The following is a 115,343-nucleotide window of genomic DNA, read 5'->3' on the forward strand; positions in this document are numbered from 1 at the left end:
GGTGATGCGTGGAACGACCGTGAGATGATTCAAGTGGCAGGTCTTGGCGTTGCCATGGGCAATGCCGTGCCGCAGCTGAAGGAGCTTGCAGATTATATCACGCTAAGCAACAATGAGGATGGCGTTGCGCATGTGATCGAGAAGTTTGTGCTTCAGGAGAATTAAGCTGTTGTTGTGTTGATCAAATATTAATATATAACCGATAAAAAAGCTGCCCCTTAATGATAGAAAAGCAACGTAAACTTTTGCTTCTCTTCAATAAAGGGGGCAGCTTTTACTTATAAATCCTCTAACCTAACCAGCTTTCATCAGCTGTGGTATACTTTTATCTCTTAATGTCAGTGCCAATACTAGAGCAAGACCATATCCAAAGCTGAGCAGCCCAAATATAATGTAGCCTATGAAGGCCCACGGCACTGAGATCAACGGACTTTCCATTGCAAGCAGCAACGTACTCGAAATAACTAAACTTGTAGCAATTCCTGTTATCCCCGCAATCAAACAAAACCACCCTAGTTGCAGTACAAGCATCGTTCGCAATTGCCTAAAGTTCATCCCTATACTAAATAAAATAGCAAATTCCCTGCGACGGCCGTTTACAAAAGCATGCATTGTATAATAAATGCCAATCAAGCTAACAAGTAAGGTCACCACAACAATAGCGTATAAAAATATGAAGCGCTGATGTGCAAATTCCTCCATCGAGCTCAATGCTAGCTGCTTGTCACCATACCGAATGCTTGTGTGGAATGAAGCATATGCCTGAAGCTCCTCGTATATTGCTGCTCTCTGATCTTCATCGATATAAAGCAACAATGTGTTCCATTCTCTTGCTCTGCTACCAACTAATGAGTCTTTATTTGCGCCTATGATGGATTGCTCTGAATCAACATAGGCCAGCGTATTAATGCTCATTGAGCCGGGCATATATCCATCTACAATGGCTGCAACAAGTAGATTGCCAAGAGGCAAATTTTCCTGCTCAGGATCTCGCAGTGTAAACTCATCACCGACAGTAACCCCAAGCTCCTTGGCATAATCAGAAGTTAGTACTACGACATTAGACAGATCGTTTGGCAAAGGTGGAAGCAGTCCCTTATTAACCAATTGCCGCAAATCACTTTTTTTATAATAAAGATTATGGTAACGTTCCTCTTCAGGTAACGCTTTAGTATTTATAACTAAGGCCCAATCATCCTGACTTACCGGAATAACAGCTTGTACACCTTTTATATTTGTCACATCTGATACAACGCTCTCTGGAAGAGATACCGTAATACTATTATTATACATATGAATATCTGCCACAAACTCTTCATTTACAATTTGAATATTGGCCTCTTTCGCCGAATGTAATACTGTAAAACCAATGACAGGCACATTAATTGAAATTGAGATCGCCAAAATAACAAGTACATTTTGTTTAAAGTAACTGGACAAATATTGCAGTGCAATCACTTTTTCTTTTTGCTTTTTTCGCAAGCCTCGATTTATGCGCCATTTAAGCCAGCTTTGAAATATGATAGGCATGGAAAGCCATATCGCACAAGCGAGCATAATTCCAGCCACTGGATACAGAAGAACGCTACCCGAGAAAATCAATGGAGGGATAACCGATGCTATAGAAAGAAGCAATAACAGGCATGCAACAAATATTCGTGCTCTAGATATGCCTCTTTCCTTAGACTTTATCACATTACGAAATTCTAACGGCAGCTTTGAAAATCCTCTAGCTAGCAATGGTAAAAGCAATAAAAAGAGAATGCACCCATATGATAGCATAGTGAGTAACAGCTCTCTTAAATTGAAAGTAACCTGTGCATGCTCTATGGAAAAAACACGCTCCAGCAGCGCTGCTCCCGATACACTGAACACTGCAGCAACCATTCCACCTAGAATCGTGCCAAGTCCAATTACCCCTGCAACCTGGTAAAGTACAATTGAGAATAGCCCCCTCCTTTTGGCTCCATTCGTATGCAGTACAATGAGAGGATGAAGTATGCTTTGCAGCATGAGACGAAAATTACTTAACACGATAGCCAGACTAGCCAATAATGTAGCAATCGTGATAAAACTGGAAATCCAGCGCATGCTTTCCGTATTTTTTTTTGCTAGATCGCTATCCGTAACTAGTTGATAGGCTACAGGAGCTTGAATCGTCCGTTCTAAAAGCCTAACTAGAGATAAAGGTTCCACACCTTCACCAATATCAAGCATGGCACCGGAGGAAACATTCCCGACTCCGCTAAGTTCCTGTAATGTAGAAATATTCATATATACAAGATCAGGGAATGATGTAACATTAACATCTTCTATAATTTCTTTCAGCTTCCATTCATAGCCTTCACTATGATTAAGCGGAAGATGAATAACTTCCCCTTGTACAGCACCGAGTCGTTGTGCCAAGCTATCCGTTATCACAACCTCATTTTCAAGCAAATCCTCTGTAAATTTATATCTTATTTTGGCAAGCTCATCATTCTGCAGGCCAATCAGAAACAATTCTTCTCCCTCAATCGGATTTAGCAATATAAAAGAAGCTTTCTTAACTCCATTAGCTTCTGCAATGTACTGCTGCTCCTGCTGATCGAAGTAAACAATTTGATGATCTAAATGCTTGGGAGGTGTAACGATGATGTCAACATCGCCAAAAACATCTGCTAGTTGATGCTTATAAGATCTCTCCATATTCGACAACAGCAGTGACATCGAAACAATTAAGCTCATAGCAACCGCAACACTTGCAATGGAAGCAATCATTCTTGAACGATTTGCAACGGACAGCCGATATGCTATACCAAGCATTGACGTTAGCATGACGACGACATTCCCTTCATACTATAGAACGCGGAAACAATCGTCTCTCTTTTTTGTTCTGGACTCAATTCTTCAGATAACTTCAGCTGTTCATAGACATGACCATCATTCATAAATAAAATGCGTTCGCCGTATGCTGCCATCATTGGGTCATGCGTCACCATAACAATCGTTTGCCTTGCATTGTTCTTTATCTTCAAAAGAAGCTCTAGTATCTCCTTAGAAGTATTATAATCAAGATTCCCCGTCGGTTCATCAGCTAACAGTATGGAGGGTTGCTTAACTAGCGCTCTAGCTAGAGCAACCCTCTGTTGCTGCCCACCAGAAAGCTCGTACGGTCTAAAATTACCCCTTTTCTCAAGTCCTACCTGCCGTAGCATTGATTCTGTTTTTTCAATAATGATAGGAGCAGCCTCACCTTCTAAAATCAATGGAATAGCAACGTTTTCGCTAACTGTCATTGCATCAATTAAATTAAAATCCTGAAACACAACACCAATTTCTTTCCTTCGATAATCGGAAAGCTGTTCACTATGTTTGTTATCATACTTAATTTTTTTATCACGCAAATATACAGTCCCAGCGGTGGGAGCAATCATACCCCCTATTATGTTAAGTAGCGTTGTTTTTCCTGACCCGCTCGTTCCCATAATAACAACAAATTCTCCCACTTCTATTTCAAGCCCGCTTTTGTGAAGCGCGATTACTTCACTTTGTCCCTGCTTATAGCGTTTTTCAACATCTACTAGCCTAAGTATTAGATTAGTGTTCATGGATCTCAGCTCCTATTCTAGGTTAGGTGATCACTTCAGCAGTTTTTGAATATAACTTCATTTGTTTATAAATAAATTATATTGCTGGCTCGTTGGAAATCATTTACAATATATCATTACATTAAATTATACTAAATACTAAAAATAGTGGCGTATCATGTCTTATCTTGCACTATTTTTGTCAGAAACGTAATTTCAGAGTTTTAAATGTACGTAATCAATCCTCATATTCCTATGCGTGAATCAAAAAAGCTGTTTCCGTTGCGCCTATGCGATAACTAAAAACAGCTTCTTCTTTAATCCTCTTTATTTAAAGCTCTCTTTCCTTACTGCTCGTTATTCACCTTTTTAACTTCAACGAATGAGCTTATGCTGGCTTGCTGGTTCTACATATCGCAATAGTTCACAGGCCCCAATGGAGCATCGCAATCGCACAGCATACGACAAAAAACACCTTCAAGCTCCCGCCAATGGTTGGCAGTTTCTCTTAAAGGTGTTCGTGTATTGTAATCCTTATAGATGACTTTTACAGTTTTTATTAGGACAGCTTGAAAAATTCCCGATGAAATCCAGACGATGATCGAGCACCTTGAAACCGAACTCTACCTCTAATCGCTGTTCCAGTTCCAGCAGCCAATCATCCTTAATCTCCTCTAATGCACCGCATGTATGACAGATCAAATGATGATGCATATGCTCATGATCCTGACCACGCAGATCAAAACGAGCAACGCCATCACCAAAATTCATTTTCGCAACAATTTGCAGCTCGGCTAGCAGCTCAAGCGTACGATATACTGTAGCTAACCCGATTTCTGGAAATTTCTCTTTTACAAGCATATAGACATCCTCTGCGCTGAGGTGATCCTCCTCATTCTCGAGCAGTACTCGAACAATGATTTCACGCTGCGTTGTCAGCTTATAGCCGCTTTCCATTAAGCTGTGTTTTATTTTTTCAATTTCAGCCTGTATATTCATAGTTTCGCCTCCCAGCCATACAAGGCAAGCTTCATCTAATCGTATCTCAAATTAGAATGATTCTAAAATAATGGTATGCTATTTTGCCAAATAAAGCAACAACAAAAAAAGGGATGTCAGAAAATATTTGAATCTATTCGACTCAAATTTTCCAAATCCCTTTTTTTTCACGGATTCGCTACAAATCGGCAAGCACCTGATACCAAATTCCCCGCTTCGAGTATAGTTGCTCTCGAACCACATCCCAGCCACCGAGATAATCAATGTCGAATATTCCCGATGGATTGCTGAACTGATGCTTCGTTTCTTCAGCGACAGCCTCGTTTACCGGGCGGAAGCCATGCTTAACGAAAATATACTGCGCTTCCTCTGACATTAAAAATTGATAAAACGCTTCTGCAACGTCTCGATTCCCATGCTGCTCGATATGCTTGTCAATTAGTGCAATCGGATTTTCTATTAGAATTGTATGCTCTGGAACGACGATATCATATTCGATGCCTTTGGCAATGCGTGCCAGCAGCTCATTTTCATAGGTGACGATCACATCACCTACGCCATACTCGAACGCAGCCATGGAGGCGCGACCGCTTTTATCCAGTGATTCGATATTGGCGTGAATTCGCTTTAGATAGTTTTTGGCATATTCCGCGTCTGGGCTGCCAAGTTCTTCTTCAGCTTGCTTCAAGCCTGCACCATATATGGCATTAATATCCCACTGTGCGCCACCTGATGTTTTCGGATTAGGATAAAGCACCTTTATTCCTTCTCTAGCCAGATCATCCCAATCTTGTATGCTATGAGGATTGCCTGCACGGGTGCCCATCACAACAATAGACTCCGTCACCATCCCGTGGACGCCCTGTTCACGCCAATTATGAGTAATGAGACCTGCTCTCTCAATGATGTCAATGTCGCCTTCCATAGCTAATATCGCAATATCAGCTTCGAAGCCGCCAATTATCGCTCTAGCCTGAGTACCCGATGCCTCATAGGATTCCTGCAGCTTAATGCGCTGACCAGTATCCGCGAGCCATTGGGCCTCGAAAAGCGGCAGCAGCTCCTGCAGTGCATCCTTGGCAACAGAATAAGCGCCTACAACGAGCGTCACTTCCTCCGCTGCTGCATGTGGGTCAGCCGTAGAAGAATTGGGTGTACTACAGCTTGTTAAGAGTAGACAGAATAGCAGCGTTATACTGACAGCTTTTGCTTTTAATCGGTTTGTCAACGTTATTCCCACACCTTTTACGCATAAAGTATTGCTGCTAGATATAGATTGGCAGCGGATCGACCTTTAGAGGATTCTCCATAATCCAGCTTTTCTCTTCATTGAACAAGTAAGCACGATGGATAAGCACCTTCACTTGCTCACCTGGATGAAGGACCTCCTTCTCCAAGGAACGGTACGTAATTAGCCTTTGCCCCTCAATTTCCAGCTCGATCATCCATTCACTACCGCGGAAATGTAAATGCTTCACTGCTGCATCCATCGTCGCTGATGCAAGGACAATCTCACCTGATTTGCCAACCTCTACATATTCAGGACGAATGAGGGCCTTTATGCCGCTAGATGTTGCTACATCCTCGAAGCCCTTAAAGCATTGGATGCGCTCGATTAGTGACGATTCGCCAATAAAGCTTGCGACGAACGGAGTCTGTGGGTGCTTATATATTTCCCAAGGTGTTCCCTTCTGCTCCAGCTTGCCTTTACTAATAATCATAATCTCATCTGCGACCTCAATCGCTTCTTCCTGATCATGTGTAACAAATATCGAAGTAATGCCAAGCTCTCCAATCATATCCTTCAGCCACGTGCGGAGCTCCGTACGGATTTTCGCATCAATTGCCGCGAACGGTTCATCAAGCAATAGCAGCTGCGGCTCAGGTGCAAGTGCTCTAGCAAATGCGACACGTTGACGTTGACCGCCTGACAGCTGATGCGGATAGCGATGCTCAAAGCCTTTTAGCCCTGTCAATTCAACCAAATATTGCACACGCTCTTTAATAAAGGCTTTGTTCTGCTTCTTCACCTTTAGCCCGAATGCAATGTTGTCAAACACCGTCATATGCTTGAACAATGCGTAGTTTTGGAAGACGAAGCCAATCCCCCGCTCCTGTGGTGGGAGATCATTTACACGTTTGCCATGGAAATATATATCGCCAGAGGTTGGCGTTTCAAGTCCAGCAAGCATACGAAGAATTGATGTTTTACCGCCACCGCTCGGCCCTAAAAAGCCGATAAGCTTCCCTTTTTCAATCTCAAAGCTGACATCCTGCACAGCGTGGAAGCTGCCAAATTCCTTATTAAGATCCTTCACTTCGATATGCATGGCTAGTGCACTTCCTTTCTCTTCTTCGTCCACTCCATTAGAAGCAGGAGCATGATAGAAAATGCGGCAAGCACCAAGGCTATGCCATTTGCAGCAACAACATTAAAGTTCTCCACATCCTGATAAACGAGTGTTGTTGCGGTTTGCGTCTTGTTAATGATATTTCCTGATACAACAAGCACCGCACCGAACTCACCTAGTGAGCGTGCAACGGTCAGCACAACGCCATACATTACGGCGAATCGGATATTCGGCCACGTGACCTTCCAGAACGTATACCAAGAATAGGCACCGAGCGTCGATGCTGCTTGCTCCTGCTGGTCACCGATCTCCTGCAGCACTGGCATAACCTCACGCACCATGATTGGAAAGGTAACGAACAACGTCGCGAGCACCATGCCTGGCAGCGCATAAACGATCGAAACGCCAACGTTGCCGAGCATTGTTCCTAGCACAGTATTCGGCCCAAGCAGCAGCACGATCATTAAGCCTCCAATAACAGGAGATACCGCAAAGGGCAAATCAACGATGCTATTGCTGAGTCGCTTAACGAGCGGAGATAGCCAAGTCGCGCGAACAAGATAAATAGACAGCATCACACCGAATAGCGTATTAATCACGGTCACGATAATAACAATGAGTGCAGTCATTTTAAGCGCATGCAGAGATTGAGCACGCAGCAAGGCATCCATAAAGCCCGACAGACCGTCTGCCCAGGCGCCAGTAAAAATTTTATATAACGGCAGCAGCAATAGCAGCGAAACAACGATATAGGTTAACGTAATCCATAGCCTTCTCATCATCATGCCTGACCTCCACGATTAAGCTTATGTATAAACCACAGGATCAGGAATGATATCGTTAGCAGAAGCACGGAAACCGCCGCTGCACCTTGCGGATTATTGCTTTCAATCTCCCCGAAAATATATACAGAAGCCACTAATGTTTTACCCGGAATATTTCCAGAAATAAGCACGACGGCGCCAAACTCTGCAATCGCACGAGAGAAGGCCAGCATCGCTCCACTTAATATGCCAGGAAGCATTGTAGGGAGAATAATTCGAAAAAATGTACGGGACTTGGATGAGCCGAGTGTGTAGGCAGCCTCTTCCTCTGATTTATCGAGCTCCTCTAACAATGGCTGTAAGCCACGAATAACGAATGGAAAGGTAACAAAGACCATCGCAAGCACGATAGCCGGCTCATGGAACACTACATCAATGCCAAACCATTCATAGAATAGACTGCTAGGCCCGACTAGCAGCAATATAATAAAGCCCGCGACTGCGGTAGGCAGTGCAAACGGCAAATCAATGACACTGTTAATCATTCGTTTGCCAGGAAATTCGTATCTGACGAGCACCCAGCCGATCATCGTACCAATCGCTGTATTAATTAACGTTGCTATTGCAGCAAGCTTAAGCGTCAATAGCACGGCCTTCCAAGCTAGCGGATCAGAGAGATTGTCTATAAAGCTAGTAATTCCTGATGAAAAGGATTGAGTATAAATGCCAATAATCGGAATAATAATCAATCCGATAAAGTATATAAATACGATCGTTCGAAAGCTATAGCTCCATTTTTGGCTGCGGAAAAGTGAGTTCAATGTGCTTGCCTCCAGTAATATTAATTAATCCCACTTGAATACTAGGTATTTACAATGTATCACTCACATGTATTGGAAGTCAATGTATTTTTTTCGATTAATAGTTATCGCCTGTTCACACTACGGCAGCGTATATTGGCATAAAAAGTGGTCAACAATAAGCCGCCTATCTGGTCGATGCAGCATCGATCGGATAGGCGGCTTATTGTTGGATATGTTATTGTGCATAGCATGCATTATATAAAAACTCATTTAATATAGACGCTTCCGAAGGGGAGCAGCTCTCGCAGTAGTCGCTTGAACCAGCCGTCCTCAGAAAGCTTTGCTTCTAATTGTCGATCCTGTGAGCCCGTCTGAATAAGCACAGGTCCCGAACCCTTCAGCTCCCATTGAACATTCATGTGTTGACTTGCCAAGGAGTTACCGTACACGGTCAGATGAATGGATGCATCCTCCGGGTAAGCAACTAAAGCACTCTTATCGACAAACAAAGGGATCTCAGGATCTAGCTGCATCGTTGCTAGATCGCCTACTGTAATAACACCAAGCTTGCCTGGCCCAGAGAATTTGACACGAATCAGCTCTTTCGTAATCCATGCCGTTTTCAGCTTAAGCACTTTACTGCGAGCATTCATGCCTTCTGAAAAAAAGACAACGTGCCGGAAATCAAACAATAGATTACTGCCTTCTCCAATATCTAATGCCTGAAACGAATAGCCTGCCGGCAACCCAAGCAAAAATGACGAAGGTCCTTGCAGACGTGATCGTATCCATTTCTTCTTACGAAAAGCACCACCAATTCCCATTAGCTTGTCCTCACGTCCAAGCGGTGACCCGTTATAGGCTAGTATGGACTTGGAATGCAGCACGTGAAGCACTTCATCCTCTTCGAGAGTTATACGAACATGTCCGAGCGGCGAAGGAGATACGATGTTCATGGCAGCTGTACACTCCGTGTTCTTCCATGCTTACGCCATGCGATATAACGCCATATACGCACAGATAACGCATATAGGAGAATAAGCAGGAACATTGCACTAACGAATAATACAAGCCTTTGGTACCACGCTTTGCGATCCTGTTCCATCTTCTCCATCTTAAGCAGCAAATTCTCATTTTCAGCGATTAGCAAATTCGTCTGTTCACGGTATTGCTCATTCTGCTGGCGGTAATATTCGTTGCTTTCCTGCAATTCATGCTGCCTGCTCAACAATTCCTCCGTTTGCTGGCGGGATTGCTCTAGCTGCTCTTGCTGAGCGGCAAGCTGCTCGTCCAACACCTGCTTAGCCTTATTGTATTCCTGCTGCAGCTCCTCTATTTTATCGGGAACGTTGTATATATCTCTAGCTCGATCAAAGAAACCCGCTTCTGCAGGTTCAGCTGTTGTTATTAAGGTAAATATAATTATCATGATAGCTGCTATAAATTTCGTATGTTTCTTCATAAGCTCTCACCTACTTCAAATCAAATCTAGCTAAAACTCTATTTATCTACTATCTATTCTATCATGAATTGTCGTTAATTGTCGCATCTATACGGAAATTAATAGATAAATGCACAAAAAATACCCACTGGCTAGACCAGTGGGTATCGGCTTTCAATCGGATATATTCTATTCATTTTCAATATAATAGCGTTCTTCACCAAGCGTAATGACAGATTTGCCTTGCGTGATATCCGTAGCCCAAGCCACAAATTGTTCTGCTTCATCTGCTTCTGGCAAGCAGCATACGGTCACCTTATCGGTAAAATCAACATTGCCAAGCCTTGTACCGCGTCCATGCAGCTCATTCTCCAGCTTGCCATACCACGTATAATCAACCTCTATAAATACTTCACGGTGCAGCACGTAGACGATCTCTTCCGCTGCCTCTATCCCTGCAACTGCCCCATCGGTATACGCACGCACAAGTCCACCTGCGCCTAGCATGATGCCTCCAAAATACCTCGTTACGACGACAGCGACATTTTTTAGCCCTTTGTTCTTAATTACTTCAAGTATTGGCTTGCCCGCCGTTCCACTTGGCTCTCCGTCGTCGGAGGCCTTCTGAAACTGATCTCGCTCTCCTACGATATAAGCAGAGCAGTTATGTGTAGCTTGACGATGCAGCCTTTTTATCTCGTCAATAAAGGCAACGGCCTCTTCCTCTGTTTCAACAGGTCTAGCGTAGCCGATAAAGCGTGATTTCTTAATAACAATCTCCTTGCTACCATCCTGTCTTACCGTTCGATAACGTTGCAGCAAACAAATCCCTCCTTGCCTAATAAATAATCCTGCACAGACGTTGTGCAGGATTAACTTTTTCATATTGTGCGAGAACTTCCTCTTACATTGAGTGTTCAAAAAGTTCAGGCTTCAGCACCGAGAAGGTTGAACGAAGCTTAGGGATTGAGGAGCACAGCGTACGTAGTTGGTACGTGAGCACCTACAATGTTTTCGCAGAAAACATACTTCGAAAGCATGTCCCCGGCTGAGTTCAAGATTCGATGCCGAATAAGCTACAGCGAGTTACATCGTGATCAAAGTTGGACATTTTGAACTACATCTTAAATGAGTGTTCAAAATGTCCGGCTTTCAGCACCGAGAAGATGGAACGATACTAGAAGACGAGGAGCGCAGCGTACGTTTTTGGTACGTGAGCACCGGAGTATTCGGTAGCGTTTCATATTCGATGCCGAATAAGCTTCAACGAGTTACATCGTTATCAAAGTCGGACGTTTTGAACTACATCTTACAAGCGAGCTTCTAGTTCTGCTTTCTGTTTTTCAAACCCAGGCTTCCCAAGCAGCGCGAACATATTCGTTTTGTATGCTTCTACGCCTGGCTGGTCGAATGGATTCACACCTAGCAGGTATCCGCTCACTGCACATGCTTTTTCGAAGAAATACACCATATAGCCAAATGTATAAGGCGTCATATCTTGAAGGTTAACGATCAAGTTAGGTACTTGTCCATCAGTATGAGCAAGTAGTGTACCTTGGAATGCTTTTTTGTTAACGAAGTCCATCGTTTTACCAGCAAGGAAGTTTAGACCGTCAAGATCTGCTTCGTCTGCTTCAATCGTAATTTGCTCTGGCACTTCATTCACTTGAATAACCGTTTCGAAAATGTTACGGTTACCCTCTTGAATGAACTGACCCATGGAGTGCAGGTCTGTAGAGAAGTCAACAGATGCAGGATAGATACCTTTATAATCCTTACCCTCTGATTCACCAAACAGCTGCTTCCACCACTCAGATACGAAGTGTAGATTTGGCTCATAGTTTACAAGAATCTCTGTTACTTTACCTTTGCGATATAGCGCATTACGAATCGCAGCGTATTGATATGCCTCATTCTCAGCAAGAGAAGGCTTGCTGTATTCAACAGAAGCATCTGCTGCGCCCTTCATCATTGCATCGATATCGATGCCTGCAACTGCGATTGGAAGCAAGCCTACAGCTGTTAGTACAGAGTAACGACCGCCTACATCATCAGGAATAACGAAGGACTCATAGCCTTCAGCTGTTGCAAGGGACTTAAGCGCACCCTTTGCTTTATCTGTTGTAGCGTAAATGCGTTTGCGTGCTTCTTCTTTGCCATACTTTTTCTCTAGCTCAGCACGGAAAATACGGAAAGCAATGGCTGGCTCAGTTGTTGTACCTGATTTGGAGATAACGTTAATTGACCAATCGCGTCCTTCAATCAACTGAAGAAGATGCTTCACGTATGTAGAGCTAATGTTGTTACCTGCAAATAATACTTGAGGTGTTTTACGTTGCTCTTTGGATTGAATATTATAGAAAGAGTTAGACAGCATCTCAATCGCTGCTCTCGCTCCTAGATACGATCCGCCGATTCCGATAACAATCAATACTTCAGAATCCTGTTGGATTTTTTCTGCTGCTTGCTTAATACGAGCAAATTCTTCTTTATCATATTCAGTTGGAAGATTAATCCAACCTAAGAAGTCAGATCCAACACCTGTACCGTTATGTAGCTGCTCATGTGCCACGCGCACCTGCTCAGAAAAATAATCAACCTCGTGCTGACCAACGAATGTCAAAGCTTTGCTGTAGTCAAATTTTACTGTATTTCCCATCGTTTTAAGACCTCCAAAATTCCGAAGCATAGCTTCATTCTCTAAATATGAAATGACTTTTAATTAAGGATAGCGAATTTGCACCTTAAACACAAGTACAGCAGCTATAATAACTATTGAATGGTGATACAAATATGTTTTATAGGAGCTTGTACTTATTTATCTCACAAGACGAACTAAACGATCAATAATAAGGTGAGATCATCAAGTAAACGATAACACCTGTCAAGCTTACATACAGCCAGATGGGCATCGTCCAGCGGGAGATTTTACGGTGCTTCTCAATTTGATTCGTTAAGCCTCGTATAACCGAAAACAGCGCAAATGGAACTACAACCGCAGCAAGTACGATATGTGTAATTAACACAAAGAAATAAATACCTCGTAGAATCCCCTCACCGCCATAGGATGTTGATTCAGTTAAGTAATGATACGTTACATAAGAAATCAAAAACAGCGTCGTCGACACAAAGGCAACACCGACGAAGGTTTTATGCATGCTTATGTTTTTCTTTTTAATGGCTACCAGCGCTACGACAAGCGCGATAAATGTAAAGCTGTTAAAAATCGCGTTCAGCATAGGCAGTATGTGAACATCAAAGCCAACCTCACCATCATAAGCAGGAAGGAAGAATAGTATTGCAATTAATGCAACGATGACCACTGTCAAAATCAGAACGAGCGGTGTATAGTTTCTTTCTTTCATAGCCGTATGTACCTCCTTAAATTTTCCTATCTATAATACTTTAGCTTATTATGATCTTCTAATCCACTTCATTCTTGACGCTTTTGTAACAGAAAAACGACGTTTTATAAAACAAAAATGCTAGTCTCATTCCGCTAAGAATGAAGCTAGCATCTGTTGTATGTTGTTCAATTATTCATCTCTAGCCATAACCCGAATCAATTCTGCTCCAGCTTCCTCATATCAAGCTATTCCCTCGTCGCACCTACCTCTTGCTCTTCACTTGTTAAGTGAAGCTCTCGATACTTACCGGGCGTTATTCCTTCCTTTTTACGAAACGTAGCCACAAAGTGACTCACATCGTTAAAGCCTGTATGTTCAGCTACCTGACGTAAGGCCAGATCTGGATCATCTAGTAGCATGCGCTTCGCTTTTTGGATGCGCAGCTGAATTAGATACGAATATGGACTTAAACCAAATGCCTGCTGAAACAGCTCATGCAGCTGATTAATGCCAATGCCAGATTGATCAGATATTTCCTGCAATCCAATGTTGTCGCTTATATGCTGCTCCATCCACGTCACTACGGGCCGAAGCTTTCGATAGTATTGAGAGAGTGAAGGCTGACTATTCAGCATGCCATATTTGCGAAGCTGCATAAGGAAGGAATATAGATCAGCCGAAACCTCGAAATTGGAATGCGACTCCGCATTCGAAATTCTCTGGAACAAATCACTGAACAGCTTGCCAAATTGATGATCCTCTTCCTCGTAAAACGTAGACTCGTTCATATTAAGCGCTTGCATAATCGATGCGGCAGACGCTCCGCCAAATGTTATATATATCGTTGACCAACGATCAGAGGCGGGATAGTAGCTATGCGGCGTAAAAGGCGTCAGCAGCACCCCTTTTCCCTTTGTCAGCTTTACCGCTTCACCTAATAGCTCGAAGTGACCTTCGCCTTCTAGCGTATGAAGCCAGTGATAATACGGGTATCCCTCAGGTCGATGAAATATTCTTTCCCAAGCACTGTAGCCGATCGATTCTAAGTATAAGGGCAGCGACCGTTCTATCGTTGAAAATACATAGCGAATGTTCTCATTTCCCCATTCCAAGGTATCACCACCTAAGCGTTGATACCTACTATTATGCATGATCGGTTGAAGCTCAAGCAACCATATAAACGTTCACGGATTGCTTCATTCGTCTTCTCGAAACGCATTCAGTGAATCGAGCTTGTTGCCTTTATAGTCAAACAGTGTAAGATTAGACCAATTGTTTTCGTGCCCTACCGACCATGACTGCTTCGATGGAATCCAGCACGGCTCCCAATAATATAAGCCTAAGCCAAGTCCATCAGGAATCGCCTTAATGCGTTTCATCAGCTCTAGCAGCCACTGCTTTTGTCCCTCTACCGTAGGAGGATAGCCAGGATAAACCCACTCCTCAGTGTTGAATATAAGCGGCTTTTCATCCGGCGGTGTCATCGTCCACGGATATGCCACCTCGACAACAACGATTGGCTTCCTGTAACGCACAGCAAGATCATTGATATTGTCCGTAAACTGCTCTAGCGTTCCATGCCACCACGAATAATAGGATAAACCGATAATATCGTACTCAATACCGAGACTGGCGATCTTATCGTAGAACGTACGACTCCCTTCATGATCACCACCGCGATCGATATGAATCATAATCGGTATCTTCGGTTCACCACTTGTTGCCGACTGTACACCGCGAATGCCAGCAGCAATCAGCTGACCGAGCTTTTCCCACTGCTCTGGAGTATTGTGCTCACCGTCTACTTTACCTTCTCCCCAGATCATCCCGTTCGTAATCTCATTGCCGACCTGCACCATATCAGGCAGCGTGCCCTGCTGCTTTAGCTCGTTGATGAAGGATGCAGTAAACTCCTCTACTGCGTCTACTAGCTCATCAAAGCTAAGGCCTTCCCACTCCTTAGGCATATGCTGCTTTCCAGGGTCTGCCCAGTAGTCGGAGTAATGAAAGTCCAGCAAAAAGTGCATGCCCTTCTTTTTAATGCGCTTTGCCATCATAAGTGTCTTCTTCGGATTACAATAATCGAACGTTGGATTGTTCCAGATCCTTAAGCGTGCGGAGTTAACGCCACTATCCTTTAAGATATCTAGCACATCACGTTCTACCCCATGCTCATAAAACGCTCCGCCTTCCTGTTCAATCTCATCTACAAATGAAATATCTGCACCTTTAATAAATTCAATCGTCATCTTATCCGCTCCTTTACTAGAGTGACCTTCGCTTTTACCCTCATTATAAAGCGCTTGCAAAGCAGAGGATATATAATAAAACTAATGGAGCTATATAACATTTAACACTTACTTTAATATTGTTATACGGATTAGATGCGATTTCATACAAGGGCAAGTGGCCAAGCCAATATATGATAACTTCAACAACGTTATCGGAGTATTGATTACAACATAAAACAACTTCATTGCATCTCGTAGTGGTTGGCATTATACTTGATACATTATAATATGAAACTTAGTTTCATTTAGTGAAACTAGGTAATGAAAGAGGTGTGATTGTGATGAGTCATACGTTTAACTTTGAGGGGATTGACCATGTACAGCTTGCTGCTCCAGCGGGCTGTGAAGAAGCTGCTCGTAACTTTTACGGCAAGCTGCTTGGATGGAAGGAGATTGAGAAACCGATCGCTTTACGTCAGAGAGGTGGTGTTTGGTTCCAGTGTGGTATGCATGAGGTCCATATCGGCGTACAAGCAGACTTCGTTCCAGCTACTAAAGCTCATCCTGGCTTTCAGGTAGCAGGGCTTGGCCAATTGCGCAATCACCTACTGATGCACAAGCAAAACATTACCGATGATAATGAGCGGTTAGAAGAAGGCGTGAAGCGTTTTTTCATCAAAGATCCCTTCGGCAATCGCGTGGAGTTTTTGGAGTATATGTAGCGCTAGCAGACGAACATACGTACAAGGGGCATACCGATAGTGTGGCTTGCTATCCGACATGCTTGCATAAGCTCAGCACTCCTATATCACCTCAGATAGCTCCCCACAGATATGCCCTAAATCTATTGTAAATTGATATTAACCAATGATCATTGCAGCTATAGTAGTTACCGACGTAACTGTATGCTTATCTTCTGATCGGCTCAGAGCTGACAATACCATATCGATAGAGTACCCTTCTGCCGAGTAAGCCGACCAGTCGATCAGTGAAGAAGCCGATCAGCCCTAAAGATATAAGTCCGACAAAGATCCAATCCGTTCTGAAGAACAGCCTTGAGTTCCAGATTAGATACCCTAAGCCTTCATTTGCAGCTATCATCTCTGCTCCGATAATAGCCATATATGATGTCCCCATCGCAAGTCGCACACCAGTAAACATATAGGGTACTGTTGCGGGGATGACTATATGAACGAGAATTTGCCATTCGGATGCCCCTAGACTGCGAGCTGCTCGAATCTTATCCTCTTCTACTGCAAGCACACCCGTCAGCGTGTTCATAATAACGATAAATAGCGTAGCATAAAGAATTAATGCAATTTTCGACTGCTCCCCAATGCCGAACCACACTAAAAATAGTGTAATAAAAGCAATCGGAGGGATGAAACGTATAAAATTCAGAAACGGCTCGGCAAATATACGCACGATGGTTACTCTACCAATGAGAAGGCCAAGCGGAATCGCAATGCTGCTCCCAAGCACCCATCCGACAAATACGCGATAGAAGCTGATTCCGATATAATGGAGCAGCGAACCATCGGCGATAAGCTCACCCGCACTTTTCAGCGTTGCCAGCGGTCCAGGAATGACATCTGGTCCATAGATCACAGCCCCAATCTGCCAGACAGCAATCACCATGATCCAGAGCAAAACGTTGCTTATCCATTTATTCTTCAGTATCTTCATTCGTTTTACTCCTTTCCCTAGATCGTATATTCGTGATCAAAATGAGCTTGTATTGTTTTTTCTAGCTTTATAAACTCCTGCTGACCAGGATCACGTGGATATTGGAAAGGTACATCATAGATATCAGTTACCTTACTGTTAGGTCCACGAGACATAATACCAATGCGCTGTCCTAGCAGCACCGCTTCTTGTATATCATGCGTTACAAATATGACCGTTTTCCCGGTTTTCCTCCATATATGAGACAGCTCCTTCTGCATCGTTCGCCTTGTCATCGCGTCTAATGCGCCAAACGGCTCATCCATAAGCAGAATGGAAGAATCATTCGCAAGCACCCTTGCCAGCTGTACGCGCTGCTTCATCCCCCCTGACAGCTCACGTGGGAATTTTTTCTCGTGTCCATTGAGACCAACAAGCTCGATGTAATGGCTAGAGATTTCTTGCCGTTTTGCTTTACTTATCTTTTTCATTTTCAAGCCAAATTCCACATTCTCTCTAACATTGAGCCATGGAAACAATGAGGCATCCGCCTGTTGAAATACGACAGCGCGATCTTGACCTGGCTTGTGCACCTCGTGCTTACCAACCTTTAGCTGACCTTCGGTTTTACTTACGAAGCCAGCGATCATATTAAGCAGCGTAGATTTACCGCATCCGCTAGGTCCGAGAAGGACGAAGAACTCTCCGCCCTTTATCGTTATATTTACATCCTTCAATATATAATGAAGCTCACCTTTTACAGCTTGATCGTAGCTTTTGTTCAAATTAGCAATCGTGATCGTTTGCTCTGGCGATTGAATGGCAAGTGACATATCGATTCCTCCTTACGGGACATAGGTTACACGATCAGGCAATGCTTCTTGCAGCAAGCTTAGATCGAACTTGGAAGCCAGATCAAAATCATTCTCTATGATGCCTTCAGCGAGCAAATAGCTCTTAAGACTGCTTATTTTCTCGTATGATTCCTCGGAATAATGAAGATTCCATGTATTATCCTGCAAGTCACGAATTGTGTGCTCCTTAGGCTGCTTTACTTTATCGTACATAATGTCGGCTACACGCTCAGGATTGCTTGCAATAAATGCACTTGCTTCATCAATCGCGAGCAAGAGATTCTTTACACCTTCACGATTCTCTTGAATCAGCTTACTCTGAACGATAAGGTCACCACCAATTCGAACGTTCGTAGCTGACATATCGGTGTATTCGTACGCATTATCGAGCGCAGCAAGCTTATCAAGCAGTACGGAACCAACCGCCCACACACCGTCAATCTCTCCGCCCTTCAATGCGATGTAGCTTTCGTCAAAGCCGCCTTGACCGATAAACTGAACACTATCAGGATCTACCCCTTGCTCTGTCAAAAACTCATCCCACAAATAAGGAATAAAGGTCCCGCGACTGAAGCTTAGCTTCTTCCCCACGAAGTCCTCTGGCGCTTGAATGTCGTTACTAACGTATAGCTTCCAGCGCTTCGCATCTTCTTCTCTTAATCCAGTTCCATTCGATGCAATAATCGAATAGTCACCTTTTGCTACAGCATTCAGCACTGGGAAATCAGCTCCATAAGCAACATTGACTTGATTAATAAATAATGCATTAATGCCTTCAGCCGGTGTTGCGAACGTAGCAATCGTTGCATCAATATTGTACTTTTCAAATATCCCTTCCTCTAATGCGACCTGAAACGTTGGATTGGTAATAATGTCGGCAAAGGTCAGCTTTATTACATCTGACGCAGCAGCACCTTTTGCATTTGCTGGCTGAGATGAGGCTGTGTCTTCATTGCCGCATCCAGATAATATCAATGTGAATACTAGGATTAATATCAAGCTCCACCCTAACGCTTTTTTATTTATCATGGCTCATTACTCCTCTTGATTATCTTCTCTTTGCTTTACTTCAAGATTGCTGACGACGCAAAGCGCTCCCTCCAACGTATCTAAAGTTGTACCTGCTACCTCTACAACAGACTCAGTACCGGCAGGTGCAGCACCAGGCACTCGGAAATTCGCCACATCAATTGGTTCGATAGCTGCCTCCTCTGGCTTCTGAAGCTGCGGCACCCACTCATACGGGACACGATAAGCACGATATACCATATTGGCGTTAAAATTATTTTTATACGGAGAGATGTATTCCCATACGATTTCGTGCTCACTTGTTACCTCGAACAGCCTGCCATCAGCACCTTCAGTAATCAGCGTGTTTCCATTGGGCAGTCGCTGCGCAGAGCTAATATAAGGGCTGTAGAAACGATATGAATCCGTCGGCTCATTAAAGCCCGCCTTCGTCGGTGTATACTCCCATTCTATTTCAAATGTGACAGGATTAATCTCTAGCACACGAGAATGATCACGCACCGCATGCTTTAAGCCATATGGTGAGGCAGGATTAGGCAAGCCATAGCCTCCCCAGCCGCCATTATCGAATACTAGCAAGTTGCCTTCACCCGGCAAGCCCTTTGGAATGATGTGGGCATGATGCTGTCCAATAATCCAGCCAAGATGCTTCACCTCGGGCAAGGAGTAATCTGGACCAAGTCTCCAAACAATTTTCCCTGTCTTCTTATCTGTTATGGCAATAATATTCGATTCTCGCGCATCCCATATAATATTGTCTGGATGGAAGCGTTCATCTCCTGCATCGTAAAACTTATTCGGACCTACATAGGAGGCAGAGTTAATATGCATCCAGTCTCCATCTGCTTCACTGCCAAAGGAGCGTGCATTGGGATTGCGGAATAACACATTTTTGGCCGCCTCATCAAAGCCAAGCTCGTCAAAATGATCGCTCACACTCCAGCTCCAAAGGATGTTCCCCGTATAATCTACCTCAATAATGAGATCGTCGAGCAATCGTTTATCAGTAATTTCCGGCTTATGCACATTACGATGAGCTAGAATGAGTGTTTTGCCTGATTCTGTCTTAGGCTCTTGTCCTGGTGCATAATAACCCACTGGACTACCTTCGCGCTGGTAATCATGATGCTGACGTGCCATCCATTGCGGCTCCTGCTCAGGGTCTTCAATATATTCCAGCTTGTCAAACTTCCACACGATATTTCCATCGAAATCTACCTGAACGAGATTCGCTTCATCCTGAAAGCCAAAGCGCGGGTCCCGCTGCTTCGTACTGCCAAGCACATAGCCACCTGGGAAAACCTTATTCGGAAAGCCTCTCAGCCCTTTCCATAGATGAACCTCTTTACCGTTCATGTCAATGAGCAAAGCTCCTACGCCTGCTGCCTGATAAATCGTAAAACCACTCCATGCCTTTTGTGGGTTATAAATCGTAGCTCCTGTTGGATAAATGGTTGGATGTCCCATCATTAACACTCCTCGTATATAAAATTAATAAGTTAAATAATGCTCGCTGCCACTCTTGACCATGATGCGTCCATATTCGAATGTACAGCGGTCAATATCTTACCCGACATGCCTTCAACATTTTCGATTAGCTTGCCAAAAATCCGAATCTGCTGAATGACCTCAGCTTCCGTTAAGCTGTTAAAGATAACATCGATATTGATCTGTCCGATCATATAGTGACGTTCTAAAAACTCCTTCCCCTTGTCAGTAATGTTTATCCCTCCTATGACTGGCACAAGAAAAAAGGCACAAAATCAGCTGCATCCTTTTAGAAGGGTAGCAATTGATTTCGTGCCTTTAGTCGTCTAATCGGCCGATATATTGACTTTCATCGCCAAATCATTTAGCGCTGAAGTTTTTAACATTCTAATGGTATTGGCTAAAATTTCTAATGTTAGATTACTCCAATAATTCCTATGTGTCAAGTAGGAATTAAACAAAAAAATAGTGCTGCTGTCTTTGAGCAACAGCAGCACTATTAAGCATAAAATCAGCAGTCTACAGATAAGAGCAAACGTAATCTGTTACTTCCGTAACGACTAGCTTGAACTTTTCATTGGCCGCCACTTCGAATTGGCCCTCGCCTTTAATGTGAAGCCACTCGGCTTGTCCAGGCAGTAGCACCTTTAATTCACCAGCTAATATTTCCATAATCTCAATTGTGTCAGTTCCAAACTCATACTCACCCGGCAGCATAATACCTAATGTTTTTTTCGTGCCATCAGGAAATACCACTGCACGACTTGTTACTTTTCCATCAAAATATACATTTGCTTTTTTGATAATTGAAACGTTATCGAATTGAGACATTCGGAATTTCCCCTTTGCTGATTGAATCGTCGATTCTTATTACACTAATGCTTTAATTTTGCTAACGACATTTTCCACAGTGAAGCCATATTCCTTGATTACGCGATCGCCAGGCGCTGAAGCACCAAACGTTTCGATACCAAGCACATCACCTTTGTCGCCAACATATTTATGCCAGCCCATTGGATGAGCCATCTCGATAGCAAGACGAGCTTTAACCTCAGGCAGAATAACAGAATCTTTGTACTCTTGAGACTGCTTGTCGAATAGCTCCCAGCTCGGCATGCTAATCACACGAACTGCGATTCCTTCTTCAGCAAGCGCTTTTTGAGCTGCAACTGCAAGCTGAACCTCAGAGCCTGTTGCAATAATTTGAGCAACTGGGTTTGCAGCATCGGACAGTACATAAGCACCTTTTTTAAGGTTTTCGCGAACTCCTTCAACGGTACCTTCAAGAATAGGAAGGTTTTGACGAGTAAGCACTAGCGCTACAGGAGCACCTGTGTTCTCAACAGCATACGCCCAAGCAGCGGATGTTTCATTCGCATCAGCAGGACGGATAACCGTTAGATTTGGAATAACGCGAATCGAAGCTAGCTGCTCGATTGGCTCATGCGTAGGTCCATCCTCACCAACTGCAATAGAATCGTGTGTAAGCACGTAAATCGCAGGAATGTTCATTAGTGCTGATAGACGAGCCGCTGGACGCAGATAGTCGGTAAATACGAAGAATGTACCCGCGTAAACCTTAAGACCTGCATGTAGAAGCATTCCGTTCATAGCCGCAGCCATACCAAACTCACGTACACCGAAGTAAATGTTACGGCCAGAGTAGTCCTCAGGACCGAAGCTTGCTTCGTCATTAATATGAGTCATTGTAGAGCTTTCAAGGTCAGCAGATCCACCAACTAGGTTAGGCACCTGTTTTGCTAGACCGTTAATCGCTTTTCCGGAAGCTACACGAGTAGACATCGCTGCATCTTCTGCTTTATATGCAGGCAGCTCAGCATCCCAGTTTTGTGGAAGCGCACCAGTAGTAGCTAGCTCAAACTGCTTCGCAAGCTCTGGATGAGCAGCTTTATATGCTTCAAACATTGCACTCCACTGTGCATTCGCTTCTTCACCTTTTGCTTTCACTTCTGCAAAATGAGCGCGCACCTCGTCTGGCACGTGGAATTCATGATTCTCGTCCCACCCGTAGTATTGCTTAGTAAGCTTTGTTTCTTCAGCGCCTAGTGGTGAACCATGCGTACCGCCATGACCACCTTTTCCGCCTTTGTTAGGAGATCCATAGCCGATCATCGTTTTAACTTCGATCAATGTTGGCTTGCCTGTCTCAGCTTGAGCAGCTGCAACAGCTTCCTCAATTGCTGCAAGGTCGTTACCATCTTGTACACGAAGCACTTGCCAGCCATAGCCCTCAAAACGGCTTTGTACTGTTTCGGAGTATGACAGTCCTAGCACACCATCTAGTGTAATGTCATTGGAATCATACAATACTACAAGCTTGCCAAGTTTTAAGTGACCTGCAAGAGAGGCTGCCTCATGTGAGATACCCTCCATCAAGTCGCCATCACCGCAAATCGCGTATGTAAAGTGATCAACAACCTTGAATTGATCTTTATTATATGTTGCACCAAGCTGTGCTTCTGCCATAGCCATACCAACCGCCATCGCGATACCTTGTCCAAGTGGACCCGTAGTCGCATCTACACCAGCCGTATGTCCAAACTCAGGATGTCCAGGAGTTTTTGATCCCCATTGACGGAATTGTTTAATCTCGTCTAGTGGAAGATCGTAGCCTGATAGATGTAGCAGGCTATACAACAGCATAGAACCATGACCTGCAGAAAGAACAAAGCGGTCACGATTAATCCAAGATGGATTTGCTGGATTGTGATTCATTTTTTTCGCAAAAAGCGTATACCCCATCGGTGCAGCACCCATCGGCATACCAGGATGACCCGATTTTGCTTTTTCAATTGCATCAATAGCTAATGTACGGATCGTGTTAATGGATAACTGATCTATTGATTTTTGAGAAACAGTCATTTCAGTTTCCTCCCAAGGTTTTATCTTTTGTAAAAAAACGTCGTTTTTCGTTAATTACGTTGAATATTGTACCATCTATTTTTAATTAAATACAACTGTCTTGTTCTGATGGACAAGGATACGATCCTCAAGATGCCATTTGACAGCGCGAGCTAAAACAACCTTCTCAATCGTACGACCAATACGCTTCAAATTCACAATATCATCACGATGTGTGACACGCTGCACATCTTGTTCAATAATCGGTCCTGCATCCAGCTCTTCCGTAACATAGTGAGCTGTTGCACCGATAATTTTTACGCCGCGTTTGTAAGCCTGTGCGTACGGACTTCCACCAATAAAGGCCGGTAGAAACGAATGATGAATATTAATAATTCGATTTGGAAATTCCTCAATAAACTTTGGTGGAATAATCTGCATATATCGTGCAAGCACGATCAGATCCGCTTTGCCAGACACCAGCTCCAAATGCTTGCGCTCAGCCTCCGCCTTCGTATCTGCTGTAACCGGTACATGGTAATAAGGGATACCGAACGATTCCACTTGATCCTTCATATCTAAGTGATTACTGATGACCATCGTAATATCAGCATCGAGATCGCCAGATTTCCACTGCCAGAGCAGCTCATTCAAGCAATGATCCTCTTTGGATACGAAGATCGCCAGACGCTTTTTGCGGCTTGCACGGAATGTGCTCCATTTCATATCGAAGCGGTCAGCTACACGGCTAAAGTCCTCAACAATCGTTGGTAGCTCCTTCTCCAGATCCTTTAGATCAAATTCAAAGCGGATAAAGAACATTCCGCCCTCTGGGTTCATCGTATATTGGTCAGATTGTACGATGTTCGCGCCATGCTCATGTAAAAACTGTGATACGGTTGCCACTATACCAGGACGGTCAGGGCAGGAAATTAGCATTCTCGCTCGATTTTCGTATTCGCGAGATGGTTGAGTTTGTGACATGATAACCTTCCTTTATCTACAATAATATTAAAACTTATCTACGCCAGACAGCGCAGCAATTAAGCGTTTATTCACTTCGCTTTCGCTCAGCTCCGAGCTTAAGGCATTTCCTTCAATAATAAGATCGTATAAACGTTCCAGCGGCTCACGCGGGTCTGCCTTTTTCGCTTTTGCGTCCTTTTTAAGAAGCTCCCAAATCTCTGCCGTGAACTGCTGAGGGTTGATTTCCTTACCTGCAAAGAAATGGTTTAGACGTTCAACATCTTCAACAAATGACGGACCAAAATGCTCAGCAACATTGCCGCGCAGCAGCGCAATCTCCACTTCATACATCGGTGCAGTCAGCTTAGAGTCCTTACCTATCCAAGGTGTCTCTAGAATAAATGGTCTACCTTTTAACGCTTCATGATGGACGATATTATGGATCGTCTGGAAGCCAATATAGCCCGAGCCGATCGGTGCGTGTCGATCCTTATGCGCAGCGATGCTGTTTTTACTGTCGTTAATATGAACAACAGCGATACGATCAAGACCAACAATGCCATCAAACTGCTGAAGAACACCATCAAGATCATTGACAATATCATAGCCCGCATCGTGAATATGGCAGGTATCAAGGCAAACCGTTAATCGATCGTTGCGCTCCACCTTCTCGATAATTTGAGCAATTTCTTCAAAGGTACGACCAACCTCTGTTCCCTTTCCAGCCATCGTCTCCAGTGCGATGTTAACATTAGTCTCAGATGTACCCGATAGCACTTCATTCAAGCCCTCAGCGATGCGGGATATACCATAGGCCGCATCTTTATCCGTATAGGCGCCTGGATGAAGCACAATGTTTTTTACTCCTATGTAATCCGTACGACGAATTTCCTCCTGTAGGAAAGAAACTCCTAGCTCGTATGTATTATCCTTATATGATCCGAGATTCACAATATAAGGTGCATGCACTACAATCTCATGAATGCCTGCCTTCTCCATTAACGCCTTGCCTTCTTCAATGTACATGGATTCAATCGGCTTGCGGCGGGTATTTTGTGGTGCTCCCGTATAAATCATAAAGGTGCTAGAGTCATAGGTAACAGCTTCTTTTACAGCAGTAACTAGACCTTTATCTGAAAATGACACATGCGATCCAATTTTCAACATGATATTTAACTCTCCTTCTGAGGCTAATTACACTTTATTGTAGTGCAAGCCTGCTGCATTCCGCAAGCGAAAAACAGCTTTATGGCTACATCTTACCCAACTTTCAACGATTCTAGCTAAAAAGGTGCCCAACCTGCAAGTTTCAGGCTATAATGTCAAATAGGAATAGCAAATTTTCGATGAGGTGAACGAACAAATGTCGGATTGGTTTATGTACTTCATTATATTTTGGGCAATCGTTATGCTCATTGCAATGGGCATCGGCGGATTCTTTATGTTCAGAAAGTTTTTGAAAATTATGCCGATGGGTGACGGTAAGTCTAAGCTCGATTGGCAAAACTACTGGGTTGAGCGAAGCCGCCATATGTGGACGGATGAAGCTAAGGAATTTTTAGCAGTGCTAGTCTCTCCTGTACCAACTCCTTTTCGAGATATCGCTTCGCACTCCATTGCTGCACGGATTGGGCAGGTTGCCATAGAAAGCGGAGCAACAGAGGTTACGAAGGAGCACTGTATCGAAGGCTACATACGAGCGACGCCAAAGCGCGATTATAAAAGCTTAATCTCGTTTCTAAACAAGAAGCAAATCGACTATAGCCGCTATGAGCATTTAATAAATAAATAGAAATCCGCAACCTTTTCATAGTTTACAGCGTATAAAGAGGTAGACTGTGCTAAGGATATACTTTTCATGTGGAGAAAAAACGTAAAGTATAATCAACAGGCTCATGAGAAGTAAGGAGGTGGCTATTTAATGAAATGGAAGAATAGAATGAAGCGCACAGCCACAACTACAAGTGCCATTCTAATCGCTCTAATGCTTGCTGCTTGTAGCGATAACAACAACAATGCACCGACTACACCTACGGCTACACCAGACACAGAGCAAGAGCAAACCGATCAAGGGACTATTCCATCTGATAATTTGCCAGAGGACACTGGTGTACTTGACCCAGGAACACTGACTCCAGGTCAGGATGATCAAGGTTCAGATTCAGAGGATGGCAACAATACATCCAACGATCCCGAACTAAATGAATCAATAAGTGATGTTATTAAAGCTGAGGGCACATATATTGGTGCTGCTGATAGTCATACGGTAGAGATTCAAGTTGGCGAGAGTTATTTGGCGCTACAAGTTGACGAAGACCTGCAGCATATTATCTCTGAATATCATGGTGACGAGGCGGTTAGCTTCGAATATGTAGAGAAAACATTCGGTGATTCTGGCACTAAGCAGTTATGGCTAGAGAGCATCGAAAAGAAATAATGCATCAACGATAGGTAATCAAAAAACGTCGAATTCATATTCCTAAATGGAATTTAGAATTTGACGTTTTTTGTTACGAATTTCTTTAACTTTTTGACATTGGCTGCTACTTATTAACGAATTACCCCACTAGCTCGTAGATCGGCCCTTCTGTACTGGCGAGCTGCAGTTTGTCTCCTGCCTGCAGTGAATAAGCCTTATATGCAACCATGAGCTGGCCATTAAGATATGTTCCGTTACGTGAACCAACATCTTTCACCTGTAGCTTGCCTTGATTCCTTTCAAGCTCCAAATGTACCCGAGATACACCTTTCGCCACTTCCTGATAATGTACGCCTTCTTCTGCTCGGCCAATAAGAAAGATTGCTTCATCAATCATGATTCTTACCTCTTCTCCCTGGAGGCTTCGAACAAATAGTGGCTGCTCGTTAAGCATAGCAGTAGCTTGCAATGATAAAGATTGCTGTAATTGGCTAAACTTTAATGAATTATAATCAGCAATTGGAGTTTACTTATTGCATTTGGTGATAATCGAGCTGATACGTACTTTTTTGCGTTCATTGAATTCTATTCTACCCCATCTATATTTCAAAAGTAATATTGGAAATTTTTCCAAGTAATCGATCTTTTGTTCAAATAAATTGTACAGTGGTATATAGTGCTAACCACGAATATTAGTTAAGGTGTTTAAATACTTTTCTTTATATGGCTGCATGAAAGAAGGATTTCTCTAACAATTGTATAATAGTTAATTTAGTTCATTAATTCGTTGAGAGGAGTAGAAAATTGAAGGTAATTCTAGATATTGAGGATAATCTCCTATCTGAGATGCAGATGCATGCCGATATTGTTCAAGAGGATTTGAATGTGATGCTTAGTAACATGTTTATTAAACAAGTACTAATTCCAAGTCAGTTACTTAGACAAGAACAACAGAAAGACGAATGCTCTGAGTTTGAATCTTTTCATGCACTATTTTATGAATTTTTATCAGAGCTTGCCCACGATCCAAATAATCTAGAGTTCTATAAAGTCCTAATTAGGCTTAGAGATGAGCACCTTCAAAGCACTTATGTTTCAACTGATCTATTTAAAACTTATAGGCAACTCAACTACAATATATAGGAGAGATATTTATGAAACTCAATTCACAAAGTGCTGCATGGTGAAGTAAAAGAAATCTAAAAAGATTACTTATAGTCAAAAAATCAGCACACAAACTAACTAGTATATGAAATAAAATGTAAAGAAAGTCAATTTTTATAAATTCATTTTGATTTTATGCACTAAAGGATGGTTATTCAAGCAGTAACTAATTTTGCATTTGATATTGACACGTGGTATCACAAATCCCTATAGACAATGTACCTGATGCTTAGCAACTAAGTATCTTTTTGTAGCTTATGAAGCTATTTTAATAAAAGATCATCTATTGTTTATTAGTACATTATTGTTAAAACGTGATGATGTTGCTTTGCTATTCGAGTTTTTTACAAGATAGAATATAACAATTATATGAAAAAATTATATTTTTAGTAACAGAATGTGTGTGAATTAATTCTAGGAAGGAAAATCATATGCCATACAGTGAATTTCTAAAGATACTCCCCATGTTTTTTTTGTTTTTAGCTTTTTTTTTATTTTTTCTAATAAGGTTTACCAAGCATAAAAAAACAGTAATGAAGTTTTCGATTAATTTATTACTAGTTTGCTTTGCAACTATTTTATTATTTTCATTCATTTATTTTGTTGCATTTGCTATTGATTTGAGTAATGGATCATTGAGTGAGGAAACTAAAAACCAATTTTTATATTTTGAAGGAATTAATATTTCGGATTATAAAAACGATAAACATTTAATTTTCATTGATCTTATAAGTTATAGTACATCTGTTTTTTTTCACTTTAATTCGGAAATATCAATTACCGGTTATGGCCAAACTTTTGTTATAATTGAAAGCTTTCTAGGAATTTTATTACCTATATTAATGACGATTCAGTTCTTGAAAAAAGATGCCAAAGAAGACACGGAGTTAGAAATATTAAAGATTTTATTATGTAATAATTGGAAGGTTTTATTTATAAGCCGCAAAAAAAATTCACTGAATTTCAAAAAAATTGTTCTTTATAGCTCATCTTTAAAGTTCAAATACTTATTAGTTAAAGATAATGATTTTATTGAAGAGTTAAGAAAAGCATTGCGAATTGATTGGGATTTAGCTAACCCCCAATTAATTCCATACTTCGTTCGAGAAATCAATAATGAAGTTTATCTTGATGATGTTGATATAAGTAAAGATGTGTATAAAATCACAGGTGTTAATAGTCTTGTGAATTATGAGTATTACAAAATATTATTAGAGTACCTTAAACTTTTTTCTTCTAGCAAAAACTATTTCACATATTATGATGAGTTAATGTCACTAAGAGAACACACTGAACGTGAATTACATAAGTTAAATCTTAATCTAAATAACGACATTAATTCGTTAATTGATAAGGATTGAGGTATCAATTTAACCATGACTAGACCTAATAATATTAAAAATGAAATATTAATACAAGGAAGAATAATTGCAAGGGATATAAATAAATATAATAGATTTGTTCAGTTATTTAATTATGTTCCAAAAATTATAAGCTGTATACTAGTTCTGATTGCTCTTTTTCAGTTGTTTATTCCGATTCTATCTTCTAAGCTTTTTTCTATAGGTCTGTTAATAATAGCTTCGTTTTCTCTCATAATTGATTTATTAAGTAACCACTCAAAAACATTTAGTATTGCATACAATCAATCTAATGAGCTATTATTAGCTTTAAAAGTGCTACATGACAGATATGTATATGAGATTAATACTGATGTCGATTTTATTATTTCTGAGTTGGATAGGATTAATAGATCTAAGATAGCAATTGATAAAAAGACTATTTTCGACAGAATTATTGATGTGGGGTCAGAAAAAGCCATTAATAATGATAGTCAATATTTTTGGTTAAAAAGTGATTGAATAACAATTCAATCACTTTTTAACCAAATACGAGGAACTACATCAGTTGAATGTGTGTTTTCATTTCGGGATGGCTACTAAAACCATTTAATATCGGTAACTAAGGTTTTATCCTAGGGCTACCAAACTTTGCAAATACTATCTTTCTTTAACGATTCATTTTTCAACCATAATAAGTAGACTGCGTATAGCCTAATAAAAAAGTGAATAATAGAAAAGTACTTTTAAATAAAAAAGAAAAGTCTCAAACGTTGAGTTCGAGACTTCCTTTTGAGCGGGTTTTGTCCCAGACTCTAAAATGTAACTTATTTATTCATGATTTGGACTAGAATACATAACATATGTGGATGCTTTAGGTTTATAAACATTATTTCCTTTATAGACATCTGCATATGCAGTGATTGTAACTCCATTCATTTGAAATCTACTTTTACCAGTAGCAGTTTCAGTTTGTGCTGTTACATTCCATTCATCTTCAATTGGCAATGAAGTCCAAGATAAAGTACTTGAGTCCTTAACTAACATTGGAGGGAATGAAAGTGTAATTAATAAAGCACTAAATTCATATTTATAAGATAGCACTATTTTATCAGCATTACCTGAACCGAACCAGTATCCGGTCATAGAGCCTTGATTAATTGTAAGTGTGTCTTCCGTTATTGGAGGAATTAATGAAAAATACGTTTCACCACTGGTAGTCATTGAAACAGTTGCATTTGAAGAACTATTTGAAATGTTTCTTGTCCAATCTGTTGTACCAGCAAAAGGTACAATCTTTGATGGATTTTTCAAATTTTCTACATATTCTGCTATTTCGACTTTGTTTTCAACAGGAGTTGGTATTCGAGTGTATTCAATTCCATCGCCATCTTTCAATGTCTGAATTTGAAAGACCTCCCCCTTAAACTCATGTTCTTCTGTTTTGATTAGAGTCAATCCACTACTCGAAGCACTTGCAGTGCTTACAGGTAGGATTGCTAATGCCGTAACAACAGACAAGGCTAGCAAAAAAAATTTCCCTTTTCTCATTTACATCATTCTCCTCTTTTTTTTTATTTATATCAATTTTTATTGATATCTAACGTAAGAGTCATTGTGTATTTTCTCTAGCATCTTTACAAGTTGTACTTCATTAGGTACAGGTAATTCTAAGGAAGTTAGTATTCTAATCGCTAAATAAGTCGCTAGTGAGTCATACCCACTCTTATAGCCATCAATATTAAACATTCCTTCTGTTGTTTGTACGCTTTCTAAAAAATTGTAAACCTCTTCTTTATTCATCATTACAACATTTTCATATAACTCATTCAATTCTATTGCTGTTATATATGTATCAATAGAGGGGTTAGCATCTGAATACAATTTATTAAGATCATTTAATTGTTTACTTACAAGACCTTTAACAACAGTATCTTTATCTATTTTTTCACTAATTAAATATATCTGTGTAAGGATACTTCCCTTCGATACAAAATCTAAATTAGCCCCATCGATATCTTCAATAACTTTTTCCAAATAACTCCAAAGCTTGTCCGATTCAGGTATCTCTTTCTCAAGTGTCTTATATATTTCTATGCCCATTTTAGTATCTAGTAAATATTTATGTAAACTTAACTTATTATTTGAAGTTATAGACTCTTGTTTTTCTCGTAAGTTTGTAAAAAAATGCCCGTCATTTGAGTGAAGTTTATCTAATGAATCTATTACCACGTCGCGTTGTTCATCTGTTAAATCAATAGTCAATGTATGTAACCATAAATCATACATTGAATCAAAAGCTTGTGGAGTCTGATCAATACTAATTTTTTTATATTCACTTTTTCTTAATAGTTCCAAGGCCATAGAAGAAAACACATAATCATAATAATTTAGTGTTAATTCTATTTGTTGGTTTGAGGGGTACCTAAAGATAACATTATTATTTTTATCAATAAAATCAATATTAAGTTCTACAGCTGACGGCAATGCATTGGTTTCCAATATATTATCTATTTCTACAATAATACTGTCTTCTTTAGGAGCATTATAATCTACTAACATTTCTTTATTATTGTAAGATATTAATAGTTTTGTTGTATTTTGTTGCATTTGTTTATCTAAAAAAGTAATACTTGCATATTTATATTTTGCATTACTACCCAGTACTTTAATTGGTTTATCATTTTTAAGATCTGTGATCAATGCTTTACGATAGTTTAATTCGCCGTTTTCGTTATATGCTTCTATATTACCTATCTCATTTTTAGTTTTATATGAAATAATTGTAATAGGAATCTTCTCTTTATAAATAACCTTTGTACCTAAAATTATAATTTGCTCTTTATTAAGAATTTCAGAGTATTGAGTATTTGTTAATTCTTGATATTTAGTAGTATTCTCGCAACTAATTAATAAAATTGACAGAAACAAAACCATAGTACTTAAAAATATTGATATCCTCTTCAACAATTCTGCCTCCCTTTTATGTAGTTCCCACTATATAAGTTAATTGACATTAAATTATATATTACAATGATAACATAAAGATACAGAAATTGTTTTTTTTATCGTAAGTGTTAATAAATTTATCTTATCTGTATAAATTATAAAATGTAAATACAAAGTCTAGTGAATTCACAACATAAAACAATGTAAGTATATGCTATTTCTTAATTCCAACAATTAACAAAAATAACTAATCCAATAAACAGCTTCTCTTCAAAATAAATGAGCTCTACCCGCTCCAATTCAGTTACGGGCTGCAGACGCTCTGCAATCGTAATACTCACAACTCATCCTCCTTCTATAGCACTTGCCGGCACTTACCATATGAAACTTAGCAGAAACACAAAAAAGCACCGCATAGGACGCTGTCAGCTGACAGCGACTATACGGTGCTTCCGTTTCTTATTATTTCAAAATGTATCACAATTAGCCAATAACTGTCAACCTTAACTTTGGTGATCTTTATGAGCTAGTTTATGAGCTAGTAGGCAGTTAACCAAAGAAACGATTAATTTCGATTTCTGCATTTTCTACGGAATCGGAGCCATGAATGACATTGTAATCAACAATCGTAGCAAAGTCTCCACGAATCGTGCCAGCAGCTGCCTCAATCGGATTCGTAAAGCCGATTAACGTACGTGCATTGCGAACAGCTTCATGTCCTTCCAGAATCATAGCAAACACTGGACCTGATGTAATGTACTCCACTAGCTCTCCAAAGAAAGGCTTTGATTGTAAATGAGCATAGTGTACACTAGCCAGCTCCTCTGAGATCGTCATCAGCTTAGCTTCGGCAATAATAAAGCCCTTTTCTTCAAATCGAGTTACAATTTTTCCGATCAAGCCTCTTTTTACGCCATCTGGTTTTATCATGACAAATGTTCTTTCCATTACAATCTCCTCCGATATCGTAGAATTTACTTCGTCTGTTGCTCCGTTAACTCTAGAAACAGCTTTACATCCTCAGCTACAAGTGCTGCAGCTTCTTCCCAAAAATCAGTTTGTGTCAAATCAACGGCGAGATGCTTCTGCGCTAGCTCCTCCACCGACAACCGTCCTGTATCCTGAAGCAATGCATCATAGGCCGATGCAAAGCCCGGACCTTCCGTTAACGCACGCTTGTAAATTCCTGCGCTGAACAAATAACCAAACGTGTACGGAAAATTATAAAACGGTACATCCGTTAAGTAAAAATGCAGCTTAGCCGCCCAGAAGTGTGGATGATACACAGACAACTGATCGACAAATGCTTCCTGCTGCGCCTTCACCATAAGCTCGTTCAGCATTTCAGTCGTTAGCGGTCCCTCACTGCGCTTTTCATAAAAGGCACTCTCGAATATAAATCGAGCATGTATATTCATGTAGAACGCTACCGCACGTTGAATTTTGTCCTCGACTAGCGCTAGCTTCTCCTCCTTGCTCACAGCACGCTGCAATGCACGGTCAGATACGATCATCTCTGCAAAGGTGGAGGCCGTTTCCGCCACATTCATTGCATATTCCTGCGTGAGCGGAGGCATATCCTTCATGACATGCTGATGGTACGCATGACCAAGCTCATGAGCTAGCGTCGATACATTCGACGCAGAGCCCGAGAAGGTCATAAATATTCTCGTCTCCTTGCTTTTCGGGAATGAAGTACAGAAGCCGCCAGGGCGCTTTCCTTGACGATCCTCGGCTTCAATCCACTGCTTTTCAAAGGCTTGCTTCGCAAACGCAGCTAGTTCACTGCTGAAGCCTGAAAATTGCTCAATAATAAAGGCTGCTGCTTCGTCATAGCTCATCTGTGCTCCGCTCGCCGTCGCAAGCGGTGCCTCAACGTCATGCCATTCCAGCTTATCAACGCCAAGCAGCTTAGCTTTGCGTTCAAAGTAAGGTATGAGCAGCTGTTTCCCCTGTTCAACCGCCTGCCACATCGACTTTAGCGTTGCTTCACTCATCCGGTTCATCTGCAGTGGCTCCTGGAGATATGAGCTCCAGCCTCTGTTCTGATACCATTTTAGGCGATATCCTGACAGGTGATTGAGGGTGTCCGTGAACAAATCAGCCTGCTCTCCCCAGCCTTGCTCCCAAAGCTTAAATGCAGCTAGCCGCTTGCTTCGATCTTGATCATCCAGTCGATTTGACATTTGGCCTGCAGAAAGCACTGTATCATCGTCTAATTTGAACGTCATACGTGAAACGATTGTATTGTAGAAGTCTCCCCAGCCATGATAGCCATCGATGGCTAGATCTGCCGCAAGTGACTCTAGCTCAGGAGCCATTTTCTTCTTAGCGAGTTCTCTTCGTTCATTTAGATTATAAGCAACGATGGCAAGCTCTGGCTGTGATAAAAGTCTCACCCACTCTTCCTGCTCAATGATGCCCAGATGATGATCAAACTCCGTCAGAATGGAAGTGTACGCAGCACCTAGGTTTTTCAAGCGATCATTCAGCAGCACTGCTTCCTTATCAAACATATTTTGTGCCATGAGGCAGGCTACATAAGAATCTGCTTCTCGCAGCGCTGCAAGCACCTCTTCAACAATCTTTGCTTGCTTCACTAAACTATCATAGGAAGTAGCATTTGGTTGCTTAAGCAAGCCTCGTAGCTCAGCTATGCTCTGCTCTGCCTGCTTGATTTCCTCTTTTAGCTTAGGAGAGCTTGCTCCTCCGGGATAAATGCTTTCCAGCTCCCATTGCTGACTATAGGTCATATCGATTCCTCATTTCTACATTAATAATCCATTTAAATACATATTTTTCCATTAAAACCAAAGACTTCAGAGTATTAAGGTTTGCCAAACTTGTACACTTAGGTGTATAACAATAAGTATATTGAGTTGGGAGGTGCAACACCATGCTGAAGCAGCTATCACCAGATACAGCAATGAAGCTTGCTAAGGAGCTAGGAATTCCTATTGAGCAGCTTGTCCATACCCCAAGGCATATTGTACTGGCTAAGCTCGCAGAGCTTGCTAATAAGCAAACACCACAATCTGAATCTCATGAACAGGAAGAGTCTAATAAGGAGTCCGATGCATGATCCCTTTCGAAAATACATGGCCTTATGAAGTCATTATGAATGACTATTATGTAGAGGAGTGCCCTTTCTGCAAAACTGAAAAGGTATTGCTTCCGCTAAAAAAGAAAGAAGTACCTGATATTCAAAGCGGAAAAAAGAAGCTTCTTGTTTTTCCATGCTGCTTCTCGAAGCTAACGATCGTTGACATGGATCAGGACTATTTTTTAGCAGATAGTAAGGTTCGCTCCTATCCTAAGTAAATGAAGCAAAAGCTACAGTTTAAGAGTAATTATTTTACCTTAAACTGTAGCTTTTTATGTTTAATACGAGCTACACGCTTTTCTTCGCACGCTCCCGTTGCTCCGCTGCAAGCTCTGCCGTTTCCTTCCATTGCTCACGACTAGCACGGATCATACCGGCATCAACAATGGACTGGTCGTTAACGACTCGAGAGAACCATTTCACTGCTTCTTGAAAATTGCCAACGCGCTTATTCAGCTCTCCGATTATATAAAGCAGCCTCGCATTTTTTTCACTGTTTGTTTCTTGTTCAAACACAACAATATATTGCTCTAAAGCAAATTGGAGAAAACGCTTTTCTTCCTCTGCTTGTCCCTTATATCGATACAGCCATGCAATATGATGCAAAAATCCAGCGATTAAACGAGGCTCCTCCTTCATAAGCTGGGCAATGATGAGCGCTCGTTTATATGTAGTGAGTGCTTGATCAATGGTACGTTCACCATGGAAAAATTGTTCAGTCCAATGCTTGCCAATTTCGTTGTAATAACGCTGTTTTTGCTCGTCGGTCATACGCTTGATTGCATTCTCCGAAAAAGCATAGCCGCATTGTGGACAAACACGAATAACATAATAGTCAGGATTAACCTCATTCTTATAATAACCACAGAAATCAGTATCAGACTTATATGGATTTTTGAAGCTTGGACGAACTTTTGTCACCTTAAAGGTTGTTTGACAGCATGGACACTCAGCAGTAGAGAGATATAACGGATCCAATCAAATTCACTCCTGTTCGGCTGTATTAATAAAATGATATGCAGGTCCTGATAGTCTTTCCAATACAAGCGCCTGAAGTGTTTCAGACAGTTCTACTTCGGCTAATGCCTCCTTCATACAGCTTAGCCATGCATTCGCACTTTTTTCCGTAATAGGGAAAGGCATGTGACGCGCCCTCATCATCGGATGACCATACGCTTCCGTATACAGCATAGGCCCACCAAAAAATTGCGTTAGAAACATATACTGCTTCTCCATCACTGGTGTAATATCCTCTGGGAACAAAGGCCCTATCTCCGGATTTTTCTGAACTTTTGGATAAAAGGCTTCGACGATTTTGCGAATCGTATCAGCACCACCAATGAGCTCGTAAGTACTTTGTTGCGCCATAGCTTCATCACTCCTAAATGTGCTCTACCAATCGTTCTGTTTCATTATACCATATCTCATTCAACTAAATATGACTCCAGCATAGCAAAAAAAGCTGCTCAGCTAAGTGCCGAGCAGCTTGAAAGTAGACTATTTATAATCATAATCCTTTGAATTGGGTGGGGTGGATATCGCTTCTCTGATCACGTATATAAAGGCGCATACAAGAATTCCTGCTAGAATGCTCATAATCATCACTCCATCATTTCATATATCTATAGTATAACATGGTTTTCTCATATTTCTAATGTTGATTTTAATTTTTCTTATAAATAGTGGGGTCTGCTTGTACCAAATTGCTCATATACATCACTATGAGTAGTTGAAAATGTCTGACTTTGATTACGATGTAACTCTTTAAGCATATTCGCCTTCGAATATAAATACATAGGATAGGACGTTAATTCATGATGAAAAAGATATTGCATCCGTTAGCATTGCTCTCTTATTTGTCGCTTATCATTTTGCTGTTAATGCTATTATTTCCTTCACAAGCACTAACTGCCTCGCTACGAGGTCTTGAGATTTGGTGGGAGGTGCTTTTCCCTGCACTTTTCCCATTCTTTGTTATATCGGAGCTGATGCTCGGCTTTGGCGTCGTCCATTTTTTCGGTAAAATCCTTGATCCGCTTATGCGCCCCATTTTTAGAATTCCAGGTATCGGTGGCTTTGTTGTTACGCTTGGCTATATCTCCGGCTATCCCGTAGGAGCTAGATTAACAGCACAGCTATATGAACAACAATTACTCAATCGAAGAGAGGGCGAGCGGCTTGTCGCCTTCACAACCTCCTCCGATCCAATCTTCCTAATTGGTGCGGTATCAATCGGATTTTTCGGCCAAGCTGAGCTTGCAGTTGTGCTTGCAGCAGCACATTATATTGGGGCGTTAATTATCGGTCTGTTGATGAGATTTCATGATGCTCGAGATGACCGACATGTACCAGACGCTAAGCTGCATATTAAAAGCTTCAGCTATAGACGGACGCTGCTTCATCAGGCACTGCGTGCCATGCATGAGGCCAGATTGCTAGATGGACGACCTTTCTCCGTCATTTTGCAGCAAGCGATTAACTCTGCCATTCGAATGATGATCGTTGTAGGTGGTCTCGTTGTGTTTTTCTCTGTCGTTCTGCAGCTGTTATCTGATGGACAAGTGCTATATATGCTTATTATTGCCCTTCAGGAGCTCTTTCAAATACTGGGAATTTCTACCTCAGTGGCAGAAGCCATTATCCCTGGCATATTTGAGGTAACGCTAGGTGCCCAGCAAGCAAGTATGGCTTCACTGCCCTTGCAGCATCAGGCAGCGATCGCCGTTGCTATTCTATCTTGGGGAGGACTTTCTGTACATGCACAGGTTGCAAGCCTGCTCAGCCAAACGAGTATACGCTATATGCCTTTTTTTATATCGCGTTTCGCCCATAGCATCATCTCTGTGTTGCTGCTGTATGCACTTTGGGACTGGCTGGGACCGAAATAGAATAGGCGCATGTTCTTGAACATTGATCATTTTTCAGCTATGCTCAATATAGAACAGGAATTTGCAAAGGAGTTTATGACATTGAAATATGCTGTTATTGACCGCGGAGATTCATTATCTAAACAATTAGCACGAACATTTATTGAATTAGCAGAGAGTAAAGGTCTTCAGCATGATCAGCAAGAGCCTAATATCGTCATATCGATTGGTGGAGATGGCACACTATTAAAAGCCTTTCATCAATACATCGCCCAAATTGACTCCGTTGCCTTTGTTGGTGTCCACACTGGCCATCTTGGTTTTTATGCGGATTGGAAAGCTAACGAGCTGGAGCTGTTAATAGATAAAATGAGCACGATCGATCCGACGATCGTTCGATATCCGCTAGCTAATATTGAATTAGTTACGAAGTCAGGCACTTATAATTATTTTGCGCTTAACGAATTTACACTAAAGGGCGTCGACAACACGATGGTCGCTCAAGTAAACATTAATGGAGAACAGTTCGAGATGTTCCGTGGCGATGGAATCGTTATATCCACTCCAACTGGAAGTACGGCATATAATAAAAGTCTAGGTGGCACAATCGTTCATCCAGCGATCGAAGCTCTGCAGGTAACCGAGATTGCTTCAATCAACAATATCGTTTACCGTACACTTGGCTCCTCCGTTCTGCTTCCAAAGCATCATTACTGCGATATTATTTGCATGAAGCAGCAGCGTATTCAAATACATGTTGACCATTTAGGTAAAATGTTCGATGATGTTGTATCGATCAAGTGCACCGTTGCATCGAAGAAAGTGAGCTTTGCACGCTATCGACCGTTTCCATTCTGGGATCGTGTTCGCAATGCCTTTATTGGAGTCGACTCTCTTAAATAAAAATAAATGACAAAAAGGCTATGCTTAGGAATTAACCTAGCATAGCCTTTTTACTTATTCATTCGTTATTGCATTTGATGCTTTTTCTTTTTCATTATTTTGGCCTTTTGGGCCTTTGTTCTTTTTATCAAAGGGACGAGGTCCTCTGCGATGAAAATCCTTACGCTTTGGCTTCCCTTCCTTTTTATGCTCTTGCTTCGTGTCAGAACTAGCCTCGGCGTTGTCCTGTTGAGCATGCTTTTGCTTAGAGCCGCCCTGTCGCTGATTACGCGGACGCGGCTTTTCATGAGCCCCATCCTCAGAGGCTGAGTCATGTCCGGATTTATCACGATGTGCAGCACGCTTGCTGCGTTGTGTTGGCTGGTCCTTTTGATTAGCTCCACCATTATCCTCAGCGGACGAAACAGTAGCAGACTTATCTTTATCCTTCGATTTCTGTTCCCTAGGAACTGGAACTGGTCGAATATATTCAAGCTCTTCAATAAAGATATCGTCATCGCTTGTTTCCAGAGCCTCTGAACCCTGCTTTTTCTCAATAATGAAATAAGCACAGCCAAAGTTGCAATATTCGTTAATATAGTCCGTCATGTAGGAATATGTTGAATCCTTTGTTGCCTTCTGGTGACCATCACGGAAAAAGCCCTTTAACCGCAGCTGGTTATAACCCCAGTCTCCTACAATATAGTCATATCGTTCTAATACTTCACTATAACGATTACGAAATGCTTCGACGTTCCAGCCATTTCGATTCTCAAATATTAATTCATACGTATTACCTGCAATATGAATAAATGCCATTGCAGCACCTCTCCCCAGCTTAGATCAAAACATTTGAACATGCGCCAGATGAATTTGACTGATCTGTAGCTTCTGACATTGTAGTAGTTTGTTGTACTTGCTGATCTGCTTCGATTGCTGCGTAAGCAGAATCAGTTTGTTCATGAGCATGATATGAACTGCGAACGAGAGGGCCTGACTCTACGTGACGGAAGCCACGTGACAAACCTTCTTGCTTTAATTGTGCAAATTCATCTGGATGTACATAACGCTCAATTGGTAGATGCTTAGGTGTAGGCTGCAAATATTGACCAAGCGTCAAAATATTGCAGTCAACCGCGCGTAAATCATCCATCGCTTCTAATATTTCATCCCATTGTTCACCTACGCCCAGCATAATGCTTGATTTCGTAGGAATTTTCGGTTTCATTTCCTTCGCACGCTTTAATAGCTCTAACGATCTTTCATATTTTGCCTTCGCACGTACGCGATCCGATAAGCGACTAACCGTCTCGATGTTATGATTTAGTATGTCTGGGTTGGCATCCATAACGACCTGCAGGGCATCCCAGTTCCCCATAAAGTCTGGAATTAACACCTCAACGCGGCAAAACGGCAAACGCTTGCGAATAGCACGAATGGTAGCTGCGAATATTGAAGCTCCGCCATCCGCCAAATCATCACGAGCAACGGAAGTAACGACACAATGACGAAGATCCATCTGCTCAGCTGCCTCTGCGACACGTTCTGGTTCCTGTAAGTCAAGCTCTGTTGGCAATCCAGTATTTACAGCACAAAACCGGCATGCTCGAGTACAAATATCTCCCAATATCATAAATGTTGCCGTTCGATTCGTCCAGCATTCATAAATATTAGGGCAGCGAGCTTCTTCACATACCGTATGTAGAGTTTTTGTTCGCATCATTTGTTTAATTTCTGTATAGTTACCACCGGTTGTTAGCTTAATGCGAAGCCAGTCTGGTTTTTCTAATTTTTCACGTTGTTTCATTGGACAGTACCTGCTTTCAATAACTTTTCAAACGATGACATTGCTCTTATTATAACATAAATTCCAGTAATAAAAGCGGCTATTCCAACTGAACCAGTCAGTATTGGATATTTTTCAGCATGTTTGGTGAACAATATGGTTAACGCAAAACCTCTGTCTGAAAGGATGATTGATGTGACTGGGCTCCGATATGTTATGTCCGTTCTACTTATTGCTATCTTTCTACTTCCAGCTTACGCTTATACTTCGCCTTATACTGCAGCTGAAAAAAAGAAACCGCGCAGTACTGAAGAAATCTTTACAGAACGATTAGAGCTATATAATAACCTTTCTGTGATGACGGGCATGTCTTGGGAATGGATTGCTGCCATTGATCAATATGAACGAACAATGACAAAGGCCAAGCCAAAGCTAAGACCACAGCTCGGAGACTTAACCGGTGTATATATCGATGAGTACCGTTGGGCCGGAACATTTAATCCAGACCCAAGCGATGAGCAGTTGTTCTCCATAGAATTTTTTCAGGGTATAGGTAAAGATGGTAATGGTGATGGATTAGCGAGCCGTTCAGACGACACTGATCTGCTCTATACGATCCTGCATCTTGTGAGTCAGCATGGGATTACTGACGAGGATATCGCGATTGGGCTGTGGGAGTATTATCAGAATCCGAGAGCAGTACAGCGTATCCAGCAATTTCACCAGCTATACAGTGAACACGAGAAGCTTAATTTGTTCGAGCATGCCTTTCCACTGCCTATAGGCAATAACTATTCTTATCGTGACACTTGGGGTGACCGAAGAGGCTGGGGTGGACGTCGCATCCATGAAGGAACCGATATATTTGCTGGCCACGGAACTCCGGTGCGAAGCACATGCTATGGTGTCATTGAAATTAAAGGCTGGAATCGCTACGGTGGTTGGCGAGTAGGTATACGCGATCTTAATAGTCATTATCACTATTATGCTCACCTATCTGGCTTTACGAAGGAGCTTGCTATCGGTCAGACGGTTAAGCCTGGTGAGGTTATTGGCTGGGTAGGAAGCTCAGGCTATGGCAAACCTGGAACATCTGGAAAATTCCCTCCGCATCTTCATTACGGCATATATAGTGATCGTGGATTTATTGAATGGGCTTTTGATCCTTACCCGAGCCTCAAGCATTGGGAAAATGAAGAGCGCAGACGCCTTCGCAAATAGCGATGTGCGTGCTGCGCGTTTTTTTGTTATTTTTGGCGTCATATCTCTACGGCGTTAGGCTGAAGCTGCTGACTGATTGCTCATCCTTAATCTCTTCAACAGGGTCAGCATTTCCATCCTTGGACTCCGTGTTAGATGGGTCGCTCGAAATGCCTTGACCGGAATGAAGTGGTACAGATATATTCGGAGCTTGAGGTGCGGATTCGCCAATAGGCTTACCCGAACTGTCATAATAATACATCGGCACATCTCCAACGACGAGCAGATAGGAAATCGGTATCTCAGCTTCTACAATTTCTGGTTCTGTATCGAACGGAATAATAATAGCAACCTCCGTGATGACTTTAATATAGACCTCGACAAGCACCATATTAATGGCTGCATTCTTCTCCCTTGTATTAAGCTCAACCTTCACTGCTCCAAGAGGCTCAAATGTAACCGGTATTTTCGGACCATAGGTGGAAATAATTGCACTGTCTAATGCGTGCCCAAGTGGAATCCTTTCAGGCATATGTTGAATTTCTGACAGCGTCGTTTGAACCGTTTGAATGGTGGACGATGTGATCCGCATATGCTCATTATAGTTGAGCATAAAGCCAGAAATTTTACCTTTGCTGTCCATCTTCCACTCAATGAGCTCCTCTGATGCAGCACGCTGAGCAACCTGTTCCGTAATTGCACCATTGATCGCTTGTGTGGCAACCTGCTTAATTCTAATTTTCGCAACATGCATTAAGGGCTGACGAATATTCTTTTCGATAAACACAAAGGAAGGCACCGCGAAAATAAGCATGACAATGAACGCAATGAGCAGCCCTCGTTTCCAGCCTCCCTTTTTCCGCGCAGTACGGGCAGTTAATTTACTTGGGGAAGGTGAAAATGATGAAGCAGGCTGTTCAGCATCTCGATGGATACGCAGTCGCCCCCAGCTTATGCTCGCTGCCTTTGGCTTTGACTTAAAAACACTTGGCTTCTTTTTTGCAGAAGATGCTGGTTGAACGCTCCACTGTTTTCTCTTCCAGCTTGAGGCTGAATATGCTCGCTGACCTTTCCCTGTTAGCCACTGTGATAAATACCAGCTCAATCCTTTTCGTCCCCATCTAGCCATCGCATCACCCCCTTCTTCCTTATCGTATGCTTTAACCTATTGAAAAAGACGAGCAGAGTTTGTTCGATGGACGGCTCTCTTTTATTGAACTACATTTGCTGATAAATAGCGGCTAATTCAGAGCGGACACATTCTAAAAACACTAAAAAAGCATGCCGTAAGCTGGACGGAGCCAGCTAAAGCATGCTTTTCCGTATTACTACAGTAAACTTTTTAAGTATGATATATGATGTGCTAATGCTTCTTCCGTAGGTCGCGCCAGACTAAAGTCCTCCATGCTTAACCAGCCGTCGTAGCCGATATCATGAAGCGCTTCCATAACTTGCGGCCAGTAAACCTCGCCTTCATCAATCGTGCGCCACTCTACCTGCCATGGAGGTGTTGCTCCAGGTATATGTCGTGCAGCCGCATTTTTAACATGAACATAGGCGAGATATGGACCTAGTATGTCAAGACCCATTCGATAGGCTTCAAAGCCTTCATGCACCAAATTGCCAGGATCATAGATGACCCCAATATGCTGAGGGTCAAAGTCATCAACAAGCCGCCTTGCTGCCGATGCACTGCAAGCAATATTACCGTGATGCGTCTCAATTAAACCTTGCACACCATACTGCTTGCTTAAAGCCTCCACCTGCTTCAAATAGCCTTTGCCAGCCTTTAGAGCGTCCCAATAATGAGTGTCGCGAGAATACCCTGGCACAGATATACGCACTGATGGCGAGCCGAGTAGGACAGCAGCCTTCATTGCTTGCTCTGTAGCCTGCAGATTACCTTCTCTAATATAAGCAGCTAGATTAGGGATCTCCAAGCCGTGTGCCTTAGTCATGGCAGCAATCTGGCGCAGCTCCTCCTCAGTGCTGTCCGCGGGTACAGTAGAATGATTATTTCCCCAGAATGAAGGTGCCTCATGAGAGCGACTCTGATCTGGATTAGTGAATCGCCACTCCACACCATCATAGCCATGCTTCTGAAGCAATCGAACTGTCTCCTCTGGGCTGCAGTCTGGCATCATTACAGTAAACACCGCAAATTTCATTAGCTTCACTCCTAACATTGAGAAATGCTTGCTTCTTCATCAAAGGGGTCTATTGAACATCCTTTTAAATATCAAGTTCAAAAAGTTCACCTTTCAGCACCGAGAAGTTTGAATAAAGCTAGGGAATGAGGAGCGCAGCGTACGTATTTGGTACGTGAGCACCGGAAGACCCGGGTGAATTCAAAATTCGATGTCGAGTTACATACAGTATGACTTCGTGATCAAAGGTGATCTGTTTGAACATCCTTTAATTAGAAGCATAACAAATATTAGGATAGCCAGCTTAGCCTACATTGCCCATAATTTCATTTTCATTGATTATAATTGACGTTATAATAGTTGCAAACGAAATCTATCTTTTCACTAAGGAGGAGTTATGTCCATACTTCGCAAGCTGTTCACCGACGAAGATTTTCAAGAAGCTGTCGATCAAGAAAGCTTGATCCGCGTCTTTAAGGATAATCATATTGTAGAGCATAGAGTTATTGTTATACGCTTTAATGAGAGCACGGTCATTACACAAAGCAATGTGAGCGATCTTACCTATCACAATCGGGCGGATTGTGAATTTTATCTTCTTAAGCTGTAGCAGGAAATGTAATGACGACAAGAAGTTCTTTAAGAGATTGCTCAAGCTACTTCAAGCTTCGAATACGCAAATCCTCAGTAAGCAGTGCATTTTGAAACAATATACTCATCAATATTGAAGTAAGTGCTGCTGCGCCTGTTAGCACAAACAGGATAAGCAGCTGATATTTCACTGCCTCAGTCGGACTAGCACCAGCTATGATCATCCCTGTCATCATGCCGGGCAGCTGGACTAGCCCGACTGTTTTAAGCGCATCAATGGTTGGAATCATGCTAAAGCGAACTGCACGCTGCATAAGACGATGCAGACTTTGCTTCTGTGTAGCACCTAAAGCAAGAAACATCTCAATCTCCTCCTTCGAAGCTTCACCTTCCCGCTTCAGCTGAGTAAGAAATAAGCCTGCAACAACCATCGCATTTCCTATCGTCATACCGCTTAATGGGATAATATACTGTGCTGATGGCTCAATCATCCCTAGCCCAAGGAGCATAAGCATAACAAATGCTTCAACTGAACCGATACACAGCATCAGCTTCCACACTGCAGGCTTGAATATTTTTCCTCGCTTCGCCGCATTGATCGATGCGGTAGTTATCATAACCATAATAATTCCAATGAGCATCCATAGCTTGTGCTGCGCAAATACATAGCCAAGAATGTAGCCAATTGCGAGCAGCTGTATCGTAGCCCGAACCGTTCCAATAATAATGTCCTTCTCTAATCCAAGCTTTCTTCTGAGTGAGATGAACATCGTCACAGCGATAAAAATTAACGTAAAGCTTAGTGCTAAATAACTCATGCCGTCACCTCTACTCGGTTGCTCGTTATGACGTGATTATCGAAGCTCCACTGCTCGTTAGCAATTCGAGCAATTTGGTCAGGCTGATGTGTGATCCATACATAGGCGCGATCCCGTTCTTCAGCCCAGCCTTTGAGGAGCTCCTCAACATGATGCGTATGTGCTTCATCTAGTGATGCAGTAACCTCATCCAGCAGCAGTACCTGCGGCTCAAGCAATAGACTTCGAACGAGTGCTAATCGTTGCTGCTCCCCACCTGACAACTGAAGAGCCTCAGACTTCCAGTCAAGTGCACTGAGCCCTACCTTTTCCAGCAAATGCTCAGCAGTATCCTTGTTGAAAGGCAGCTGATGCAGCTGACTAGGCAGCTTTAGGTTATCTTCGATTGATCCCGAAAGCATTGTCGCATGCTGTGCGACATAATGAATATATCGTCTCCAGTTCGTTACCGGTATCTCCGTTGCCTCTTGATCATTCCAGCTTAACGTGCCTGATGCGGGAAGATGAAGACGGGCTAATATTTTTAATAGACTGCTTTTACCTTGTCCAGAGGCACCGGTACAAGCAATGCGTGACCCTTCCCGAATAGAAGCTGTATATGGTTGGAACAATTCCTTCCCTTCATCCAGGAAGCGCTGTGAAACGCGATGCAGACTAAGCTTAAGCGGCATCCTTACACCTACCTTATATTTATCCTTCAAATTATACCTAGGCGTTTGCTAGTAGTATTAATGTATGCTCGATGATCAGGTCAAGCACTTACGTGATTAGGTCAAACATTTACGAAGCATACCTCTTTCTAGCACCAACGATGTTAATATGGACTTTTTACCATACAGCTCAAAGCTAATATGAAGTTTATCCTGCTCGATGCTTTCAAGCATGCCTTTGCCAAATTTCCTGTGCTCCACTTCTATCCCTGCCTCAAGCTCATTCGCCTCCGTTATCAATCCACCGAGCTCTTTCCAAACCTGATCTGCCACTTTTTCTTCTCGATTAGCTTGTCCATTTGAATGAGAATGTGCATATTTGATGACTGTAACAGGACCTTCACTAACTGAATTTCTAGCGTTGAACGGTGTTGTATAGCTTGAACCATTACTAACGGAAGAGGCACCAAGCAGCCTTTGTACATCATCGATAAATAGTGATGGCTTAGCCTTAGCACCTTGCCAGTACGATACAGTGTGCAGCTCCAGCCGATAACGCGCGCGTGTCATGCCTACATAAAATAAGCGGGCGGCTTCCTCAAGCAGCTCATGCTTCACTTGCTCCTGCTTGCTTGGAATTACACCATGTACAAGATCAATCATGAACACATTATCGAATTCGAGACCCTTTGCACTATGCAGCGTGGACAGCGTGACAGCCTTCTGCTGCGGACGTTGATGTCTAGCTTGACGCTGCAGTCGTTCCAGCTCCTTCAGTCGAAAGGCGAACTGCTCGAGCGTATCTAGCCCCTCTGCTATCATCTCTAAGCTGCTTAATACCTGCAGCAAGCCATCCTTCTGAAAGCCAAAGCGTTCACTAATCTCTTCAATCTGCTTGTCATAGCCCAGCTGCTGTCGGATCAGTACAATCGCTTCCTTAGGAGGCAACGTTTTAAGCCTTCCAACGCTTTCCCTCACTTCTTGGATACGCAGCAGCTGATAGCTTTTTAGCTCTGTCTCATCCACCAGCAGCTCAAAAATTGATTGATTCGTATGCATAGCCTTAAGCTTTGCTATTTGCTGCTTCGTTAGGTAGACGTTAAGCTTTACAATCGCCTTCTCAAATATATCAAAACGACGATCTGTATAGCTCAGACGCATAATATTCAGTATATCCTCGACAATCCAATGCTTGAAAAACCGCTCATCTGCATCCTTCATATAGAACGGAATTCCCCGACGATTAAGTTCATCAATCAACAATAAGGATGAGCTATGATTGCGATATAGTATTGCTGTTTCATTTAACCGTTCAATATTCTGTAGCTGCTGAACAAGCTCCTTGACTTCTTCTGTAACATTAGCATGAAGCTTAATTGTAATGGGATCGGAAGAATCATTTTCGGTGAACATTGATTTTGGATAACGCTGGCGATTTCGCTTTATAAATTGGTTCGCCGTCTCCACGATATTTCGTGAGGAGCGATAATTTTGCTCCATATATAGAATAGTAGCTGTTGGGTAGTACTGCTTGAAGGCCAGCAAATACTCTGGCTCAGCGCCTCGCCAGCTGTAGATGGACTGATCATCATCAGCTACGACGCACAGGTTTTGATGCTTTTCAACGAGCCAGCTGATGATCCGATGCTGCAATAAGGATGTATCCTGACTTTCATCGCTTAAGACGTAATCATAGCGTGATTGGTACCGATGACGCAGCTGTACATTCTCTCGTAAAAAACGTTCTGCGAGCACAAGCATATCGTCAAAATCCAGTAATAGCTCTCCGTATCCGTGCTGCTTGCTCTGCTCGTATTGCTTTGCGATGTCAGCTGCATGTCGAACATTGCAGCTAACCTCACCCCATTGCTCTTCTGGAAGCATTTTATTTTTTATGTAGCTAATATACGTTTTTAGCTCCTCCATTTGTTCTTCCTTTGGGGTCGTACCATTATATTGCTCAAACAGCTGCCTAAGCATGTAATGCTTGCTTATACCCGGCTCACCAGCCGTTACTCCTGAATTGTTGGCCTGCTCTTGATCCTCGACTGCTTCATAGCCCTCAATCATTCGATAGCTTCGGCCATCTAGCCTGAGCTGCGTACGGACAATATCAAAGGCAAGGCTGTGAATCGTTGAAAACTTAACCCTTGGCAGCTCAGGGAATAGCTGCTCATAACGCTTAGCCATATCTGCGGCTGATGCCTTACTAAAGCTAACTGCAATAATGCGCTCGCTCCTTGCTTTACTGCTAGTTAGCAGGTAGCCGATTCTCATCATCATCGTTGTTGTTTTACCCGATCCTGGTGATGCAAGCAGCAGCATAGGCCCTTCTATATTGCCAACTGCTTGCCGCTGCACCTCATTCAACAATACTTGCGATTGCTTACTCATAAAAAACTGTTCTAGCATGTATTCACTTCGTTTCTTTACATTTTGCATTAAAAAAAGCCCGGTTATGGAAGCTACCCATAACCTAGGCATTTTTAATTATGATTGGTCTGTGATTAACAAAGGTCCGTCTACAGTAATGGCCAGTGTATGCTCATATTGTGCAGATAAGCTACCATCCACCGTTCTTGCAGTCCAGCCGTCCTCATCAATTTTTGCATGATATTTACCAACATTAAGCATTGGCTCAATCGTAATGACCATCCCTTCCTTCAGGCGTGTACCACGACCCGCAGGACCATAATGAGGGACTTGTGGCTCCTCATGCATTTTAGAGCCAATGCCATGTCCGATAAAATCTCGCACGACTGAGAAGCCTTCTGCTTCTGCATATTTTTGAATCGCATTTGAAATATCTCCGATACGATTACCTATTATTGCCTGCTCAATCCCTTTGTATAGGGAATCCTTTGTTACATCAAGCAGCTTTTGTGTTTTTGGTTCCAGCTCTCCAACACCATAGCTCCATGCAGAGTCTGCTAGCCAGCCGTTAAGATTAACGACCATATCAATCGTAACGATATCTCCGTCTTTAAGCACCATCTCCTTGCTCGGAAATCCGTGACAAATGACATCGTTGACTGAGGCACATGTCGCAAACGGATAACCATGGTAGCCTTTTTGTTCAGGTGTTGCGCCGTGATCTCGAATAAACTTCTCAGCAAAGGTATCAATTTCCATTGTAGTAATGCCTGGCTTAATCATTTTAGCGATTTCCTTATGACAAGCTGCTAAAATTTCTCCAGCCTTTTTCATCTTCATTATTTCATCCATTGTTTTAATGACAATCATTCTATATCCCACTTTTCTCATTAATCTCTATGCATTTACTATACCACATCTATACTTCAGCCAGCATATACGATATGTTCAAGTTCTAAAGTAATTATTTTATAACAATTTTGAAACGTATGCCACATCCAAATAACGATCAAATTTATAGGCCACCTGCTCTAAGATTCCTTTAAGTGTATAGCCTTGCTTCTGAAACATATGCATACTGGACTCATTCTCCGTACAGATCACAGCAATTAACGTATGAAAGCCAAATTCGACTGCTTGCTCCTCTAGAAACCGAAGCGCCTGAGAGCCAATTCCTCGAGCCTTATGCTGTGAATTTAGATATATCGTGATCTCTGCTGTACGCGAACAGCTATGCTTTTTTATAAAGGGACTAAGCATCATGTAACCAATAATGTAGCCTTCATACATAATGACAAACGAACAAAAGCGCGGATCATCGTGCAATGTAAGCTCACGCATCTTGTCGAGCGATGCCGCATCCAGATCAAACGAAACAGTCGTATGAGCGACATAATCATTATAAATGCTTCGAACGTCCTCCAAATGTTTTTCTTCTAATGGTTTAAATTCAATCATCTTCAAACTCCTTTTCATGCCTAGGGTTTACCGCGTATAGAGTGCATTATACAAAGGGAATTGTATTATTGTAATGTAAGGAAGAGGTTGACCATTCCTATCATCTTGCCGCATAATTGGAGTAGTATTCGTTAATAATGGGATAATTTTCAAGGTGCTGCTATATAAATTAAGTTATAATATTCGTTTAGCACCAGGGCACCAAGCGAAATACAATTATTCAACGGGAGCAATCAAACGTGAAACGTAAACAAATTGGATTTATGATCGGCATATTTTTTATTGTAGCATTTATTGCGATCATTGTTGCGACAGTTTTAATCGTACAAAAAGTAATTGAGGATGAGCAATATAAGCAGTCTTACTATGCATCGTTATACGGACTAGATCAGAAGGACAGCAATGTAACAAACACACCAGTCAAGTTTCCAGCACAATCCTATGCATCTGAGCCCGATACTCCTCAATATAAGGCAATTCAGCTTATCCGCGAGCTGCATAACCAGGCAGATTTGCATTTGCTAGGCAATAAAATGCAAAAGTACGCACAAGGTAGTGATGAGGGCTGGAGTGATATTTTGGAATCAGAGCTGCTTAATGCTGACAATTACACTTCCATCTCCGAGGCATTTGCAGAAGAGGAAGATATTGTAAATGATATGAATAATTTGCTCGCTTTGCATGAGATTGCCGTCTCACAGTATGAGCCAAATGCACTGCGATACATGCACAGAATTTTACATGATCTCGATCTATACGGTTATCCAGAACCCGGAGATACCGCTTATGATTATTGGGGTGCAACCCATGCCGTAGCTTCCAGTAATCCTACTCAGTTAAACGAAATTATTGATTTTATAACGAATAATAAACCAAGCTCATAGAAAGAAGCTTGCGACAGCCATCAACGTATTTGACGTGGATGAGCTGTACGCAAGCTTTTTTCATTGCTAACTAACTGTATAGATATGATTATGAAGGATGTACTACGCCGCTGAGTAGCTTTTCTCTTACAATTGACGTCGCTTGAATCATTTGCTGTAGTGCAGCGATCGTCTCTTCTTCTCCTCTTGTTTTTAAGCCGCAGTCTGGATTGATCCAGAATAGTCTAGAATCCAGTACCTGCAGTGCTCGTTCAATTAATTGAACCATTTCTTCTGCAGCTGGAACACGTGGACTATGAATATCATATACGCCTAAACCAATTCCAAGATCATAAGTTTGCTCCTCGAAGCTATGAATAAGCTCTCCATGACTACGAGAGGTTTCGATGGATATAACATCAGCATCCATTTCCCTTATCGCAGCGATCATATCATGGAAATCACAATAGCACATATGCGTATGAATTTGCGTATCTGGCTTCACCACGCTTGTTGTTAGCTTAAAGGTAGCAATAGAAGCTTCTAGATAGCGGGCTTGTGCATCAGCTTTAAGCGGTAAACCTTCACGTACTGCGGGTTCATCCACTTGAATAATCGATATTCCGGCATTCTCAAGAGCCTCAACCTCTTGACGGAGCGCATAGGCTAACTGAAATGCGATTGCTTCTTTTGGTATATCCTGCCTTGTGAACGACCAGTTCATAATTGTAATAGGCCCCGTTAGCATACCTTTCACAGGCTTTGTCGTCCTAGCTTGGGCATAGACTGTTTCTTTAACGGTCATCGGACCACGGTACGTAACATCTCCATATATGATAGGTGGCTTTACACAACGTGAGCCGTAGGACTGCACCCACCCGTTCGTTGTAAAGCAAAATCCGCCTAGCTTTTCACCAAAAAACTCTACCATATCTGTTCGTTCAAACTCACCATGTACAAGCACATCTAAGCCAAGCTGCTCCTGATGTTCAATCCAGCGATTTATTTCCTCGGCAATAAATGTGTCATATTCCTCTGTCGTCCAATCGCCTTTTCTCCAGCGGCTTCGCGCAGCACGAACCTGTGCTGACTGTGGAAAGCTGCCGATCGTTGTCGTTGGAAGCAGAGGCAGCTGATGCTTCTCTAGCTGCAGCGGATACCGTTCATTAAAGCTTACTGTTCTTCCAATGCCTTGCTCAAGCAGTTCATTCAGTCGTTCTGTGAGCGTCTGTTGCTGCTTTCTCTGCTCGAGGTTATTGAAGACAGCATAAGCTTCGTCTGTCTCAATACAGTTTCGCTCCCATTGCTCTGATAAGACTTCGCAGCGATTGGTTAGCTGAACTACCTCATCTAGCTTTTCGTCAGCAAATGCAAGAACCTGCTTGATCTCTGCCGGAAGCTTAGCTTCATCTGCAGCCGTTACGGGCACATGCAGCAAGCTGCACGATGGCTGAATGATTAGACGCTCACTCTCAACTAGATGCTGCAGCTGATCTAGCTTCACACCTGCCTCACTTAGATTCGTTCGCCATATATTCCGACCATCAATTAGACCAATTGCGAGCCATTTGTTCTTTGGCAGGCCGTAAGCTTGCAGCTGTGACAAATTCTGCTCCCAGCCATGTACACCGTCTAACCCAATGGCCGTGATTGGCAACTGAATAATGTCTTCGTATCGTTCAATACTATCAAAGTACGTTTGCAGGATGATTCGAAGGGATGGGGCTTGCTTCGCTAATGTCTCATATATATAACGAAGCTGCTCCAAAGCTTCATCTGTAATCGTCGTTACGAGTGCTGGCTCATCAAATTGAACCCAGGTAGCTCCTTCCGTCTCAAGCTCCTTCAAAATCGTTACATACAGTGGCAGCAGCTTCTCAATCCATTGACTTGTCTCGTCTGCACGATATCCCTTGGCCAGCTTAAGAAAGCTGTACAATCCAATAATGACTGGCTTCCCTTCAATCCCCAGCTCATGCCTTGCTTCACGGAACGCTTCCAGTGGAGCATTGTATGTAAGCTGCGGATTCACATCATTAAGCTCAGGAACGATATAATGATAATTCGTATTAAACCATTTGGTCATTTCACTTGCTGGCTGATCCTTCGAGCCACGAGCAATTTCATAATAGAGCTTAGTGGAGACTTTGCCACCTACATAGTCGAATCTAGTCGGAATGACTCCTAGCATTACAGCTGTATCCAGTACTTGATCATAATAGCTGAAGTCATTTACAGGAATCAGTTCAATGCCCGCTTCCTGTTGCTTACGCAAATGCTCCAGTCGTATAAGCCTCAGCTCCTCGTGTAACGCTTCTTCGTCAAGACGTCCTGCCCAATATTGTTCAATATGCTTCTTCCATTGTCTTTGCCTACCGATTCGAGGGTAGCCTAAATTACTGCTCAACGCCATGTTTATCTCTCCTTTAACTGATTAACAAATATTGCTAACAGCTTAACATGACTTTTCACTTCTAACTAATCTTCTTTACCTATACTTAGCTATAGCTTGAGACTATAACCAATATGAATATGCATGATGAACGAATAAGCTACCCCATACTCACCGCTAGAAATGATATACCCAAGCTTTTTTTCATAAACATAAACATTCATGCCTTTAGATTCATTCAGATTCATTATTAACATATTTACTGTCGTATTGGATACATTATGGAAATGTGCTTGCATAATCGAGATGTGCTTACTTTATCGAAATGTAGTGCAAACCAACTATTAAACAGGCTATTAACGGGGGTACATACTATGCAAAGACTTAAAGATAAAGTCGCAATTGTTACAGGAGCTGCATCTGGAATGGGAAAAGCCATTGCAATAGGCTATGCAGCAGAAGGTGCGAAGGTTGTTGTATCAGACCTTAACGAGGAAGGTGCTAAAGCCGTTGTCGAAGAAATTAAAGCAAGTGGCGGTCAAGCGATGTCTATTAAAACGAATGTTGCCGAACATTCAGATATCAATGCACTGTTTACAGCTACGATGACGCAATACGGCAAACTGGACATACTTATAAATAATGCAGGAATTATGGATGGCATGGAGCCAGTAGGTGAGCTATCCGATGAGCGCTGGGACAAGCTGTTTGCAGTGAATACTACAGCTGTAATGAAAACGATGCGCAAAGCGGTCAATATTTTTCTAGAGCAAGGACATGGCGTTATCGTCAACAACATTTCGGCAGGTGGCTTGATGGGCGCTCGTGCAGGAGCTGCATACACGGCTTCCAAGCATGCTGTCGTTGGGTTAACGAAAAATACTGGCTTTATGTACGCGCAGCAAAATATTCGGTGTAATGGAATTGCACCTGGTGCAGTCATTACGAATATTGCTACTACGATGACCAATATTAGTGAATTCGGTGCTGGCAGGCAAGCGCTAGGCCTTGCTATTAATCCTCGTGCTGGTCAACCAGAAGAAATCGCAAAGCTAGCCATTTTCCTAGGCTCGGACGAATCAAGCTTTATAAACGGTCAAGTGATTGTAGCTGACGGTGGTTGGACTGCTTATTGACTTATCTTGGTGGAGTAAATACTCGAATCATTTACTCCACCTGCACAATTGATAGCAACAAACTTGTAAACAACTATCTTCTTATGATCGCAGGCTTTTTTAGTTACTAACACTGTAAGAATGACCTCATTAGCTTATAGTAACAACTCCTACATCGCATCAATCAGTTGATTAACATCTCTTGCGATTTCTTTATAGTGTGTCCAATGCAAATAATGATCTCCTTCCAATACAATAATGCTGCTTAAAGGAGATTGAGTTAATTGTGTCTCATAAAATGACACATTGTTTTTTCCGCCGTCGATCACTCGCTCTTCTTTTGGAGTGAAGAACAGTACTGGCATATTGTTAGGAAACGACATCGCTTCAGTCGTTGACACATTATTCTCTGTTTCATTAATTTCATTCAGAACGCTTTTATTATAGCTATTCCATCCTGATAACACTTTCGTCATCTTTAGATTTTCATCAGTATATAATCCATCCTCTGCTATAGGTGAATATTCTCTTGGGTTTAAAGCTACTGCTAATCTTGCTAATCCTGTAGGAACAACCACGCTAAAAAGTTTAGGCAGCTTCATCGGGGGAACATGAAAATATTGTGTCGCTTGCGGCAACAGAGCATCAATTCCAATTACTGCTTCGACTTCATCCGGGTACGTGTTTGTATAATACATACTATAAATTCCTGAGATGGAATGCGGCATTAAAATGTATGGGCCTGTGATATTGGCTTGCTGTAAAGCTGATCTTATTTCCTCAACGATATTTTCTACTGTTCGATCACGCGAAGTCCGATCACTCCACCCATAGCCAAACGTTTCTACTACAACAACCTTAGTCGTCTTAGCTAGCTCATCCACTAGAGGCTCAAAATCTAAAGCAGGAGCAGCTGTCCCCAAGCCGCTTAATAATACAATTGTTTTCTCTCCTTCGCCTTTTGTATAAACATGCATTCGTTGACCCTTGACATCAACATACTGTCCAATGGCTGGATATTTCGATTGCTCATACGCGATCATCGCATGATGAAAAGCAATCCAGATCAAAACTAATACTGCCAATGACAATACAACATATCCGGTTACTTTCCAGAATCCAACTTTCCTTTTGGCCCTCATTGTTTAACTCCTTTAGCTTTAATATAGCATTAAATAGTTAAGGATGTTCTTCTTTCAGTATATTACAAAAATATCCATTTATATTGTAAGCAAACAAAAAAACTGTAGTTTAGAATAATGTTCCTAACTACAGCCTCTTAAGTAATCTCTGCAACTCATTGATACCATTCTAATATATATAACTTTTGATCGTTCTTCTTATACACCGCAATAATGTAATTGGTTCGATCGCTATCTAGCTTATGGTAGTAGTAATCGTGAATTTCGACTTCAACATTATGCTTCTCAAACACATTTTTTAACTCCGTTGAGGTACTTTGCATGGAGAGGGTTTCATCTATAAACTTCTGTATCATATTATTTACAAAATCCAAGTTAGCTTCTGTAATTAGATACAATCCTTGCTCTAGCATATGAGAGTTACTGTTAGCATAACCAAAAACTCTAATTGACTCGCCATCTCCAAACCATCCTCTTGAGCTCCATATCGTTTCTATATAACCAGCTTTTGGAAGTTCAATTCCCCATTTTTCCCTATAGTTTTCAATGGTAGAGGCATTCCGTTCGCTTTGTGTTGGTGCCGTTGAACCCACTATATTCCATAATGTGAATGCTGCACCTAATGTCAGCACAATAAGCAAAGCAAACGTCTTGCGTTTCATGGTATCACCTCATTGCCTTAATCAGCGTTTTCAATTAACTCAATCAATCTGTCATTCAGTTCCTCTGAAGCCGTATATATCGTATGCGTATCATCCGGTTTCATTAACGTGATTTTTTCGCCTTTTTCACCAATCCATAAAAAATATCTTTGGGTATCATGATTTGTATAAACAATCTCGATAGTAAGCTCTGGACTAACCATATTGACTATACCTTTTTCTCTTACAGCATTTGCTATCAAGGGTTCAATAGCTTCAATTACTTCATCTTCCTCTAAAACTAATGTATCTTTTCCTCCTGATGAAAGGATCATTCGATCAACTTTCAATTTTTCGCTATTTTCTTTCGGCTGATGATTAGCATCTCCCTTGTCTTTTACTGCTGTATTAACACGCTCAGAATTAATCTCACTATCGTTATGAATGGTACCCGTACCCTTCACTGTATGGCAGCCAACAATTATATTCGATGTAAAGACTAAAGATAAGCAAAGTAGGATCAGTTTTTTTATACTCACATTCTCTCCACCTGTCTTATATTTCTACCATCCAGACGAATTAACTTCTGCTAATGTTACACACTTTTCTATCCATAACTTTTTTGTAAGTTTTTATCTTAGTTTGCATCATTTGTATCTCATAAAATAAGTGAATTCGAAATTAAATAAAAAAGACTGGAGCTTGATGGATAATAGCACCAAGTTCCAGTCTTTAGTAAAATAAATTAATGAGATAATACTTTCTTCATGTATTGAGCTAACTATACTCCCGCTGCCTCATTGCCTCGTACAGCAGCACCGTCGTTGCCATCGCGACATTAAGTGATTCGCTCTGTCCCTTCATCGGGATAATAACCGTTTGATTCACGAGTGCTTCAACCTCAGCAGATAAGCCGTCACCTTCACTGCCCATCACGAGCCAGCTGCCCTGCTTCCAGCTGTACTCATAGCAATTGTGAGTGGCCTGCAGACTTGTCCCTACCATTTGTATGCCCCGTTGCTTCGCTTGATCTATGTAGGCTTTTAGCTCGCCCTCGATAATTGGCAAGTGGAACAATGAGCCCATAGTGGAACGTACAGTCTTCGGATTGTACAGATCGACACAGCCCTTGCCTAATATAATGGCGTCAGCGCCGACTGCATCGGCGCTTCGTATAATTGTACCTACGTTACCAGGATCACGCACACCATCTAGTACGACAACTAAGCCGTTCGGATTATACAGCTTCTCCTCATCAGCTTTAAGCTTGCCAAGCACAGCAAAGACAGGTGGTGCGGAATCCGTACCTGTGCACTTCGCCATCACATTACGTGTAGCCTTGTACCATTCAGTGAAACTCGCTACCTTATCTTGAACCTCCGAGATCTCCTTCGGCAGCCCTTTGTCCGCATCATACACAATCGCTTCAATCTCAGCTCCAGAAGCGATCGCTTCCTTAAGTAAATGTATACCTTCTATAATAAATAACCCTTGACGATCACGATGCTTTTTCTCCAGTAATGAAGCCCACAGCTTTACACGCTCATTTTGTACGGAGGATAGCAGCATATGCTCTTTTGTCATTGTATCCACTGAACCTTCCTTTATTAACTGCTATTGATTGTCTATAACACTTTCGCAGGAACTTTTAACTTTACTGCAAATGCAAATATGTTCAACATACTCTGCTGTTATCTGAACAACCTCTGCTATGTTGAATGATACCTTATTTATCTGGGCACAGTAAAGCTGTTAACATATTTACTACATAAAGGAGAACTTGGTATGCAAAACTTTGATCTAAGACAAGCGATCATTAATCGCATTCAAGACAACACTAAAAATGATCTTCATGAGACCATTGCAGATTCCTGTGGTGCGGACGAGCGTGCACTTCCAGGACTCGGCGTTCTATTTGAAATCATTTGGAAGGATTCTAACGAGACTCAACAAACGGCAATGGTGGAAACCCTGTATCAGCATCTGCAATCCGATCATAACACCTCTAACGCTTCACCTTCATACTAAGACTGTACGTAGCGATAGTCTGTAATGTATTGGTGAATATCCCGTACGAATGTCGCTTATGCGCAATTACAAGTGATAAGAAAAAGGTCGACATTATAATGTCGGCCTTTTTTCTGTGAAGCAGCTATTCGTTATACCCTTACTCGTAAAAATTGTCTTAAATTACTCTACTATAGCCATTTTCCTTGTGCAATGCTAAAAAGGACTAATCCTCTTGGCCGTATAACTTTGACCAAGGATTAGTCCATATATCTAAGCGAAATCTATCCGATCATACAATCAATCATAAATCTTTCAATCATTTATTACTCATCTGCCAATACGATATCCCATTCATGAATTTCGTAGCTTCTTGCTTGATGAATAATATACGGGTCTTGCTTCACCCATTGCTCCACTTCCTCCTGAGAGCCTGCTCGATAGATAACGAGTCCACCTGCGCCATCGACAAATCTACCGTTAGCGAGCAGCATGCCGGCCTGACGTCGTTCAGACAGAAACGCAAGATGCTCTTCTCGATACGTTACACTTTTCTCTGGATCAAGCATTGGCAGAAATACTGCAAAATGCTTCAGCTCGCCATGCTCACGTCTACGCTGATCACGCTCCTGCTGATAAACGTACATGCCTGCCATGTCGTGATCTCCATGCCCCTCTGAGATCGCTCTTTGCAATAAAGCCTTTACGCGAGAGCCCATAACCGTATGTACCCCTTTGGCATTGGCGGCTTCGATTGCGAGATTCAGATCCTTCGATAGGAGTCGAATCGCAAAGCCTGGCTCATAGTTTTGCTCAGCTATAAATTGTGAATAATGTCGTTCCATAATTTTGCTTTGTGCAAAGCTAAGATTAAGAATTTGGAACACCTGCTCTTGATCAAGCCCAAATTGCTCCGCTAGCGAAAGAGCCTCGCTAGTCGCTTGTGTGTGAATACCGACCATCAGCTGATTGATTAATTTTACAGCTGAGCCGCAGCCCGCTTCACCAACATAATGGATTTGCTTGCCCATAGCCTGCAGAATTGGAAGCACTTGATTGTATGTTTCCTCTACTCCCCCAACCATAATTGTTAACGTTCCACTTGCTGCACCTGTCGTTCCTCCGCTTACTGGTGCATCGAGGAATTGCACTTCAGCCTTCAGAGATGCGTCGAATAATACTTTGCTAAGCTCAGGCGCAACCGTGCTGCAATCTACAATCGTTAATCCAGCTCTAGCTGCTTCCAGCAATCCACCTACTCCAAGATAAACCTGCTCTACATCAGCTGGCATTGGCAAGCATGTAATCACAACATCCATCTCCTGCGCCAGCTGCGTATAGGAGCTCGCTGCCTTTCCGCCATTAGCTACAAAGGCTTCCTCCTTGCCTAGACTTCTGTTTTTGCCATAAACCTCATGCCCCGCACGAACTAATTGAAGTGCCATCGGTATACCCATATTACCTAGTCCAATAAATCCGATCTTCATCTTTACACCCCTTTATGCTTTTAGCTTCATTTAACTATTCGTTAATACCTAGCTGTAACCATTTTTTTGCGTGTATAAAATTCTACACCATCCTTACCGTTTGCATGCAAGTCACCATAAAAGGACTTCTTATAGCCAGAGAATGGGAAGAACGCCATTGGAGCGGGAACACCAACATTAATGCCGAGCATACCCGCATCAATCTCCTCACGAAATTGTCTAATTGCTTTAGCACTATCTGTATATAGACAAGCGCCATTGGCAAACTCCGAGCTATTCGTAAGCTCAATCGCTTCCTGAAGACTATTGACCCGTACGACACTTAACACTGGAGCAAAAATTTCATCCTGCCAAATTTTCATGCTTGGCTTCACCTGATCAAATATCGTTGCTCCTAGGAAATACCCTGGCCCATTAGCCACCTCCACCTTTCTGCCGTCAAGCAGTAGATGTGCTCCGTCCTGAATGCCAGACTCTATATACTTTACCGTTCTTTCCTTATGCTCCTGCCGGATAACAGGTCCGAGAAACACTTCCTGTTCGAGCCCATCTCCTATTTTAAGACTGCTAGATCTTTCAACTAACTTCTCAACTAAGGCATCTGCAATATCGCCGACTGCAACAACGACAGCACAAGCCATGCAGCGTTCGCCCGCTGATCCGAAAGCGGCATTCACAATATTCGTTACAGCCAGCTCTAGATCTGCATCTGGCAGAACAATACTATGATTTTTAGCGCCTGCTAACGCTTGAACTCTTTTTCCTCTTGCCGCTGCCTCGCGATATACATACTCAGCAACGGGCTGCGAGCCTACGAAGGATATCGCTTTAACCGTCTCATGCTGAATTAGCCCATTCACCACATCATGTGCACCATGCACAATATTAAGAACACCATCTGGTAATCCTGCCTCACTAAACAGCTGTGCGAGTCGATTAGCTAGCAAGGGCGTTCTTTCCGATGGCTTAAGCACGAAGGTATTCCCGCAAGCAATAGCGATCGGAAACATCCAGCATGGCACCATCATCGGAAAGTTAAACGGTGTAATGCCTGCCACAACACCCATTGGATAGCGATACATCGCAGATTCCAGACCCGTTGCGATATCTGGCAGATGTGAGCCCATCATGAGGGTTGGGGCGCCAGCTGCGAATTCAACACATTCAATACCTCGCTGTACTTCACCCGCTGCTTCACTGTAGCTCTTGCCGTTTTCCTTCGTAATTAGCTCTGCAAGCTCGTGCTGATGCTTAAGCAGCAGCTGTTGATAGGCAAATAATATACGTGCACGCTTAGGCACAGGCGTTGATTTCCATGCAGGAAATGCTTGCTCTGCGGCCTGCACTGCAGCATCAACATCAGCAACAGATGATAATGGCACGCTTGCCATACCCTCACCTGTAGCTGGATTCGGTACCGTTAACGATTGTTCACTATGCGCTGCCTGCCAAGCACCATTAATATAATTGTGCAGTATGGTAACACTCATCTCGTCATCCTCCTACATTGTTAGTCGTAACGATAATCAAAGCAAGCTTGATATAATTGCTCAATTTCTTGCTTTGTAACGATAAATGGGCAATTCGCTGGACTGCCGCTATCGATAGCATCACTAGCCATCTTCGAAATCGCATTCATATAAGCTTGTCGCTCAATGCCGTATTGGCTTAAGTTTCCGATGCCAAGCGTACAGCATAACGACTTTACAGCAAGTAATACAGAAGCTGCTTTCTCCTTCAGGGCTATAGGTTTTTGCTGATCCGTCTGCCCATCTGATCTAATAGCTGCAAATGCTGTACCTTCCTTATGCTCAACTGTCATCATTTCATGAATATTTGCCAATCGATCAGCACTTACTCTACTTGCCATATGCTCCAAAACAGCAGGCAGCAGCATCGCATTGGAAATACCATGAGGAATATGAAACAATGCACCAATCGGCCTCGACATGCCGTGTATTAATGTAACGGATGCGTTAGAGAATGCAGCGCCTGCAAGCATAGCGCCCAGTGCAATCTGCTCATAATGATGATCAGAGGCTTGCTGATTATATACAATGGGCAAATGCTTAGACATAAGCTGTATAGCCTGCAGCGCCCAAACATCCGTTATAGGCTGTGCTTTTTTGGATAAGTATGCCTCAATCGCATGACAAAGGGCATCGACTCCTGATGACGCAATAACAGAAGGCGGACATGACTTGATTAGCTCTGCATCTACGATGGCAGCCTTCGGCAATAATTGAGGCTGAGAGATCATCATTTTGACCTGACTTTTTGTATCAATAATGACTGTCACCTTCGTAACCTCTGAGCCAGTGCCTGCGGTTGTCGGTATGGCAATGAGCGGTAATGACTCCGATTGAAATTGCTGGCCTCCCAGCGGAGTATACTGATCCAAGCTTCCTTCATTCGTCATTAACACCGCTACTGCCTTGGCAGCATCAATACAGCTGCCTCCGCCTATCGCAATGACGACATCGCAGCCCTCTGCTCGGCATATGTCCAAGCATTCCTCAACATGCTTCGTTGTCGGCTCTGTATGTACGCCGCAGTAGCTTACATATGGCATGCCCATCTCGGCAATGTACAGACTGCAGCGTTCGACTAATCCGTTATTCAGCATAACAGGATCACTGACGATAAGCGCCTTCGTCCCCCACAGCTTGGCAAGTCCTCCAACTCGCTGCAGCGAGCCTGCGCCATATATCATGCGGCTTGGCATCAACACTTCATGGATCAACGCGATTCCTCCCTTCCGTTTAACGGTAGAACAAAATAAGGCTGATTAGAAAGCGTTGCGGCAAAGCCAGGCCATAGCTTTGCTTCGCCCGTTGCTTGCTTGATAACGAAATAATAGATCAGTGGATAGCCACTTGAAGTCACCGCCCCAGGAATGGATGCATGGTAGCCATCGCTATTTCTGGTCATCTCTACACTTTCATAGGACAGCGCTTGATGAGCAATGCGGTAGTAAACCTCCACTGTAATATCCTCAGTAATATCCTCACGTTCACCTTGAACTGTAAGCTGCAGTAAAGCCGATTCTCCCGGATTAATATTGGGAGGATTATGTTCGATTGTGATTTCTTGCCATTCGTTCCAATGGAGCGGCTTGAGCTTTTCAACATTCATGCTCGGCTCCTCTTGGGAGTGCAAGCATTCTGTAACTAAACGTTCCATTGCTGCAATATCCTTATCAATTCCCTCCAAGCGATCTCGCCAATGACCTCTCGCGTGCTGCTTGAAGCCGAAGGTAATATCATCGCTATATACAGCAGTTGCATCCACTAACTTTTTCCATATCTCCTTAGCTGCCCTATACAGCTCTAGACCTTGCTGTACATACGTTACATCCTTCAGCTGCTGGAAGTAAGCATACTGCAATGCAGCTTCTATCTTATAAGCGAAAAACTGTCCAATATAACTAAGTGCCTCAATATCAATAAAGTATCTATCCCAGTCTGCTCGCTGCTCTTCCTTCTCGGCGCTATATTCTGCGATGCTGGCAAGCTGCTCCTGTGCTTCCTTAGCGAGCTCTCTAAGTAGGCCTGCGACCTCTATTGGCGTAACTTTGCCATTTAATTGACCGGTTAGATAATCACTCACGTAATCATTTATCGTATAGAACAATTGTGGATCAAGCGGCGACACTGCGCCGAAGGTATATGGAGCAGGGGTGTCAAAATCTCCATCTGTCGGCTCCTGACCTTCAACTATCGCTTGGTTGGTATACATCTCAGGCCAGTAAACATTATTAGCAGCTGAAGGTAATGAAGCAGTCGTAATCAGCGGCAGGATACGGCTTGCAGCAGCCAACCCTTGCTCAAAATATAACGCGGCTTCACCAAAGCTAGCCCGATAATAACGTCTCCACACCTCAGGATCGGAATCTGGGTCGTACATTAATCGTCCCCATAGACGATAAGTAATTCGGTACTTCTTCCAGCTGCTATCCCCCAGCTGCAGATCAGCGTCTGCATAAGGCTCTCTGCCTCCAGCCGAGCCGGAGTCCTTCCTAGCTTTAAAGGAAAGCGGCTCAAACCACTCGATGCCTTTCGCATCGCCAAAGCGTCCAAGACGTCCAAAGCCAGCGGCAAGCGCTGGATCTCCCCACAGCAGCAGTCGCTGCGTGCCAGGCCACACGCGATAGATCAGATCATATGGGCGATCCTGCTGCAAAAAGTCACCGTAGCCATATCTCGTAAATCGTCTTGAAGCAGCGGTCAATGCATCAAAGCCGAGCTCCGTTTTGCCTGTTCTAGGCTTCTCCAATGCTCTTATGTCGGCTTGATGATAGGGCAGGCCCATATGCTCTGCAGCGTATTTGGCAGATAGAAGCATAGGGGAACCGCTTTTAACTGCGGTTTGAATTAGCTCTTCATTCACGCCCTTGGCATGCAAATCCAGCTCGATGCGTTGTCCGTCGCGCTGGGCACCGCTCATAACAATGGCCCAAAATTCACTTGCAGGTTCAGGAATACCACTTTCATAATGGACTCTTAACGTAATCCCGTCGATAGCAGGACAAGCCTGCAATAGTGCCTGCAAAGCATCTCTACAATATAAAGCGTGATTCTCGCTTGTTATGCCTAGGATCGGATAACGCACATTCGGGCTATCTAGAAAGCTATGAGCATGCGTCCATAGACCAAGCTGAAAATGAAGCCCTCTACGCTTGGCTTGCTCACTAATATATTTCAGTGTAGCGAGATTTCGCTTGATCTCATCTGCTGATAGATTGTCAGCTCTCACTTCATATTGAGGCAACTGCAATAGAAACGGATAGGCAAAGCAAAAATAATTGTCAACGACATTCGGGTCATGCCCCGAATCGTAGCCTATGCCTAGAGCAAGCTGAAAACGATTAAAGCGCTGCATAGCCAGCTCTGTTAAATATTCGTCCCAAAACGCATGGCTGTAGAACCAATCCTTATCCTCTGCCTCACTTACAAATAATCTAGTAATGCTGCGAATGGGCATAGCCGTCTTCTCCGTTTGCGACGAAATTAACGCTAATTGCTGCCACGCCTCATCCTCACTGCTCGAGCAAATGAATAGATCTGCCAGCTCTAATAGGCCTAGTACAGTGCCTCTATCATCGTGACCAATGATATAGATGCTTTCCATCTGTTCTGTTGACTGGCGTACAAGCGAGAACGACTCCGGTGTAATTGGATGCTCTAGCTGCTTCGCTTCTAGCAAGCCCTTAGCAGCCTCATCATCATAAGATAAGACTTGAATAGATATTCTCTCGGTATGCAACGGAAGCCGTTGCATCACAATATCCTTTACATAATCAGATGCCCAGGCTATTTGCTCTGAGCGTAATAGCTTTGTGTCAAGCTGGATTAGACAGTGATTCTCATTTGGACGTGATTCCATCTGGCATTCCCTCCGCAACCTCATCATATTGACGTGCAAGCTCAATATCCGCTAGTACATCCTTCATATAATACGGGTAACCAAAGGTGCGCTTAACTCTTGCCATAAAGTAAGGCTTGTTATGTGCTTCCCAGCAGCCTGCAAGCTTCTCCCAATGTTGCGCTGCCTGCTGAAGTGACTCCACTGCATGCTCACGATGAACGATTTGTCCGTTTAAGCGGTAGCGATTGAGAGAAAGCGCCGCTGTAAATTTACAATAGTAATACCTAGCCATCTCCACGTATGCTTGCAGATCGTATAGCGTACATTCTGCATGTCCTCCACATAGCTCCCCTAGACCAGCCCGCAGCGCTTCAACGACTCGCTCTGTTCGATCAGCCGCTTGCTCAAGCTGCTGCAGAATATGGTGCGGTGTTTCTTCATACGCTTGCATGACAGCTTTTCCTCCAGCTGGATCTGCTTCTGCAGCTGCGTATTCACGCAGGCTCATGACGCCTACGCCTGGCATAGGACGAGCCTCCACAAAATCTAATATATTTTTGAAGCCGCTCACCTCTGACAGGCAGCTTTCTGGATGCCATTGAAAGTCATAGTCATGCCAGTACAGCCGGTTGACTGCTGGTATAACCTTGGATGCAGACTGCAAGCCTTCTAGAAACAATGGAGCATGCTTACGATCATAATGCTCCTGTAGCGACAGAATCCATACAGCTGGGTCTACATCCGGATTGTAGCTGAGACGTCCCCATAGCTGGAACTGGAACTGATGTCGTTCAAAATCGTAGGTCCATGTTTTATGCCCATGATCAATATGCTGGAAGTCCTTCCCCCATACATATCCGTCTGCTCCCCAGTAAAAGCCCTTAACGTATGGCTTTTGCATGCCGAGCACGTACTGACGTATATACTCGGGATCCCCCCACCGATGTGTAAAGACATCATCATTTCTTACCGTATATAGAATTTGCGTGGTAGCTAGATCAATGCCTTCCCAAGCGTTCCACAGCTGCTCGAATTGCGGATTCGGGTGCGAATAGCAATGCGCATTAGAATACTTCCAGCTAATGTAGAACTTATCAGACTTAACATGAGGCATAATCATTTCTTTAATTTCCTTGCCTGCATTTTGCATATTGGTCCGATGGATGAAAGGAATATCACGGCCGGACTGCTTGATCGCTTCTAGATAAGTATCTACAATCCAGCTTTCACGCTCATAGCCATCCCCGTCCATCCATTCACTTGCAGACGTGCCGAGCCCCTTCAGCTCAGGATAAGTTAACAGCACCTGAAGCACCATCTCCCGAATATAATCAGCAATTGCCGCTGATTGACTACGGAAGCGATTAAGCGGCAGTCCGACTCGATGAATCAAATCATCGTACATATTGCCAAAGTCACCTACATTTTCAGGTAAGCCAAGCCCTTTGGCAGCCTGTGGGATAAGACGAATATTCCAAGTAAATAGATAAACATCGATCCCGCGGTTGTTCGCATGCTGGAACAGCTCTCGAAAAAAGCGAATATTACGCTCGATCTCCAGATCTGTGAACGGATTTGTCGCTCTGTACTTATCAGATACAACCATGAGATGATAGGGATGCTCGGACCATAGGCCGAGGCAGTTATAGCGATTACGCGCGAGCATATCGATATACGCTTTCCAATATTCAATATCTAGACAGGTCTTTTCGTTGTTCACAAATGGATCTCCCGAATCGAATGGCGCATACGGCAGGTTGTATTTGATGCCGCGAATGCCTAGTGCAGGAGCTTGCTCGATGGGTTCTGCTAATGGATCTGCCTGATCCAGCTGGATTCGCTCTGCCCATTCGAGACAGCCATACATCAAACCTCTCGAATCAGAGGCTTCGATATGAATACGCCCTTGCTTCTGATAAATCTTAAATGACTGCTCTGAATATGGAGGTGCTTCACCTTTCTTTGCCATGACCTTTTGAATAATGATCCCTTTTGCTGGCAATACCGGCGGCTCAAAGGCTGTAAATCGCTCTACAAAATCAATCCCCTTTTGCTTTAAGCTTTCACGAATATGCTTAACACCGAAGCAAACCATAGCATCCTTATGGTCATAGATTAGCTGCATGGATATTCTCCTCCTTTAAGATAAAGCATGAGCTTGCTAGCCATTTATTTCCAATCTATTATTTCTGCTATCCCTTGACAGAACCGATCATAACTCCTTTGGCAAAGTGCTTCTGCAGGAATGGATATACGATAAGGATAGGTACCATTGCCATAACGATAGATGCCATTCTAATCGTCTCCTGCGGTAGAAACGCCTCATCTCCTCCAGCTCCAGCCTCGCCAACCCCATTAGAATCAGAGTCGATAACTAGTGATTTAACGAGTACCTGAAGTGTCCATTTAGAGGATTCTGAAACATAGATGAGTGCATTAAAGTAAGTGTTCCAATACATTACTGCAAAAAACAACGTGAAAGCAGCAACAGCTGGCATCGACAGAGGCACGACAATTCTCCAAAATACACCGATGTCTGAGCTGCCATCAATTCTAGCAGCCTCCTCCAGCTCCGAAGGCAGCGACTCTAGAAAGCTTTTAATCATAATTAAGCTCCAAGCGTTCGTTAAGCCTGACCAGATAAGAGCCCATAAGGAATTTAATAAATCCAGCTCTTTAATGAGCAAGTAATTGGGTAATATCCCTGCATTAAATACTAGTGTGAAGATCACTGCACCCAGCATAATCTTTTGACCAGGCATCGATTTTTTAGTGAGGGCATAAGCAAATGTGAAGGAGAATACGATGCTCAGTACGGTACCAATCGCGGTAACAAAGATCGTGTTTTTGAAGGCATTTAGAAAGCTGTTTGTGGATAAGATATATTTATACGCGGACAATGACCATTGCTCAGGAAACAGATAAAACTTTAAGGGAACATATACCTTTGGGTCCGTGAAGGAAACACTTAGTACATATATAAACGGAAATAAACTGATGGCAGAAATTAAAATAAGCAGCGTATAATTGACGTAATCAAAAAGTGTAAGCTTCTTCGTTGCGACAAAGCTCATCCTTCATTCCTCCTTTAATTTGAGGCTTTATTAATAAATCCCCTCTTGCCCGATCTTCTTAACAATGTAGTTGGACAGTACGACAAGTATTAGGCCGACAACCCCTTTAAACATACCGACTGTAATACCGATGCTAATTTTTCCTTGCAGTATACCGACAGAGTACACATACGTATCGAACACTTCAGATACGGATGTTACGAGCGGATTCGTCATTAGAATCACTTGCTCAAAGCCAACGTCTGCCATTTGCCCTAAGCGTAGAATGAGGAGGATAATGATGGTTGGTCTAATCGCTGGAAGCGTAATATGCCATATTTGCCGCCATCTTGAGGCACCATCTACGACTGCGGCTTCATAGCGCTGCGGGTCAACTCCCGCCATTGCTGCCAGGAATATAATTGTGCCCCAGCCCGCTTCCTTCCACATATTTTGTGCTGTGAGCAACGCCCAGAAATACTTTGGCTCCGATAGGAAGGTGACTGTCTCACCACCAAATTCGCTAATCAGCTTATTTACAATACCGACGTCCGTCGATAAGAGGAAGAACGTCATACTGACTACAACGACCCAAGACAAAAAGTGCGGCAAATACACGATCGATTGATTAATTCGCTTGAATGCCTCATGCCGAACCTCATTGAGCATTAATGCGAGTAGGATTGGTAGCGGAAACATAAAGACTAGACCAAATATATTAATAGCTAACGTATTACGGAGCATAATATAAAAGTTTCTACTTTCAAAAAGCTCTTTGAAATGCTCAAATCCAACCCACTGGCTGCCCCAGAAGCCCGCATATGGGTTATATTCCTTAAAGGCGATCATCAAGCCCCACATTGGAAAATACTTAAATACGATAAGATACAGAAATCCTGGTATAGCAAGTACATAGAGCCACCTGTGCTTAATAATAGAATCAACGAGTCTTCTGAATGGTGTTTTTTCAGCATTGCTACGATTAGACATCGCTAACGACATTTTCATTCACCTACCTTAAAGGATTGAAAGAAGTGACTATCGTTCACTCACTGCGTATTCTGCCTTGTTAAGCCATTCCTGCGAAATCTCAACACCCCAGCCCGGACCAGTTGGAATGTTAACCGCTCCGCTGCGAACTTGAAGCGGAGTTTCCAGCAGCCCCTGACTCCATGAATCCTGCTCTATTGTAAATTCCATATACGGACCAGCGTTGTTGATCGCTCCTACCATATGCAGCGTAAATACGGTAACCATCGATAAGTTGGCAGCATGCGGTGTACAAGGAATGCCTGCTTGCTGTGCCATTCTTGCCACCTGCATCGCACGATCAATTCCGCCAATGTAGCAAATATCCGGCTGAACCACATCGACAGCCCCCATAGTTATCATCCGCCTGAATTGCGCGAGATCTGTATCCTGCTCACCACCTGTTACTGCTATATCTAGTGCATCAGCAACTTGCTTTGTCCACTCCAGCTCGGGATATGGGCAAGGCTCCTCGTAGTGCACAACGCCCTGCTGCTCCAAGTATTTTCCGACTTCAATGGCGCGCTGAGGGGTGAATCCGCTATTGGCATCGACATAGATAAGCGTCCGATCTCCAAGCGCTTTTCGAACCTCGGCAACCACTTGCTCGGTTCGACCAGGATACACATCGACATCGTTGCCGAAGTTGCTGCCAATTCGAATCTTGAATGCTTCATAGCCAAATTGCTCCTGTAAACGTACCAAGCGTTCTGCTTCTTCCTTCGGGCTAATATCACGTCGCATGCTAGAGCCATAGAGCTTAACCTCTTTCGGTGTACCGCCTAGCAATTCACAGACGCTTTTGCCATGACGCTTGCCAAGCGCATCCCAAAGCGCAGTCTCTAGCCCTCCAACCGCGCGGCAGACGTAAGAGCCCGGAAATTTATGCTCTTCTCTAATAACCATCTCTACCAAGGAGCTAATCTCATCGGATCGCTTTCCAAGTACACGAGGAGCTACCTGCTGATGCAGCACTAAAGCAGATATGTTGGCATGATAGGGAGCGATTTGGCCGTAGCCAACTTGCCCATCATCCGTTTGCACCCTTACTACGGATAAATTTCGAGTCGTAAACGTCTCAATCTTCCTTATGTTCAACGCTCTCATCCTCTCTAACATTCATTGGATTACGCTTTATGCATTTGTACCACGATGGCATCCTTGCCACGTATATGGACGCTGAGTTGCTGATCCTGCTGTACAATTGTGCTTGAGTCTCCCCAGTACACATGGCCAAGCTTAAAATCTCCAAGTATAAAGGACAGCTTTATAGTGGTATGCACATCGTCCTCACTATAATTGATGATCCAAAGCACGATATCATCATTCGGGGCTTTGCTTATTCTTCCATGTACCCCATCCGCTTCGATATGGATATGCGGCTCTATATTTGCCCAAAAGGCCAGCTCGGAGAAAAACGCACGGTTAGCCTCTGACTTGCTCCTGTAATAAGCCTCGGAGGGCAAGGAGCCAATCAATAATGTCTTCCCAGATTTGTAATCGTTTTCAATTACTGCTGGTTTTCCATCGGGGTAACGCCCCTTCACAATGCCATGCAGTGGTGAATACACCTGTCGATAAGCCGCTCCCTCAATCCGATTACCGTTCCAGCCAAAGATCAAATCATGGAAGAGATCAGGCATAAATTCGACTTCTGATTCCTGTGCACCAAAGACCTGATCTAATCCGTAGTTAGGCTGAACGGTGCCCACTCTCCCAAGATCACCGAAATATGCCGGACAGCCTTCCGAGATTAACGTGCCTCCTTGCTCTATCCATGCAATGAGCCTCATGGCATTCGCTTGGTTTATTCGCAGCGGATAAGCAAGATAAATGACTTTATATTGATCGATCTGCGCCATCGTTATCCAGTCGGCTTGGATGTGATTGTCGAAGAACCCTTGATATGCGCCCCACATCGCTTGACTATATATAGGCTGATGCCCATCTGAATGTAGCAGTTGATCAAAAATTTGTGATTCAGGAAGTACAAGTAGACCAATATCAGCCTTGACAGGAATAGCTTCCCAAAGCGCTCGCTGCTCCTCACGATTAGCCCACTTCGCAATGAAGGCTGCCATCTCGGATCGGTCCGTTCTTGCACCATCCATCGCGTACGGACCAAACGCACCAAATAACGGTCCGTCAAGCAGTGGTCTCCATCTAGGAAAAAACATGCCACGTGCACCTCCGGCGAAGGAGGTCATTTGCCATACTCTAATATCTTCGGGTGTCGTTACTCTGCCATCCTCTTTCGGACGACCAATCACCTGAGGCTGCAGCCAAAGCGGCCCTCCCTGTGCCTCCGCATGCCAGAATACTTTCCCATTCGCTGCTGATCTCGTAACATCGACTGCGTGCCATTGCTTCCATGGCTCGCTTCCCTTGCGAGATGCCACCCATGTAAAGCCATAAATATCAACACCAGCTGCAGCTGCCCAATCATCAGCTCCCATCGTTGCCATGTGAGAGATGCTGCCCGCTATGCCATGGGCGATAATCGCGTGATCTGGATCCAAGCTGCGAATGAGATCAATACGCCACTGCATCTGCTCGTAGAAATTATCCTTCCTAAATTGGAGCCAATCCTCATGCTCAGGATACGGGGCAAGCTCAGCTGGAGGGTCCACCTGCTTCCAATCGGTATAGCTGTATCTACGCCATGATTGATTGAGTGTGTGCAGATCTCCATATTTACGAGCAAGCCATGCTCTAAATTTCTCCTTCGTGTGGTCGCAATAACAGATATGAGGTGAATAATTACATTCATTCCATATGTCATACCCGATTAGCGAAGGATGATCCTTATAACGGTTGACAAGCTGGGTGAGAAAATGAGTCGCATATTGTTTCGCTTTCGGATGATCGAGGCAGATAACACCTGAAGAGCCATTTCCAAAGCCGCCAGTAGCAGTGCTCACGCCCATCCTCGTTTTAACCTTCGTCCCATCTGCTAATGTATAAGCCAGATCAGGCTCTAGCTTAAGCAGCCATTCCGGAACAGAGGTAATCATTTCAGCGATAATTGTACGAATGCCTTGCTCTGCCGCTAAATCAAGCTGAGCATCATAGTCCGACCAATCATACTCTCCTGGTGAAATTTCTATTGCTCCCCATAAAAACCAATGTCTGAAGGCATTCATGCCATCCTCACTAGCAACCTTGTAATCTCTTTCCCAATCAGCTTTAGGTGGATTGGATTTACGAAAATATACACTCCCATAAGGAATTGCCGTTTGACTCATGCCCTACCCTCCTCAGAACGCGCGTTCAGCGAAATCTAGCTTACTGCATTCACCTTATCGCGTTCTGATCCAACCTAGAAGAGACAATTTTTCGTTTTTTACGCTTTGACAAAAATCGTCCTTATGTATAAAAACTGTCTTATCGATGCTGCAAACGGTAATTCCCCGGTGAGGTTTGAACATGTCGCTGGAAAATGCGGTTAAGGTTGCGTTCTGAGTAGCCGACCTGCAGCGCGATCTGACTAATATTTTTGTCTGTCTCTTTTAACAGTCGCTTCGCTTCAGAAATTTTACTTTCAACGACATATTCTAGAAAGTTCATGCCCATCTCTTTTTTAAATAAGCGGCTTAAATAGGAAGGACTGACGCCGATCATCTCGGCGCATTGCACCAATGATAAATCTTCACTGCAATGCTCACGAATATACTTGCAGATGTATTGAATGCCGAGCTCCTCGTTTGCTTCAACACCATGCTGCGTAAGATTAATATATTGTGAGAACACGACCTCAGCAAACCACTCATGTAGATCGTTAAACGTCTTTTTCTGCTTTAATTGCTCGAAGAAATTATGCTCCATAATATCCATCATGTTGACTCCTTGCTTCTCCAAGGAAACAATAATCGAAGACAACAGAATGTGATAGCATTGTAGGATAAAAGCATGAGACTGCGAATTTTGCAGCAGATCTGCAAATTTAGTAAGGTATTCCACCGCTACAGCTTCATTCTTTCTCTCTAATGCATCAATAATATTGGCTTCCAGCTCAAAGGGATAGCGGAGTATACTGTGCTTTTTCTCTACTTCAATATCCTCTATATATAGAATCGAACCCATATTCGGGAATATACGATATTGCAGCGCGGTCTGCGCTTCCTTATAGGAGACTCTTACATCGGCAATATGCGAATAATAGCGTCCAATGCCTGCGGTTACCTCGAAGGATAAATATTCTCGCAGTGCAGCAGACACCTCCTCAATATATTGGAGTGTAGCTTGATGCATCACTTTATGCTCCAGCTCGGAGTGATACTGCAATATAACTACTCCCGCTCCTTGATAAGGAATGACATAGCCTTTGGCTGTCTGCTGATTTCGTAATATTTCCTGCATGACATTTGCCAGTGCAAAGGCCACTACGCCTCTTTCCTCAGGTTGGAATCGCTTTTTCTTGTAAATATTCTCGGCTTCTACAACGATAACAATATTGGTAAGCCTACAATCAATCCCATAGCGATTACAATCATGGACAACGGCATCGGTTCGAATATAATCTCCATTAATAATTTGCTGAAGACATCTCTCACGCAACGTTGGCTTGCTGTTTTCCATAAACAACACTAATTTATCTTTTTCATTGCTCAGATGATCTAAGCAATCCTTAATAAACTCAAGCTCATTGCCTTTTGCCTGGATGCGGCCAATATTTAAGGAATGACTATGCTCCAGCAATCTTTCAATTGGGCTATAGGCTTTCTTCGACGTAAAATAAGTTAGCACGATCCCTATGCCAATAAAGAAAAATACGATGAGCAGCGTCATACCGCGAATCCAGGAAAATTGATTGGAGATAAAGTCCTCTGGTATAACCGACACGTAGGTGCGATTAAAAACATTTTTTACATATTGAAATTGCGCGGGATTACCATCAATACCAGGGGCAACGATACGTCCTGCATTCGACGAAGCTTTGATTATCGTCTTAACTCCCTCTAGCTCGTAGATTTTCTCTAAGTACTCCGCATCTTGCTGCAGCGTTGAATTAAAAAAGTCGAAATAGTTCATTATGATGAATTCATTGTTTCTGGTGAGAATAATCGTGTTTGTTTCAAGAAACTGACCTACTGCTAATGCATCAACCTCAAAGGCTAAAATTCCTTTTTGCCCATCTGAACCAATAATAGGGAGCATTCTAGCAAAGGTTATAAATCCATTTTCCGTCCCTCGAGGGAGCTGATTCCATTGACTTGGTTCTGTGCTGGATAATAACTCATTAATATCTTCCTTATACTTAAAGTCCTCTCTTGAAATCGTCCCATAATCATTCGATAATACAAGCTCATCATTCGGTATATATAAAAATACTTCCTTAATAAAGCCATTCATATTTTTAATTAACGATAGCTTTTCTAGAAATTCCAGATGCCAAATGATGGACTTCTCGTTGCCAGCATTCTGTATAATCCGCATCGTTAAGGGGTCATTGGCTAACTGGAGTGACTCGCTTTCTATGCCCTGCATAACACGCTCAGCACGATCCTTCATCAGCTGTAATGATGATTCGCTTTCAGTTAATAAATGCTGTTCCATCCTTTCAACCGAAACAAAGTAATAGGCGATACTTGCTAAAATGACAGGTATACAAACAGAAATACAGCTTAACCATATTAATTTATATAGGTAGCCCTTCTTGTTTTTTGCATGATCAAGCTTTGATTTCCTCACGAATAATTGCCTCCAGTTAGCCATTGATAACCCCACCTACCTGCATAGATTACTCATGTTATGATCATGGATGTATATAAATTCGATAGAATATTGCTTGCTTTAGCTCGCTCGTTTAACCTTCAAATACTAATACGTCATAATCATCAATAATCGGTATCGTTACAGTGCACATATCCTCTTTGTACGTTAATGCAAGCTGTTCTTGGTTAGACAGCATATAAGCCTTCACTGGTCTAAACTGATCGGTCACGGGGATCGAAAGCTCAACATCACGAGCTGGCAGGATGTGCTGGAACATTCTTCTGCCGCCGTTCATATTTACAAAGTGGAATAGCTTCCGAGACTCCTGTAGCCGTAACGTAATCAACATGGTGGACGGCGCGTTAGTCTCGAAGGTAAGCTGCTCTTGCAGTCCCCACTTAATGGCATTGACCATCAGCGTTGCCCAGTCTGGGTAGCCGGCGCGGAAGAAAGAGATGTCCGGTTGACCTGCAAAATACACCGTTCTTCCTCCAGATGCATGCTCTTTCGTTACTGCCATCGGATAGCCTGTATCAGGCTCTACAGTATAGGACATTCCCTCTGGGAATACTCGAAATGCAGCTGACAAGGTTAGCGGAGCTTCAACATCCGCTTCTGCCGTAATCTTACAATGCTGATATGCAGCCGGAATGACCTCCGTCTCGCCGATATGCTTTAGCAATGGATTCTGCTTATCCTGTATATTCATATACGCTTGCTTAAACACTCCATCTGCACTACCCATCACCGAAGCTGTTTCCATATAGGTTACGCCTAGCAATTCGGAAAGTAGGAAGTTGCTTCGCTTCTTGCCGTCAAGGTCGAATAAGGAGGATTCAAAGGTAGCAACGACGCTTCCCCCCTGCGCAACATATTGCTCGATTACTTTCGCAGCTTCCTCACTCATGCATGCTGCGGTCGGCAATACAAGCACCTTAAAGGCTTGAAGCTGCTGCAGCGTTAGCATAGAGTCCGATATGATTTGGAACGGAATATGCGCTTCAATCAACGCTTGCTCAAAGCCACGAATCGCTTCAACGTATTTTTGCTTTGCCTCATTCTGACCGTAATAAAACATCGTCGTTTGTGAGTATAGAAGTGCAACCTGACTCCCATGTACCTCTTGCGTAAAGTAGTTCTGATTTTCCGCTACAAACTTGTATAGCGATGCAACGGCAGGAAAGCCTCGCTTGTCTTCATGTCCCTTTGGCGGTCCGCCTGATAGATTAAGTATTGCGTTGCCTCCATTAGCAAAAACCTGCGCCATATAAACCTTCTGCTCAGCTGGCGGCACCGCATTTCTGCGCCATGGCCAAGCTTGGAAGTAGGAAGCTAACACCCAAGGCTGATGATCGCTTACCGTATTAAGGTAATTAGCCTCTTCTGCCGGCATATAGAGATAATCCCAGTGATAGCGATCCTCCTCTACACGCACGCGTGTCTGCGCCTCAACCTGTACGGCATCAATGTATTTCGCCATACGTTCAATGTCTAGTGAGCCTTTAATTGTCCAGCCCGGATCACCAAAAGCAACACTATTACACATGACAGGCAATTCTGGATGAAGAGACTTAACTAAATCATATAAAAACTTCGAACGATCTACGACACGCTGCTGTCTCCAGCGCTGGAACTCTCCCCAATTCGGATCCTCCCAATTTTCCTCTAGTGGAATATCCGCGCCAGAATGCTCGTGGTAAGCAGCCTTACACCGCTCACAGTAGCAGATTCCGTTGCCATATGACGTAAAGCCGTAGCTGCCACCGCCGAACTTGATACCATCAATATCATAACGAGTTACGATTTCCTTTAGAATTAATGACAGATATTCGTTTTGATAGCCGCTTAATGGACATGCGATATAGAAGTCACCAAGGTCCTTATTCGCCCGATATGGATTGCCTTCACGATCAAGAGAACACCAATCCGGATGCTCTTGAGCCGCATTACCAGGAATTAAGCTTAGATCCATTGCAGGGACAGCGCGAATATTTCGTTTTTTGAGTGCCGCTACAATATCCCCCGTAAGGTCACGATCTCCCAGATAAGGGCTGCGACGAATAGACAAATCCGTCTGATGTGTAGTGACGTAGCCGGCACAGAAGAAGGAAAGGATATTAACTCCCATATCCGTTAAGTCCTGAGCTAATTGCTCCACATCAAAATCACGACAATCAATATCACGAATGGTTAAATGAACACCTCTTGAACGCTGCTTCAGCCAATCTGGATTCATAATATAAGTCCCCCTTAAATAGGAATGGAACGGTCAACGAAGACAAAATCGCTTAGTTGACCGTTCTAAATTATTTATTCCGTGAATTTCGCTTTATATTGTTCAGCGAATTCTTGGAAAGCTGTTTTAAATTCTGGTTTACTTACAAGGCCTGCAACATACGCCTCATATTCCTCCATCGAAATTTGACCAACGATTGCTTTTACAACGTTAGACTCCCATTCCGATTGATACTTCGGCCATTCAGCTGTCCATGTATCAGAGCTAATGACGGAGAAAATATTGATCTTACCAACCTCACTGAACACTTTAACGGATTCCATTTTGGCATCGTTATAAGCTTTAGGCGCAGATGGGTTCAATACCTTCATCTCATTGTTGTAGGCTAGTGGGAACACTTGGTTCGCGTTCGTTGTTACTTGCTTCGTACCAAGCTCCGTTAATTGCTTCTGGCCGTCTACTACTGTATGATGTACTCCTTCGATACCGTAGTAGTTGAAATCTGTATATTCCTTCGTAGTCGTCATCTCCATATAATCAAGAATTTGCTTCACTTTATCCTCTGGTACCTTCTTGGAGATGTACATTGCACCAAAGATTGGTGTTGCAAGACCAACACTCACCCCGCCTGGCCCCTGCAATGGTGGGAGAGTAATCAGCTCAGCCTCAGGCTGTACCTTCTTAATTTCTTGCTCCCATGTATAGTCACGCCATACGTTACGAGCATAAGAAGCAGCGCGACCTGTTGCGAACATTTCCTCTGCTTGTGTTTTCTTAACAGCTGCAAATTCCTTTGCCAGCACTCCGTTAGCGTATAGATCTCGGAACCAAGCTACCATTTCTGTGTAGTTAGGCGTAAGGTTTTCTTTAACTAGTCCGCCTTCCTCGTTATAGATAGCATCCAAGCCGCCGAATGCTGCCAGGTAGTTGTTATCGCCATCATCTAACAAGAAGCCGTGACCTAGAATTCCGATCGTATCATCCTTGCCATTGTTATCCGGATCACCCTTAACAATCGCTTTTAATACTTCGGCATATTCGTCCATAGTCGTTGGTACTTCCAATTGAAGCTTATCCAGCCAATCTTTCCTCATATTAATGGCGATATCAATATGTGGACGATTTCTTGGAATACCGTAGTATCTGCCATCGACCTTTAAGTAGTTCCATGCATTAACTTCACTATTATTTTTCAAATTCGGATAATTGCTAAAGTCACCAAGAAAATCAGTCAAATCCCAGAACGCACCTTGGTTGATTGCATTAAGTAATGTTGTGCGTGTCGCACTTGTTGCAACGATAATTTCAGGTAAATTACCCGATGCTAGCACAAGGTCGAATTTCGTGTCGTAGTCTCCAGAAGGAATCCACTCTACATTAAGCTTCGTATTCGTAAGCCTTTGCCATTCCGTCCAATATTCATCATCCATATTCGGTACGTCAGAGTATGAAGGTACCATAAACTGCATCTCTAGCGGTGCGGTGTTCGTCTCCGGGGTAGCTGTTTCTTGAGTTGTCGTTGACGTTGGCTGATTGTTCACAGGCTCCTTTGAATTGCCATTGTTGCTGCTCCCATTGTTTGAGGATGTTGCACAGCCTGCAAGTAAAGCAATGGTGAGTAAAAGCGAAAGTATTAAGCTTGTTGGTTTTTTCATGATCATCTTAACCCTCCCTATTTTCTATTCAACATCTGTAGCGTGCCAATACTTGGAGCAACGTTGTGATCAGCTAACTGGTAACGCTTACAACTGGATTGTATGACGCTTTTTGCCCGATTGTAACTGACAGTTCTTGCTTTTATGCTGTTAAAATAGGAAAGTGCAAATATTGTCCGGACGATCAAATATTGACTGCTGGCACTTCACGAGACAGCCGTTTCATCTCAACACATCGTGCAGGCTTCGGAAACATTTTATGTGGATTGCATAGCGAATTTGGATTAAAAACATCTCTTAGCTGCATCTGCGCCTCGATCTCGATATCATTGAAAATAAAGCGCATATCCTCCATCTTCTCAACACCTACCCCATGCTCACCAGTGATGGAGCCGCCTGCATCTGCGCAGGCCTTCAAAACAGCGGAGCCTGCCTCGACCGCTCGTTCTGTCTCACCTTCAACTCTAGAGTCAAATAAAATAAGCGGATGCAAATTGCCATCACCTGCATGAAATACATTTGCAATGCGCAATCCATACTGCTTGCTAATTTGACCGATGCGCTCCAAAACTTCAGGCAGCTTGCTTCTAGGTATGACGCCATCTTGAACAAGGTAATCAGGGGATATCGTACCCATTGCACCAAATGCTGTTTTACGGTTAGCCCACCATCTTGCTCGTTCAGCTGCATCCTTCGCCTTACGCACCTCACGTACATGGTGATTTTTGCATACCTGCATAATTTCTTCGATTTGCTCCTGCAGTCCTGCTGCAATTCCGTCTACCTCTATAATGAGCACTGCTGCTAAATCCTTTGGATAGCCTACGGGGTAATTTCCTGATTCCACGCCATGGATCGCCATGGCATCCATCATCTCTAGCGCGGCTGGAATAATGCCGCAAGCAATAATATCTGAAGCAGCCTGACTCGCATCTGTAACCTTATCAAATAAAGCTAGAACCGTGCTTACCTCCTGCGGCTTTTTCAATATGCGAACGGTAATCTCTGTGACAATGGCTAGCGTTCCTTCCGAGCCAGTCAGCAGTCCAAGCACATCATAGCCAGGCGTATCGAGCGTTCCGCCGAATCTTCTAATTTGACCATTGGGAAGCACGACCTCAAGACCTAGAACATGATTAGTCGTTACGCCATACTTTAAGCAATGCGCGCCGCCTGCATTCTCACCAACATTGCCGCCAATCGTACAGGTTGCTTGACTGGAGGGATCAGGCGCATAATAGTAGCCCTTAGAGGCGATGGAGTTAGATAGCTTCAAATTAATATAGCCAGGTTGCACGACCGCTCTTCGATTATCGTAATCTACATGCAGCAGCTTGTTCATGCGCACTAAGGAAATGATGACCTCGCCATTCAAGGCAGTTGCTCCACCACTTAGACCCGTGCCCGCTCCTCTTGGTATAAAAGGAATTTGCTGCTGATGCAGATAGGAGACGATAGCAGCAACCTCCTCTGTATTGCTTGGAAACACGACAGCAGCCGGCAAGCCCTTATGTATCGTATAGCCATCGCATTCATAAGCCATGACATCCTCATAGCGATACAGAATCGACTTCTTGCCTACCACTCGTGACAACGCATCGATCATCTGCTGCTTACGCTTCTCATCTAAAGGGGCATCAATCATGTAGGCATCCCTCCATCGCTGTCTTCTCGTTCATAGGCATCATTCAATAGTTGAATCGTATGCACAATTTGCTCGGATCGATGATGCTTTACAACACCGACCTGAAACTGCATCATACAGCCTGGATTTCCCATTGCTACGGCATCACAGCCCGATGGGATATCATTCATCTTACGATCAAGCAGCTGCGACGCCATCTCTGGCTGCGTTATATTATAGATTCCAGCGCTTCCGCAGCATCGATCAGAATCTGGCATAGCCTCAACGACTAAGCCAGGAATCATCTCTAATATTTCTCTTGGAGCCTGACGAATTCCTTGTGCATGCGCAAGATGACATGCATCATGATAGGTGACCTTCATATCAAGCTTACCCTTTGGCGCAATGAGCCCCAAATCTACTAAAAATTCTGAAACATCCTTCGTTTTCTCGGCAAAAAGGTGAGACCTTTCAGCGTAACGTACGTCGTTCTTCAGTAGCTCATCATATTCCTTCAGTGTTGAACCGCAGCCCGCTGCGTTAATAATGATTGCGTCTACTTCATTAGATAGAAACACATCAATATTGTGCTTCGCTAATTGCTTCGCCTGCTCGCGATCACCGGCATGCAGATGCAGCGCTCCACAGCATTTTTGAGCTTTAGGTATCCATACATCACAGCCATTTCTTCTTAGCACGTTCAGTGTTGCTTCATTCACATCGCTATAGACCACATCCATGACGCAGCCTGTAATCATAGCAACCGTTGCTCTTTTTTCACCGTATGCAGAGTATAGCTCTCCGCCTCTGCCTAATAAAGGAGACGTTTTTAGCTTGGGCAATGCAGCTTCCATCTCCTGTAGATGCGCAGGCAGTACGCGAAGCAGCTTTAGCTTTCTAGCACTCCTTTGTAGTCCTGACTTTTGGTACAGACGTGTCATCTTACCTAGCAGCTGCATCCGCTTTGGACTCGGGAATATATCGCGTAGGAACAGCTTTTGCACTACACGACCGGCCCCTTTTGCTGGAGTCGCGTGATAGAGCTGTCCTCTTGTTTCTTCAATTAATGCGCCTACCTGAACTCCTGAAGGACATGCCGTCTCACAGGCGCGACATGCAAGGCAGCTGTCAATCGGCTCTTTAAAATAGTTGTTTAATTGCAATTTGCCTTCTGCTGCAGATTTGATTAGGTATACTCTTCCTCTAGGCGAATGATGCTCAAGTCCGGTCTCCTGATAGGTAGGACAAGCCTCCAGGCACATGCCACAATGAACACACTCAGAAAATTTATTCTCATCTGGCGCATCCTCCCACAAAAAACTAGATAGATTAGATGTTTTCACCATAGCTTACATCCCCCCTATAAATCTTCCTGCATTTAATAGGTGATGAGGATCTATCGTCCGCTTGATGTCCTTCATCAGCTCATCATTCTGCCCCGACTGTCCCCAAACTGCTGCTTTTTGCCTAATCGAAAGCGGTGCACATTCGACAATACCATAGCCTTGGATCGAATCCATGTACCGCTGCACATCTGATATGAGCTCTATCCATTCAGTCTGCTGCTCCCAGCTTGCTTCAAAGATGACTCTTGATACTCCTGTATAGAGACCACCTGCAAACTGAAGAGCTATCTCTCTTGCTGCAGCTAGGCTCTGCACAGCTTCAAACACTTTGCTGACGTCCATTATGGAGCTCAGCAGCTTCATCTCTACGATGAGCGAGCGGCCTTCCAGCTGCTGTGCATTAGGCAATAGCTGTCCAAGCACCGTATACAATGTCTGAACCTGAGTTTTGTCAGAGCTAGTGCGCTGCTCTGCTATGCCGCATGCCCGGCACAGACGCTGAGCCTCCTCCAGCTGATATTGAACGGCTGAGGACACATCATCAAAGCCAATAGCTACTGTTGGCTGCTGGCTTGTTATGCCTATTGGCTGTTCGAATGACCCGTATAGCCATTCACAGATGCTTGGTTCGAGCTGAGAATCAATGAGCAGCTTTTGCAGCTGCTTCAGCTGATCTATAGAAGCAGTTGCTAAAACCATACCTGATGAGATCGAGATAGGACGAGTTCTGATCGTCAGCTCAGTTAGTACACCTAAAGTACCCATCGCACCAATAAAGAGCTTATTCATATCATAGCCCGCGACATTTTTAACGACCTTCGCTCCCACACGCAGTAATCTTCCATCAGGGTATATCACTCTAGCAGCCATTAAATAATCTCTTGCCGAGCCGTACATGGCGCGCCGAGGTCCAGATATATTTGCCGAAAACACACCACCGATGGTGCTGCTTGCTGCATGTGGCATATCTAACGGTATATATTGACCGTGCTCAGCCAAGCACGCCTGTAGCTGTTCAATCGACGTTCCTGCTTTCACCGTGATCGTTAAATCTCGCGGTGAATAGTCGACTATGCCGGATATATGCTGCATGGAAAGCAATACATCAGGTGTATGTGGCTCACCCATCGCATCCTTTGTTCCTCCACCTTGCGGTGTGATGGTAAGACGATGCTTGCTTGCCCAGAGCATAAGCCGCACAATATCATCTTCGTGTGTAGGTGTAACACGAATAGGCGCATGAAGCGTATAGCTGTCCTCTCGCCAAGGACGCTGGTCGATGGTTGACACCTTCTCTGCCCCGATTGCTTGACGCAGCTCCATAAGCTCAGCTTCAAGATCGAGTGCCCCTCGTATATACTGCATATTGCGTTTCACTCCTCTAGCCTATATAATGACTCGTTCACGTACATATTCAATATCCTCATATACCTGCGGCAGGAACAGCTCCCATGAGAACAACGTTTTACCGAGATGCATTAACGGTTGAGGTTTATAGTGTGATTTCGTTATGGCAACAAGTCGTTCCCAATGTGCAGCAGCATGAGGCGCCTCTAGCCAATAGATAGCTAATTGACGCTCAGCTTCATTGCCTGTGCTTCGATATAGCTCATAGCTCACCGCAGCGCGAAGCTTTTTGGCAAAGTAAAGACTTAGCTGAGACCAAGCAATAATATCAGCAACCTCGCAATCCAATCTCGGATCACCATTAAGCAGCTCCGTTACAGTACATAGAGCATCCTGAGCATCACGTTCAAGCTGATCCGCAAGCTGCAGAGGTGTAATAAAGGATTCCATCGATTGTTGATTGACTAGTTTGTGCACATATTCCTTAATAGATAGATAATCTGGATCCATAGGATGACTTTCTAGCAGGTCTTCAAGTGAAATAAACGCTTGACCGTCGTTATATTCTGACTCGCCAGTGGACAGAAACCCTTCTGCATAGAGTGTAAAATCCCAGGTGAAGTGGTAGAAGGATGCAAGTGCCATAGGCATGCGGCATGCTTTCGAATAGGCAGATAATATTTTATCTCCCTTCGATATAGAGAGCCGTTGATTGATTGCCTGAATAAATACGTCATCTGACGTATCAGGCGCATAAAGCAAGCGGCCCCAAAGCATGTAATATAGCCAATGCTTTTGGAAGGCGTAGTCCCAATGAATATGCGGACTATCTTGTATGTGAGAGTAATCTGTACCAGGAATAAAGCATTCCGAGCCTACATAGTAGCCTCCAACATATTCCTGTCCATTCGTACGTATATGTTCGCGAACAAAATCAGGCTGTGCCCATCTTAGCGTAAAGAAATCCTCATTACGTACCATCCACGTAATTTTGTAATTGGAAGGTGGTGGGTTCCAGTATCCCTCCATGCCGCTTGAGCCACCATGTGTTAGCAGCAGCTTTGGTGAAGAATAGGCGTGTGACCAATTGAATTTCACCTCTAGCCAAACTGGCTCTGTGAACGCATGGTTTTGCTCGATCGATGTTCTCGTAATGGCCGGGTCAACAGAAAATGGAGCACGATGGATGAATTTGATCGGACGGCTCGCTGCGCTCATTCCTTCATAATAAACATCCTCAATCCATTGCTGTATAGATTCTGGGGACATATCATTCATCCGTTCACCAAGCGATACGCCAAAGCCGGTTAAGTCCGGATACTCATCTATAAGCTGTGTAATGCTTTCACGGGTATATTGCTTTATGTCATCGGTCGTATAGGAATCTCCATAATGATACAACCGATCATGAACAGCTTGAGGATCGTAATGCTCAGTGAATGCTTCAGACACAATAATATTCCAATTAATTAGATACGTTTCAATGCCTCTTTCCTTAGCCATATGAAACAACGTAGTCCAGTACTGCTTCCACTCCGCGAGCTCTTCATCAGAAAAGGGTGTCGCAAGCGGAAAGCTTTTCGTGCGAAGCATAAATGGAAACGGATGCAAGTTCCATAGTGTAAGAACATTGTATCGATTATCGAGCATCATATTCAGAAATTGCTCCCAGAACTTTAAGTCCTTGACACAGGCATGCTGCAATTCAAAGCACTCGTTTTTCCGATAGCTCGACCAAGGCAAATTAAATTTAAGCGCACGGAATGGAAATCTAGCATTAATTAGACAGGGCTCAAGCTTATCTATTGATTTTGTCGCTTGCAGCCGCTCAGCTAGCTCTAGCAGGCCATACATAACCCCTGTCTCATCATGTCCAAGCACGTACAACCTTACATGATTATCTGTCCTCTCCTTACGTAGCTCGAAGCCCTCTGAGGCAAGCTCCTTATGTAGCGGCTGCACGTTATATCGCTCCAGCTGCTCATGACCAATGAGCACGAAGAGCTCAGAGTCCTGTATTGATGTGTCAGCCTCTTGATTAATGATAGGCTGAGACTTAGCCTGCAATGGATGAACGGAATAGGCAAGCTCGAGCCCCTGCATAACTGCCTTCAGCTTGGAAAGTGCATAAGTTATTCGTGTCGATTCCTGATGCTCACTTACGAAATAGATTCTCATAACAAGCTCCTCCTGACACATTGTTCTCGAGTGCGTAGTAATTATGGCAGCATGAGTATAATAGAAGAAGTAAGCGCTTGATATGCACAAGCGACCTACTTCTTCTTTTGTTGCATCAGCATTCACCGCTCGCTGAACGGACGGCAGCCTATGCTTGCTGTGTTACTCTAGCCTTATACTCTAATCTGCGTCGATGAAGAATAGGCTCAGTGTAGCCATTCGGTTGCTGACGACCCTCGAAGATAAGCTCACAAGCCGCTTGAAACGCAATAGATCCATCTAGATTATCCGACATGCGGTGGTATGCAGCATCGCCTGCATTCTGCTCGTCAACGATGCTCGCCATGCGTACCAGTGTCTCTCTCACCTGCTGCTCTGTACATATGCCATGATGCAGCCAGTTCGCAATATGCTGACTAGAAATACGGAGTGTTGCACGGTCCTCCATTAAACCAACGTTTTGTATATCCGGCACCTTAGAGCAACCGATGCCTTGCTCAACCCAGCGGACAACATAGCCAAGAATACCTTGAACATTATTGTCCAGCTCTGCCTGTATGTCTGCTTCGCTCCAATCTAGCGTCGGTACGATAGGAATTTGTAATATTCCATGACGAAGATCTTGATCTTGTACTGACGATATCAGCTTACTTTGCACCTGAGCTACATTAACTTGATGATAATGCAGCGCATGTAACGTAGCGGCTGTAGGTGAAGGTACCCACGCTGTATTCGCTCCTGCCTTTGGATGAGCAATTTTTTGCTGCAGCATTTCTCTCATCTGATCAGGCATTGCCCACATTCCTTTACCGATTTGCGCGTGACCCTGCAGACCACACTGCAAGCCGGCATAAACATTGGACAGCTCGTAGCTTTGCAGCCAAGTAGAGGATTTCATATCATTCTTTCTAAGCATTGCACCCGCTTCCATCGACGTGTGCATCTCGTCACCAGTACGATCAAGGAAGCCTGTATTAATGAATACAATACGATCCTTCACCTCACGAATGCACGCCTTCAAATTCAAGGAAGTACGACGTTCTTCATCCATAACTCCCACCTTAAGCGTATAGCGCTTCATGTTCAGTAGATCCTCAATTGCATTAAACAGTCTATTCGTAAATGCAACCTCTGCGGAGCCGTGCATTTTAGGCTTTACAATATAGATCGAGCCTTTTTTAGAGTTCGCCATAGCTCCTGCCTTCAGCGTGTGCTTAGCGATCAAGCTAGTTAGCACTCCATCTAGAATCCCCTCCGGAATTTCACGGTCATCTCGATCTAAAACAGCGTTAATCGTCATTAAATGTCCTACATTTCGAACAAATAGCAACGATCTGCCGCGTAAGCTGAGCGGTTCACCGCTAGGCGATGTATAATGACGATCTGGATGGAGTGCTCGAGTCATTACTTTCCCATTCTTATTGAATGTAGCTGTTAAATTTCCCTTCATTAAACCTAACCAGTTTCGATATACAGCTACTTTATCCTCTGCATCAACGGCAGCTACGGAATCCTCACAATCCATAATCGTTGTAATCGCAGACTCCATAATAATATCCTTAATCCCAGCACTATCCGTTCTTCCGATTGGGTGATTACGGTCGATTTGAATCTCGAAATGCAACTTGTTGTTACAGAACAGGATCGCTTGCGGCTGGTTCGCCTGACCTTGATACCCTGCAAACCGTTCACCATGCTGCAGTCTCACGATCGTTCCATCCTGCAGTGAAGCAGTCACTTCACCATTCGACACAGCATAGCTCGTTACCTCTGCATGGGAGCCCTCTGTTAAAGGAATGGTGTTATCAAGAAATTGCTTTGCAAACGCTATGACCTTCGCCCCTCTTGTCGGGTTATAATCCGTTCTCTGCTCTGCCCCACCTTCATCACTAATGGCATTTGTTCCATATAACGCGTCATAAAGGCTGCCCCAACGTGCATTGGATGCATTTAACGCATACCGAGCATTGTTCACGGGTACTACGAGCTGTGGCCCAGCCTGAAGAATGATTTCGTCGTCCACGTTCTCAGTTGTTACTTGAAACGGTTCTGGCTCTGGCTCCAGATAACCGATATCCTTCAAAAACTGCTCATATTGTTCAAATGCTGCTTGCTTATTGTTCTTATGCCAAGCATCAAGCTTTTGCTGAATTTCATCGCGCTTCGCAAGCAGCTCACGGTTTTGAGGTGTCAGCTCATGAATAAGCTTCTCAAAGCCTTGCCAAAATTGATTTCGTTCTACACCACTACCCGGTAAAGCTTCACTTTCGATAAATGCGTAGAGCTGAGCTGCTACCTTTAACCCGCCAACTGCAACATATTCCATCCTTCATTCCCCCAAACGATTGAATAAAATGGTTTAAGCCTATCGATTCATTTAGCATGAAACCTCTAGTTTGTTCATTATACTGAACAATGTTTTATATTAAGTTTGATTTAGTGTATCATCAACCCAAATAATGGTCAATATTAAAAATTAATGATGTTGAGACGTTGTTTTTTGTTTGACGATATAGAACGATCGATGATAAAATGATCTGAGTTTTATATAATGAACAACATTCTAATATATAAGGAGTATGACTATGGAGCAAAAGTACAATGTTCCCGCGATAGATCGTGCTGACGCCGTATTATCATTACTCATTGATGAGCCCTATCGATGGAAATTATCTGATTTATCTAAGCAGCTCAATATTAGCAAGAGCACACTATACTCATTACTCGTTACAATGGAGCGCTTAAAATGGGTAAATCGTGATCGTAATGAAACCTATGCAATAGGCAGTGCATTGGGTCGTTTTGGAAGTGCGTTCTTCCGTCAATATGACTTAATTGAGGAATTTCGCAGACTTGCTGATCCCGTTATGCGCAGACTTCAGGAATCTGTACAAATGGCTGTGCTTGAAGGCAATGATGTTTTGTATCTGGCCAAGGTCGAGGCAGCAACACCAGTACAGATGGTCTCCGGACCTGGCGTTCGATTTCCAGCTCATGCAACCGGCTTAGGAAAAGCACTTTTATCCGACAAAAGTGAAGAGGAGCTGCGTCAGTTATTTCCACAGGAGTCATTGCAGAAGATCACCGTACATACGATCAGCTCGCGAGAATCCTTGATTGAGGAAATTAAGCAAGGAAAGCAAGCCGGCTACACAACAGATATTCAAGAGGGTGTGATGGGCTTTTGCTGTGTCGCTGCACCGATATCGAAGCCTAATGGCTCCATTATCGCTGCTGTTAGCTGCTCTATGCCTATCCATAAATGGGAAGGTAAAAAGGAGCAGGCGCTGCAAGAAATATTAGAGCTTTCTAAGCTGCTGTCTCCCCTACACTAATTAATTGTCTCATCGATCATCAATTAGACAGCCCCCAAACTGTAGAAGCATACATCTACAATTTGGGGGCTGTCTTTTTTATTTTCCCTATTGACAGAATTTGAAAAATATACGAGGATATTCTTGTGCAACATACAATACATTGTTTATTATGATGAACAATTCAAAAAAGGGAGGTTCTTATCATGAAGCTAGCTAGATTTTCATTTGAAGGCAAAGCTGAAGTGTATAACGGCGTTATCGAGGGAGATTTCATTCATACATATAGCGGCAGCCCATTCGAGCAAATTGAGATTTTGCAGGAGAAATATGCTCTCCATGAGGTTAAGCTTCTTTCACCTATTATTCCAAGACATATTATTGGAATAGGCAAAAACTTTGTAGCAGAAGGATCGATTAAGCCACCAATGCCCGAGCTGCCTATTTTCTTCTATAAGCCTATAACGACAGTGATTGGTCCTGATGATCCGATCTTATTCCCGAGCAGCGTAACAGAAGCAAAGTTTGAAGCGGAGGTTGCAATCGTCATCGGTAAAACCGCTCATGCGATTACACCAGATGAGGCCTCAAATTATATATTGGGCAGCACGATTGCCAATGATGTTGGAGCGTTTCAATTTTTTCACGAGGAAGGACATTGGACCGTCGGAAAAGCGTTCGATACGTTCTGTCCATTAGGTCCTTATATCGATACAGAGTTTGATTATAATAACGCTCGAATTATAGCGCGCTTGAATGGAAAGGAGCTACAAAACAGTACGATGGAGCAGATCATTACTCCAATCCATGAAATGATTAGCTATATTAGTGGCTTTATGACCTTGATGCCTGGTGATGTCATCTTGACCGGCACACCTGCAGGGGCTGATTTTATGAGAGCTGGGGATACTATTGAATGTATTGTAGACGGACTAGGTACTCTTAGTAACACAGTGCAACAGCGTTAGTAAATGGTTAAGGAGGTTTCACGATGTCAATTAATACTACGATTATCTTTAGAATCGAAATGGATAAACATCAAGCTAGCTTTGGCGAAGTAGCAACGGCGATCAATGATGCCGGCGGAGATATTGTTGCAGTTGACGTTATTCGCTCCAGCAAGCATATTACCGTCAGAGACCTTACCGTTAAATTAAACGTTGAAGCTCATTCAAAAGTTACAAGCCATATTCGCTCACTTGCTGGGGTGAAAATCATTCATGAATCCGACAGTACATTTCTTGCTCATCTTGGCGGAAAACTACAAGTTACACCTAAGATACCGATTAAAAACCGCGAAGATCTTTCAAGGGTGTATACACCAGGCGTGGCTAGAGTTTGTATGGCAATATATGAGGATCCATCCAAAGCATTTACACTTACCTCTAAACGCAACATGGTTGCTGTTGTAACAGATGGAACAGCGGTGCTTGGACTTGGCAATATCGGTCCTGAGGCAGCTATGCCCGTAATGGAAGGAAAGGCGATGCTTTTTAAGCAGTTCGCTGATGTAGATGCATTCCCGATTTGCCTGCAAACTCAGGATACGGACGAAATCGTAAGCATCATTAAAGCAATCTCCCCTAGCTTTGGCGGTATTAATCTAGAGGATATTGCCTCTCCGCGGTGCTTTGAGATTGAACGTAGACTTCAGGAAGAGCTTGAAATCCCCGTATTTCATGACGATCAGCATGGAACAGCTGTTGTTATCTTGGCGGGACTCATTAATTCTCTTCGCCTAGTAGGTAAAAGCTTGGATACGATTAAGGTGGTAGTGTGCGGAGTTGGCGCCGCAGGAACGGCATGTATCGATATGCTGCTAGCTGCTGGTGTAAAGCAGTTAATAGCGGTAGATCGCTGCGGTGCTCTTGTTGCTGGAAACAGCTATGATCATCCTACACTTGAACGAATTGCTTCGGTTACGAACCCAGATAAAGTAGAGGGGTCCATATCTGATGTAATTAAAGGCGCAGACGTGTTTATTGGTGTGTCAGCTCCTGGAGTCATTACCGTAGAGGATATACAGCAAATGGCTGAGGATTCCATTGTATTCGCCATGGCAAACCCTGAGCCTGAAATTGACCCTGAACTGGCTGAATCCTATGTCCGAGTTCTTGCTACTGGCCGAAGTGATTTTCCAAACCAAATTAACAATGTCCTATGCTTTCCTGGTATTTTCCGTGGAGCACTAGATTGCAGAGCTGCAAAGATCAATGATGAGATGAAGCTTGCAGCTGCTCAAGCGATAGCCTCGATTGTGACAGAGGAAGAATTGAATGAGCACTATATTATTCCAAGTATTTTTAATGAAAAAGTAGTACAGCAAGTAAGAACAGCCGTCATTGAAGCGGCAATCCAGACAGGGATCGCTAAGCGTATCCCGCCTGAATTCAATCGACTTGATTACTCCATGTATCTCTATAATCAATCTTAGAGAAAGAGCCATATGTCGCTTGTTGCAGATTAAGCCTTGAAATAAGGCTGTGACGTATAAACGATGTTGCCGTTCACGATGGTCATCTCCACAAATGGCAGCTCATGAAATTGGTCGACAATAATGATGTCGGCCTTCTTTCCTTTTGCGATCGAACCGACTTCTTCAGCAATTCCCATTGCATCAGCGGGATGTAGGGTTGCAAGCTTTACGGCCTCGTGCAGCGGAATATTCGCCTCACGCTCTAGCTTGAACACCGCCTGCAGCATAGAGGATGGGTGATAATCCGAGCATATAATCTGAGCGCCAGCTTCTTTAATCGCATCCACTGCCCGTAGATTATGATCATGCGAAGCACCACGAACAATATTGGGTGCGCCTACACATACCTGAAGCCCTTGCTGAACTGCATACTGTGCTGCCTCCAAGGTGATCGGGAATTCACTTACGGTAACTCCACTGCTTTTAGCGCGATCGATTTTTTCATAGCTGTCATCATCATGTGAAGCAACAGCGATGCTGCTTTCCTTCGCTAATAGCGATAGCTGCGTTAGCCGATCCCAATCAATCGCTTGGCGCTGCTCCATCAGTGCATCGACGATGCCTTTTACTTCTGCTAACGTCACCCCTTGATTTTTCATCACATACCGCTCGAAGGAGCCCTCCTGACGATATTGACCTTGGCCAGGTGAGTGATCCATATACGATAGATAATGAATAAGCTTATCCTGTATATAGCGCTCAATATAAGGCAGTCCATCCTGATAGGACACCTCATAGCGTAAATGGATGTAGTTACGTACTAGACTTCGCTCTGCATTATACTTATGAATAAGCTCGATCAATTCGTTAACGAGATGGTAGCCGCGCAGGCTTAAGCCAACACCAAGCGACAATGAGTGATACATCGTCGTAATGCCATGCACTGGAAGCTTCCGCTCAAACTCAAGAAGTGACATTTCTAGAGGAAACAACGTGTTAGGACGCGGCTGAACCTCTTTCTCAATTGCATCACAATGAATATCTATTAGGCCTGGAAATATGTATTTACTTGACGCATCGATGATTGTTTTCGAGCTGAAGCTCATGCTTTGTTCGCACTCAGCTACGATATCATCCATAGAAATGGAAGCATCGACTATACGATGGATGCGATCATTTACAATGACAACTGTAGCAGAAACACATTCGTTTTCTAGCACAACTACACCAGAGGCAATGATCGTTAACGTATTATTAATACCGTTATTCTCTAACCCATTCACCTGATTCATCCTTCCTATGTAAAGTTAAATTAATTGTAAATTGTTCTGAAGTAATTGTAAAATGCTAGAGCTCGGTCCGTGCCGCTTGAATTATAGATATACTTACTCCTTGTACTACTTAATGTAGATGTTTGAGATCACTGAGGGAATAAAAATGCCAGCGTTTACGACAACGCTGGCATTGCTTGCTTCTGATTTTGAACAACTATAATAGCGATGGCTCACTACTTAATTTATATGCTATAAAAGTTTTGCATGTATTAATCAAGCAGCTGAAAGTTGCGCATACCAAGTGGTAGCAGCTGCGGCTTTTCACAGGAGCTCTGCATCATATAATGCTTGCCTTCACTAGCCGCATCATGAATACCGTGCATCGCCTCAAGCACATGATAGCCTAGCTGACCGCTTGCACGATGCTGGCGTCCTTCGATAATAGCAGCGGCCATGTCTGCTGCTCCAAGACCACGGCTATTTTCCGTATTGCCATACAGCAGCGGCACGTTATGCCATTCACTTGTGCCCGCTCGATGAATGCGAACCTCACCGCCAAAGTTGTTAGGATCAGGTACAACGAGCGTGCCGTGGCTGCCGTGCACCTCAATACGAGGCAGTGTGGAATGAGCTGGCGTATCGAATGAAGTTATGATCGTTCCAAGCGCACCGCCCGCAAAGTCAATAATTCCAGCGACATGCGTTGGCACCTCAACTTTAATTTTTTGCCCAAACTTCGGCTGACTTGTAATGGTGCGCTCTGGGTATGAGATGTTAGCTGCACCTGTGACGCGACGAATCGGTCCTAGCATTGCAACCATCGCTGTTAAGTAGTACGGTCCCATATCAAACATCGGCCCGCCACCAACTTGATAATAGAACTCAGGATTAGGATGCCAACGCTCGTGGCCACCAGACAGCATAAATGCTGATGCACTAATCGGCGTGCCGATCCAGCCATCCTCAATAACCTTAACAGCGGTCTGAATGCCTCCGCCTAAGAATGTATCTGGTGCGCTTCCGACGATAAGACCTTTCTTCTCGGCTAGTGCAAGAACCTGTTGCGCCTCCTCACGAGTAACTGTGAAAGGTTTTTCTACATAGACATGCTTTCCTGCTTCCAATGCCTGTAGGGAAACCGAGGCATGTGCTTGCGGAATCGTTAGATTGATCACCATCTGAATTTCTGGGTCAGCAAGCAGTTCTTCAACAGAATAGCCCTTGATGCTAAAATTTTCAGCTCTTTCCCGAGCACGGTCAAGGTCTAGATCAGCAATCGCTACAACCTCCATGCTGTCAAACTTACGACCATTCTCAAGATAAATACCGCTAATGTTGCCTGCACCAATAATACCAACTTTTATTTTATTCATCGCATCGTCACCCTATCCGCCTAATTGACTTGATTGTCCTGCATACCAGTATACGTACCGCCTTGCTCTCCCGATTGTAGAGCAATCGCTTTTCCGTCGGCACACCATAAGAAGCCTCTACGCATCATTTCCATCACTTCAGGTATTTCCATGATGTTCGCCTGATGTCCTAGGGAATTATAATACACGCGTCCAACTCCCCAACGCTTCGTCCAAGCCACTGGCATATCGACCGCTTTGTTCAGTACATGCGGGCCATCAACCGTTGGGAATCGTGTTGTAGCCAGCACTTCAACTGCTGGATCAACATGCAAATAATATTGCTCAGATGAAACCTCAAAATTAGGTATGCCATCCACTAGCGGACTGGAGGTGTTGCACATTTCAACAGTATAGCGCACCCCATCATTACCTGGGTGAGCAACCCATTGTCCACCGGTCATAAACTGCCAGTCTACGTTTTTACGGAAAGAATCGCACATGCCGCCATGACAGCCTGCTAAGCCAACACCGCTCTGTACAGCTGCGGAAACATTGTTTACAAGCTCTTGATCAATCTCCCCCATCGTCCATGCAGGGATGATGAGATCAAGTCCTTTCAGATACTCGACATCGCGAAACGCCTCTAGCGTATCCTGTACATCTACCTCAAAGCCCTCTGCTTCTAGCTGTCCTCTAAAAATATTTGCTACCTGCTCAGGTTGATGACCATCCCAGCCACCCCATACGATTAATGCCTTGCGCATTATTTATCCCCCTCTGTTGCTTGCAATAGTTAGAGCGTTATGTTTGGACACATATCGCTTTTATGTTCGTACACTATACCAGTAGCGTACGATTGAATATCGTTCGTTTCCATTCCGTCGTTACATCTCGCTAATTGATACCCAGCGACGCTCCTCGATCGAACGCTCTACCGCTTCAAGTACCTCTTGGCATTTTACACCGTCTACAAAGTTCGGAACCGGCTGACGATCGTTGCTAATGGCATCCATAAGCTCAACCATCTCATGTGTAAAAGTATGCTCATAGCCAATCGTATGACCTGCTGGCCACCACGCGTCCATATATGCATGAGCGGCATCTGTAGCAAGCACGCGACGGAAGCCTTGAACATCCTCTGCATCATCCGTAAAGTATACTTCCAGCTCATTCATACGCTCAAAATCAAAGCGTACACTGCCCTTGCTGCCGTTGATCTCAAAGCCGTTTGTGCAGCGGTGTCCACCAGCAAAGCGTGTCGCTTCAATGCTGCCTAACGCACCATTTTCAAATCGAGCCATAAGCAACGTAGCATCATCGACCGTTACCTCGCCCATCTCAGTAGAGGCTCCGCCGCTTTTTGCGCTAAGTCCAGTCATCTCAGCGGCAAGTGGACGCTGCTTAATGAACGTTTCACTCATACCGATTACCTCGGAGAACTCTCCAACTAGATAACGTGCCAAGTCGATCGTGTGCGCACCAAGATCACCCAGCGAGCCTGAGCCTGCAATTTCCTTTTGCAAGCGCCATACAAGCGGGAATTGTGGGTCCATGATCCAATCCTGTAGAAACTGTCCACGGAAATGATGGATTTTACCGATGCGACCTTCTTCGATTAGCTTTTTCGCTAGCTGAACGGCCGGTGCAAATCGATAGTTAAAGCCAACCATATGCTTAACACCCGCTGCTTCCGCAGCTTCTAGCATTTCTCTTGAATCTGCAAGAGTAAGAGCAAGTGGCTTCTCACAGAAAATATGCTTGCCTGCTTTTGCTGCTGCGATAGCAATTTCTTTATGTGCGTCACTTGGTGCATTAATATCAATAAGATCGATGTCATCACGCTGCAGTAGCTCACGCCAATCAGTTACAGCTTCTTCCCAGCCAAACTGCTTGCGAGCAACCTCAAGTGCTTCCTTATTACGGCCACAGATAGCCTTCATTTGTGGAACTGCACTATTAGGGAAAAACATTGGCAGTACACGATATGCATTGCTATGTGCCTTACCCATAAATTTATAACCGACCATACCAATTCGAACTTGAGTCATTATAATTCCACCTTTCTTTTATAGGAATTGAACTTCCTCTTACAAAGTGTGTTCAAAAGCTTGGATTTCAGGACCAAGAAGATGGCACGATACTAGAAAGCGAGGAGCGCAGCGTACGTTTTTGGTACGTGAGCACTGTAGCTTTCGGTAGCGAGACATATTCGATGCCGAATCCACTACAATGTCTAACATCGTCATCAAATTCGAGCTTTTGAACTTCCCCTTACAAGTTTGAGCTTTGTCGTACTACGAGCGACACAGGAACAATCACCTGCGTCTCCCCCATATGCTCCTCATCAAGCAGCATAGTTGCGGCTTTAACGCCCATCTCGTAGAAAGGAACCGCGACACTAGACAGCTTAGGGGTTACAATATTCGCACCATCGGAGTTATCATAGCCGATAATGGTATAATGCTTGCCAGCTTCAAGCTGGTGTGACGCTAAGCCCTCCATCGCGCCGATCGCCATTCGATCATTTGCTGCAAATATGCTGTCTATCGTGCCGTCCTTAATTCTCTCAGCAAGAACATCAGCAGCGGTAATCCCACTTTTACGACCGTAATTCCCTTCGAGTAGCCACTGATCATTCAGCTGTATATTATGTTCCTGAAGTGCCTTAATATAACCTTTATAACGATCTATACTATTAGAATATTGCTTAGGTCCGTTCAGTAATGCTACCTTTCTGCTTCCTTGATCAATTAAATGAGTAACCGCCAAATAACTACCGTATTCATGATCTCCATCAACAAATCGATAGGATTGCCCCGGAAATCGTTGATTAATGATAACGAACGGGAAGTCATTGTCAGTTAACTCCTGTAATGCTGCGCGCTCCTCCTCATTGTCAGTCGAACCAAGAATGATGCAGGAATCTATCTTTTTAGAGCGAAATAGTTTAGTATAATCTCTGTGCTGCGCAGGGTCCTGAAACACCATTAGCAAATTAACATTTGCATGTCGTGCGACCTCTGCAATCCCGCTTAATATTTCTGAAAAGTAATAGGTTGAGAATAAATGAACTTTAGGTACATGTGGAAGAACAACACCTAAATTTCCGCTTTTTTGACGAGCCAGCTGCTGAGCTAACGCATTTAATTCATAACCGAGCTGTGATGCGGCTTGCAGCACCTTTTCACGCGTTTCCTTTTTTATAGGCCCGACATTGTTCATCACACGCGATACGGTTGCCTCCGACACCCCTGCTAGCTTAGCAACGTCTTTTCTGCTCATTCATAAACCTCCTTTTCCGAATAAATTTGCGAAAATATGATAGTGTACACGCGTACATTATTTCATGTAATCGTTTACTTGTCAATTCAAAATCAATAAAAAAGATCGCTCCTATGGAGCGACCTCAAGAAATTTAGTGTTCGGATTTTTTTCCATTGCTGTTCGCATAGCATACTCGTTTTCGAATAGCGCAACGTAATTATCCTTCTTGTCTTGTACAAGCGTAGAATTAATACGGAACTTGCTTGGATCAATCTTCTCATCGACGATCCAACGAGCAAACTGATAGCTCATACGTTGAAGCATGACTTCAACTCCATATTCCGCTTGCATTCGGTATTGGAACACCTCAAATTGCAGCTGACCAACTACCCCTACATACGTATCACTAAAGCTACCTACAGAATAGAAAACTTGAATAGTACCTTCTTCTGTTAGCTGATCCAAGCCCTTTTGATATTGCTTTTGCTTCAGTGCATTTTTCACTGTAACCTTTGCAAATATCTCAGGAGAGAACGTTGGCAGCTCATTGTACACAATATCAGTGCCTTGACTTAAGGAGTCGCCAATTCGGAAAATACCTGGGTCAAACAAACCGATAATATCACCAGGATAAGCTAAGTCAACAATATCACGATCCTGAGCTAGAAACTGTTGAGGCTGAGAAAGCTTAATTGTCTTTCCATTGCGCACATGCTTAACCGCCATTCCACGTTCGAAACGACCAGAGCAAATACGTAAAAACGCAATACGATCACGATGCGCGGGATTCATATTAGCTTGAATCTTAAATACGTAACCACTAAACTTATCGCTTGTAGGATCAACAGGACCTTCCTCACTCACTTTAGCTCCAGGCTGTGGTGCGAGCTCTAAGAAGTTTTCTAGAAAGGTTTGCACACCAAAATTGTTAACCGCACTTCCGAAGAAGATCGGTGTTAGCTCACCATTACGTACTTTTTCATAATCGAATGGATCGCCTGCAACGTCAAGCAGCTCAAGATCAGAAATTAACTGATCAGTTAAATAATCTCCAGCCATGTCACGAATGATCGAGTCATTATAGTCTTCGACCTTTTTAACCTCGATCGTTTCATGATCTTTCCCCTGGAACAGCTCCACTTGGTTTTTCATACGATCATATACACCGCAAAGCTCACGACCTGAACCAATCGGCCAGTTCATTGGAACGGAGCGTATGCCTAGTACCTGCTCAAGCTCTTCCATTAGATCGAATGGACTTTTCCCTTCACGATCCAGCTTATTAATAAATGTAAAGATAGGGATTCCGCGTTGACGACAAACTTGGAAAAGCTTAATTGTTTGCGCCTCGACCCCTTTAGCTACGTCGATAAGCATGACTGCACTATCTGCTGCTGTCAATGTACGATACGTATCCTCAGAAAAGTCTTGGTGACCAGGTGTATCCAAGATGTTGACACGATGACCCTTATAATCAAACTGCATAACGGAGGAAGTAACCGAAATCCCACGTTGCTTTTCAATTTCCATCCAGTCTGATGTGGCATGACGATTTGCCTTACGGGCTTTAACGGAGCCTGCAAGACGGATAGCTCCTCCGAATAGGAGGAGCTTCTCTGTTAATGTCGTCTTACCTGCATCGGGATGGGCGATGATAGCAAATGTGCGTCGTTTCTCGACCTCTTTTTTAATTTCTTCGCTTAGACTCATACTTGCCTTCCCTTCATTACAGAAAGTTCTTAATTATTTTATGATTAGTGCTTTAACATCGTCATCAAAGTCGTGCTTTTTAGACTTCCCTTCCAATCGAGGTCTAAAAAGCTCGGCTTTCAGCGCTCCGCTCAAATATCTCCCTCGCTCGAACATTCTTTTGGAATGAGGGTCGCTGATGGAGACATTGAGCTCCGCTGGGGTTAGTACTAGAAAACAAGGAGCGCAGCGTACGCTCTTAGTACGTGAGCACCACAGTTTTCGCTAGCGTTCAATATTCGCCGTCGAATAACCTACAGCGCGTTACATCGTCATCAAAGTCGTGCTTTTTAGACTTCCCTTCCAATCGAGGTCTAAAAAGCTCGGCTTTCAGGACCAAGAAGATTGAACGCTAGTTAGAAAACAAGGAGCGCAGCGTACGTTCTTGGTACGTGAGCACCACAGTTTTCGCTAGCGTTCAATATTCGCCGTCGGATCAACCTCAAAGAAGATACATCGTCATCAAAGTCGTGCTTTTTAGACTACATCTAATTAGCGGCTGTTGGTGATCCAGATGACGTTATCCTCCTCCTGCCCATTCACCGGCCACCACTGGAAGCCATCTGCTTTGAGCAATGCTTCTGCAGATTCAGGTCCCCATGAGCCAGCAGGATAGAAGGCTAGATCAGAGCTTTCTTCACGCCATGCCTTCGCAATTCTGTCTACGAATGACCATGCCTGTGCGACTTCATCCCAACGAGTAAAGTATGTAGAGTCACCACGTGCAGCATCGTGAATTAAGCGTTCATAAGCTTCTGGCGTATTAATGCCGATTAGGCAGCTTTGACAAAACTCCATATTGACCGCTTGAATTTCTGTGTCGGAGCCAGGCTTTTTAGCATTTAATTTAATGTAAATACCCTCCATCGGGTTAACACGAATAACGAGTAGATTTGGAGCAAGATCATGACGAGTGCCGAATAGAATATTATCCGCAACCGGCTTGAATTCAATAACAACCTCCGTCGTTTTTACAGGGAGACGCTTGCCCGTACGAATATAGAACGGAACGCCAGCCCAACGGAAATTATCAACAAATACTTTAGCAGCAAAGTATGTTTCCGTAGTAGATGCAGCATCCACGGACTCTTCTTCACGATAGCCCGGAAGCTGCTTATCACCGAACTTCCCTGCTTCATATTGGCCACGAATGACGTTTTCACGTACTTCCTCGCTCGATTCGTAGTTACGTAGTGAACGAAGCACCTTAACCTTCTCATCACGAATATCTTCACCAATTAGTCGGCTTGGTGGTTCCATTGCGATCATCGCCAGCATTTGCAGCATATGGTTTTGCCCCATATCACGAAGAGCACCAGATTTATCATAATAGCCACCACGCTCTTCAACACCTACAGTTTCAGAAAGTGTAATTTGAACATTGGCAATATGCTTGTTGTTCCAAAGCGGCTCGAAGAAGGAGTTCGAGAAGCGCAATACTTGAATATTTTGTACCATCTCTTTTCCAAGATAATGGTCAATGCGGAAAATCTCTTCTTCTTTAAATACTTGATTTAGCTGCTCATTCAGCTCTTGAGCGGATGGAAGATCATAGCCGAATGGCTTTTCAATGACAAGGCGGTGCCACCCCTTAGATTCTAGCATGCCACCATCGCGCATATTAAATGATACTGGTCCAAATAAGGATGGAGCAAGTGCTAGATAGAACAGACGATTTCCTGGAATATTAAACTGCTGGTCCAGCTCGTCAGACAGCTTATTCAGCTCCTTAAAGCCTTCAACATCGTTAATATCCAAGGACATATAAACAAAATGCTCAGCAAATCGATTCCACATCGTCAAGTCGTCAGCCTTATAGCGGCAGAACTCTTGAATTGAATCATAGAGGTCAGAACGAAATTGCTCATTCGTACGAGCGCGTCGAGCAAGTCCCACGACCGCAAAATTTTCAGATAGCTTGCCTTCTTTATATAAACTGAACAATGCTGGGAACAATTTACGACGTGCTAAATCACCAGTTGCACCAAACAAATAATAAATTGCGCCTTCTGGTGCTACGGATTCCATTGAAGTTGTGTAGGTCATTTATCTCATTCTTTCTTTAAAATTTTTTATACATATTTACATGTAATGTAGTTTAGCATATTCATCCTGAATTCGCCATGAAGTTTCCATAAAAAATACTAATCGTCTTATTCAGTACAGCTAATTAATAGGAGGCTGCTCTTCAACGATTTCACCGAATTCTCCACTGATTAACGGTACGCCAATCGTGAGGGTGTAATCTCCATCAATAGAGCTTTTATGTAGAGAGGCTTGAATATTAACCATCTTCCCGTTGCTTAGCCAGCGAAATTGCTTGATTCTATTAGAGAAATAGGTAACACTCGTTGTCCCATGATCTCCATATTCCTCTAACGTTTGCGCAACAGCAAGACTTTTTAGATCACTTAACACTTGATTATGCTTAGCTTGCCCGAAAACCTTCATATTCATTTGTACATTTTGATCCTTCTCTTGCAGAAGACGATGCAGGTAACGCACTGACTTCTTTAGCTCGGCAGCCTTCTCGAGCTCACTGGCATCCAATTGTAGCATAACCGTTACTTTTTCAGCTATCTTATCTTGATCAGTACGAACTAGCTTAATAACACTACCTGGAAGCTGCCACTGCCCATCCATAGCATTGCCGTTTTCTCGTATATTGCGATGCAGCAGCTCTCCCTTTGGCGTTATAAACAGCTCTTTTGCAAGCCCTTCCATCGAACCATTTAATAAGGTAGCATCCCATCTAAATGACCATTGTCCAGTCATCGTTCCACCATCTATTAGCTCGTTGCTCCAATCCAGTAGCAATTCAAAATCTTGAATCGCTGCATCGTCTGCTTGACTACCTGATATCGATCGTTCCTGAATCCAAGCGGTGAGCATAAGAACAACAACAAGCAGCACACTTAGCATGAGCTTCCATGGCAATCTGCTTGACGTTCTTTTACTTTTTTGTTTGCGCTTCGGCTTTCTTTTCTTCTGACTTTGTTCATTATGAGGTGTCATCATATACATCATGTTAATGCCCCCTAATCACATATTTCACTTAACATATACGAGATTAAAAGGGCGCCTCCTGCTAGTTACAGGTCACTTTCGTACGACAAAGCCGAAGCAAATTCAGTCACGTTTTTTCGTTTCGACAGCCTCATTAACAATATGTCATTTGCTCAAAGGCTACACTCCAATGGTCAACGCTTCTCGACATCATCGGCTTAAATATCCACACAATAAAAGACGCTAGCTGCTAATCCTTTCTACTCTTAAGCAGCTGGCGTCTCGTTATCATCTATAAAATTCTACTCAGCAATACCGTGCTTATGAGCATAGATTGCTGCTTGTGTCCGATCTTCGACTTCTAATTTGTTAAATATGTTCGTTATATGGAACTTTACAGTTTTTACCCCGATAAATAATTCATCTGCGATCTCCTGATTCGACAAGCCTCTAGCTACACCCTTCAGAACATCCATCTCCCGATCCGTTAGCTGATCGTGCAATACAGATGCTGGCTCTACTTTAGGCTGACGCAAACGGTTCATCATTTTGGCTGCAACCTGAGCTTCAATAACGGACTGCCCACGAACAGCAGCGCGAATCGCATTAGCGATTTCTGTTGCTCGAGATGTTTTCAGCAAGTAACTAAATGCCCCCGCTTCAATTACTGGATAGAGCTTACTATCGTCAATAAAGCTTGTTAGCACGATAACTTTACACTCTGGGTGCACCTCAAGAACTTGACGCGTAGTCTCAACACCATCGATTGGCTCCATGACAAGGTCCATTAACACAACATCAGGCTTATAGCTTTCTGCAAAACGAATACCATCATGACCATTGCTCGCTTCACCTACAACCTCTATCCCATCCTCTGTATCTAGCACAGCTGCTAATCCTATACGAACCATCTCATGATCATCTACTAATAGTACCGTTATCGGTCTTTCCATTCCATTTCTCCTCTCAGTTAGCCATTGCTTCCTACCATTGGTGGTTCATACGGTATTGTCACATAGATCGCTGTACCTTCACCAACTTCAGATATTATGCGAAACTGTCCGCCTAATTCAATGACTCGTTCCTCCATCGTTAACAAGCCATACGAGCCTTGCTTTCTGCCCTTTAATTCAAATCCGATTCCATCATCCTGAATAACCATATTAATCTCTTCCTCAAGACGGTATAGCTTAATGAGCATATGATCTGCCTTCGCATGTCTAAGTGCGTTAGATAATGCCTCCTGAGCAATACGGAATAAGTGGTCTTCATTCTCTTCTCTCATCACAATTGTCGTATCGACATCCATCTCAATTTGCATCGGTATTTTTTGCTGCAGCTCGCTAACAAGCGTAGCCAGTGCAGAGCCTAAGCTTTTTCCATCCAAATGAGCAGGACGAAGATGCAGCAGCAATGCTCTCATCTCAGATTGCGCTACAGAGGCCATCTCTTCAATGAGCTGTACCTGACGCTGTGCCTTCTGCCAATCATGCTCGATCGTTCTGCCAACCGCAGTCGCAGTCATCGATATCGCAAACAGCTGCTGACTCACTGCATCGTGGAGCTCTCGTGCGAGACGCTGTCTTTCCTCGATCACAGCATTAAACCGAACCTGTTCCTTCCACACTCGCTCTTCCTCACTGTTCGACTCAGCATTAGCTTCATCCTCCTCATTCCCCGTGCCACCGATTGTAATGGGTGAGTATGTATTTCGCTGCTGCATAAGCTTCTGGAGGGAAGCCTTAAGTCTTGAATTGATTGTGTATTGATAAATAGCAGAAAACGCAAGCCCAATACCAACGGCGGTCAGCATGATGATGATCCAGCGACCTTGCAAGCGTAAAAACTCTAATATGCCGATGGCCTGTAAAATAATTATTAGAAAGCAGCCTATAATTAGCAGCCATAGCCCTGTCTCAAGCAGCTTTCTTTTTCTGAATAGCTTTTGCTCATTATCATTAGATTCATTGTTTTTCACAGCGCCAGCGCTCCTGTCCTATCGCTTTAGCTAATAACACAGGAAAGAGCAGACCGAGCATCGGTCCGCCTTCCCATTTGCTATTCAACGTGCTTCCATTACTCAGCGTTGTTTTCAGCTTTGTTTTCCGTGTTTTTTTCAGCGTTGCTTGGATTCAATCTATTTTTCAATGCTGCTAGCTGCTCATCAACCTTCACTTGACGCTCAAGGTCTGCAACCGTTACAGGTGCAGATGGCGCGGAGCCATTGCTTGTTGGCGCGTAGCTATATGGTGAGCGAACAACATCTGCTTCAGCTTCTAGCTGCATAATTTTTTCTTCCATACGTTGGAAGCCTCTTGCTGCTGTTCCGCCATCAATCGTATGGTTAGAGCTAATCGAAGACATTTGCTTCTGTGCTTTAGCAAGCTGAGCTCTTGTAGCAAGCTCATTGCGTTTGTTGCGAAGCTGGTAGAACTCATCCTTCATTGAATGTAATTGTAGCTTAAGCTCTTCAGCCTGTGCAACTGCATTCGCATGAAGCTCAGAATATTCGCTTGCTTTTTGATCGAAGTATAGTTTTTCTTCTAGTAGCTTACGTGCAAGCTCCTCATGATTGTTGCGAAGTGCAGCTTCTGCTTTTGACTCACGATCAAATGCATTGCGAAGGCTGTCGTCTAAGCGTTGCTTCATGCTGCGCTCACTAGCCATTTGCTTAGCAACCGTTACCTCAGCTGCATGAATCTCTGCCTCCATGTCACGCAGATACTGATTAAGCATAACAACTGGATCCTCTAATTTATCTAACCAATCATTCACTGAAGCCTTTGTCATATCCTTCATTCTTTTGAAAATACTCATCGTATTATTCTCCCTTCTCTAACTTGGAAATTTTTTCTTTTAGTTCTTCTATTTCACGGCGTAATGCTTTCTTTTCAAGATCATCCATCATTTGATCTGATGTACTTGTTGATTGAAACGGTGCTTGACCATGCGGTTGCGTATAGTTTGGTCCTGGTCCGCCTTGATTCCAATTTGGACGCTGTTGCTGCATTGGGTCTTGATAGCCTTGCGGGTTGCTGCCGTATGGAGTACCGCCATATGGATTGCCGCCATATGGATTGCCACCGTACGTGTTTCCACCGTAAGGACGCTGGTGATGCCCGAATGGTGTGTGCAAACTTGGTGTTTTAGGTACAACTGCGCTTACGATGAAATACAGTACAATGAATATCCCGCTTGATAAAATCGTAAGTACAACTAGCAGCACACGATACAATGTCGCATCAACATTCGTTAGCTCTCCCAATCCACCGCATAGTCCTGTGAACATTTTATTTTCTCTAGAGCGATATAACTGCTTTCTCACAGGGACCATCCTTCCTTATTTAACTTCTCCTTCAACTGCTGCAGTTCTAGATCAACTTCCTCGCTGCGGCGATTTGTTTGAAGTGAATTACCATATAAGCCATTGTTTTGTTGTCTAAGCTCACGCAAGCTTTGCGTCTCATATTCCATATCCTGAATGCGTGTTTCCATCTTACGCATCACTTCACCAGGCTGTTGGCCGTTGTTGAAGCTCATTCTTTGGTTTAAGCGCTGCTGCAGACGAATGGATTCCATACGGGCAACATAGTAAGCACGCTTATCGTAAACCATTTGATATTCGGTGCGCAGCTCTTTAAGCTGTGCCTCTAGCTCTAATAAAGAATTGTTGCTTTGCTCGTACAGCTCACGATAATTGTTAGCTGTCTCAACGTGCATCGTTTTTTCAGTGAGCAAGGAGCGTGCAATATTCTCTTCACCTGCTTTAAGTGCGATCATTGCTTGCTTTTCCTTTTGCTCAATGTTTTGCTCAGCTTGCAGCCATTGTGCCTTGAGCTGATTCGTATGCATCATGTATTGTTGCTGCAATCGCTCTGCTTGAATTATGTCATCGCGTGTAGACCATAGAAATTGGTCAATCAGCTTGACAGGATCTTCAGCCTTCTCTAGACGATCATTCAGCGTCGCCACTGATATGTCTCGGATGCGTCTAAAAATTCCCATCTTATAACCTCCTAAACTCTAATCTATTTGCATTAGTAATGGTGGCGCGATTTCTTTGTAATGAAGAAAATACCTGCTCCGATCAACGCGATTGAGAAGATCAGTGTCATGAAACCACCAAGTTTTCCTAGAAGCATTACAAATCCAATGACTAGAAATATGCTTCCGATTACCTTCTGACCGTTTTTCAATCCGATAAATCCGCATGCAATCAATATGATTGGAAGCAAGAAACTGAAGATCGCACCTAGATTTATACTTAGAAACTTCAGTGCTAGCAATCCTCCGATTAAGATACAGATCACACCGATCAATGATTTGCCATTCATTTTTTCGTATCACCTCGTTCATCCCTAATTTGTTTTTGCTGTTGTTGTTTGCGTTGTTTGCTTATGTACTTAGTATAGATGGATTCGGTAAGATGCAAAACGGACTAACGGCGGTTTTTGACCTAGACCATGGTCGAGGAAGCCTCTAGTTACATGGTCGGAGGTGGTCTAGGACCTGTGTTAAAGTCGCTATCAAGCAGCATGTAGTCATTAAGAGATATACGCCTCTGCACGTCACCTCTCATTGGTTTGTCAGGTCATTACTATTACATAGGTTCCAAGAGATCTGCTATTGCTGTTTACTCCGTGTGCAGCTCTCTTCCATTTTTAATAAGGAACGCATTAAACTGCTTTTGCTTTGCTTGAATGATTTTATCGATGCCTGCGATCTGAAGCTTCTTCATGTATTCGGGCAGAACGACCTCAGGATCAACGGAGCCAGATTCCAATGCGATCAAATACTGCTTATCTACATTAACAACTGCAGCTACCTCTGACTTTACCTCTTCCCCGTCAAATACGAAGCCTAGACCTGGAGAGATGACCGCCCCCTCACTAAAAGCTTTAAACTGCTCCCACTTCATTGGGTCCTCGCTATCCCATAAATAGTTAATGTATTGATTCCCAAGCATCCAATTCACCCCTGGACTATAGCGAGATGTCGCCTCTGTCATCGTTATAACGTTGTCAGACAGCTTTTCATAATGAATGCCTTCGATCCCGAAGTTCAGAAGATTGTTCAAATATATATCGGTGTGGAGTAGATTAATTAGCTGCATCGCTAATTCAGGATGTCGTGAGGTTGATGAGATGGCGAGCATGGAGCCAGTTGTTTCTGATGTCGCTAACGATTTTTGATTGATAGCAATTTGGCCAAGCTTTCCAGCTAAGCCTGTTTGTACACCTAATTCTTCAGCTTTGCCTGGCTTAATTGGGGATACAATAGAAAAGTATTCATTGGAGGCGAGCGCATCACTGACCATCATTTGCGTCGTGGCCGCGTCCATATTAATATAGCCTTTTAAATAGAAGGATCTTGCCAAGTATAAATTATCAATATAGCGTTGGATTTCATAGAGCGGCTTCACAACCGTTGAGGTATCGTCCTTCAATATATATCCTGGAATCGAAGTATCTCCGAGTGCATCATAGTTGTTCATATAATGAGAGTTTAAATTTTCACCATGCTTAACGAACAATGGTGTGATCTGAGGCATTTCTCTTTTAATGGCAGCATAAATCGGTTCTAAATCCATAATCGTTTGCACGGAGTTCATATTCAGCTTCAGCTGCTCGGCTATATCCTTGCGATACACAATTCCTCCCTGTGCTGCAAACTCCTTATTAGTAGGAATACCGTAATTGATCCCATCCAGCTGGGCACTCTGCAGGATAATTGGATCTAGCGATGCGATAATATCCTGCCCGTACTGCTCGAGCAAATCATTAAGTGGAATGAAGGCTCCCTTGGACACATTGACTGAATGACGACTCCATTGTGACGTAAAGATTACATCGAATTCCTCACGTGATGCAATCATAATATTTTGCCGATTATCCCAAGAGCCCCAATCTAGAACAATGATATCCAGCTTTGCATTTAACTTTTCCATCAAATACTGACTCGCTTCCCGCTCCACAAGCTGTTCATCAAGCTGTGGTGTGCCGATATAGACAAGCTTTAAGGTGTAGGCATCCTTGAGATCTCGTTGTGCACCGTCGTCTAAAACGCTTTCATAACGCTCGACTACAATCTGGGAAGGCTCACGATTCGTGCACGCAGCACTTAAGAAGATCAGCAACAATACGCTAACCCAACATAAGAAACGTTGTATCGTTCGTACCATCATCGACATCACCCCACATTTCCAGAAATAAACATAATACAATTATTTTATCTAAATCACCGTCATATTTAAAGGTAGAAAAAGGGCTCTCAACAAATAATCGCCTGAGCTGCTACAGCTCAGGCGATGATATTAACCAAAAAACGTTGCCAAGCGTTCTACTGATGTTTTTCCTGCATGGCGCCATTTGTCTACATTTTCAATTTTATCATCAGGATCTAGTGGTGGCTGGAACTGGCTTAAGCCAATAACCTCCATAACACTAAAATCAGAATCCGGGTCAATGCCTGTATGCATGACGTGCTTTAGCAGAAATGGTTCACCAAACTCAAAAAATGCATCGTCCCGATCAAGCTGGCCTTGCAGCACATAAATAGGTATGCGCAAATAAATCGTTACGCCCTCATGCTGACTCAATATGTTATCGAAAAAAGCCTTATGATACTCCCAATTTCCATTAATAACAAAACCTAAGCTTTCAAAATCCTCTCTCACCTCTCCATAGAACGCTCTTTTTCCTTCAATAAAAGTAGATGGAATTGACAGCATGCTTACGCCTCCTTCGTAGTGATCTACTCCTATTGTGACTATTCATACCGCCTACTATACCTATATGCTAGCAATAGCTTGATTTACATCACGAAAATAAGAGCAGCCCGGCATATCGTACCGAACTGCTCTCTCTCTCACAACAACATGAGCTATTTGCTCTATGAATCAATGAGCTTCCAGCTTTTTCTCCTTATTGACCTGCAAGGAATGCATCAAATTGAGTTTGCTTTTCCGCAATGACGGTATCTAGTCCAGCCGCTTTTAGTGCCGCAATATACTCATCAAGCACATCATCCACATTTACAACACCACGATCAATGGCCACTTGATACTGCTTAATGACGTTGGCTAGAGCACCGACCTCATTTTTAACTGGTTCACTGTCGAATACGAAGCCAAGTGCTGGAGACTTAATGGCACCTGTATTAAACTCCTTGAATTTCTCCCACTTTTCTGGATCCTCGGTATCCCATAAATAGTTCAAGAACTGGTTACCGAACATCCAAGCATGACCTGGACTGTAATCCCCAGTACGATCAGTTTTCGACATGATCTCACCATTCAGTGTATAGTGAACATCTTTAATACCAAAATTAATCAAATTGTTTACTTCTTTATCTGTATGCAGCAAATTAATAAACATCATGGCACGCTCTGGATCCTGTGAAGTTGAAGAAATCCCAAGCATCGAGCCGGCTGTCTCAGAGGTAGCGATCGTTTTATTCGTAAGCTCGATCTGTCCTAGCTTGCCACTAAGTCCAGCTGCTGCCGCAACCTCTTCGTCCTTACCCGGCTTTAATGATTCAATCGCAGAGAAAACAATTCCTGCCTTCCAAGCATCAGCAGAAGATACTTGGCTTGTTGCCGCATCGGCATTGATATAGCCCTTCTTGAAGAACTCATGAGTGAGACGCGTTGTCTCTAGCCAGCGATCTGTCGTTTCAATCGGTACAACAGTTGTATCGTTGCCATCCTTGAAGATTGCACCTGGAATCGTTGCATCTCCTAGGAAGTCATAGTTGCCGAAGAAGTGAGAGTTAAATGTATTGTCCGTCGAGGAAATATATAGCGGTGTAAGCTCTGGATGTGCTTCCTTCACTTTAGCATAAACAGCATCAAGATCTTCAATCGTCTTAATCTCTGTCATATCAATGCCCAGCTCATCCGTAATGTCCTTACGGTACACGACTCCTCCGGAAGCTGCTAGCTCCTTCGTAGTAGGAACGCCGTAGTTTTTACCGTTAATCTTTGCACCCTCTAGGAATGCTGGGTCCTGAGAATCAAGCACACCTTGACCGTATTGTTCGATTAGATCATTCAGCTCAAGGAACGCACCCTTCCCAACATTCATCGCGTGACCATTCCATTGAGCGGTGAAGATGATATCAACCTCTTCACGAGAAGCAATCATGAGGTTAACCTTTTCATCCCAGCTGCCCCAATCAATCGGCATTAGGTCGATTGTCGCATTAATTCTTTCAGTAAGCAGCTTATTAAGCTCCTCTTCAATTAACGCTTCGTCTTTTTGTGGTGGACCAGGGTATACGATGGATAGCTTATATGGCTTAAGCTCGGAATCTGTCACTACCTCCGTATTGTTATTTTGCTTACTTTCTGTGTTTGTTGAAGTTTGCTCTTTATTATTGCTCGTATTTTCGCCGGTGTTCTTTGTGTTGTTTCCGCCACAAGCTGTGACAATGAGTGCTATTGTAAGGATGATTGCAGCTACATAGGAAGCACGCTTGTTTTTTCTCATTTGTACTGACCTCCCAATAAATTTTAATATGCTAACCAGCAATAAGCTGGATATAGCCACCTACCTAATCTAAAGCATCTTTTCACTTTCACAGTCATCATGAATCGTTATTCCATTAACCCTTTACTGCGCCTACCGTGAGACCTTTAACAAAATACTTTTGAAAGAAAGGATAAGCAAATACGATAGGACCAATTCCGACGATAACCATTGCCATCCGAACACTTTCACTCGGGAATTTAAACTCTCCCCCTGCTGCCCTTATCGCTGCGGCAGCTGTGCTGTTATTGGCCAAATATTGAATGTTCAGCATCGTTTTGTACATTAAATACTGAATTGAAATATTAGCTTCCTTCGTAATGAACACAAGGCTGAGGAACCAATCGTTCCAATACGTTAAGGTTTGGAATAAGGCGACCGTGGCAAGCACAGGCAGAGATAGCGGCAATACAATTTTGAAGAAGATCGTGAGCTCGCCTGCTCCATCCATATTGGCAGATTCCAAAATCGCTTGTGGAATCGTTGTCTGAAAAAATGTGCGTGTTATTAAAACAAAGAATGCTGCAACGAGCAGCGGTACAATAAGCGCCAGCATCGTATTCTTCAGATCAAGCAGCTGAACGTACACTAAATACCAAGGCACCAAGCCACCGTTAAACAGCATCGTAAAAAACACGAAGAAGGTAAAAAATTTAGCATGCGGAAAATCTCTGCGTGAGATCGGATAGGCATATAGGGCTATAATAATCATGCTGGTGATCGTGCCGATTAACGTGACTGCAATTGAGATTCCGTACGCTCTAACGATTGCTGTTGCATCCTTGAATAAAAATTGGTAGGCATCTAGACTGAATTCGCTTGGCCAGAAGCTATAGCCGCTCCTTACAATCGCAGTTTCATCTGAGATGGAGACCATAATAACGAGAATAAGTGGGATGATACACAGCAATGAGTAAATGGTAAACATCGTATGAATTCCGAAGGTAGCCAGCTTAGGCAGTCGATTTTTCGGATTAGATATATGAATAGCCTTCTCGGTTTCTGCACTCATCGGTCCACCTCCTAAAATAATGCGTTGTCGCTATCGATCCTTCGAACAATCCAGTTCGACAGAAATACAAGCGTAAAGCCTACAACGGACTGTATTAACCCGGCAGCTGAGGATAAGCCTATATCTCCAACTGTAATAAAGGTTCGATAAACATACGTATCAATAACGTTCGTCACTGGGAACAGGACACCCGATTCTCTTGGAACCTGGAAGAACAATCCGAAGTCTGCGTTAAATATTCGACCGATCTGCAACAAGGTCATAATGGTAATAATCGGGGTCAGCAGTGGGATCGTTATCGTGAAAATTTGCTTGAACTTGCTTGCCCCATCAATCGTAGCGGCTTCATAGTACTCTTCATCGATGCCAATAATGGCAGCCATATAGATGACCGTATAGTAACCCATACTTTTCCATGTATTGACCATTGATAAGATATAAGGCCATACTTCCTTCGTAAAGTACCAATTTACCGGATCGATATTGAGCATGGGCAGCAGCGTCTTATTGAAAAATCCGTTTGTGTCGCTTAAAAATGCGTAGGTCAGATAGCTAATGACGATCATCGATAGAAAATAAGGTAAAAACATAACCGTTTGATGCATCTTCGCTAGAAAACGATTCTTGATCTCATTGAGCATAATGGCGAAGGCAAGTGGGAAGATCAAATTCAGAATAATGAAGCCACTGTTGTACAGCAACGTATTGCGCGTAATAACCCAAGAATCTGAGGTCATAAACAAATACTTAAAGTTAGAAAACCCGCTCCATGGACTACCCAATATCCCATCGGTGTAATTAATATTTTTGAAGGCGATGATGATCCCAAACATGGGGATGTAGTTGTTAAGTAGCAGTACGAGTAATGCGGGGAGCATCATCAGGTAAAACATCCAATACTTTTTCACCGTCCGAATAAACTTAGCTTTCCTTCTCGGCGGCTGTTCCAGATCCACATGTACAGCTTGTGTACTCATAACCCCACCCTTTCCTTCTTTTCTCTAGCTGCTATAGCCAAATTGTATAAAAAAAAGACACCGAAAACTGTCGGTGTCGTGACCTGATTAACGCTATAATGACTATTTACTCGATTCGTAAGCAGAGGTTATACCTTTCCGTACATCTTCCGATATTCTTGCGGCGTAAGCCCTGTCGTCTTTTTGAACAGCTTTGAGAAGTGTGAGAAGTTCGCGTAACCAACGAGATAGGCGATATCACTAACTTTAAGATTACTGCTCTCAAGCTGCTCCTTCGCTTTATTCATTCTTAGCTTTACCATATAATCCGTTAACGACAAACCGGTCTCTCTGCGAAACAATCGCGATAAATAAGCAGGATTGAGATAAACCTGTGCAGCTAGCTTTTCTCTGCTGAATTCTTCATCCAAATGCGCAAGCATATACTGCCTTACCTTGTCTACTACACTTGATACCTGCTTACCTTCCGCATCGATATAGCTGCTAATTTGCTGGCAGATCATCGAGGTCCAGCTCTTTAATCGAACTAATGACTTCAAATTTCCTTCCTTCAAATCCCAGCTCTGCTCCTGCATCACATCAGTACTGTTAATGCCCTTCGACTGCAGCCATTGCAATATTGCATTCATAAATCCGAAGTAAAACGCTGCTAGCTCGTGATAGCCCACCTTCGCTTGCAGAAGCTTATCGAAGTACACATCAATTTGATAGTTAAGCTGTGTCATTTTCCCCGTTTCGAGCATGACCAGCCAATCTGGAAAGTGAACCATCGCTGCAATTGCGCTTTCTGTGCGCTGACTAAGTGATTGTTCCAGCTGAACTGTACAAGACTCTGCAACATTTTGCCGCTCGATCTGAAGCAGTGCACGAATGCCTTCACGTATGGAGGCTAGTGGGATGTCCTTTCCAATATAGCAGGAAAGATAGCAATGTAAATATTCTCTGCAATGCTCGATAAATGACTGTCCGAGCTGCTCAATATCTCTGCTAGCAAGCTGCTGGGGCTCATAAATAATCAAGTAAAGGATGCCGTGACCATCCTGAATACAGTGACCCTTGGTTTCTGTATTTTTGAGAAAGAATTCCTCTGCTACATTTTTTATTGCATACGTCATAATCTCCTCATCACGAGCAGACCATTCTTCCTTCCATTGCTCGATACTGATTTGTATAAGCATAATATGACTATCAGATTGCAGCGGAAGATTGTAGTTTTTCAACGCTGAATCAAGGTATGCACTAGCTAAAGATTGGCGGTAATGAATGAGATCCTGCCAGAATCGCTCGATAAGCAATGGACGTTCGAGCTGCCACTGCTGATAGAATTGATTATACGTTGCTCGTATGGAATCGAAGGACGCAATCTCTGCGGCCTTCTCACATGCTTCCTGCAGCGCCAGCTGCAATTGCCGGTGATCGATAGGCTTGAGCAAATAATTAAAGCTCGACAGCTGTACCGCCTGCTGTGCGTATTTGAAATCAGCGTGCCCCGTCAAAAACAATGTAACACAATGTGGGAATTGCTCATTAATCCACTCTAACAGCTCCAATCCGTTCTGGTTAGGCATATCGATGTCGGATAGGACAACATGCACCTTCTTCGCTCGCATGATGTCCTGTGCTTCATCTGCATCCATTGCTGTATAGATGTTTTCGTATGGCAGCTCCTCCCACTTAATTCCTTTTACAATACCGCGAATCGCTATCTCCTCATCATCGACGATTAACAAATTAAAGCCCATTATGATCCCTCCTCTTGGATAGGAAAAGTAATATCAACAACTGCGCCACCCGTTTCAGCATGATTGGAAAAGGCAATGCTCGCTCGTGCGCCATATAGAAGCTCAAGCCGCTCGATCACATTGCCGATGCCTAGACTTCTGCGCTGCTCATCCACAATTGGCTCTCGTCTTTGCAGCTTTTCTAGCACCTCTGCTGTAAAGCCCGTTCCATTATCAGCAATCGTAATCGTGAAAGTCGTTGCCGTCGCTTGTTTTGCAGTGACCAGAATCCGGAACATTTGCTTACGATTCTTAAAGCCGTGAACGATCGCATTTTCGATAAAGGGCTGAATCGTTAATGCTGTAATGCGATAATCAAGATAGGGCTCGACATCGAGCATGTTCATCTCTAGTCGATTAGGAAAGCGGAGCTGCTGAATGACGATATAATTTTCGATGTGCTTTAGCTCTTCTCGTAATGTAATCATCTCTTGATTCGAGGTCATAATGAACCGAAAATAGTCCGCAAGATGAAGCGACATTTTCTTTACTGACTCCATCTCCTCAAGCACTGCAAAGTTATAAATAATATTTAAGGAGTTCATATAAAAATGAGGATTAATCTGAGATTGCAGCTGCTTTAGCTCACCCTGCTTTACACGCAGCTGCTCTTCATACACATCAATTTTTAAGTTTTTCACCTGTTCAGCCATATCATTAAACGTATTGGCTAGAAAATCAAATTCAACGGTTTTATTGTGCTTCAAGCGCACACCGAGATTACCGAGCGATATTTTCTTCATCCCAAGCATCAGCTCGTGAAGAGGCTTGAACAGCATGCGCTGCATAAACAATACATACAGCCCTAATACGACTAAGAAAAAAATTGGTGCAACGAGCGTTGCATTGCGGAAAAACAGCAGCTCCTTCATTATTGTCTTTTCTGGAATCGCTAGTCGATAAGCAACATTGGTCACATCACTGAATTGATCCATAATGACAAATTCACGCTCATTACTCTCAATAATTGAGGATGTAGAATCCTGCTCTAGTCCTTCTAGTCCCGTTAAGGCTGCTGTCAGCCCATTCTCTTCCGTTAAATAAATATCACTATAGCCAATTTCTCCATCGTTCCATTGAATGAGCAGCAGCTCATGAATTGCCTTAATCGTTACGATTGCTCCAAAGTAAATGCTATCGTTAATCTTTATGTAGTTGATAAGAAAGTACTTACCATCAATTCGCTCACTTTCTCCAATGTACCAGTTCGTTTTTCCGTATAGCAGCATCTCATCTTGTCTGTCCTTATTAGCAAGCATATGTGCATTGATCAGCTTATGCGTTTCACCGTATAAGCTTTCTATTCCGAATATGATGTCATTAGGCTGGAATAAAAAAACTGAATTAAGCAGGT

Annotated in this window: 100 protein-coding genes and 1 pseudogene (2 of these 101 cut by a window edge); 19 read left to right on the top strand and 82 right to left on the bottom strand. The window is 43.3% G+C overall.

The window, feature by feature from the left end; genetic code table 11:
- On the top strand, positions 1-165 hold the 3' end of the coding sequence (locus M3180_RS04510; protein WP_251666084.1) for a Cof-type HAD-IIB family hydrolase. 639 nt of this gene lie to the left of the window's left edge; the window shows 165 of its 804 coding nt (coding positions 640-804); its start codon lies beyond the left edge, outside the window; it ends in the stop codon at positions 163-165.
- A 129-nt stretch (positions 166-294) separates the two neighbouring features.
- On the opposite strand, the gene M3180_RS04515 is transcribed toward M3180_RS04510, so the two are convergent.
- From M3180_RS04515 to M3180_RS04580, 14 genes are all read right to left on the bottom strand, one after another.
- Entirely contained in the window at positions 295-2,817 is a 2,523-nt protein-coding gene (locus M3180_RS04515; RefSeq protein ID WP_251666085.1) for an FtsX-like permease family protein, read from the bottom strand.
- Positions 2,811-3,590 carry an ABC transporter ATP-binding protein gene (locus tag M3180_RS04520; RefSeq protein WP_251666086.1) on the bottom strand — a complete coding sequence of 260 codons (780 nt, stop codon included), beginning with the start codon at positions 3,588-3,590 and terminating at the stop codon, positions 2,811-2,813. The genes M3180_RS04515 and M3180_RS04520 overlap by 7 nt, the downstream gene beginning before the upstream one ends.
- 513 nt (positions 3,591-4,103) lie before the next feature.
- The gene (gene fur, locus M3180_RS04525; protein ID WP_285855573.1) at positions 4,104-4,568 is read right to left on the bottom strand and encodes a ferric iron uptake transcriptional regulator; all 465 of its coding nucleotides are present in this window, start codon (positions 4,566-4,568) and stop codon (positions 4,104-4,106) included.
- 178 nt (positions 4,569-4,746) lie between these two features.
- Entirely contained in the window at positions 4,747-5,796 is a 1,050-nt protein-coding gene (locus M3180_RS04530; RefSeq protein WP_251666087.1) for a sulfate ABC transporter substrate-binding protein, read from the bottom strand.
- Between the two features lie 37 nt (positions 5,797-5,833).
- Positions 5,834-6,898, bottom strand: coding sequence for a sulfate/molybdate ABC transporter ATP-binding protein (locus tag M3180_RS04535; RefSeq protein ID WP_251666088.1), 1,065 nt, complete (start codon positions 6,896-6,898; stop codon positions 5,834-5,836).
- A gap of 2 nt (positions 6,899-6,900) precedes the next feature.
- Positions 6,901-7,698, bottom strand: a complete 798-nt coding sequence (locus M3180_RS04540) for a sulfate ABC transporter permease subunit (RefSeq protein WP_251666363.1) — start codon at positions 7,696-7,698, stop codon at positions 6,901-6,903.
- A 2-nt stretch (positions 7,699-7,700) separates the two neighbouring features.
- Entirely contained in the window at positions 7,701-8,504 is an 804-nt protein-coding gene (gene cysT / locus M3180_RS04545) for a sulfate ABC transporter permease subunit CysT (protein ID WP_251666089.1), read from the bottom strand.
- Between the two features lie 248 nt (positions 8,505-8,752).
- Positions 8,753-9,442: an AIM24 family protein gene (locus M3180_RS04550; protein ID WP_251666090.1), complete on the bottom strand. Its 690-nt coding sequence runs from the start codon at positions 9,440-9,442 to the stop codon at positions 8,753-8,755.
- Positions 9,439-9,948 (bottom strand): GAS domain-containing protein, encoded by a 510-nt coding sequence (locus M3180_RS04555; RefSeq protein WP_251666091.1) that lies wholly within the window; start codon positions 9,946-9,948, stop codon positions 9,439-9,441. Before M3180_RS04555 ends, M3180_RS04550 begins: the two co-directional genes overlap by 4 nt.
- 168 nt (positions 9,949-10,116) lie before the next feature.
- Positions 10,117-10,749: a YigZ family protein gene (locus tag M3180_RS04560; RefSeq protein ID WP_251666092.1), complete on the bottom strand. Its 633-nt coding sequence runs from the start codon at positions 10,747-10,749 to the stop codon at positions 10,117-10,119.
- 487 nt (positions 10,750-11,236) lie between these two features.
- Positions 11,237-12,586 (bottom strand): glucose-6-phosphate isomerase, encoded by a 1,350-nt coding sequence (locus M3180_RS04565; RefSeq protein WP_251666093.1) that lies wholly within the window; start codon positions 12,584-12,586, stop codon positions 11,237-11,239.
- Between the two features lie 184 nt (positions 12,587-12,770).
- Positions 12,771-13,292: a DUF420 domain-containing protein gene (locus M3180_RS04570; RefSeq protein ID WP_251666094.1), complete on the bottom strand. Its 522-nt coding sequence runs from the start codon at positions 13,290-13,292 to the stop codon at positions 12,771-12,773.
- A 227-nt stretch (positions 13,293-13,519) separates the two neighbouring features.
- Positions 13,520-14,386: a helix-turn-helix domain-containing protein gene (locus tag M3180_RS04575; RefSeq protein ID WP_251666095.1), complete on the bottom strand. Its 867-nt coding sequence runs from the start codon at positions 14,384-14,386 to the stop codon at positions 13,520-13,522.
- Between the two features lie 84 nt (positions 14,387-14,470).
- The gene (locus tag M3180_RS04580; RefSeq protein WP_251666096.1) at positions 14,471-15,523 is read right to left on the bottom strand and encodes a glycoside hydrolase family 53 protein; all 1,053 of its coding nucleotides are present in this window, start codon (positions 15,521-15,523) and stop codon (positions 14,471-14,473) included.
- A gap of 323 nt (positions 15,524-15,846) precedes the next feature.
- Here M3180_RS04580 and M3180_RS04585 point away from each other — a divergent pair, with 323 nt between their 5' ends.
- Entirely contained in the window at positions 15,847-16,227 is a 381-nt protein-coding gene (locus M3180_RS04585; protein ID WP_251666097.1) for a VOC family protein, read from the top strand.
- Between the two features lie 187 nt (positions 16,228-16,414).
- Here M3180_RS04585 and M3180_RS04590 read toward each other — a convergent pair whose 3' ends face one another.
- The 9 genes from M3180_RS04590 to M3180_RS04630 form a co-directional block, all read right to left on the bottom strand.
- On the bottom strand, positions 16,415-17,191 hold the full coding sequence (locus M3180_RS04590) for an ABC transporter permease (RefSeq protein WP_251666098.1): 777 nt from the start codon (positions 17,189-17,191) through the stop codon (positions 16,415-16,417).
- 17 nt (positions 17,192-17,208) lie between these two features.
- A complete protein-coding gene (locus tag M3180_RS04595) occupies positions 17,209-18,003 on the bottom strand; it encodes an ABC transporter ATP-binding protein (protein ID WP_251666099.1) in 795 nt (264 codons plus the stop codon).
- Positions 18,004-18,015: 12 nt separating this feature from the next.
- Positions 18,016-19,053 (bottom strand): ABC transporter substrate-binding protein, encoded by a 1,038-nt coding sequence (locus M3180_RS04600; RefSeq protein ID WP_251666100.1) that lies wholly within the window; start codon positions 19,051-19,053, stop codon positions 18,016-18,018.
- A 6-nt stretch (positions 19,054-19,059) separates the two neighbouring features.
- Positions 19,060-20,520 carry an aryl-sulfate sulfotransferase gene (locus tag M3180_RS04605; RefSeq protein WP_251666364.1) on the bottom strand — a complete coding sequence of 487 codons (1,461 nt, stop codon included), beginning with the start codon at positions 20,518-20,520 and terminating at the stop codon, positions 19,060-19,062.
- Positions 20,521-20,552: 32 nt separating this feature from the next.
- Complete coding sequence (locus M3180_RS04610) at positions 20,553-20,798, bottom strand: hypothetical protein (RefSeq protein WP_251666101.1); 246 nt, start codon at positions 20,796-20,798, stop codon at positions 20,553-20,555.
- Between the two features lie 262 nt (positions 20,799-21,060).
- A complete protein-coding gene (ppnP, locus tag M3180_RS04615) occupies positions 21,061-21,372 on the bottom strand; it encodes a pyrimidine/purine nucleoside phosphorylase (RefSeq protein ID WP_251666102.1) in 312 nt (103 codons plus the stop codon).
- A 39-nt stretch (positions 21,373-21,411) separates the two neighbouring features.
- Positions 21,412-23,424, bottom strand: coding sequence for a transketolase (tkt, locus tag M3180_RS04620; protein ID WP_251666103.1), 2,013 nt, complete (start codon positions 23,422-23,424; stop codon positions 21,412-21,414).
- Positions 23,425-23,505: 81 nt separating this feature from the next.
- Positions 23,506-24,387: a formyltetrahydrofolate deformylase gene (purU, locus tag M3180_RS04625; protein ID WP_251666104.1), complete on the bottom strand. Its 882-nt coding sequence runs from the start codon at positions 24,385-24,387 to the stop codon at positions 23,506-23,508.
- A 27-nt stretch (positions 24,388-24,414) separates the two neighbouring features.
- Complete coding sequence (locus M3180_RS04630) at positions 24,415-25,536, bottom strand: deoxyribonuclease IV (protein ID WP_251666105.1); 1,122 nt, start codon at positions 25,534-25,536, stop codon at positions 24,415-24,417.
- 196 nt (positions 25,537-25,732) lie between these two features.
- Between M3180_RS04630 and M3180_RS04635 the strand changes: the two genes are divergently transcribed.
- Positions 25,733-26,161, top strand: a complete 429-nt coding sequence (locus M3180_RS04635) for a DUF2621 family protein (RefSeq protein ID WP_251666106.1) — start codon at positions 25,733-25,735, stop codon at positions 26,159-26,161.
- 129 nt (positions 26,162-26,290) lie between these two features.
- Complete coding sequence (locus tag M3180_RS04640) at positions 26,291-26,806, top strand: LytA/YqiH family protein (RefSeq protein ID WP_251666107.1); 516 nt, start codon at positions 26,291-26,293, stop codon at positions 26,804-26,806.
- Positions 26,807-26,927: 121 nt separating this feature from the next.
- Here M3180_RS04640 and M3180_RS04645 read toward each other — a convergent pair whose 3' ends face one another.
- On the bottom strand, positions 26,928-27,185 hold the full coding sequence (locus tag M3180_RS04645; RefSeq protein ID WP_251666108.1) for an FHA domain-containing protein: 258 nt from the start codon (positions 27,183-27,185) through the stop codon (positions 26,928-26,930).
- A gap of 407 nt (positions 27,186-27,592) precedes the next feature.
- Here M3180_RS04645 and M3180_RS04650 point away from each other — a divergent pair, with 407 nt between their 5' ends.
- The 3 genes from M3180_RS04650 to M3180_RS04660 all read left to right on the top strand — a co-directional run bounded on the left by M3180_RS04650 (position 27,593) and on the right by M3180_RS04660 (position 29,814).
- Positions 27,593-27,931: a hypothetical protein gene (locus M3180_RS04650; RefSeq protein WP_251666109.1), complete on the top strand. Its 339-nt coding sequence runs from the start codon at positions 27,593-27,595 to the stop codon at positions 27,929-27,931.
- A 452-nt stretch (positions 27,932-28,383) separates the two neighbouring features.
- Positions 28,384-29,313: a hypothetical protein gene (locus M3180_RS04655; RefSeq protein ID WP_251666110.1), complete on the top strand. Its 930-nt coding sequence runs from the start codon at positions 28,384-28,386 to the stop codon at positions 29,311-29,313.
- A 15-nt stretch (positions 29,314-29,328) separates the two neighbouring features.
- Positions 29,329-29,814, top strand: coding sequence for a hypothetical protein (locus tag M3180_RS04660; RefSeq protein WP_251666111.1), 486 nt, complete (start codon positions 29,329-29,331; stop codon positions 29,812-29,814).
- A 309-nt stretch (positions 29,815-30,123) separates the two neighbouring features.
- Here M3180_RS04660 and M3180_RS04665 read toward each other — a convergent pair whose 3' ends face one another.
- The 4 genes from M3180_RS04665 to M3180_RS04680 form a co-directional block, all read right to left on the bottom strand.
- Positions 30,124-30,843 (bottom strand): hypothetical protein, encoded by a 720-nt coding sequence (locus tag M3180_RS04665; protein ID WP_251666112.1) that lies wholly within the window; start codon positions 30,841-30,843, stop codon positions 30,124-30,126.
- Between the two features lie 39 nt (positions 30,844-30,882).
- Positions 30,883-32,259, bottom strand: a complete 1,377-nt coding sequence (locus tag M3180_RS04670) for a hypothetical protein (RefSeq protein ID WP_251666113.1) — start codon at positions 32,257-32,259, stop codon at positions 30,883-30,885.
- A gap of 531 nt (positions 32,260-32,790) precedes the next feature.
- Positions 32,791-33,189 (bottom strand): nucleoside-diphosphate kinase, encoded by a 399-nt coding sequence (ndk, locus tag M3180_RS04675; protein ID WP_251666114.1) that lies wholly within the window; start codon positions 33,187-33,189, stop codon positions 32,791-32,793.
- A 26-nt stretch (positions 33,190-33,215) separates the two neighbouring features.
- Positions 33,216-34,994: a M3 family oligoendopeptidase gene (locus tag M3180_RS04680; RefSeq protein ID WP_251666115.1), complete on the bottom strand. Its 1,779-nt coding sequence runs from the start codon at positions 34,992-34,994 to the stop codon at positions 33,216-33,218.
- 143 nt (positions 34,995-35,137) lie between these two features.
- On the opposite strand from M3180_RS04680, the gene M3180_RS04685 reads away from it, so the two are divergent.
- Both M3180_RS04685 and M3180_RS04690 read left to right on the top strand, forming a co-directional pair.
- Positions 35,138-35,323, top strand: coding sequence for a YycC family protein (locus M3180_RS04685; protein ID WP_251666116.1), 186 nt, complete (start codon positions 35,138-35,140; stop codon positions 35,321-35,323).
- Positions 35,320-35,562 carry a hypothetical protein gene (locus M3180_RS04690; protein WP_251666117.1) on the top strand — a complete coding sequence of 81 codons (243 nt, stop codon included), beginning with the start codon at positions 35,320-35,322 and terminating at the stop codon, positions 35,560-35,562. Before M3180_RS04685 ends, M3180_RS04690 begins: the two co-directional genes overlap by 4 nt.
- 70 nt (positions 35,563-35,632) lie before the next feature.
- Here the strand turns inward: M3180_RS04690 and M3180_RS04695 are convergent, their stop codons facing one another.
- Together M3180_RS04695 and M3180_RS04700 are read right to left on the bottom strand one after the other, a co-directional pair.
- Positions 35,633-36,322, bottom strand: a complete 690-nt coding sequence (locus M3180_RS04695) for a DUF2225 domain-containing protein (RefSeq protein ID WP_251666118.1) — start codon at positions 36,320-36,322, stop codon at positions 35,633-35,635.
- A 6-nt stretch (positions 36,323-36,328) separates the two neighbouring features.
- On the bottom strand, positions 36,329-36,712 hold the full coding sequence (locus M3180_RS04700) for a globin domain-containing protein (RefSeq protein WP_251666119.1): 384 nt from the start codon (positions 36,710-36,712) through the stop codon (positions 36,329-36,331).
- Positions 36,713-37,158: 446 nt separating this feature from the next.
- Between M3180_RS04700 and ylbJ the strand changes: the two genes are divergently transcribed.
- Together ylbJ and M3180_RS04710 are read left to right on the top strand one after the other, a co-directional pair.
- The gene (ylbJ, locus tag M3180_RS04705) at positions 37,159-38,232 is read left to right on the top strand and encodes a sporulation integral membrane protein YlbJ (RefSeq protein WP_251666120.1); all 1,074 of its coding nucleotides are present in this window, start codon (positions 37,159-37,161) and stop codon (positions 38,230-38,232) included.
- An 81-nt stretch (positions 38,233-38,313) separates the two neighbouring features.
- Positions 38,314-39,114 carry an NAD kinase gene (locus tag M3180_RS04710; RefSeq protein WP_251666121.1) on the top strand — a complete coding sequence of 267 codons (801 nt, stop codon included), beginning with the start codon at positions 38,314-38,316 and terminating at the stop codon, positions 39,112-39,114.
- Positions 39,115-39,641: 527 nt separating this feature from the next.
- Here the strand turns inward: M3180_RS04710 and M3180_RS23020 are convergent.
- Positions 39,642-39,912: pseudogene (locus M3180_RS23020) on the bottom strand (YutD family protein); the annotation flags it as partial.
- Positions 39,913-39,931: 19 nt separating this feature from the next.
- On the bottom strand, positions 39,932-40,900 hold the full coding sequence (gene lipA / locus M3180_RS04720) for a lipoyl synthase (RefSeq protein ID WP_251666123.1): 969 nt from the start codon (positions 40,898-40,900) through the stop codon (positions 39,932-39,934).
- A 135-nt stretch (positions 40,901-41,035) separates the two neighbouring features.
- Here lipA and M3180_RS04725 point away from each other — a divergent pair, with 135 nt between their 5' ends.
- Positions 41,036-42,100, top strand: coding sequence for a M23 family metallopeptidase (locus M3180_RS04725; protein ID WP_285855574.1), 1,065 nt, complete (start codon positions 41,036-41,038; stop codon positions 42,098-42,100).
- 46 nt (positions 42,101-42,146) lie between these two features.
- On the opposite strand, the gene yunB is transcribed toward M3180_RS04725, so the two are convergent.
- On the bottom strand, positions 42,147-43,208 hold the full coding sequence (gene yunB / locus M3180_RS04730; protein WP_251666124.1) for a sporulation protein YunB: 1,062 nt from the start codon (positions 43,206-43,208) through the stop codon (positions 42,147-42,149).
- A gap of 199 nt (positions 43,209-43,407) precedes the next feature.
- Positions 43,408-44,247, bottom strand: coding sequence for a sugar phosphate isomerase/epimerase family protein (locus M3180_RS04735; RefSeq protein WP_251666125.1), 840 nt, complete (start codon positions 44,245-44,247; stop codon positions 43,408-43,410).
- A 376-nt stretch (positions 44,248-44,623) separates the two neighbouring features.
- On the opposite strand from M3180_RS04735, the gene M3180_RS04740 reads away from it, so the two are divergent.
- Positions 44,624-44,836 carry a hypothetical protein gene (locus M3180_RS04740; protein WP_251666126.1) on the top strand — a complete coding sequence of 71 codons (213 nt, stop codon included), beginning with the start codon at positions 44,624-44,626 and terminating at the stop codon, positions 44,834-44,836.
- Between the two features lie 46 nt (positions 44,837-44,882).
- Here the strand turns inward: M3180_RS04740 and M3180_RS04745 are convergent, their stop codons facing one another.
- The 5 genes from M3180_RS04745 to M3180_RS04765 all read right to left on the bottom strand — a co-directional run bounded on the left by M3180_RS04745 (position 44,883) and on the right by M3180_RS04765 (position 50,116).
- Complete coding sequence (locus tag M3180_RS04745; RefSeq protein WP_251666127.1) at positions 44,883-45,635, bottom strand: ABC transporter permease; 753 nt, start codon at positions 45,633-45,635, stop codon at positions 44,883-44,885.
- Positions 45,632-46,306: an ABC transporter ATP-binding protein gene (locus tag M3180_RS04750; RefSeq protein WP_251666128.1), complete on the bottom strand. Its 675-nt coding sequence runs from the start codon at positions 46,304-46,306 to the stop codon at positions 45,632-45,634. Before M3180_RS04750 ends, M3180_RS04745 begins: the two co-directional genes overlap by 4 nt.
- A 96-nt stretch (positions 46,307-46,402) precedes the next feature.
- Positions 46,403-48,697: an ATP-dependent helicase gene (locus M3180_RS04755; RefSeq protein ID WP_251666129.1), complete on the bottom strand. Its 2,295-nt coding sequence runs from the start codon at positions 48,695-48,697 to the stop codon at positions 46,403-46,405.
- Positions 48,698-48,775: 78 nt separating this feature from the next.
- A complete protein-coding gene (gene map, locus M3180_RS04760; RefSeq protein WP_251666130.1) occupies positions 48,776-49,528 on the bottom strand; it encodes a type I methionyl aminopeptidase in 753 nt (250 codons plus the stop codon).
- A 99-nt stretch (positions 49,529-49,627) separates the two neighbouring features.
- A complete protein-coding gene (locus tag M3180_RS04765) occupies positions 49,628-50,116 on the bottom strand; it encodes a GNAT family N-acetyltransferase (RefSeq protein WP_251666131.1) in 489 nt (162 codons plus the stop codon).
- A 239-nt stretch (positions 50,117-50,355) separates the two neighbouring features.
- Between M3180_RS04765 and M3180_RS04770 the strand changes: the two genes are divergently transcribed.
- Complete coding sequence (locus M3180_RS04770) at positions 50,356-51,000, top strand: hypothetical protein (protein WP_251666132.1); 645 nt, start codon at positions 50,356-50,358, stop codon at positions 50,998-51,000.
- 88 nt (positions 51,001-51,088) lie between these two features.
- Here M3180_RS04770 and metE read toward each other — a convergent pair whose 3' ends face one another.
- Positions 51,089-53,392, bottom strand: coding sequence for a 5-methyltetrahydropteroyltriglutamate--homocysteine S-methyltransferase (gene metE, locus M3180_RS04775; RefSeq protein WP_251666133.1), 2,304 nt, complete (start codon positions 53,390-53,392; stop codon positions 51,089-51,091).
- A gap of 353 nt (positions 53,393-53,745) precedes the next feature.
- Here metE and M3180_RS04780 point away from each other — a divergent pair, with 353 nt between their 5' ends.
- On the top strand, positions 53,746-54,507 hold the full coding sequence (locus tag M3180_RS04780) for an SDR family oxidoreductase (protein WP_251666134.1): 762 nt from the start codon (positions 53,746-53,748) through the stop codon (positions 54,505-54,507).
- A 149-nt stretch (positions 54,508-54,656) separates the two neighbouring features.
- On the opposite strand, the gene M3180_RS04785 is transcribed toward M3180_RS04780, so the two are convergent.
- The 4 genes from M3180_RS04785 to M3180_RS04800 all read right to left on the bottom strand — a co-directional run bounded on the left by M3180_RS04785 (position 54,657) and on the right by M3180_RS04800 (position 57,853).
- Positions 54,657-55,628, bottom strand: a complete 972-nt coding sequence (locus M3180_RS04785) for an alpha/beta fold hydrolase (protein WP_251666135.1) — start codon at positions 55,626-55,628, stop codon at positions 54,657-54,659.
- Between the two features lie 155 nt (positions 55,629-55,783).
- Positions 55,784-56,290 carry a hypothetical protein gene (locus M3180_RS04790; protein WP_251666136.1) on the bottom strand — a complete coding sequence of 169 codons (507 nt, stop codon included), beginning with the start codon at positions 56,288-56,290 and terminating at the stop codon, positions 55,784-55,786.
- A gap of 17 nt (positions 56,291-56,307) precedes the next feature.
- Positions 56,308-56,808: a YhfM domain-containing protein gene (locus M3180_RS04795; protein ID WP_251666137.1), complete on the bottom strand. Its 501-nt coding sequence runs from the start codon at positions 56,806-56,808 to the stop codon at positions 56,308-56,310.
- A gap of 238 nt (positions 56,809-57,046) precedes the next feature.
- Positions 57,047-57,853, bottom strand: coding sequence for a TrmH family RNA methyltransferase (locus tag M3180_RS04800; RefSeq protein ID WP_251666366.1), 807 nt, complete (start codon positions 57,851-57,853; stop codon positions 57,047-57,049).
- Between the two features lie 201 nt (positions 57,854-58,054).
- Between M3180_RS04800 and sspI the strand changes: the two genes are divergently transcribed.
- Positions 58,055-58,297 (top strand): small acid-soluble spore protein SspI, encoded by a 243-nt coding sequence (gene sspI / locus M3180_RS04805; protein ID WP_251666138.1) that lies wholly within the window; start codon positions 58,055-58,057, stop codon positions 58,295-58,297.
- Positions 58,298-58,602: 305 nt separating this feature from the next.
- On the opposite strand, the gene M3180_RS04810 is transcribed toward sspI, so the two are convergent.
- The 17 genes from M3180_RS04810 to M3180_RS04890 all read right to left on the bottom strand — a co-directional run bounded on the left by M3180_RS04810 (position 58,603) and on the right by M3180_RS04890 (position 87,639).
- Positions 58,603-59,763, bottom strand: coding sequence for an NAD(P)-binding domain-containing protein (locus M3180_RS04810; protein WP_251666139.1), 1,161 nt, complete (start codon positions 59,761-59,763; stop codon positions 58,603-58,605).
- A gap of 41 nt (positions 59,764-59,804) precedes the next feature.
- A complete protein-coding gene (locus tag M3180_RS04815; protein ID WP_251666140.1) occupies positions 59,805-61,253 on the bottom strand; it encodes a CoA-acylating methylmalonate-semialdehyde dehydrogenase in 1,449 nt (482 codons plus the stop codon).
- Between the two features lie 20 nt (positions 61,254-61,273).
- On the bottom strand, positions 61,274-62,503 hold the full coding sequence (locus M3180_RS04820) for an iron-containing alcohol dehydrogenase (protein ID WP_251666367.1): 1,230 nt from the start codon (positions 62,501-62,503) through the stop codon (positions 61,274-61,276).
- Positions 62,503-65,148 (bottom strand): hypothetical protein, encoded by a 2,646-nt coding sequence (locus M3180_RS04825; RefSeq protein WP_251666141.1) that lies wholly within the window; start codon positions 65,146-65,148, stop codon positions 62,503-62,505. The genes M3180_RS04820 and M3180_RS04825 overlap by 1 nt, the downstream gene beginning before the upstream one ends.
- Positions 65,129-67,255, bottom strand: coding sequence for a hypothetical protein (locus M3180_RS04830; RefSeq protein WP_251666142.1), 2,127 nt, complete (start codon positions 67,253-67,255; stop codon positions 65,129-65,131). The genes M3180_RS04825 and M3180_RS04830 overlap by 20 nt, the downstream gene beginning before the upstream one ends.
- 67 nt (positions 67,256-67,322) lie before the next feature.
- Positions 67,323-68,204, bottom strand: coding sequence for a carbohydrate ABC transporter permease (locus M3180_RS04835; protein WP_251666143.1), 882 nt, complete (start codon positions 68,202-68,204; stop codon positions 67,323-67,325).
- 30 nt (positions 68,205-68,234) lie between these two features.
- Positions 68,235-69,191 carry an ABC transporter permease gene (locus M3180_RS04840; protein ID WP_251666144.1) on the bottom strand — a complete coding sequence of 319 codons (957 nt, stop codon included), beginning with the start codon at positions 69,189-69,191 and terminating at the stop codon, positions 68,235-68,237.
- 30 nt (positions 69,192-69,221) lie between these two features.
- On the bottom strand, positions 69,222-70,310 hold the full coding sequence (locus M3180_RS04845) for a mandelate racemase/muconate lactonizing enzyme family protein (RefSeq protein WP_251666145.1): 1,089 nt from the start codon (positions 70,308-70,310) through the stop codon (positions 69,222-69,224).
- Between the two features lie 29 nt (positions 70,311-70,339).
- Complete coding sequence (locus tag M3180_RS04850; protein ID WP_251666146.1) at positions 70,340-72,457, bottom strand: beta-galactosidase; 2,118 nt, start codon at positions 72,455-72,457, stop codon at positions 70,340-70,342.
- 139 nt (positions 72,458-72,596) lie between these two features.
- The gene (locus M3180_RS22885) at positions 72,597-74,903 is read right to left on the bottom strand and encodes a helix-turn-helix domain-containing protein (protein WP_251666147.1); all 2,307 of its coding nucleotides are present in this window, start codon (positions 74,901-74,903) and stop codon (positions 72,597-72,599) included.
- Positions 74,904-75,018: 115 nt separating this feature from the next.
- A complete protein-coding gene (locus tag M3180_RS04860) occupies positions 75,019-77,163 on the bottom strand; it encodes an alpha-amylase family protein (protein ID WP_251666148.1) in 2,145 nt (714 codons plus the stop codon).
- 74 nt (positions 77,164-77,237) lie between these two features.
- Positions 77,238-78,824, bottom strand: coding sequence for an extracellular solute-binding protein (locus M3180_RS04865; protein ID WP_251666149.1), 1,587 nt, complete (start codon positions 78,822-78,824; stop codon positions 77,238-77,240).
- 178 nt (positions 78,825-79,002) lie between these two features.
- Complete coding sequence (locus M3180_RS04870; RefSeq protein ID WP_251666150.1) at positions 79,003-80,463, bottom strand: FAD-linked oxidase C-terminal domain-containing protein; 1,461 nt, start codon at positions 80,461-80,463, stop codon at positions 79,003-79,005.
- Positions 80,460-81,788: a (Fe-S)-binding protein gene (locus M3180_RS04875; protein ID WP_251666151.1), complete on the bottom strand. Its 1,329-nt coding sequence runs from the start codon at positions 81,786-81,788 to the stop codon at positions 80,460-80,462. The genes M3180_RS04870 and M3180_RS04875 overlap by 4 nt, the downstream gene beginning before the upstream one ends.
- A 3-nt stretch (positions 81,789-81,791) precedes the next feature.
- Complete coding sequence (locus tag M3180_RS04880) at positions 81,792-83,153, bottom strand: FAD-binding oxidoreductase (protein WP_251666152.1); 1,362 nt, start codon at positions 83,151-83,153, stop codon at positions 81,792-81,794.
- Positions 83,154-83,174: 21 nt separating this feature from the next.
- Positions 83,175-85,313, bottom strand: coding sequence for an alpha-glucuronidase family glycosyl hydrolase (locus M3180_RS04885; RefSeq protein ID WP_251666153.1), 2,139 nt, complete (start codon positions 85,311-85,313; stop codon positions 83,175-83,177).
- Between the two features lie 148 nt (positions 85,314-85,461).
- Positions 85,462-87,639: a malate synthase G gene (locus tag M3180_RS04890; protein ID WP_251666154.1), complete on the bottom strand. Its 2,178-nt coding sequence runs from the start codon at positions 87,637-87,639 to the stop codon at positions 85,462-85,464.
- 259 nt (positions 87,640-87,898) lie between these two features.
- On the opposite strand from M3180_RS04890, the gene M3180_RS04895 reads away from it, so the two are divergent.
- The 3 genes from M3180_RS04895 to M3180_RS04905 all read left to right on the top strand — a co-directional run bounded on the left by M3180_RS04895 (position 87,899) and on the right by M3180_RS04905 (position 91,061).
- Complete coding sequence (locus M3180_RS04895) at positions 87,899-88,648, top strand: IclR family transcriptional regulator (protein ID WP_251666155.1); 750 nt, start codon at positions 87,899-87,901, stop codon at positions 88,646-88,648.
- A gap of 185 nt (positions 88,649-88,833) precedes the next feature.
- Entirely contained in the window at positions 88,834-89,595 is a 762-nt protein-coding gene (locus M3180_RS04900) for a fumarylacetoacetate hydrolase family protein (RefSeq protein ID WP_251666156.1), read from the top strand.
- 23 nt (positions 89,596-89,618) lie between these two features.
- On the top strand, positions 89,619-91,061 hold the full coding sequence (locus tag M3180_RS04905; RefSeq protein ID WP_251666157.1) for an NAD-dependent malic enzyme: 1,443 nt from the start codon (positions 89,619-89,621) through the stop codon (positions 91,059-91,061).
- 29 nt (positions 91,062-91,090) lie between these two features.
- On the opposite strand, the gene M3180_RS04910 is transcribed toward M3180_RS04905, so the two are convergent.
- The 21 genes from M3180_RS04910 to M3180_RS05010 form a co-directional block, all read right to left on the bottom strand.
- Positions 91,091-92,335, bottom strand: coding sequence for an alpha-D-ribose 1-methylphosphonate 5-triphosphate diphosphatase (locus tag M3180_RS04910; RefSeq protein WP_251666158.1), 1,245 nt, complete (start codon positions 92,333-92,335; stop codon positions 91,091-91,093).
- 251 nt (positions 92,336-92,586) lie between these two features.
- A complete protein-coding gene (locus M3180_RS04915) occupies positions 92,587-93,690 on the bottom strand; it encodes a Gfo/Idh/MocA family protein (protein WP_251666159.1) in 1,104 nt (367 codons plus the stop codon).
- 20 nt (positions 93,691-93,710) lie between these two features.
- Entirely contained in the window at positions 93,711-94,436 is a 726-nt protein-coding gene (locus tag M3180_RS04920) for a ThuA domain-containing protein (protein ID WP_251666160.1), read from the bottom strand.
- A gap of 120 nt (positions 94,437-94,556) precedes the next feature.
- Positions 94,557-95,720: a Gfo/Idh/MocA family protein gene (locus M3180_RS04925; RefSeq protein WP_251666161.1), complete on the bottom strand. Its 1,164-nt coding sequence runs from the start codon at positions 95,718-95,720 to the stop codon at positions 94,557-94,559.
- A gap of 223 nt (positions 95,721-95,943) precedes the next feature.
- Complete coding sequence (locus M3180_RS04930; RefSeq protein WP_251666162.1) at positions 95,944-96,954, bottom strand: LacI family DNA-binding transcriptional regulator; 1,011 nt, start codon at positions 96,952-96,954, stop codon at positions 95,944-95,946.
- Positions 96,955-97,065: 111 nt separating this feature from the next.
- Positions 97,066-98,646, bottom strand: coding sequence for a peptide chain release factor 3 (locus M3180_RS04935; protein WP_251666163.1), 1,581 nt, complete (start codon positions 98,644-98,646; stop codon positions 97,066-97,068).
- 531 nt (positions 98,647-99,177) lie between these two features.
- Positions 99,178-100,731 carry a glucose-6-phosphate dehydrogenase gene (gene zwf, locus M3180_RS04940; RefSeq protein ID WP_251666164.1) on the bottom strand — a complete coding sequence of 518 codons (1,554 nt, stop codon included), beginning with the start codon at positions 100,729-100,731 and terminating at the stop codon, positions 99,178-99,180.
- Positions 100,732-100,851: 120 nt separating this feature from the next.
- Positions 100,852-101,712, bottom strand: coding sequence for a YwmB family TATA-box binding protein (locus M3180_RS04945; protein ID WP_251666165.1), 861 nt, complete (start codon positions 101,710-101,712; stop codon positions 100,852-100,854).
- A gap of 281 nt (positions 101,713-101,993) precedes the next feature.
- Complete coding sequence (locus M3180_RS04950; RefSeq protein ID WP_251666166.1) at positions 101,994-102,644, bottom strand: response regulator; 651 nt, start codon at positions 102,642-102,644, stop codon at positions 101,994-101,996.
- 17 nt (positions 102,645-102,661) lie between these two features.
- Positions 102,662-103,669 carry a sensor histidine kinase gene (locus M3180_RS04955; RefSeq protein WP_251666167.1) on the bottom strand — a complete coding sequence of 336 codons (1,008 nt, stop codon included), beginning with the start codon at positions 103,667-103,669 and terminating at the stop codon, positions 102,662-102,664.
- A gap of 98 nt (positions 103,670-103,767) precedes the next feature.
- Complete coding sequence (locus tag M3180_RS04960; RefSeq protein ID WP_251666168.1) at positions 103,768-104,508, bottom strand: PspA/IM30 family protein; 741 nt, start codon at positions 104,506-104,508, stop codon at positions 103,768-103,770.
- Between the two features lie 4 nt (positions 104,509-104,512).
- The gene (locus M3180_RS04965; protein WP_251666169.1) at positions 104,513-105,025 is read right to left on the bottom strand and encodes a PspC domain-containing protein; all 513 of its coding nucleotides are present in this window, start codon (positions 105,023-105,025) and stop codon (positions 104,513-104,515) included.
- Positions 105,013-105,696 (bottom strand): PspA/IM30 family protein, encoded by a 684-nt coding sequence (locus M3180_RS04970; RefSeq protein ID WP_251666170.1) that lies wholly within the window; start codon positions 105,694-105,696, stop codon positions 105,013-105,015. The genes M3180_RS04965 and M3180_RS04970 overlap by 13 nt, the downstream gene beginning before the upstream one ends.
- 32 nt (positions 105,697-105,728) lie before the next feature.
- On the bottom strand, positions 105,729-106,025 hold the full coding sequence (locus M3180_RS04975; RefSeq protein ID WP_251666171.1) for a LiaF transmembrane domain-containing protein: 297 nt from the start codon (positions 106,023-106,025) through the stop codon (positions 105,729-105,731).
- A 299-nt stretch (positions 106,026-106,324) separates the two neighbouring features.
- Positions 106,325-107,875 (bottom strand): ABC transporter substrate-binding protein, encoded by a 1,551-nt coding sequence (locus M3180_RS04980; RefSeq protein WP_251666172.1) that lies wholly within the window; start codon positions 107,873-107,875, stop codon positions 106,325-106,327.
- Positions 107,876-108,004: 129 nt separating this feature from the next.
- Positions 108,005-108,421, bottom strand: coding sequence for a YugN family protein (locus M3180_RS04985; RefSeq protein WP_251666173.1), 417 nt, complete (start codon positions 108,419-108,421; stop codon positions 108,005-108,007).
- A gap of 193 nt (positions 108,422-108,614) precedes the next feature.
- Positions 108,615-110,180 carry an ABC transporter substrate-binding protein gene (locus M3180_RS04990; protein WP_251666174.1) on the bottom strand — a complete coding sequence of 522 codons (1,566 nt, stop codon included), beginning with the start codon at positions 110,178-110,180 and terminating at the stop codon, positions 108,615-108,617.
- Between the two features lie 115 nt (positions 110,181-110,295).
- Complete coding sequence (locus M3180_RS04995; protein ID WP_251666175.1) at positions 110,296-111,231, bottom strand: carbohydrate ABC transporter permease; 936 nt, start codon at positions 111,229-111,231, stop codon at positions 110,296-110,298.
- 11 nt (positions 111,232-111,242) lie between these two features.
- Positions 111,243-112,208 (bottom strand): ABC transporter permease, encoded by a 966-nt coding sequence (locus tag M3180_RS05000; protein WP_251666176.1) that lies wholly within the window; start codon positions 112,206-112,208, stop codon positions 111,243-111,245.
- 128 nt (positions 112,209-112,336) lie between these two features.
- Positions 112,337-113,950, bottom strand: a complete 1,614-nt coding sequence (locus M3180_RS05005; RefSeq protein ID WP_251666177.1) for a helix-turn-helix domain-containing protein — start codon at positions 113,948-113,950, stop codon at positions 112,337-112,339.
- A protein-coding gene (locus M3180_RS05010; RefSeq protein ID WP_251666178.1) for a sensor histidine kinase crosses the window boundary here: on the bottom strand, positions 113,950-115,343 show its 3' portion. The gene runs 325 nt beyond the window's last position; the window shows 1,394 of its 1,719 coding nt (coding positions 326-1,719); the start codon falls outside the window, past its right edge — the gene reads right to left on this strand; the stop codon is at positions 113,950-113,952. The genes M3180_RS05005 and M3180_RS05010 overlap by 1 nt, the downstream gene beginning before the upstream one ends.

The organism is Paenibacillus camelliae, assembly GCF_023715345.1.
Classification (GTDB): Bacteria; Bacillota; Bacilli; order Paenibacillales; family Paenibacillaceae; genus Pristimantibacillus; species Pristimantibacillus camelliae.

Excerpts from the sequence above, each read along its gene's own strand:
- M3180_RS04515 (WP_251666085.1), bottom strand. The coding sequence starts at position 2,817 with ATGCTAACGTCAATGCTTGGTATAGCATATCGGCTGTCCGTTGCAAAT.
- M3180_RS04520 (WP_251666086.1), bottom strand. The coding sequence starts at position 3,590 with ATGAACACTAATCTAATACTTAGGCTAGTAGATGTTGAAAAACGCTAT.
- fur (WP_285855573.1), bottom strand. The coding sequence starts at position 4,568 with ATGAATATACAGGCTGAAATTGAAAAAATAAAACACAGCTTAATGGAA.
- M3180_RS04535 (WP_251666088.1), bottom strand. The coding sequence starts at position 6,898 with ATGCATATCGAAGTGAAGGATCTTAATAAGGAATTTGGCAGCTTCCAC.
- M3180_RS04540 (WP_251666363.1), bottom strand. The coding sequence starts at position 7,698 with ATGAGAAGGCTATGGATTACGTTAACCTATATCGTTGTTTCGCTGCTA.
- M3180_RS04550 (WP_251666090.1), bottom strand. The coding sequence starts at position 9,442 with ATGAACATCGTATCTCCTTCGCCGCTCGGACATGTTCGTATAACTCTC.
- M3180_RS04555 (WP_251666091.1), bottom strand. The coding sequence starts at position 9,948 with ATGAAGAAACATACGAAATTTATAGCAGCTATCATGATAATTATATTT.
- M3180_RS04565 (WP_251666093.1), bottom strand. The coding sequence starts at position 12,586 with ATGGGAAATACAGTAAAATTTGACTACAGCAAAGCTTTGACATTCGTT.
- M3180_RS04570 (WP_251666094.1), bottom strand. The coding sequence starts at position 13,292 with ATGAAAGAAAGAAACTATACACCGCTCGTTCTGATTTTGACAGTGGTC.
- M3180_RS04580 (WP_251666096.1), bottom strand. The coding sequence starts at position 15,523 with ATGACGATTGAATTTATTAAAGGTGCAGATATTTCATTTGTAGATGAG.
- M3180_RS04585 (WP_251666097.1), top strand. The coding sequence starts at position 15,847 with ATGAGTCATACGTTTAACTTTGAGGGGATTGACCATGTACAGCTTGCT.
- M3180_RS04590 (WP_251666098.1), bottom strand. The coding sequence starts at position 17,191 with ATGAAGATACTGAAGAATAAATGGATAAGCAACGTTTTGCTCTGGATC.
- M3180_RS04595 (WP_251666099.1), bottom strand. The coding sequence starts at position 18,003 with ATGTCACTTGCCATTCAATCGCCAGAGCAAACGATCACGATTGCTAAT.
- M3180_RS04600 (WP_251666100.1), bottom strand. The coding sequence starts at position 19,053 with ATGATAAATAAAAAAGCGTTAGGGTGGAGCTTGATATTAATCCTAGTA.
- M3180_RS04605 (WP_251666364.1), bottom strand. The coding sequence starts at position 20,520 with ATGGGACATCCAACCATTTATCCAACAGGAGCTACGATTTATAACCCA.
- ppnP (WP_251666102.1), bottom strand. The coding sequence starts at position 21,372 with ATGTCTCAATTCGATAACGTTTCAATTATCAAAAAAGCAAATGTATAT.
- tkt (WP_251666103.1), bottom strand. The coding sequence starts at position 23,424 with ATGACTGTTTCTCAAAAATCAATAGATCAGTTATCCATTAACACGATC.
- purU (WP_251666104.1), bottom strand. The coding sequence starts at position 24,387 with ATGTCACAAACTCAACCATCTCGCGAATACGAAAATCGAGCGAGAATG.
- M3180_RS04630 (WP_251666105.1), bottom strand. The coding sequence starts at position 25,536 with ATGTTGAAAATTGGATCGCATGTGTCATTTTCAGATAAAGGTCTAGTT.
- M3180_RS04635 (WP_251666106.1), top strand. The coding sequence starts at position 25,733 with ATGTCGGATTGGTTTATGTACTTCATTATATTTTGGGCAATCGTTATG.
- M3180_RS04640 (WP_251666107.1), top strand. The coding sequence starts at position 26,291 with ATGAAATGGAAGAATAGAATGAAGCGCACAGCCACAACTACAAGTGCC.
- M3180_RS04645 (WP_251666108.1), bottom strand. The coding sequence starts at position 27,185 with ATGATTGATGAAGCAATCTTTCTTATTGGCCGAGCAGAAGAAGGCGTA.
- M3180_RS04655 (WP_251666110.1), top strand. The coding sequence starts at position 28,384 with ATGCCATACAGTGAATTTCTAAAGATACTCCCCATGTTTTTTTTGTTT.
- M3180_RS04660 (WP_251666111.1), top strand. The coding sequence starts at position 29,329 with ATGACTAGACCTAATAATATTAAAAATGAAATATTAATACAAGGAAGA.
- M3180_RS04665 (WP_251666112.1), bottom strand. The coding sequence starts at position 30,843 with ATGAGAAAAGGGAAATTTTTTTTGCTAGCCTTGTCTGTTGTTACGGCA.
- ndk (WP_251666114.1), bottom strand. The coding sequence starts at position 33,189 with ATGGAAAGAACATTTGTCATGATAAAACCAGATGGCGTAAAAAGAGGC.
- M3180_RS04680 (WP_251666115.1), bottom strand. The coding sequence starts at position 34,994 with ATGACCTATAGTCAGCAATGGGAGCTGGAAAGCATTTATCCCGGAGGA.
- M3180_RS04685 (WP_251666116.1), top strand. The coding sequence starts at position 35,138 with ATGCTGAAGCAGCTATCACCAGATACAGCAATGAAGCTTGCTAAGGAG.
- M3180_RS04690 (WP_251666117.1), top strand. The coding sequence starts at position 35,320 with ATGATCCCTTTCGAAAATACATGGCCTTATGAAGTCATTATGAATGAC.
- M3180_RS04700 (WP_251666119.1), bottom strand. The coding sequence starts at position 36,712 with ATGGCGCAACAAAGTACTTACGAGCTCATTGGTGGTGCTGATACGATT.
- ylbJ (WP_251666120.1), top strand. The coding sequence starts at position 37,159 with ATGATGAAAAAGATATTGCATCCGTTAGCATTGCTCTCTTATTTGTCG.
- lipA (WP_251666123.1), bottom strand. The coding sequence starts at position 40,900 with ATGAAACAACGTGAAAAATTAGAAAAACCAGACTGGCTTCGCATTAAG.
- M3180_RS04725 (WP_285855574.1), top strand. The coding sequence starts at position 41,036 with ATGGTTAACGCAAAACCTCTGTCTGAAAGGATGATTGATGTGACTGGG.
- yunB (WP_251666124.1), bottom strand. The coding sequence starts at position 43,208 with ATGGCTAGATGGGGACGAAAAGGATTGAGCTGGTATTTATCACAGTGG.
- M3180_RS04735 (WP_251666125.1), bottom strand. The coding sequence starts at position 44,247 with ATGAAATTTGCGGTGTTTACTGTAATGATGCCAGACTGCAGCCCAGAG.
- M3180_RS04740 (WP_251666126.1), top strand. The coding sequence starts at position 44,624 with ATGTCCATACTTCGCAAGCTGTTCACCGACGAAGATTTTCAAGAAGCT.
- M3180_RS04745 (WP_251666127.1), bottom strand. The coding sequence starts at position 45,635 with ATGAGTTATTTAGCACTAAGCTTTACGTTAATTTTTATCGCTGTGACG.
- M3180_RS04750 (WP_251666128.1), bottom strand. The coding sequence starts at position 46,306 with ATGCCGCTTAAGCTTAGTCTGCATCGCGTTTCACAGCGCTTCCTGGAT.
- M3180_RS04755 (WP_251666129.1), bottom strand. The coding sequence starts at position 48,697 with ATGCTAGAACAGTTTTTTATGAGTAAGCAATCGCAAGTATTGTTGAAT.
- map (WP_251666130.1), bottom strand. The coding sequence starts at position 49,528 with ATGATTGTCATTAAAACAATGGATGAAATAATGAAGATGAAAAAGGCT.
- M3180_RS04765 (WP_251666131.1), bottom strand. The coding sequence starts at position 50,116 with ATGATTGAATTTAAACCATTAGAAGAAAAACATTTGGAGGACGTTCGA.
- metE (WP_251666133.1), bottom strand. The coding sequence starts at position 53,392 with ATGGCGTTGAGCAGTAATTTAGGCTACCCTCGAATCGGTAGGCAAAGA.
- M3180_RS04780 (WP_251666134.1), top strand. The coding sequence starts at position 53,746 with ATGCAAAGACTTAAAGATAAAGTCGCAATTGTTACAGGAGCTGCATCT.
- M3180_RS04785 (WP_251666135.1), bottom strand. The coding sequence starts at position 55,628 with ATGAGGGCCAAAAGGAAAGTTGGATTCTGGAAAGTAACCGGATATGTT.
- M3180_RS04790 (WP_251666136.1), bottom strand. The coding sequence starts at position 56,290 with ATGAAACGCAAGACGTTTGCTTTGCTTATTGTGCTGACATTAGGTGCA.
- M3180_RS04800 (WP_251666366.1), bottom strand. The coding sequence starts at position 57,853 with ATGACAAAAGAGCATATGCTGCTATCCTCCGTACAAAATGAGCGTGTA.
- sspI (WP_251666138.1), top strand. The coding sequence starts at position 58,055 with ATGCAAAACTTTGATCTAAGACAAGCGATCATTAATCGCATTCAAGAC.
- M3180_RS04810 (WP_251666139.1), bottom strand. The coding sequence starts at position 59,763 with ATGAAGATCGGATTTATTGGACTAGGTAATATGGGTATACCGATGGCA.
- M3180_RS04815 (WP_251666140.1), bottom strand. The coding sequence starts at position 61,253 with ATGAGTGTTACCATACTGCACAATTATATTAATGGTGCTTGGCAGGCA.
- M3180_RS04825 (WP_251666141.1), bottom strand. The coding sequence starts at position 65,148 with ATGGAATCACGTCCAAATGAGAATCACTGTCTAATCCAGCTTGACACA.
- M3180_RS04830 (WP_251666142.1), bottom strand. The coding sequence starts at position 67,255 with ATGCAGCTAATCTATGACCATAAGGATGCTATGGTTTGCTTCGGTGTT.
- M3180_RS04835 (WP_251666143.1), bottom strand. The coding sequence starts at position 68,204 with ATGAGCTTTGTCGCAACGAAGAAGCTTACACTTTTTGATTACGTCAAT.
- M3180_RS04840 (WP_251666144.1), bottom strand. The coding sequence starts at position 69,191 with ATGAAAATGTCGTTAGCGATGTCTAATCGTAGCAATGCTGAAAAAACA.
- M3180_RS04850 (WP_251666146.1), bottom strand. The coding sequence starts at position 72,457 with ATGAGTCAAACGGCAATTCCTTATGGGAGTGTATATTTTCGTAAATCC.
- M3180_RS04860 (WP_251666148.1), bottom strand. The coding sequence starts at position 77,163 with ATGAATCCAGATTGGCTGAAGCAGCGTTCAAGAGGTGTTCATTTAACC.
- M3180_RS04865 (WP_251666149.1), bottom strand. The coding sequence starts at position 78,824 with ATGATCATGAAAAAACCAACAAGCTTAATACTTTCGCTTTTACTCACC.
- M3180_RS04870 (WP_251666150.1), bottom strand. The coding sequence starts at position 80,463 with ATGATTGATGCCCCTTTAGATGAGAAGCGTAAGCAGCAGATGATCGAT.
- M3180_RS04875 (WP_251666151.1), bottom strand. The coding sequence starts at position 81,788 with ATGGTGAAAACATCTAATCTATCTAGTTTTTTGTGGGAGGATGCGCCA.
- M3180_RS04880 (WP_251666152.1), bottom strand. The coding sequence starts at position 83,153 with ATGCAGTATATACGAGGGGCACTCGATCTTGAAGCTGAGCTTATGGAG.
- M3180_RS04885 (WP_251666153.1), bottom strand. The coding sequence starts at position 85,313 with ATGAGAATCTATTTCGTAAGTGAGCATCAGGAATCGACACGAATAACT.
- M3180_RS04890 (WP_251666154.1), bottom strand. The coding sequence starts at position 87,639 with ATGGAATATGTTGCAGTTGGCGGGTTAAAGGTAGCAGCTCAGCTCTAC.
- M3180_RS04895 (WP_251666155.1), top strand. The coding sequence starts at position 87,899 with ATGGAGCAAAAGTACAATGTTCCCGCGATAGATCGTGCTGACGCCGTA.
- M3180_RS04900 (WP_251666156.1), top strand. The coding sequence starts at position 88,834 with ATGAAGCTAGCTAGATTTTCATTTGAAGGCAAAGCTGAAGTGTATAAC.
- M3180_RS04905 (WP_251666157.1), top strand. The coding sequence starts at position 89,619 with ATGTCAATTAATACTACGATTATCTTTAGAATCGAAATGGATAAACAT.
- M3180_RS04910 (WP_251666158.1), bottom strand. The coding sequence starts at position 92,335 with ATGAATCAGGTGAATGGGTTAGAGAATAACGGTATTAATAATACGTTA.
- M3180_RS04915 (WP_251666159.1), bottom strand. The coding sequence starts at position 93,690 with ATGAATAAAATAAAAGTTGGTATTATTGGTGCAGGCAACATTAGCGGT.
- M3180_RS04920 (WP_251666160.1), bottom strand. The coding sequence starts at position 94,436 with ATGCGCAAGGCATTAATCGTATGGGGTGGCTGGGATGGTCATCAACCT.
- M3180_RS04925 (WP_251666161.1), bottom strand. The coding sequence starts at position 95,720 with ATGACTCAAGTTCGAATTGGTATGGTCGGTTATAAATTTATGGGTAAG.
- M3180_RS04930 (WP_251666162.1), bottom strand. The coding sequence starts at position 96,954 with ATGAGCAGAAAAGACGTTGCTAAGCTAGCAGGGGTGTCGGAGGCAACC.
- M3180_RS04935 (WP_251666163.1), bottom strand. The coding sequence starts at position 98,646 with ATGAGTCTAAGCGAAGAAATTAAAAAAGAGGTCGAGAAACGACGCACA.
- zwf (WP_251666164.1), bottom strand. The coding sequence starts at position 100,731 with ATGACCTACACAACTTCAATGGAATCCGTAGCACCAGAAGGCGCAATT.
- M3180_RS04945 (WP_251666165.1), bottom strand. The coding sequence starts at position 101,712 with ATGATGTATATGATGACACCTCATAATGAACAAAGTCAGAAGAAAAGA.
- M3180_RS04950 (WP_251666166.1), bottom strand. The coding sequence starts at position 102,644 with ATGGAAAGACCGATAACGGTACTATTAGTAGATGATCATGAGATGGTT.
- M3180_RS04960 (WP_251666168.1), bottom strand. The coding sequence starts at position 104,508 with ATGAGTATTTTCAAAAGAATGAAGGATATGACAAAGGCTTCAGTGAAT.
- M3180_RS04965 (WP_251666169.1), bottom strand. The coding sequence starts at position 105,025 with ATGGTCCCTGTGAGAAAGCAGTTATATCGCTCTAGAGAAAATAAAATG.
- M3180_RS04970 (WP_251666170.1), bottom strand. The coding sequence starts at position 105,696 with ATGGGAATTTTTAGACGCATCCGAGACATATCAGTGGCGACGCTGAAT.
- M3180_RS04975 (WP_251666171.1), bottom strand. The coding sequence starts at position 106,025 with ATGAATGGCAAATCATTGATCGGTGTGATCTGTATCTTAATCGGAGGA.
- M3180_RS04980 (WP_251666172.1), bottom strand. The coding sequence starts at position 107,875 with ATGATGGTACGAACGATACAACGTTTCTTATGTTGGGTTAGCGTATTG.
- M3180_RS04985 (WP_251666173.1), bottom strand. The coding sequence starts at position 108,421 with ATGCTGTCAATTCCATCTACTTTTATTGAAGGAAAAAGAGCGTTCTAT.
- M3180_RS04990 (WP_251666174.1), bottom strand. The coding sequence starts at position 110,180 with ATGAGAAAAAACAAGCGTGCTTCCTATGTAGCTGCAATCATCCTTACA.
- M3180_RS04995 (WP_251666175.1), bottom strand. The coding sequence starts at position 111,231 with ATGAGTGCAGAAACCGAGAAGGCTATTCATATATCTAATCCGAAAAAT.
- M3180_RS05000 (WP_251666176.1), bottom strand. The coding sequence starts at position 112,208 with ATGAGTACACAAGCTGTACATGTGGATCTGGAACAGCCGCCGAGAAGG.
- M3180_RS05005 (WP_251666177.1), bottom strand. The coding sequence starts at position 113,950 with ATGGGCTTTAATTTGTTAATCGTCGATGATGAGGAGATAGCGATTCGC.